Below are 115,033 nucleotides of genomic sequence, written 5' to 3' on the forward strand. Positions count from 1 at the left end.
GTCACCCTCCGGCTGCACGGCGACGCCAACGACTACGTGGGCAAGGGCCTCTCCGGCGGTCGGCTCATCGTGCGGCCGGACGCCGCCGCCCCCTTCCTCGACGGCGACGCCGCGCCGGGGCAGCGGGCCGAGGACCAGACCATCGCCGGCAACACCATCCTCTACGGGGCCACCGCGGGCGAGCTGTTCCTGCGGGGCCGGGTGGGGGAGCGGTTCGCCGTACGCAACTCGGGCGCGGTGGCCGTCGTCGAGGGCGTCGGTGACCACGGCTGCGAGTACATGACCGGCGGGACCGTGGTGGTGCTGGGCCCGACCGGCCGCAACTTCGCCGCCGGCATGTCCGGCGGCACGGCCTTCGTGCACAAGCTGGACCGCCGCCGGGTCAACACGGAGCTGGTCGACCTGGCGACGCTGTCCGAGGAGGAGCAGGCGGTGCTGCACGAGCTGGTGCAGCGGCACTTCGCCGAGACCGACTCGGCGGTCGCCGAGGGGCTGCTCAAGCGCTGGCCGGAAGCGGTGGCGGAGTTCACCGCCGTGGTGCCCCGGGACTACCGCCGGGTGCTGGAGATCATGCGGGCCGCCGAAGCCGCCGGCCGCGACGTCGACGACGCGGTGATGAGCGCGCTCTCCGCGCCCGCCGCGAAGTCCGTGCCGACCATGCCCGTCCCGCGGGTGACGGTCCAGGAGGTGGCTCGTGCCTGACCCGAACGGTTTCCTGCGCTACAACCGGCGGCTGCCCGCGCGCCGCCCGGTGCTGGTGCGGATCAGCGACTGGCGCGAGGTGTACCCGCCGGCCGGCGAGGAGCTGATCCGCGAGCAGGCGACGCGCTGCATGGACTGCGGCATCCCGTTCTGCCACGACGGCTGCCCGCTGGGCAACCGCATCCCGGACTGGAACGACCTCGTCCGCACCGGCAACTGGGACGCCGCGGTGGACTCGCTGCACGCCACCAACAACTTCCCCGAGTTCACCGGCCGGCTCTGCCCGGCGCCCTGCGAGGCGGCCTGCGTGCTCGGCATCGGCGGCGGCGAGCCGGTCACCATCAAGCAGGTCGAGGTGGAGATCGCCGACGCGGCCGTCGCGCGCGGCGGGCTGTCGCCGCGCCCGGCGTCGACGCCGACCGGCCGGTCGGTCGCCGTGGTCGGCTCGGGGCCCGCCGGTCTCGCCGCCGCGCAGCAGCTCGCGCGCGCCGGTCACGCCGTCACGGTGTACGAGCGCGACGACGCGATCGGCGGTCTCCTGCGCTACGGCATCCCCGACTTCAAGCTGGAGAAGGTCCACATCGACCGGCGTGTGGCCCAGCTCTCCGCCGAGGGCGTGCGCTTCCGCACCGGGGTGAACGTCGGCGTCGACGTCACCGCCGAGCAGTTGCGCGCCGAGCACGACGCCGTGCTGCTCGCCTGCGGCGCGCTCCAGGGCCGGGACACCCCGGAGACCCCGGGTCGCGGGCTGCGCGGCGTGCACCAGGCGATGGACCACCTCGTCGCGGCCAACCGGGTGGTCGCCGCGGCGGCGGGCGGCCGGCCCCACACGGCGGTGCTCCCCGACGGCAACCCGATCGACGCGGCCGGGAAGCACATCGTGATCATCGGTGGCGGCGACACGGCGGCGGACTGCCTGGGCGTGGCGCACCGCCAGGGCGCGGCCGGCGTACACCAGTTGGACCTCTACCCGCAGCCGCCGCAGGCCCGGGACGAGGCCCGGGACCCGTGGCCGACTTGGCCGTGGCTGCTGCGCAGCTACCCGGCGCACGAGGAGGGCGGCGAGCGGGTCTTCGCCGTCGCGGTGCAGGAGTTCGTCGACGACGGCACCGGCCAGGTGCGGGCGGTGCGGATCGCCGAGGTGACGGTGGAGAAGCGCAACGGGCGGCGCATCGTCACCCCGCTGCCCGGCTCGGAACGGGAGCTGCCGGCCGACCTGGTGCTGCTGGCGATCGGCTTCGAGGGCACCGAGGAGCAGCCGCTGCTCGACCAGCTCGGGGTCGGCCGCAACGCGCGCGGCGCGATCGACGCCCGGCCCGACTGGCAGACCGGCACCGACGGCGTCTTCGTCGCCGGCGACATGCACCGGGGCGCCTCGCTGATCGTCTGGGCGATCGCCGAGGGCCGCGCCGCTGCCGCCGCCATCCACGCCCACCTGGGTGGGACGGGCGCCCTGCCCGCCCCGGTGGACCCGGCCCGCCAACCATTGGCCGCGCGGTAACCACACCGCTCGCGACCGCTGGCGCCACGGGGTGCCCGCGCCGGTAGACCGGCCGGGCACCCCGTGCCGCTCAGCGGGTCAGGAGCCGGTGCGACTCGCGGAGCTTGGGCCAGGACTTCGGCTCGGCCGGCAGGCCGGCCTTGCGGGCCGCGCCGGCCACCTCCGGGCGACCGGGGGTGAGTAGCCAGGTGGTGAAGAAGTCGTCCAGGTCCAGGCCGGAGATCCGTTCGGCCAGGGCCTGGAACTGGGCGGTGGTGGCGTTGCCGTGCCGGTGCGCGGCCGTCCAGGCCGGCAGGAGCGCGAAGAACGCCTCGTCGCCGATGGCCAGCCGCAGTTGGTGCACCGTCATCGCGCCCCGGTCGTAGACCGCCGCGTCGAAGATCCTGCCCGGCCCGGGCGCGCCCGGCGGCACCTGCCAGAACTCGTCGTCGGCCGGGTAGCTGGCGTACGTGAAGTCGAACAGCTCCTGCGCGGTGCCCTCGCCCTGCTCCTCCGACCAGAGCCACTCCGCGTACGAGGCGAAGCCCTCGTTCAGCCAGATGTCGCTCCAGTCGGCCAGCGAGACCGAGTTGCCGAACCACTGGTGGGCGTTCTCGTGCACCACCACGTAGGTGTTGGCGCCCCGGCGCCAGAAGCCCGGCCCGTACACCGGACGGGTCTGCGTCTCCAGGGCGAAGCCGATGCCGTCGACGGGCCCGGCCACGCCGCCCTGCGCCTCGAACGGATACGGCCCGAAGAGCCCGCTGCACCACTCGACGACCTCGGCCGTGCGCTCGATGCTGGCCCGCGCGGCCGGCCCGAGCTCGCCGAGGCCGGCGCTGTACGCGTTGACCACCGGCTGCCCGTTCGGCGCCGTGTCGGTGACGATGTCGTACTGGCCGATGGCGAGGAAGGACAGGTAGGTGGCGGTCGGTGAGGTGGTCCGCCAGCTCCATCGGGTGCGGTTGCCCGCCTCGGCCAGCGGCGGGCGCGGCTGGACGCCGTTGCTGATCACCTCGACGCCGGTCGGCACCGAGACGGAGACGTCGAAGGTGGCCTTGTCCAGCGGGTGGTCGTTGCTGGGGAACCACCACCAGGCCGACTCCGGCTCGTACACCACCATCGCCCCGTCGGCGGTGCGGGTCCAGCCGGTGTAGCCGCCGACCAGCGTCTCCGACGGCACGCCCGAGTAGCGCACCACGATGGTGAGCTGCTGGCCGGCCGGGACCGCGCGGCGCGGGGTGACCGCCAGCTCGTGCACGCCCTCCCGGGCGGCCGTCGCCTGCCAGCCGTTGACCCGTACCGACTCGACGTCGAGCAGGAAGTCCAGGTTGAACCGGGACAGGTCGCGGGTGGCCCGGGCGAGGATCGTGGTGGTGCCGGTGAGCACGATCGTGAACCTGTTGGTCCCGTCGTCCGATCCGACCCATTCCATTGATTCGAATGTTTCGATAGCATTACCGCCTGGTAACAAGCACCCGTCCTGGCCACGCGCGCGGTCACCGGCCCCACCGTCCCCTGCCCCGTGGAGGTCTCGCATGCCCCACCGCCCGCTGGCCCGCGCCCTCGCCGCGCTGGTCGCCCTGTGCACCGCCGCCCTCGGCGCGGTGCTCGCCCCAGGCACCGCCCAGGCCGCCGCCGCCGTCAACTACGTGGCCCTCGGCGACTCCTACTCCTCCGGCGTCGGCGCCGGCCCGTACGACCTCTCCACCTGCCTGCGCAGCCAGAAGTCGTACGCCCCGCTGTGGGCCGCCGCCAACGCGGTCACCAGCTTCAAGTTCCCCGCCTGCGGCGGCGCCGTCACCTCCGACGTCATCAACGACCAGGTCGGCTCGCTGAGCACCAGCACCACCCTGGTCACCATCACCATCGGCGGCAACGACGCCGGCTTCGCCGACGTGATCACCAGTTGCCGCTTCGGCAGCACGTCGAGCTGCACCAACGCCGTCAACGAGTCGAAGGCGTTCGCCACCACGACGCTGCCGGGCCGGCTGGACGCCACCTACGCGGCCATCCGCAACCGGGCACCGAACGCGCGCCTGATCGTGCTCGGCTACCCCCGGCTGTTCGAGACCGGCTCCTGCGGGCTGCTGGCGATGAGCACCTACAAGCGGACCATCCTCAACGAGGCCGCCGACGTGCTCGCCACCGTCATCTCCGGCCGGGCCGCCGCGGCCGGCGCCACGTTCGCCGACACCCGCCCCTACTTCGCCGGACACGGGGTCTGCGCGGCCGACCCGTGGATCCGCGACGTCAGCGGCGTCATCGAGGCGTACCACCCCGACGCCGACGGCTACCGCCACGGCTACCTGCCGGCCCTCAACGCCGTCACCGGCTGACCGCACCGCCCGGCGGGTGACGAGCCGCCGCGCCGGGCACCGGCCCGCGTCGGCGGCCTCGATCCACCCCGCACACGCTGGCGGGCTCCCTCCCGCAGGTCTCCGACCAGGGAGGGGGCCCGTCCGCGCGCCATCGTGGAGCGTCCGCCCGCCGACGCGCCCGGCTCGCCACTGTCCGGGTGTCGCCGCTGTCCGTTAGGGTCCTTGGGGACCAGGCGGGGCGACGGCGACGGGAGCAGAAGGTGGGCAGGCTCGCGTCGGCGTACGGGCAGGCGGTCGCGGCGCACCGGGCGGCCCGGGCGCACCTCGACACCGCCCGCCGGGCGCTCGCCGGGCAGCCGCCCCAGGCCGCCCCGGCCTGCGCGTCCGAACTGGTCACCCGGCTCGCGGCGCTCGGCGGCGCGCTCGCCACCCCGACCCCCGGGGCCACCCCCGTGACCGCCGCCCCCGTGCCCGTCCGCGTCGGCGAGGCGTCCACACCGGACGGCGCCTTCCCCGTCCTCGTACCACTGGGCGGCGGCCACCACCTCGCCGTCGACGCGGACGCCCGCGACCCCCGGGTGGCCGGCCTGCTGCGGGCGCTCGTGCTGCGGCTGCTCGCGACCGCGCCGACCGGCGGCGTCCGGGTCGCCGGCATCGACACCGCCGCGCTCGGCGCGACCTTCGGGCCGCTGCGCCCGCTCATCGACGCCGGCGTGCTCGACCCGCCGGCCACCGGCGAGGCCGAGGTGGCCGCCCTGCTCGACGCCGCCGAGCGGCACGCCCGCACCGCCCGGCACGCCGACCGCCCCGACCAGGAGCTGCTGCTGGTCGTCGCGGCGTCGGCGCCGCCGCCGCGCGAGGCGGCCCGACTCGCCGCGCTCACCCACGCCGGGCCGGCCGCCGCCGTCTGCGTGCTGGTCGCCGGCCGGCCCACCGCCGCGTTGGCGGAGCCGGCACCGCAGCTCGGCGCCACCACCACGATCCGGCTGACCGAGCGGTACGCCCACGTCGGCGACCCGCCCGGGGCCCCGTTCAGCCACGACGGCACCGGCCTGGCCGCCCCCGTGCTGCTCGACGGCGACCCGCCGGCCGCGTCGGTGGCTGCCCTCGCCGCGCACCTCGGCGACGCCGCCCGACGCAGCGACGCCGTGGGCTTCGCCGAGCTGCTGCCCGAGCGACACTGGGTCGAGTCGGCGGGCAACGGGCTGCGCACCGTGGTCGGCCGCGCCGGCCGCGACCGGGTCACCGTCGCCTTCGACGACGCCACCCCGCACTGGCTCGTCGGCGGGCGCACCGGCGCCGGCAAGACCGTCTTCCTGCTCGACGTCCTCTACGGGCTGGCCGCCCGCTACTCGCCCGCCGAGCTCCAGCTCTACCTGCTCGACTTCAAGGAGGGGGTGAGCTTCACCGAGTTCGTCCCCACCGTCCGCGACCCGTCCTGGCTGCCGCACGCGCGGGCGGTCGGCATCGAGTCCGACCGGGAGTACGGCGTCGCCGTGCTGCGCGAGCTGCGCCGCGAGCTGTCCCGGCGGGCCACCACCCTCAAGCGGCACGGCGTCACGAAGCTCGCCGACCTGCCCCGCGACACCCCGGTGCCCCGCATCGTGGCGGTGATCGACGAGTTCCATGTGCTCCTCGCCGGCAACGACGCGCTGGCCCGCGAGTCGGTCGACCTGCTGGAGGAGTTGGCCCGCAAGGGCCGCTCGTACGGCGTGCACCTGGTGCTGGCAAGCCAGAGCATGACCGGCGTCGAGGCGCTCTACGGCCGGGCCGAGGCGATCTTCGGCCAGTTCGCGCTCCGGGTGGCGCTGCCCGGTGGCGGCGGGGTGCTCGACCCGCTGAACGAGGCCGCCCAGACCCTGCCGGTCGGCTCGGCCGTGCTCAACACCGCCGCCGGCGCGGTCGGCGCCGACACCGTCGTCCGCTTCCCCGACGCGCACGCCGCCGCCGGGGAGCTGGCCGGGCTGCGCCACGAGCTGTGGCAGGCCCGACCGGCGGGCGCGCGTCCCCCGTCGGTCTTCAAGGGCTACGAGGCCGCCCACGTCGAGGACGACCCGACGTTCGCCGGGCTGCGCCCGGGCGGGCGCCGCCCGCTCGCCCTGGTCGGGCGTACGGTCGACGTCGAGGGCACCTCCGCGCTGTTCATGATGGACGCGACCCCCGGCCGGCACCTGGCGGTGGTCGGCACCTCGGTCACCGGCGCGGAGGTGCTGCGCGCGGCCACCCTGAGCCTCGCCCGGCAGCACGCCCCGGGCGACGCCCGTTTCCTGCTCGCCGCGCTGGTGACCGCCGCCGAGCCCGCCGCCGACGACACCGCCGCGATCCTGACCGCCGCCGGCCACCCGGTCGACCGCCTCGACGCGACCGGGCTGCGCCGCCACCTCGGCACCCTCGCCGCCGCGCCGTCCGCTCCCGCCGAGCGGGGTGGCCTCGCGGCGGGCGGCGCCGCCCCGGCGGCCGGCCGCACCTATCTCGTCGTCTTCGGCGTCGACGCCGCCAGCGGGGTGCTCGCCGTCACCGACCCGGACACGTTCCGCTCCGGCCACGACGACCTGCGGGCCGTGCTGCGCCAGGGGCCCGGGCAGGGGACGCACCTGCTCGGCTGGTGGCGCGGGCTGCGCCGCCTCGCCGACGACCTCGGCGGCGCGCACAACCGCGACGACGTCGCCTGCCTGGTCGCGCTGAACGTGCCCGGCGCCGAGCTGGGGCTGCACCTCGGCGTGCACGACCTCGCGTACGCGCCCCGGCCCGACCGGGCGCTCCTGGTCGACCGGCACGACCAGCGCACCCGACTCATCGTGCCGTTCGCCCGCGACGGGCACGGCCCGGACGGGGAGGACTGAGGGCGTGTCCACCTTCGACGAGTACGCGGCACTGGCCCGGCAGCTCGCCGAGCAGCGGCGGGCCGGCGAGCGCGGTGCCGCCGCCGACGCCGACCGGCGCCGCAACCTGCACGCCGCTGCGGACTACCTCCAGCACCGGCTCACCGCCCAGGGGCAGCGCCTCGACCAGCTCGGCCAGGCCATCGGCATCCCGGCGTCCAGCGTGCCCACCGGCCCTGCACCCGCGCCGCCCGCCGCGTCGGTCGGCGACGGTGGTCGCGGTGGCGCCCCGTTCGCCGGCGCCGGACCGGGGGAGGGGGAGCCCGCCGGCGCAGCCGGCGCGCCGGGGCGGCCGGGTGTCGGGGCGTACTCCCAGGTCGGGGTGGGGGAGACAAGGCTGGCGCTGCCGACGGCGGTGAGCCCGGCGGCGGGCGGGGTGCCGGCCCCGCGCCCGGCGGAGGTCGACCCGACCGTCGAGCTGGAGCTGGCCCGGCGCTACGCCGACGAGTCCGACCGACACGGGCAGCAGACCGAGCTGCTCGCGCAGCGGCCGGCGCTGCTGCCGGACTGGTCGCCGGTGGCCCGGGCGGTCGCCGTCTACGCGGGCTGCGCGGCCGTGGGCGCGATCCTCATGGTGATCATGGTGCTCGCCTCCGGCGTCGGGCTGGTCGACGGCTTCACCCTCGGCGCGTGGATCTGCGCGGGGCTGCCGGCGCTCTCCTTCTTCGCGGGCTACCTGGTGCTCGGCCGCTGGGGGCGACCGGCCATGGTCGCCGGCACCCCACCCCGGTACGTGCACCTGGGCTTCCTGATCTGCTTCGCGGCCGTGCCGGTCGCCTACGTGGCGTTCCTGCTGCTGTTCCGCGTCCTGCGCTGACGCGCCACGCACTCACCGGCGTGCACGCACCGGTTCGGGCGCTGGCGTTCCTGACCGGTTGGGCGAAGCGCCACCGCTTCCCGCTGGCGTTCCGTCGGCTCCTCGCTGGTTGCCCGGTCGGCCCTGTCGAGCTGCCCCGTGCATGAGACCACCTTCCAGCCCGGACGCCCGACGAGCCCCGCAGCCACCGTCAGCACCGCCGACCACGGCAGCGGCGAGATGTGGCCGGTGGAACACCATGGTTGTCACCGTGGGCGAGAGACAACCATGGTGTTCCACCCGCGGCCCGTCAGGATCGAGTCAGCGGCGGAGGGCGCTGCCGCTCTTTCTGGTGATGGGCCAGATATCCGCGTGAGTCAGGTCAGCCGGCGTACGACTGGACGGAGGGCCGTGACCAGCAGGCTGGTGTCGGCGGTGGCGAGGTGCAGGCGGCACGCCTCGACGTTCATCTCCGAGTCCAGCTCGGACCAGTCGAGCAGGTATCCGGCTGCCGCGGCGAGTTGTCGCAGGAACGCGCGGATGGCGCGCCCGTTACCCTCGCGGAACGGGTGGCAGACGTTCAGTTCGCCGTAATAGTGGGCCAAGGCGTCGACAAACACCTCCTGACGTAGCCCGAGGAGATAGCCGTCCTCCACGAGACGGCTGAGGATCGCGCTCACCTGGTCGTCGATGAACCGCCAGTGGCAGAAGCGGGCACCCGGCTTGCTGATGTCGACAGTCCTGCTCTGGCCGGCCCACGGATATAGGTCCGCGAAGAGATGCCGGTGGAAGGTTTGCAGGTGCTGCAAGCCGTAGTTGCCCGGGATGATCAGCCGGGCTGCCTGGATCTCGCGGACCGATACCAACCGGAATTCGACCTCTCGGAGCTGGTCCGGGTCGGTGATGCCCAGCTTGTTTCGGAGACAGTCGCTGTCTGCCCAGCAGTAGGGGTCAGCGCTGCTCACTGCTGATCCGGGCGATTTCCTGGGCGATCAGATCATCGGCGCTGATGACGCCGGAGGCGACATCTCTGAGCCTGTCCTGCCAGTCCTCGTCGAACTCCGCTCCTTCGAGGGCGGCGTTGGCGGAGGCGAGGACCACGGCTGTCTCGACGCTCGCCACCTGTCGGGCGTAGTACGCCCTCATGAGGTCGACGTCGACCTGCTCGGTGGAGGGGGCGGACTCGGGCAACCCACCACGCGCGACACGCCACGGAAGCTCGTTGTGAGTCATCGTGGACAGCTCAGCGGCGGAGAATCGGCCGTACGCCTCGGACACCCAACGGACTGTGTCGACCTGGTCCGTTGCCAGGCGGGACGCGTCACCGAGTGGCCACTCAGTGACGGTGCGTTGCCCGCGATGATGGCGGTAGAGGTGCGGGACCACTGGGCCTTCACGCCATGCCTCGATCGGCTCCTGGAACAGCGGGTGGCCCGTCCGCGCCAGGTGCCATCCCTGGCAGTAGTAGACGAGCTTCTCCAACTTCATCGCCGTCATGGCCCCGAGGTCGCCCAGCACCGCCGCTGCGACGTCATGCGCCGTTGCCACCGATGGCACCCCCTCTCCAAGTTCTGCTTGAGAGCCTAACGAGTCAGGCCGACAGGGTGGGCCCGACGGTGCCGGACAGGCGATACCTGCCTGTGTGGGCACAGACCGACAGGCAGCCATATGCTGGCATGTTCCTCTGGCCTATGAGCGTGGAGAATGTGTGATCCGCGACAGGCGCGGCGGCTGGCGGGTTAGCGGGGGCGGACCGGCACCCAGTCGTGAAGCGCCTGTGCAGGTCCGCTGACTGGGCGTCGGGGTAATGCTGCGCGAACTGGTCAGCGGCGGCCTCCTCGCGCAGCGCCACGAGGTGCACCAGAAGCCCCGGCATGTCGCCCCGGTACCTCGCGAGGAGACGCAGCTTCGCCGGGGGACAGGGCCAGGCGATCCCGCAGGCCCGGCAGCGCCACGTCGGGCGGGACGGTACGTGGTCGCGGAGCGACGTGCTCACCGGCTGGTCCTCGCGTTCCGCCGGGCCGGAGCGCGGCGCGCGGCCGAGGGCGCCTGCGTGGGGCGCATCCCGTCGGGCCGCACGTACAACTCGCGGCGGTCGGTCGCCTGGCCGCGCGCGTCGAGCTGATACACCTCGACCCACGTCCAGCCGTGGTAGGTGATGAGGTCGGTCCGCTCGCGGATCACCCGTACCGTGATCGGCTTGGCGAACTGCGGCGACGCCTCGCGCGTCAGCAGGTACACGCCGGGGCTGACCCGGGTCGTCCCGTCCTCGCGGGTGCCGGCCGTCACGGCGGCGGGGCGCGTCGCCCAGCGCGACGCCGGCACGGCATTCGCGGGCCTCGGCACGGGCACGGACGCTCCTTCCGTCGGTGAGTTGGAATGGGGGTCGCTGCGGATGCTCGCCAGCAGCGACCCCCGTGACGTGCGCGCCCACAGGGTCGGGGGGACCGAATCCACCGGGCGCGCGCCGTCCTCCTTCCACCCTGGACGAACGCCCCCTAGGCTCGGAACAGTCACCGCCCGATCGCGGAACGTAGTGAGCGGTCCCGGGCTGACGGGGAACGGTGCGGAGAGTCGTGGAAGGGCGTGGAGGCCGTGGGAATCTCGCCGTCGGAGTACCTGCTTCGTGAGCTGAGGCGCCGCCGGGCGGCCGCCGGGTTGACCCAGGCGCAGCTCGGTGAGCTGGTCTTCTGCTCGGACTCCCAGGTGAGCGCGATCGAGACCGGGACGAAGCCGCCGACCCCGCCCTACCTGACCGCCGTCGACAAGGCGCTGGACACCGGCGGATACTTCGCGACGCTCTGGAACGAGCTGGTCAAGGGCGACGCCGCGCCGGTTTGGCTGCGCGAGTGGATACAGATCGAACGCGAGGCGACCGCCCTGCGCTGGTACGAGCACGCGTTCGTGCCGGGACTCCTCCAGACCGAGGCGTACGCCCGAGCGACCTTCCGGGCGGCGCGGACGCCGGTCGCCGAGTTGGACCAGCGGGTCGCCGCGCGGATGGAGCGGCAGGAGGTGCTCGCCCGCGAGCCGAGCCCCCAGCTCTTCGTGGTGCTCGACGAGATGGTGGTCCACCGGGCCTGCGGCGGCCCCGACGTGATGGCCGAGCAGCTCGAACACCTGCTGAGCTGCGCCGAACGGCCGCATATCCAGTTGCATGTCGTGCCGCTGTCCGCTGGCATCTACTCAGGGCTGGCCGGAGCGTTCATCCTGGCCGACCTGCCCGACGGCTCGCGTGCGGGCTGTGTGGACCATCAGTTGGAGGTGCAGACCACCGGGCAGCCTGACGCGATTGCTCGCGTGGGGCTGGCGTGGGACGCTGTCCGAGGCGAAGCCCTCCCGCTGAGGCAATCACTCGACGTGCTCAAGGAAGCGGCGAAGACATGGACAATCTGACCGGTGCGCGGTGGCGTAAATCGTCCCGCTCGTCGACGAACGGTGGAACCTGCGTCGAGGTGGCTGACAATCTGCCCGGCGTCGTCGGCGTACGGGATTCGAAGGACCCGGCCGGTCCCGCGCTGGTCTTCACCCCGGCCGCCTGGCGGGCCTTCGTCGCCGAAATCAGCGACCGCGCCTGACAACCCGGCTCGCCGTTGGACTGCCCACCCGGCGGGCAGCGATCAGGCGCGCTCGACGATGACGACCGGGATCTCCCGGTCGGTCTCCTGCTGGTAGCGGGCGTAGGTCGGGAAGACCTCGGTCATCGCCTGCCACAGCCGGGGCCGCTCCTCCGCGGTGGCGGTGCGCGCCGTGCCCCGGAACTTCTCGGCCCCGACCTGCACCTCCACCTGCGGGTCGGCGCACAGGTTGAGGTACCAGGCAGGGTGCCGCGCCGCCCCGCCGTTGGACGCCACCAGCAGGTAGCGGTCGCCGTCGCGGCCGTAGATGAGCGCGGTCCGCCGCAGCGTGCCGGAGCGACGCCCCCGGGTGGTGATCAGCAGGGCGTCGTAGCCGTGGTACTTCCCGCCGTCGGCGCCATCGGTCTCCACGTAGCGGCGCACGTGACTGGCCACCCACTCGACCGGGCTGTCCTCAATGGTCTCCCCCATCCGGCCAGCCTAGCGGCCTCCAGCGGTGACCGTCGGCCCGTCGGGCGACGCCGAAGCGGGGCAGGGGCACCGGTCACGAGCAGCAGCGCGAGCCCGCCGCCGGTGCCGGCGACCACGGTCAGCCCGTCCGGATGGCGTCGACGCGCAGCGTGGCGATGAGCAGCCCGGACGAGCACCAACCACCACGGCATCACCCGCAGCGGCTCCTCGCGGGCGGTGTGGGACGCACGGGTCACAGCATGCCACCGCGCCCGGCCCGACGCGGGGCACCGTCCCTCGTGGACGGCGGCCGCCTGGATTGCCGGTTTGTGCCCCCTGCGCGACAAGGGGTTACCGGGCCGTAACTTGTTATTGACGACGATGGATCACGGACATCATCATCGTCCCACGATCGATCGGACCCCCACCCGCCGTCCCCGGCCCCCCGGGTACCTCCCGCCGGAGGTGCAGCCATGCTGCTCCGAAAGATCGTCGTCACCGCCGTCGCCACCGCCGCGCTGCTCGTGCCGGCCACCGCCGCGACGGCCGCCCCCGACCGTCCCGCCGCCGCCCCGACCGCCGCCGCGACCACCACCACGGCCGCCACCGGCAATCCCGTCATCGTCGTCGGCGGCCTGATCGGCGTCTCCATCGCGTACGAGCCGATCGCCGCGCGGCTGCGCGCCGACGGTCACCGGGTCTTCGTCTACCAGCTGCCGGGTCTCGGCGTCGGCGACATCCGCGACTCCGCCCGCGCCTTCTCCGGATTCGTCGACCAGGTCCGCTCGGCCACCGGGGCGTCCCGGGTGGACGTCGTCGCCCACTCCGAGGGCGGCCTGGTCTCCCGCTGGTACGTCAAGTTCCTCGGCGGCGCGGACGCCGTCGGGCGCTACGTCAGCCTCGGCAGCCCGCAGCAGGGCACCTACGTGGCCAACATCCTGCGCGTCGTCGGGCTCGGCAGCTGCGCCGGGATCGTCGCCTGCCAGCAGATGTCCATCGGCTCGGACTTCCTCGCCGACCTCAACGCCGGCGACGACACCCCCGGTGCGCTGCGCTGGACCACCGTCCGCACCTCGCAGGACGAGCTGGTCCGCCCCGTCGACAACGCCACGCTGGCCGACGGCGCGACGAACGTGCTGATCCAGGCCGCGTGCCCGCTGCGCGCGGTCGGTCACCTCGGCCTCGTGCTGGACGGCACCGCGTACTCGATCGTGCGGCAGGCGCTGCGTGGCGAGGCGATCCGCCCCAACTGCCTCGCCCTGTAGCGGGCGGGGGCGGGCGGTCGTGCGCCGCCCGCCCCGCGCCGCGTCAGGCGGCCTTGGCGAGGGCCTCGTACTCGTCGTCGGTCAGCCGCACCTCGGCGGCGGCCACGTTCTCCTCCAGGTGCGCCACCGACGACGTGCCCGGGATCGGCAGCATCACCGGCGACCGGCGCAGCAGCCAGGCGAGGGCGAGCTGGGCGGGCGTGGCGCCGTGCCCGGTGCTGATCGCGTCCAGCGGGCCGCCCGGCCGGGCCAGGTTGCCGGTGGCGATCGGGAACCAGGGGATGAACGCGAGGTCGTTGCGCTCGCAGTGCTCCAGGACGGACTCCGCGCTGCGGTCCGCCAGGTTGTAGAGGTTCTGCACCGAGACGATCGGGGTGATGGCGCGGGCCGCCTCGATCTGCTCGACGGTCACCTCGGACAGGCCGATGTGCCGGATCTTGCCCTCCTGCTTGAGTAGCGCCAGCTCCCCGAGCTGGTCGGCGAGCGGCACCTGCGGGTCGATCCGGTGCAGCTGGTAGAGCCCGATGGCCTCCAGGCCGAGGTGCCGCAGGCTCAGCTCGCACTGCTGGCGCAGGTACTCCGGGCGCCCCACCGGACGCCAGTCGCCGGGACCGGAGCGGGTCAGACCGGCCTTGGTCGCGATGACCAGGTCGTCGGCGTACGGGTGCAGGGCCTCGCGGATCAGCAGCTCGCTGACGAAGGGGCCGTAGGAGTCGGCCGTGTCGATGAACGTCACGCCCAGCTCGTACGCCCGGCGCAGCACCCGCACGGCCTCGGCCGGGTCCTTCGGGTCGCCCCACACGCCGGGGCCGGTGAGCTGCATGGCCCCGTAGCCGAGCCGGTCGACCTGGAGGTCGCCCCCGATCCGGTACGTCCCGGAGGCCTTCGCGGGCTGCTTACCAGCGTCGTTCGCCATGCGTGGATTCCCCATCCTGTCTCTCTGCGTCTCCAGCGGCCAATCTAGCCACCACCGGTGGGGCTTTCCCGCCGATCGTCGCCCGCACCACCGCCGGGGCGGATCGAGACCGGGATCACCCGCCGTCGGGCCGTACGTGCACCGGGGCGGGCACGTGGTCGAGGTGGGTGTCCCGGAAGGGCCGGGTCAACGGGCACGGGTCGAGCCGCAGGGCTTCGAGGATGGCCCGGTGCTGGCACTCGGCGAACAGGCGGGGCTCGCCGTCGAGCGGGACCTCCCCGCGCAGCGCCGCGCCGAGGCCCACGGTGTCGACCGCGCCGACGCCCAGCGGGGCGAAGACGCTCGGGTCGTCCCCGCTCGGGCCGGGCGGCGGCGGGGCGTCGACCGGGTGGATCGTGCCGTCGAAGCCGGCGAGCACCTCGTTGTCGTCGTCCCAGTACTCCGTCACCCAGCCCCGGTCGGAGACGTAGCGGTGCGCCTCCCGGCCGCCGGCGTGCACGCTGGCCCGCATGACGCTGGAGTCGAAGACGTCGAAGGTGACGGCCGGCTCGCGCGTGAGCAGGGTGATCAGCTGCGCCAGGTCGTCGACCTCGGCGTAGCCGCCCTCCTCCTCGCGGGGGACGACCGCCCACCGGCGCTCGCCGACCTCCGTCACGTACGCCTCGGTGCCGACGTCGGTCAGCACCCTGCGGATCTCCGCCAGCCCGCCCACGGCCAGGATCGTCTGGTAACTCGTGCCCACGCCGGCAGCGTAGGGCGGGGGTGGGACAGCCTCCGGCCGTCGCGACCCGGGCGCCTCCACGGCGCCGCCGGGAAAACGGCGCGACCGGGCCGCAACCGGGCCGGGTCGCGGACGAAGTTGACCGGAGCGCCCGTGCCGGCGGCCCGCCCGTGCGACGCTGGGCCGTGCCGGCTCGGCGTCGACCGGCGGTCGCCGCGTGCGGCGTGACGCGGGAGGGAACGCCATGACGGGAGTGCCGCAGGTCGACTTCGCGCTCGACACGTACGAGTGCATCGTGCTGTATCCCGGCGCGGCCGGGCGGGCGCTGCCGGCGGAGACGGTGCAGCGGTTGCAGGCCGAGCACCTCGCGCACATGCAGGCCCTGCAACGGCGCGGGATCATCCTGGTCGCCGGCTCGGTGGACGGCCCGGCCCGCGAACCCGACCCGCCGATCGGCTTCGGCCTGGCCCGCACCGGCTCGGTGGACGACGTGCGCAGCGTGATGGAGGCCGACCCGGCCGTCCAGGCGGGGCTCTACCGGGTCGACGTGCTGACCTTCCTCTGCCCGGAGGGCTCGCTGGACTTCCCGCTGGTCAAGACGCAGAGCTGAGCCGCCCCGCCGACCAGGGCGACGACGCCCCGCGCGGAGGCGGTCGCCGTGCGGCCCGGGAACGACGCCGGCCACGTCGCAGCGGACCGGGCGGCCCCGCGCCACCCCGCCTCGGCGTCGGCCTGCGCGCCGGGCGGAGTCGGCCCGCGCGCCGTGCGGAGCGGCGGGGAGCACCCGGTTGTCCGTTCGCGCCGGGGGCGTACGATTCCGGCGCGCGGTCGCCGATGCCCGCCGCCTCAACGTTCCGGCGTGGGTTCCGCCCGCCGGCTGCGCGCGTGACGCGCGTCGTTGGACAATGTTCCGCAGTCCGCAAGGGGTCGGCCCACAGCCCGACCCGGAGGAGAGACTAGCCTGATGGGCGTGACACGCCGCGCGAAGATCGTCTGCACTCTTGGTCCTGCCACCTCGTCGCCGGAGCGCATCCGGGGCCTCGTCGAGGCCGGCATGAACGTGGCGAGACTCAATTTCAGCCACGGCAGCCACGAGGATCACGAGGCGGTGTACCGGCTGGTCCGCGAGGCCGCGGAAGCGGCCGGCCGGCCGGTGGCCGTGCTCGCCGACCTCCAGGGCCCGAAGATCCGGCTCGGCCGGTTCGCCGACGGCCCGCACGAGTGGCGCACCGGCGACTCGGTCGTCATCACCGGTGACGACGTCCTCGGCACCAAGGAGCGGGTCTCCTGCACCTACCGCAAGCTTCCGCAGGAGGTTAAGCCCGGCGACCGGCTGCTGATCGACGACGGCCGGGTCGCCGTCGAGGTCACCGACGTCACCGGCAACGACATCCGCTGCCTGGTCACCGAGGGCGGCCCGGTCTCCAACAACAAGGGCGTCTCGCTGCCGAACGTGGCGGTCAGCGTGCCGGCGATGTCCGAGAAGGACGCCGAGGACCTGCGCTTCGCCCTCGGCCTGGGCGTCGACCTGATCGCGCTCTCCTTCGTCCGCTCGGCGGACGACATCAAGCTGGTGCACGGCATCATGACCGAGGAGGGCGTGCACCGCCCCGTACTGGCCAAGGTGGAGAAGCCCGAGGCGGTCGACTGCCTGGAGCAGATCGTGCTGGCCTTCGACGGCGTCATGGTCGCCCGCGGCGACCTCGGCGTCGAGCTGCCGCTGGACCAGGTGCCGCTGGTGCAGAAGCGTGCCGTGCAGCTCTGCCGGGAGAACGCCAAGCCGGTCATCGTGGCCACCCAGATGCTCGACTCCATGATCGAGAACTCCCGGCCGACCCGCGCCGAGGCCTCCGACGTGGCCAACGCCGTGCTCGACGGCGCGGACGCGGTGATGCTCTCCGGCGAGACCAGCGTCGGCAAGTACCCGGTGCTCACCGTCAGCACCATGGCGAAGATCGTCACCACCACCGAGTCCGGCTCGATCGGCGTGCCGCGCCTGCAGCACGACCCCCGTACGCACGGTGGCGCGCTCACCGTTGCCGCCTCCTCGATCGCCCGGGCCATCGGCGCCAAGGCCCTGGTCGCCTTCTCGCAGACCGGCGACACCGTGCGGCGGCTGTCCCGGCTGCACTGCGACCTGCCGCTGCTCGCCTTCACCCCGGTGCCCGAGGTGCGCAACCAGCTCGCCCTCTCCTGGGGCGTGGAGACGTTCCTGATGCCGTTCGTCGAGCACACCGACGACATGTTCCGCCAGGTCGACCAGGCGCTGCTCGGCCTCGACCGGGCCAACCCCGGCGACTACGTGGTGATCGTCGCCGGCAGCCCGCCCGGCACCCCCGGCTCGACCAACACGCTGCGCGTACACCAGCTCGGGTCGCTGGTCGACGCGGCGTCGGCGCGGGCCTTGCAGTGAGCGACGCGGACGTCGCGGTCGGGCAGGCCGCGGTCGACCAGCTCCTGGAGGTGCTCGACCTGGAGCACACCGGCGGGATGACCTTCCGGGGGATGAGCCCCCCGGTCGGTCCCCAGCGGGTGTACGGCGGCCAGGTCGCCGGCCAGGCGCTGGTCGCCGCCGGACGCACCGTCGACCCGGCCCGCTTCGTGCACTCCCTGCACGGCTACTTCGTCCGCCCGGGCGACCCGGCCGAGCCGATCGTGTACGAGGTGGAGAACGTCCGCGACGGCCGCTCCTTCTCGGTGCGCCGCTCGGTGGCGCTCCAGCACGACAAGCCGATCTTCTTCATGTCGGCGTCGTTCCAGCGGACGGAGGAGGGCCTGGACCACCAGGCCCCCACCCCGCCCGACGTGCCGGGCCCGGACGAGGTCCCGACGATGACCGACCGGCTCGCCCGCTATCCGGAGCGGCTCGGCATCTGGTCGCAGATCCCGCGCCCGATCGACGTCCGCTACGTCGGCGAACCCGGCTGGGTACGCCCCGGCGACCGGCCCCCCGACCCCCACCAGCGGGTCTGGATGCGCATCGACGGCAGGCTGCCCGACGATCCGCTGCTGCACGCCTGCGCGCTGGCCTACGCCTCCGACCTGACGCTGCTGGACTCGGTGCTCTCGGTCCACGGCGAGGTCTGGGGCCCGGGCGGCGTCGTCGGTGCCAGCCTGGACCACGCGCTCTGGTTCCACCGGCCGTTCCGCGCCGACGACTGGTTCCTCTACGACTGTTGGAGCCCGTCGGCCTCCGGCGCCCGGGGGCTCGCCACCGGCCGCATGTTCACCACCGACGGGCGGCACATCGCCAGCGTCGTGCAGGAAGGGCTGCTGCGCCGCGTCGGCGACTGACCTCGGCGGTACATCGCCACCGGCCGATCGGCCGAGGGGTGATCGTCCGGGCGGGGCGGCCAGGCGACTAACCTTGCCGCATGCGCCTCTCCGCCCGGGTCGACTACGCCCTCCGCGCGGTCGCCGAGCTCGCCTCGGTGACCGGTGACGCCGGGCCCGGGCGAAGCCGGCCCGTGACCGCCGACCAGATCGCCCGCGCCCAGGAGATCCCGCCGAAGTTCCTGGAGAGCATCCTGCTGCAACTGCGCCGGGGCGGCATCGTGCAGGCCCAGCGCGGCCCGGAGGGCGGCTACTGGCTGGCCCGGCCGGCGGGGGAGATCTCGCTGGCCGAGGTGATCCGGGTGATCGACGGCCCGCTCGCGCACGTACGCGGGCAGCGGCCCGAGGAGCTCGGCTACCACGGGGCGGCCCGGGCCCTCCAGGAGGTGTGGATCGCCCTGCGGGCCAGCGAGCGCGAGATCCTGGAACTGGTCACCGTCGCCGACGTGGCCGGTGGCACTCTGCCGGGCCGGGTCGTCGAGCTGGCCGCCGACCCCCGCGCCTGGACCTGACCCGCCCCCGGTCCCGCAGCCCTCGTTCCCGGCTCCGACACGCGCTCGTCGCCGCCCCGCCCGGCGAGGGGGCGCATGACTTCGCTGATGCGTTCCTCCGACAGGTGCCGCCGCTGCCACGCCACCGGCTGGCGGCGGCCGGTCGGCGTCTGTCGTCTCACTGACCGGTTGAAGGCTTGACCGGGGCACGCCCCGTGCCGCATTGTCGACCAAGTCGATAGGAGATACCGAAAAGTCAGGGGGCGCTCGTGCGCAAGCTGCTGGTCCTCGCGCTGGTCGGGCTCGCCGCGCAACTCGTCGACGGCGCGCTCGGCATGGCGTACGGGCTGACCTCCTCCACGTTGCTGCTGCTCGTCGGGGTGGCGCCGGCCGCCGCGTCGGCGTCGGTGCACCTGGCCGAGATTGGCACCACGCTCGCCGCCGGGGTGGCGCACTGGCGGTTCGGCAACGTCGACTGGCGGGTGGTCGGCCGGATCGCCCTCCCCGGCGCCGTCGGCGCGTTCGCCGGGGCGACCTTCCTCAGCTCGATCTCCACCGAGTCGGCCGCCCCGTGGATGGCCGGCATCCTGTTCGCCCTCGGCGCGTACCTGCTGGTGCGCTTCTCCCGGCCGCTGCGGACCGATCGGCGCGGCGGCCGGCTGCGGGGCCGCTTCCTCGGCCCGCTCGGCCTGGTCGCCGGCTTCGTCGACGCCACCGGCGGCGGCGGATGGGGCCCGGTGGCCACGCCGGCCCTGCTGGTCAGCGGGCGGATGGAGCCGCGCAAGGTGATCGGCTCGGTGGACACGTCCGAGTTCGTGGTCGCCGGCGCCGCCAGCCTCGGCTTCCTGATCGGCCTCGGCTCCGAGGGCTTCCTGCTGCCCATGGTGGCCGCGCTGCTCGTCGGCGGCCTGATCGCCGCGCCGATCGCGGCCTGGCTGGTGCGCATCGTCCCCGCCCAACTGCTCGGCGCGGCGATCGGCGGCGTGATCGTGCTGACCAACGCCCGCACGCTGATGCGCTCGGCCGACCTCGGCGGCCCGGCCCGGCCCGCCGTCTACGTCCTGCTGGCCGTCGCCTGGGCCGCCGCCCTCGCACTGGCCGTCCGGGCGCTGCTGCGCACCCGCCGTCAGCGGGCCGTCGCCGCGGCCGCCCTCGCGGCCGGCACCCCGACCGACGCCGGATCGGCGGCGACCGACCTGCCCGCAGTCCCCGGCGCGGCCGAGCCGCTGCCGCGCTTCCCGGAACCCGCGGTCACGCCCCAGCCGGCGACCGCCGGCGCCCCCGACCGCCGCTGAACCGCCCACGGCGGAGATCTTGGTAGGAAAGTGCCCCCGGAGGGGCCGTTTCCGACCAAGATCTCCGGCGCCTGCACCGCTTGCGGCGACCGCATCGTGGACGGCGCGTCCTACGGCGGGTGGCGGCGTCCTGCCGGGCACCCGCTACTCGGCGGGACCGCCCGGTGGGTCGGGTCGTCAGCGGGGGAGGAGGGCGGTCGCGGCGTCGGCGAGGAGGGTCCACGCCTCGTCGACGTGGACCTCGGTGGTCTGCGGGGAGCCGACGGCCAGGCGCAGCGTGTAGCGGCCGTTGACCCGGGTGTGCGTCAGGTGCACCCGGCCGGTGGCGTTGACCCGGGCCAGCAGCTCCGCGTTGACCTCGTCGTCCGCCGCCAGCCGGAAGCACACCAGCGAGTACGGGTGCGCCCCCACCAGCGCGAACCGGTCGTCGGCGCGGACCCGGTCGGCGAACCGGGCGGCGAGCGCCACGCCGGAGCGGATGTGCGCGCGCAGCCCCTCGGCGCCGTACCAGCGCAGCACGAACCAGAGCTTCAACGCCCGGAACCGGCGGCCCAGCGGCACCTGCCAGTCCCGGTAGTCGATCACCGCGCCGGACTCGGTGGCGGCGTTGCGCAGGTACTCCGGCAGCACGCTCAGCGCCTCGATCAGCTCCGCCGTGTCGGCCACCCAGAACGCGTCGCAGTCGAAGCCGGTGAGCAGCCACTTGTGCGGGTCGAAGCAGTACGAGTCGGCATACTCCAGGCCGACGTGCCCGAACCGCAGCTCCGGGCAGACCGCCGCCGCCCCCGCGTACGCGGCGTCGACGTGCAGGAAGACGCCGTACTCGGCGCAGATCGCGCCGATCTCCGGCAGCGGGTCGATCGCGGTCGTGGAGGTGGTGCCGACGGTGGCCACCACGATCGCCGGGACGACGCCGGCCGCCACGTCCGCCTTGATGGCCGCGCGCAGCGCCGCCGGGGACATCGCCTGCGTCTCCGGGTCGACCTCGACCGGTCGTACTCCGTCGGCGCCCAGCCCGGCGATCCGCGCGGCCTTCTCGATGGACGAGTGGCCCTGGGTCGAGGCGTAGGCGCGGTAGCGGCGGTCGACGCCGACCTCGCGCCACCGGCCGCCGCCGGCGCGGTGCAGCGCGACCAGGGTCGCCACCAGCGTCGCCGAGGACGCCGAGTCCTGGATCACCCCGCCGCCCCCGGAGCCGGAGCGGAACCGCTTCGGCAGGTCCAGCAGGTCGGCGAGCCAGTCCAGCAGCACCGTCTCCAACTCGGTGCACGCCGGCCCGGTCGCCCAGAGCATCCCCTGCACGCCCAGCCCGGCGCTGACCAGGTCGCCCAGCACGCTGGGCCCGGAGGTGTTGGCCGGGAAGTAGCCGAAGAAGCCGGGGTGCTGCCAGTGCGTCAGACCCGGCGTGATCAGGGCGTCCAGGTCGGCCAGGACCGCCTCCACCGGCTCGCCGTGCTCCGGCGGGCCGGCCGGCAGCCGGGCGGCCACCGTCCCGGGCGGGTCCTGCGAGGTCACCGGGCGCCGCTCCAGCGTCGCCCAGTAGTCGGCGATCCAGTCCACCACGGCGTGCCCGGCGCGACGGAACTCGTCCGGGGTCATGTGCTCAGCCACGCCCTGAGTCGATCAAGAATCCGGGCCCGGGGCAAGGGAAGCGCCGGGCGTCCCGACGCGGAGGATGCCGGGGGAGGGAGGCCAGGGCGGGGGAGGAACGGATTGTCCTTAGAAAGCGCTTGCCCTAGCATCGCAGGTGCGCGGAGCCATCCCTCGACGCCGCCCCGCCCCGGGACACCCACGCCGCAGCGACGGCGCCGGGGTGCCGACACCGGAGCGGTGGCGTCGACACCGACGCCGGATTGCGGCGTCGGACCACCGCCGCCAGCGCGGCGTGTCCTCCCGCCGGCCCGGGCAGGCCGACGGCGACGGTTCCCGCGCGCCCGACCTCTCCGGAGGACACCCCATGCCCGTCACCCACCGCCGCGTCGCGCTGCTCGCCGCGGCCGCCGCGGCCGCACTCGTCGCCGGTACGCTCCCGACCCTCACCGCCGCGGCTGCCGCCGCCGGCTGCCGCGTCGAACACCGGATCACCAACCAGTGGCCCGGCGGCTTCGGCGCCGACGTCACCGTCACCAACCTGGGCGATCCGGTGAACGGCTGGACCCTCACCTGGTCGTACCCCGCCGGCCAGCGGGTCACCCAGGCGTGGAACGCCCTCGTCGACCAGTCCGGCGCCCAGGTGACCGCCCGCAACGTCGACCACAACGCGGTGATCGCCACCGGTGCCAGCACCACCTTCGGCTTCAACGGCTCGTGGGAGGGGAGCAACCCGCCACCGACCGGGTTCGCCCTCAACGGCACCGCCTGCACCGGCGCCGCGCCCACCGGTGGCCCGACCACGCCACCGCCGAGCAGTCCACCGCCCACGACCCCGCCGCCGACCAGCCCGCCGCCCACCACTCCGCCCCCGGCCGGGGCGGTGCAGATGGAGGACCTCGACCGGGGACTGGTCAGCGTCCGCTCCGGCACCGGCAACCTGGTCTCCTGGCGGCTGCTCGGCACCGAGACCGCCGGGGTGGCCTTCAACCTCTACCGCGGCGCGACCAGGGTCAACGGCAGCCCGATCACCGGAGCCACCAACTACCTCGACAGTGGCGCGGCAGCCGACGCGACCTACACCGTGCGCGCCGTGGTCGGCGGCGCCGAACAGGCCGCCTCCGCGGCCGCGCTCCAGTTCCCCGCCGGTCACCTCGACGTGCCGTTGCAGGTGCCGCCGGGCGCGAGCACGCCGAGCGGCGAAAGCTACACGTACTCGGCCAACGACGCCTCCGTCGGGGACCTCGACGGCGACGGCGACTACGAGTTCGTGGTCAAGTGGGAACCGTCCAACGCCAAGGACAACTCCCAGTCCGGCTACACCGGCAACGTGTACTTCGACGCGTACACCCTCGCCGGCACCCGGCTGTGGCGCGTCGACCTGGGCCGCAACATCCGCGCCGGGGCCCACTACACCCAGTTCCAGGTGTACGACTACGACGGCGACGGCCGCGCCGAGGTGGCCATGAAGACCGCCGACGGCACCCGCTCCGGCACCGGGCAGGTGATCGGCTCCGCCACCGCCGACCACCGCAACTCCAGCGGGTACGTCCTCGCCGGCCCCGAGTACCTGACCATGTTCGACGGCCGCACCGGCGCGGTCCTCTCCACCGTCAACTACGACCCGCCGCGGGGCACCGTCTCCTCCTGGGGCGACAACTACGGCAACCGGGTCGACCGCTTCCTCGCCGCCACCGCCTACCTCGACGGGCAGCGCCCCTCCCTGGTGATGGCCCGCGGCTACTACACCCGGGCGGTCGTGGCGGCCTGGGACTTCCGCGACGGCACCCTGCGCAAGCGGTGGACCTTCGACTCGAACGCGTCGGGCAACGGCGCCGCCTTCGGTCAGGGCAACCACAACCTCTCCGTCGCCGACGTCGACGCCGACGGGCGACAGGAGATCGTGTACGGATCGGCCACCATCGACGACGACGGCCGCCTGATTTACGCCACCGGGTTCGGCCACGGCGACGCCCTGCACGTCGGCGACCTCGTCCCCGGCCGGGCCGGCCTGGAGGTCTTCACGATCCACGAGTCCGGCAACCAGCCGGCGGCCGACCTGCACGACGCCCGCACCGGCCGGGTCGTCTGGCAGCGACCGAACAACGGGGGAGCCGAGGGCCCCGGCCGGGGCGTCGCCGCCGACATCCACGCCGGCAGCCCCGGCGCCGAGTTCTGGGGCGCCGGCACCCACATGGGCGACCTCTACAGCGCCACCGGAGCCGTCGTCGGGCGCAGGCCGTCCTCGGCGAACTTCCTCGTCTGGTGGGACGGCGACCCCGTCCGGGAACTGCTCGACGCCACCCGGATCGACAAGTACGGCACCGGCGGCGACACCCGCCTGCTGACCGCCAGCGGCGTGGCGGCGAACAACGGCACCAAGTCCAACCCGGCGCTCTCCGCCGACCTGTTCGGCGACTGGCGCGAGGAGGTCGTCTGGCGCACCAGCGACAGCCGGGCCCTGCGGATCTACAGCACGCCCACGCCCACCGGCAGCCGGATCCACACGCTCATGCACGACCCGCAGTACCGGGTCGCGGTCGCCTGGCAGAACACCGCCTACAACCAGCCCCCGCACCCGGGCTTCTTCATCGGCGACGGCATGGCCGCCCCGCCCACGCCCAACATCTACCTGCGCTGACAGTGAGGCCGGCGACGGCGCCTCGTGGCGCTCCGCCGGCCGGTCACGGGGGTGAAACAGGCACCGGGCCGCAGCCGCGGAATCCGCACAGCTCCGGCCCGGTGCCCCACACCGCGGCATCCCCGACCCGTCCCGACCGGGAATGCCGTACCACCACCGAGGACAAAACTAGGCGCGCCACGCGTCGCCCCGGTGACGCCGACGTGAAGATCGTGTTTCAGCCCTTCCGGCGCAGGCCACCGGCCACGTGCTCGGCGATCAGCTCGTAGGAGCGCACCCGGTCGGCCACGTCGTACACCAGCGTGGTCAGCATCAGCTCGTCCGCGCCGGTGCGCGCCAGCAGCTCGCCGAGCTGCCGCCGTACGGTCTCCGGGGAGCCCGTCGCCTGCCCGTCCCGGCGCTGGCGCACGAACTCGCGCTCGGCCTCCGTGTACGGGTACGCCGCCGCCTCGTCCGGCGTCGACAGGGGCTCGGGCCGCCCCGAGCGCAGCCGCAGGAACGACAGCGCCGCCGGCCCCGCCAGCCACTCCGCCCGCTCGTCGGTGTCCGCGCAGACCGCGTTGACGGCCACCATCGCGTACGGCTGCTCCAGCCACTTCGACGGCCGGAAGTGCTGCCGGTACAGCGCCAGCGCGGGCACCGTGTTCTGCGCGCTGAAGTGGTGCGCGAAGGAGAACGGCAGGCCCAGCAGCCCGGCCAGCTGGGCGCTGAACCCGCTGGAGCCGAGTAGCCAGACGGCCGGCTGCTCGCCGAGGCCGGGGGTGGCCGTGATCGGCCCCGGCCGCTCGCCGCTGAAGTAGTTCATCAGGTCCGCCAGCTCCCGGGGGAAGCCCTCCGCCGACAGTCCCTCCATCGTCCGGCGCAGCGCCAGCGCGGTCACCTGGTCGGTGCCGGGGGCGCGGCCGATGCCCAGGTCGATGCGGCCCGGGTGCAACGCCTCCAGCGTGCCGAACTGCTCGGCCACCACCAGCGGCGCGTGGTTGGGCAGCATCACCCCGCCCGAGCCCAGCCGGATCGTCGACGTGTGCGCCGCCAGGTGCGCGAGCAGCACCGCCGGCGCGGAACTCGCGATCGCCGGCATGTTGTGGTGCTCGGCCACCCAGAACCGGCGGTACCCGAGTTCCTCCGTGCGCCGGGCCAGCTCGGTGGTGTGCCGCAGCGCCGCGCCGGCGGTGGCGCCAGCCGCGACAGGGGCAAGATCGAGAACAGACAGCGGTACGTTGATCACACGCTTGGCCAACCCCGCCCACCTCGGCTTTGTTCCTCGCTGCGACCAGCCTCACGGCCCGCCGCGCCCCACGCCGGGGTCTCACCCCATGCCGCGCGCCTGCTCGAAGATCAGACTCGTCTGGGTGTGCAGCACCGCCGGGTCCACGGCCAGGTGGTCCAGCACGAAGTCCCGCAGCGCGTCCGCCGAGGCCGCCCGCACGTGCAGCACGTAGTCCTCCGCGCCCGCCACGTGGAACACCGCCACCACCCCCGGCAGCCGCACCGACCGGGCCCGGAACGCGTCCACCGCCGCCCGCTCGTGCGCGGTCAACCGGACCGACACCAGCGCCTGCAACGGCAGCCCCACGGCCGCCGGATCCACCTCCGCGTGGAACCCGCGGATCGCCCCGCGCTCGCGCAGGGCACGGGTGCGGGTCAGGCACGTCGACGGGGCCACCCCGACCCGTTCGGCGAGGGCGTTGTTCGGCAGCCGGCCGTCGGCGGCCAGCTCCGACAGGATCGCCCGGTCGGTGTCATCCAGGTCGGCGAACCGCCGCACATCATTCGTCGCAAGGGGCATGCAGGCATCATCCATCGAACCAGCCCGTGCTTCCAAGGGCAATTACCGAATCATGTTCGGAACTATTGCCGCCGGTTGGCGCTATGTTCGATCCTTCCGGCATGACGACCGTGGACACCAGAGCCGTGCACGCCGGCCGCGACGACCTCGCCGCCCTCGGCGTCCACGTGCCGCCGATCGACTTCTCCACCACCAACCCGCTGCCGTCGGTCGACGCCGGCGGCGACGCGTACGAGGCCCTCGCCACCGGAGGCACCCTCCCCGCCGGGGGCAGCGCCGTCTACCAGCGCCTGTGGAACCCCACCGTGGCCCGCTTCGAGACCGCCCTCGCCGACCTCGAGGGCACCACCGACTCCGTCGCCTTCGCCAGCGGCATGGCCGCCCTCACCGCCACCCTGCTCGCCGCCACCCGGGACGGGAAGCGGCACCTCGTCGCCGTCCGCCCCCTCTACGGCGGCACCGACCACGTGCTCGCCACCGGCCTGCTCGGCACCACCGTCACCTGGGCCCGCGCGGACGAGGTCGCCGCCGCCGTACGCCCCGACACCGCCCTGGTGATCGCCGAGACCCCGGCCAACCCCACCCTCGACCTGGTCGACATCGCCGCCCTCGCCCGCGCCGCCGGCGACGTGCCGCTGCTCGTCGACAACACCGTCGCCACCCCCGTACTCCAGCAACCCACCCGGCACGGCGCCACGCTCGTGCTGCACAGCGCCACCAAGAGCATCGGCGGGCACGGCGACGTCCTCGCCGGCGTGGTCGCCTGCGACGCCGACTGGGCCGCCCGGCTGCGCCAGGTCCGCGCGCTCACCGGCGCGATCCTGCACCCCCTCGGCGCGTACCTGCTGCACCGCGGCCTGCAGACCCTGCCGGTGCGGGTGCGCGCCCAGCAGGCCGGCGCCGAGAAGCTCGCCGCCTGGCTCGCCGCCCACCCCGCCGTCGCGCGCGTGCACCACCCGTCGCTGCACGACCCCGCCGGGCTCGTCGGACGGCAGATGAGCGGCCCCGGCAGCCTCCTCGCCTTCGAGGTACGCGGCGGCGCGCCCGCCGCGGCCGCCGTCGCGAACGCCTGCCGGCTGATCACCCACGCGGTGTCGCTGGGCGGCGTCGACACCCTCATCCAGCACCCGGCCTCGCTGACCCACCGGCCCGTCGAGGGGGAGGCCAAGCCGTGCGGGGGCCTGCTCCGCATCTCGGTGGGCCTGGAGGACGCGGAGGACCTGCGCGCCGACCTGGCCCGGGCCCTCGCCGAACTCGGCTGACCCGGGTCGACGTCGTCGGCCCTCCGCCGCCGCGAGCCGCCCCGCCGCGACGACGTGCCGCACGGGTGGCTCGCCGGCCCCTCCGCAAGCCGCGGCGCGGCGATGACGTGCCGCACGGGTGGAACGCCATGGTTGCCAAAGAGGTCGTGTGACACCCGTGAGGTTCCACTCGTGGCCCGACCGGCCGGCGCGGCGGCGCTTGTCCGGGCGGGGCACATCAGGGCGGTGGCGCGGGGCGGGGTCGGCGGCGCGGCGCGGGCGGTGATCCATGGTGGTGGCGGGTCGGGAGTCACGGGTCTGACGGGTCAGGACTTCGGGCCGACGTGGCGGTCGAGGGCGGCGACCGCCTCCCGTCGCGCCACGGAGAGGGAGTTGCGGCGGTTCATGCGCCAGGCGATGCCGAGCAGGTCCAACGCCCACTGGCAGAGGCCCATGATGTCGGCCGACTCGTTGGCGAACAGGTAGCGCGGGTAGACGTAGTTCCTGCCGCGCACCGTCACCCTGTTGCTCACCCGGCAGCCGTCGGAGTGGAACAGGCCACGCAGAAAGTCGCCGGGGTGCGCGGCGACGATCTCCCTCTGCCAGTCGGTGAGGACGATCGGCCGCTCATGCTTCTTGCCAGGCCCGTGCTGCGGGAACAGGCACGGCCAGTGCTTGCCCGTGCTCTGCACCGCCGCGCAGCCCTGCTTCTGGATCCGCTGGACCTTGTTCGCGAGCACCGCCTTCATCGCGGCATCGCAGGCATCGATCAGATCAGGCCACGCATCGGCGCAGTAGATGCGCAGGACGGGAACACGGTCGGTCGTGACCAGATGGCCGTCCCCGAGGTAGAGACCGAGCAGGTAGGAGTAGGCCGCGGGATCAGTCGGATTGCCGACCTTTGGGGAACAGCGGAAACAGCGTCCGGCGGTGCCGACCACGACCGGCTCGGGCCGATCGACGCACCAGTGCCAGACGGTGGTGTAGGGCAGGGACAGAGCGCGGGCAACCGACCGGATGTTGTTGCCCCGGGCGCGGAGGGCGCGGGCTCGGGCCCGCATGTCGGGTGGGTGCACCCGCGCATCATCGAACAGGTGTATGACAGGAGTGCCGGGAGCGGGATTCGAACCCGCAAGCCCTTTCGGGCAGAAGTGTTTGAGACTTCCGTGTATGCCGTTCCACCATCCCGGCGAGTGCGGCTTACTGTACCCGACTACGCTCGTGCGGGAGCATGGGTGGTAGCCGTGCCGGGAACGATTGTGGGAGTGGCTCGTGGCCGAGACGCAGACGGACGTCGAGCGCAGGCGCGTTCTGATCGCCGAGGACGAGGCGCTCATCCGGCTGGACCTCGCCGAGATGCTCGTCGAGGAGGGGTACGAGGTCGTCGGTGAGGCCGGTGACGGGGAGACCGCCGTCCGGCTCGCCGAGGAGCTCAAGCCGGACCTGGTCATCCTCGACATCAAGATGCCGATCATGGACGGGCTGGCCGCCGCCGAGCGGATCGCGGGCGCCCGGATCGCCCCGGTGATCATCCTGACCGCGTTCAGCCAGCGTGACCTGGTGGAGCGGGCGCGGGCGGCCGGCGCGATGGCGTACCTCGTGAAGCCCTTCCAGAAGAGCGACCTGGTGCCGGCGGTGGAGATCGCGCTGTCGCGCTACTCGGAGATCGCCGCCCTGGAGGCGGAGGTCGCGGGGCTGACCGACCGGCTGGAGATCCGCAAGACGGTCGAGCGCGCCAAGGGTGCGCTGATGACGACGTACGGGATGACCGAGCCGCAGGCGTTCAAGTGGATCCAGCGCACGGCGATGGACCACCGGATGACCATGAAGGAGGTCGCCGAGCGGATCCTCGCCGAGACCGCCGGCGGCGAGGTCGCCCAGCCCGCCTCCTGACGCGCCGCCGGGACGACGCGACACGCCGGAGAGCGCTCGGGGGACTCCTCGCGGGCCCCGTTGATCGATAACATCTGATCCATGCGGACCCGGCGGCTGGTGGCGGTGCTCGGTCTCCTCGCGGTGCTGCCGGCCGGCTGCGGCCGGGCCCCCGCGGAGCCCGTCGACGAGCCGCTGCGCCCGCGGTGGCAGCCGCTGACCCTGCCGGCGCCGCCGGGCGCCCCCGGTCGGCCGCTGCTGCGCGACGCCGTGGCCTGCGCCGGCACGTGGTACGTGGTCGGCGGGCTGGCCGACGCGGCGGGGGAGACCCGACCGGCGGCCTGGCGCAGCGCCGACGGCGTGTCGTGGGCGGCGGTGCCGGTGTCGCCGTCGAGCCACTACGGCCGCCAGCACGTGCTCTACGCGGCCGCGTGCCGCGACGGCCGGCTGGCGGCGCTCGGCGCGAAGAGCGGCGGCGCGCACGGCAACCCGCGCACGGGCACCTGGTCGCAGTCGCCGGACGGGCGGCTGCGGGAGGCGCCGGCGCCCTTCGAGCTGTACGCCGGCCCGCGCGCGGTGAGCGTGGCGCGGCTCGCGGCGGGGCCGGCCGGTTGGCTGATCGCGGGGGCGCGGGTCGACGGGGCGGCGGTCTGGGCGTCGCCGGACGGCGAGCGGTTCACGATCCGGGAGGGCGTGGCGGAGCTCGCCGGTGACGGCCGGGGCCGGACGGTCGCGTACGACGCGGTGGCCGTGCCGTCGGGTTGGTGGGTGGTGGGCGCGGTGCTGCCGCCCGGCGCGACGGCGCTGGCGCCCCTGGCCTGGAGTTCGACCGACGGTCGGGCCTGGCGGCGGGTGGCGCTGCCGGTGCCGGACGGGCGCGGCCAGGCGCAGCGGGTGGCGTCGGTCGACGGTGCGGTGGTGGTCCTCGGCCCGGTGCGCGACGGCTTCGCCGCCTGGCGGCTGACGGGCGACGAATGGCGGCGGGCCGGCGGGTTCGGCGCGGCCGGTCCGGGGGTGTCCTCGGTCGACGCCCTGGTGTCGGCTGGGCGTGAGCTGGTCGCGGTGACGGGGGACGGCGGTGGTCACGGACTGTGGCTATCCGCCGATGCGGGGGATTCGTGGCGACCGATGGCCATGCCGGCCCCGGTGCCCGACGGTGGGAACGCGGCCGTGGCGGTCGCGTCGCAGGGTGATCGACTGGTGTTGGTGTCCGACGACGGGGAGGCGTCCCGTGCCTGGTCAGTCGGGTTGCCGACCATCGATCGGTAGGGGGTGGCCGAGGTCCGACCCGTTACCGACGAAACGAAGGTGAGGGGCTTTCGCGGCCGACGGTTCTTACAGCGATCGTTTCGAATCCGCCACGCCGTGTAACGGTTCGGTCAACCCGCTCCCCTGGGGCTTTCGTCACAGCTCAAAGGTGGGATAGCGTCCGGCCCCAGACCGGCGACGACGGTCTGGTTCGTCCGCCCCCGCAAGGGCCAATCGGCAGCGGGTGGTTCGGACCATTGGATGGAGGAGGGTTCGGGCCTTGAGGCAGAAGCTCGCGCGCGTTATCGGTGGGGTCGCCATGGTGGCGCTCGTCGCCGGCGGCACGGCATGCTCCAGTAGCGACGACGCGGCGTCCGGTGGCGACGCCTGCGGCAACAAGATCGCGTTCTTCGGCGCGCTGACCGGCCCGTCGGCGGCGCTCGGCATCAACGAGAACAACGGCGTCAAGCTGGCGGTCGACAAGTACAACAAGGAGAACGCCGACTGCAAGGTCGAGCTGGTTCCCCTGGACTCGCAGGGCAGCCCGGACCAGGCCCCGGGTCTGGCCCAGAAGGCCATCGACGACACCAAGATCCTCGGCATCGTCGGCCCGGCCTACTCGGGTGAGTCGGAGGCCGCCGGTCCGCTCTTCAACGAGGCCGGTCTGGTGACCATCACCCCCTCCGCGACCCGCCCGAGCCTGGCGGACCAGGGCTGGAAGACCTTCTTCCGCGCGGTCGGCAACGACTTCAGCCAGGGCCCCGCGGCCGGCAACTACATCAAGAACGTGCTGAAGGCCGACAAGGTCTACGTCATCGACGACCAGTCCGCGTACGGCGCCGGCCTGGCCGACGAGGTCAAGAAGCTGCTCGGCCCCGCGGTCGTCGGCTCCGACAAGGTCCAGGGCGAGGGCAAGCAGGTCGAGTTCTCGGCCGTGGTCACCAAGGTCAAGGCCGCCAACGTCAAGGCGATCTTCTACGGCGGCTACTACCAGGAGGCCGGCCTGATCCGCAAGCAGCTCACCGCTGCCGGGATCACCGCCCCGATGGTCGCCGGCGACGGCGTGAACGACGCCGCGTACATCACCTCCGCGGGCGCGGCGGCGGCCGAGGGCACCATCCTCACCTGCCCGTGCCAGCCGGCCGCCGAGGCGCGCGGCACCTTCGTCCAGGAGTACAAGGCCCTCAACGGGGCCGACCCGGGCACCTACAGCGACACGGCCTACGACGCGGCGAACATCCTGCTCGCCGGCATCAAGGCGGGCAAGACCACCCGTGAGGGTCTGCTGGAGTTCGTGAAGGGCTACAGCGGCGAGGGCGTCGCGGCGAGCTACAAGTTCGTCGAGGGCGGCGAGCTCGACCCGGCGCAGGTCAAGGTCTGGGCCTTCAAGGTCGAGGGCGGCAAGGTCGTTCCGGAGCAGGAGATCCCCAAGTCCTGACGTCGGTCGCTGCTACGGCGATTGAGTGGTGATCGCGGGCGCGGCCGGGAGCTGTGCTCCCGGCCGCGCCCCACTTTTCTCTCCAGACCCTGATGGAGTGTCCCTTCATTGAACTTCGACGACCTGTTCTCCAACTTCGGGACATACACGACGACCGGCCTGACGCAGGGTGCGATCTACGCCCTGGTCGCGCTCGGCTACACGCTGGTCTACGGCGTGCTGAGACTCATCAACTTCGCCCACTCCGAGGTCTTCATCGCCGGCGCGTTCGCCGCGATCTGGACCTGGAACGGCTTCGGGCTCGACCAGAACTCGCAGGTCAGCGGCATCGGGTCGATCATGTTCTACCTGCTGGTGGCGATGATCGTCGCGGCGATCGCCTCCGCCGGCACGGCAACCGTGATCGAGCGGGTGGCGTACCGGCCGCTGCGTAAGCGCAACGCGCCGCCGCTGGCCTTCCTGATCACCGCGATCGGCGCGTCCATCGCCATCTCGGAGGCGTTCGGCATCTGGACCCGCCGCCGCCCCGAGGGCGCCCCGATCCTGGTCAGCCAGGAACCGCTGTTTCACGTCTTCGGCGTGCCGATCGACGCGGTGCAGCTGCTCACCCTCGGCGCGGCGCTGGCGATGATGGTCGCGCTGGACCTGTTCATCAACCGCAGCCGGGTCGGTCGCGGCATCCGGGCGGTCGCCCAGGACGCCAACACCGCCGCGCTGATGGGCGTGAACAAGGACCGGATCATCCTGATGGTCTTCATCGCCGGCGGCAGCATGGCCGGCGTCGCCGGTCTGCTCTACGACGTACGGATCCAGACCCTCACCTACAGCGTCGGCTTCCTGCTCGGCCTGAAGGCCTTCACCGCCGCGGTGCTCGGCGGCATCGGCAACCTGCGCGGGGCGCTGCTCGGCGGCCTCCTGCTGGGCGTGGTGGAGAACTACGCCTCCGGCCTGTTCGGCAGCGAGTGGAAGGACTTCGCCGCGTTCGCGCTGCTGGTGGTGCTGCTGATGTTCCGGCCGACCGGTCTGCTGGGTGAGTCGCTGGGGAGGGCACGGGCATGACGACCGTCTTGGAAAAGGTGCGCTCCGGCCGCGAGGCGGCCGGCGAACGGTGGCGCGGCGCGCCGCGCTGGGTGCGCTGGGCGCTGCTGGCCGCGGTGATCGTGTTCTTCTACGCGCTGCCGAACAAGGAGTTCTACCAGTACCTCGGGCCGATCCCGACCCCCGGTGCGAACTTCACCCAGGTGATGTTCACCGTCTCGATCTACGTGCTGCTGGCCGTCGGTCTGAACATCGTTGTCGGCTTCGCCGGCCTGCTCGACCTCGGCTACTTCGGCTTCTTCGCCGTCGGCGCGTACACCGTGGCGGTGCTGACCTCGCCGAGCAGCGACATCAAGACGCTGTGGCCGTGGCTGCTGGCGGTGCCGGTGGCGATCGCCCTGACGATGGTCTCCGGCGTGATGCTCGGTACGCCGACCCTGCGGCTGCGGGGCGACTACCTGGCCCTGGTGACGCTCGGCTTCGCCGAGATGATCCGGATCGGTGCGGTCAGCTCGGAGTTCCTGAAGGGCCAGCGGGGCTTCAACCAGATCCCGCACCCCCCGGGCCAGTACGCCGACGGCAAGCCGTTCTTCGGTGTGCTCGACGCCCGCCCGTACTACTGGCTGGTGCTCACGGTGATCATCCTGGTGGTGATCGGGGTGCGGAACCTGACTCACAGCCGGGTCGGGCGTGCCTGGATCTCCATCCGCGAGGACGAGGACGCCGCGCAGCTGATGGGCGTGCCCACGTTCAAGTTCAAGCTGTGGGCGTTCGCCGCGGGCGCCGCGATCGCCGGCCTGGCCGGCGCGTTGTTCGCGGGCAAGCAGAACTTCGTCAACTCGCAGAACTTCGAGCTGCTGAACTCGATCATCATCCTGGCCGCGGTCATCTTCGGCGGCTCGGGCAACATCGTCGGCGCGATCGTCGGCGGTGGCCTGGTGGCGTACATGATCGAGCGGTTCCGTGGCATCGAGCTGCTGGGCGTCGAGCTGTACGAGTACCGGTTCCTGTTCTTCGGCCTGGTGCTGGTGGTCATGATGATCTTCCGGCCGGAGGGTCTGATCCCCAACCGACGACGTGCGGCGGAGTTCAAGGATCGTCGCAAGGAGGTGACCGTCGGTGAGTGACACCGAGCAGACGCCGGCCGTTCCGGCGCAGGCCGGCGCGCCGGCCGTGGAGGCGGTGCCCACCCGGGAGCCGCTGCTGGAGGTCGACAAGGTCACGCTGCGCTTCGGCGGCGTGGTCGCCCTGAACGAGGTGGACTTCACCCTCTACAAGGGCGAGATCCTCGGTCTGATCGGCCCGAACGGCGCCGGCAAGACCACCTGCTTCAACGCCATGACCGGCATCTACCAGCCCACCGAGGGGCAGATCCGGTTCCGCGGCCAGAAGGTCAGCGGCAAGAAGCGGCACCAGATCACCAAGATGGGCATGGCGCGGACGTTCCAGAACATCCGCCTCTTCCCGGAGATGACGGCGCTGGAGAACGTCCTGGTGGGCGCCGACGCGCACAACAAGACGAGCGTCATCTCCGCGCTGTTCCGCCTGCCGCGGTACTGGAAGGAGGAGCGCGAGAGCCGGGAGAAGGCCGAGCGCCTGCTGGAGTTCGTCGGCATCCGCAGGCGGATGCACGAGTTCGCCCGCAACCTCTCCTACGGCGAGCAGCGGCGGCTGGAGATCGCCCGCGCGCTGGCCACCGACCCGGTGCTGCTCTGTCTGGACGAGCCGGCCGCCGGCTTCAACCCGGCGGAGAAGGAGGAACTGCTCCAGCTCATCCGGCAGATCCGGGACACCGGCGTGACCGTGCTGCTCATCGAGCACGACATGCGCCTGGTCATGGGGGTCACCGACCGGATCGTGGTGCTGGAGTTCGGAAAGAAGATCGCCGAGGGGCTGCCCGCCGAGGTGCGGGAGAACCCGAAGGTGATCGCGGCGTACCTGGGGGTGCCGGACGATGCTGCTTGAGATCGACGATGTGAGCCTGCTCTACGGGCGGATCCAGGCGCTGCACGGCATCAGCCTGACGGTGGACGAGGGTGAGATCGTCGCCCTGATCGGCGCCAACGGCGCCGGCAAGTCGACCACGATGCGGGCGATCTCCGGGATCCGGCCGGTCGCCAGCGGCAGCATCCGGTTCGCCGGTGAGGACATCACCAAGCTCCGGGCGGACCTGCGGGTCCGGCGGGGGCTGTGCCAGGCCCCCGAGGGCCGCGGGATCTTCCCGGGCATGACGGTGCTGGAGAACCTGGACATGGGCGCGTACACCCGGCGCGACCGCGCCGGCATCGCCCAGGACCTCGACCGGGTGCTGGGGCTCTTCCCGCGCCTGGCCGAGCGGCGCAGGCAGCACGGCGGCACCCTCTCCGGCGGCGAGCAGCAGATGCTGGCCGTCGGGCGGGCGCTGATGAGCCGGCCGAAGCTGCTGCTGCTCGACGAGCCCTCGATGGGGCTGGCACCGATGCTGATCCAGCAGATCTTCGACATCATCGTCGAGATCAACCAGCAGGGCACCACCGTCCTGCTGGTCGAGCAGAACGCCCAGCAGGCGCTGGCCCGGGCCCACCGGGCGTACGTGCTGGAGACCGGCCGGATCGTCAAGAGCGGCACCGGCGCCGAGCTGCTGCACGACCCGGCGGTCAAAGAGGCCTACCTCGGCGTGGCCTGACCGGCCGTCACCCCTCATCGCAAGGAGTACCCCATGTTCCTCATCAGTGGTGGCCGCCGGGCCGCCCTCGGCGTCACCGGCGCCGCCGTCCTCCTGCTCTCCCTCACCGCGTGCGGGGAGGAGGAGGCGACGGAGCAGCCCGGCGGCGGCCCGAGTGTGACCGCCTCCTCGGACTCCGCGTTGGCCGCCAAGGTGCCTGACGCGATCAAGTCCGACGGCAAGATTGTCGTCGGCACCGACTCGACGTACGCCCCGGCGGAGTTCCTCGACTCCGACGGCAAGACCGTTATCGGCTTCGACGTCGAATTGTTCACTGCCGTGGCAGCCAAGCTCGGCCTCAAGGCGGAGTTCGTCTCGGCGCCGTTCGGCGACATCATCAATGGCGTCAACTCAGGTAAGTACGAGGTCGGCGTCTCGTCGTTCACCATTAACGACGACCGCAAGGGCCAGGCCAACATGGTCAGCTACTTCCAGGTCGGCACCCAGTGGGTGACCAAGAAGGGCAACCCGGCCGGGGTCAGTCTGGACAACGCCTGCGGCAAGAAGATCGCGGTGCAGAAGGACACGGTCCAGGTCGAGGACATTCAGAAGCGCTCCAAGACGTGCACCGATGCCGGCAAGCCCGCGATCACCATCGACCAGTTCCCCGGCCAGGACGCGGCCACCGCCGCAGTCGTCTCCGGCAAGGACGACGCGATGCTCGCCGACTATCCGGTCGGGGTTTACGCGGTGACGCAGTCCAACGGTGCCCTGGATCTGTTGGACAAGCAGTACGAGGCAGCCCCGTACGGCTACGTCGTGGCCAAGGACCAAGCGCAGCTGGCCGAGGCCGTGCGCGACGCCACCAAGGCGCTGGTCGCCGACGGCTCGTACCAGCAGGTGCTCGACAAGTGGAAGGTGGGGGACGGGGCGATCACGGATCCCGCGATCAACCCGTGACGACATGACCACCGAGGAAGCGACAACCGCACGGGCACGGCCGGAACCGATCAAGGCCGTGCCCGTGCGGCACCCGGGACGATGGGTCGCGGTGGCGGTGCTCGCCGTGCTGACCGCGATGTTCGTCCACCTGCTGGTGACCAACGAGGCCTTCAATTGGTCCTTCATGGTCGACAAGATGTTCCGGCCGCCGATCATCGAGGGCCTGCTGCGCGGCACGGTGCTGATGACAGTCAGCGCGATGCTGATCGGCGTCACGCTCGGCGTGGTGGTCGCGGTGATGCGGCTATCCGACAATCCGGTCCTGCGCGGCGTGGCCTGGCTCTACACCTGGTTCTTCCGGGCCGTGCCCCGGCTGGTGCTGCTGGCAGTCTTCGGCAACATCGGAATCCTGTGGAGCCGGGTCGAGTTCGGCGTGCCGTTCGACACCCAACTCGGCCAGCTGTTCGGCATCGATAATTTGCAACTGCGGCTATTCGGATTCTCGTCGCGCGACATCCTCACGGGCTTCATGGCCGGCTTGCTCGGTCTGGCGCTCTCCGAGGCTGCGTACATGGCGGAAATTGTCCGGGCCGGCATCCAGTCGGTCGATCCGGGCCAGACCGAGGCGGCCCAGGCGCTCGGGCTGAGCCGCGCCCAACTGCTGCGCCGGGTGGTGTTGCCGCAGGCAATGCGGGTGATCATCCCGCCGACTGGCAACGAGACTATCGCCATGCTCAAGGACACATCGCTGCTGCTCTACGTGCCGGTGAGCGTGGAGCTGTTCTTTCAGCTCGACGCCGTCGGCAAACGGACCTTCCAGATCTTCCCGATGTACGTCGCAGCCTGCCTGTGGTACCTGTTCCTGACCAGCATCCTGCTGGTCGGCCAGTACTTCCTGGAGCGCCACTTTGGCAAGGGTTATGGGACGAACGGACGGGCCCGGATGAGGCTGCGTGGGATGACGGCCGAGGCCGGCGGCGGTACTGGAGTAGTGAAGTGACCGAGCTTATCGTGCCGGCGAAGGCCACCACGTCGGGAGCCGAGGCGGGTCTAATGGTGCGTGCTGAGCAGGTACACAAGTCGTTCGGCCCGCTGGAGGTCCTCAAGGGCATCGATCTGGAGGTCCGGGCTGGTGAGGTGTGCTGCCTGCTCGGGCCATCCGGCTCCGGCAAGTCGACGTTCCTGCGCTGCATCAACCACCTGGAGAAGATCAACGCCGGCCGGATCTGGGTGGACGGCGATCTGATCGGCTACCGGGAGCGTGGCGGGAAACTGCACGAAATGCGGGACAAGGAGGTAGCCGCGCAACGCAGGGCCATTGGCATGGTGTTCCAGCGGTTCAACCTCTTCCCGCACATGACCGTGTTGCAGAACGTCATCGAGGCGCCGCTGCTGCTGCGGCAGGCGAAGAAGGCCCAAGCCCGGGAGCGGGCCGCGCACCTGCTGGAGCGGGTGGGGCTGGGCGACAAGCTCGGGGCGTACCCTGGGCAGCTCTCCGGCGGCCAACAGCAGCGGGTGGCGATTGCCCGGGCGCTGGCGATGCAGCCGAAGTTGATGCTCTTTGACGAGCCCACCAGCGCGCTCGACCCGGAGTTGGTCGGCGAGGTGCTCGATGTGATGAAGGACCTGGCTCGCGATGGCATGACGATGATCGTGGTCACCCACGAGATCGGCTTCGCCCGCGAGGTCGGCGACTCGCTGGTCTTCATGGACGACGGAGTGGTGATTGAGTCGGGCCGTCCGCGCGAGGTGATTGCAAGCCCTCGGCACGACCGGACAAAAGCGTTCCTAGCCAAGGTGCTGTAGGTCTCAGTCTGAGTGCTCGAATTGAACAACGAGTTGATGAAGTGCATTCGCCTTTAACTGGACCCAGTCGGCGTGCGGCCCACTGAATGCGAAACGATGATTTGCGCCCAACCCCAGTCCCGCGAGGTGCTCGGAGCCGGCAATGAAGATCTTCACATGAACCCGGGGCGTTCCAACTGGTCCAGGGGCGGGCAGGTGCTCTTCCGGGCAGAGGGCACCTGCCCGCCTGGGGTCAGCAATAGCCGATGATCCAGTTGTTGTCAGCGTAGATTGATATCCATCCGGCGTAGCCATTGGCCGGGGCGGTTCGGCAGGGTAGCCATTGTCCGTGCGTTCGAATCTTCATCGTAACGGCACGGGAACATTGGTTGCGTGCGATGTATTGATAGAGGCCGTCTGAGCTTACGTCATACGAATGACGGATCCCGCAGGTGCCGGGGTCCGCTGCTGCTGGAGCCGCTCCTGCGATGGATGCGGCAATCGATGCAGCTATCGCCGCTGCGGCGAAGGATGTCTTCGGGTGTCGCAATTCTGAGTCCTTCCGGGGATTCGTCAATGAGGGGCTAGCAGTTCTCGGCCCAGAAGTAGCTAAAGTAGAGTGCATGGCTCCACCATTCGGAGCTGTTGGCCGGAATCGTCTTGCAGGTTCCCTTCGTCGTCGCTCCGGTGGTGTCGTAGCGCCAAACGATTCGGACTCGGATTGAACTCTGACACTTGTTGCGAATTTGATAAAGTGTCACTGGATTTGCGTCTGCTATTGCTCCAGACACCCAACAATGGCCTGGGTCGGCGGATGCGCTCGTAGGGGTGGCAACCAAGCTTGTAATGGCGAGGGCGGCAGCAGCCGCTGCGGCATGTGTCTTCTTCATGGAAGCCATCTTTCCTTCCGGATCATGGGGAGGCAAGCCTTGACATGTATGAATCCGGTCTGTATCTTGAGTAAGAAATTGAGCGTGGAATTATGCTATTTGCGGAATCTCTTCTTCATGAGATTGCGATAAGAGTTTCGTAGGATGAGTGGGGTGCTCCCAGGCTGCGGGTGGGCGGTGCGGGCCGGGTATGTCGGAGCGGGCGGCTAGAGTCGCTGCCGTGACAGCTACGACATCGCGACTGCTTCTCGTCGACGGACATTCCATGGCATACCGGGCGTTCTTCGCCCTGCCGGTGGAGAACTTCTCCACCACGACGGGGCAGCCGACCAACGCGGTCTACGGCTTCACGTCCATGCTGATCAACGTGCTGCGCGACGAGCAGCCGACGCACATCGTGGTCGCCTTCGACGTCTCCCGCCGCTCCTTCCGCACGGAGAAGTATGCGGAGTACAAGGCCGGCCGCAGCGAGACCCCGACCGACTTCAAGGGCCAGGTCAGCCTGGTCAAGGAGGTCCTCGCGGCGCTGCGCATCCCGGTGGTGGAGAAGGAGGGCTTCGAGGCCGACGACATCATCGCCACCCTCGCCTGCCAGGCCCGCGACCAGGGCATGTCGGTGCTGATCAGCAGCGGCGACCGGGACGCGTTCCAGCTCGTCGGCGACCAGATCACGGTGCTCTACCCGCGCAAGGGCGTCTCCGACCTGGCCCGGATGGACCCGGCGGCGATCGAGGCGAAGTACGGCGTCCCCCCGGAGCGCTACCGCGACCTGGCCGCCCTGGTGGGCGAGACCAGCGACAACCTGCCCGGCGTGCCCGGTGTCGGCCCGAAGACCGCCGCGAAGTGGATCACCACGTACGGCGGGGTCGACGGGGTCGTCGCGCGGGCCGACGAGATCAAGGGCAAGGCCGGCGACAGCCTGCGCGAGCGGCTCGCCGACGTGATCCGCAACTACGAGATCAACTGTCTCGTCTCCGACCTGAAACTGCCGCTGCGTCCCGAGGACGCGCGGTGGGAGGGGTGGGACCGCGAGGCCGTCCACCAGGTCTTCGACACCCTCGAGTTCCGCATCCTGCGCGACCGGCTCTACCAGTACCTGGAGGCGGTCGAGCCGGAGGCCGAGTCCGGGTTCGACCTGACCGGCGAGGTGCTCACCGAGCCCGGGGCGCTCGCCGGGTGGCTGGAGACGCACGCGCCGGCCGACACCCCGGTGGGCGTGGCGGCGAAGCTGGACACGGGCCCCAACCGCCGGCACACCGCCTCGGTGACCGGGCTGGCGCTGGCCACCGCCGGCGGCGCGGCGGCCTGGTGCGATCCCGCCACCCTGGAGCCGACCGACGAGGCGGCCCTGGCGGCCTGGCTGGCCGATGCCGGGCGGCCCAAGGTGTTGCACGACAGCAAGCCGGCGGTGCTGGCGTTCGCCGCGCACGGCTGGAGCCTGGAGGGCATCCTCCGCGACACCCAGATCGCCGCCTACCTGGCCCGCCCCGACCAGCGCTCCTACGACCTGACCGACCTGGCCCTGCGCTACCTGCACCGCGAGCTGCGGGTCGACGCCCCGGAGACCGGCCAGCTCACCCTGGAAGGGCTCGGCAACGACGGCGAGGCGGAGCAGAACCTGATGCTCCAGGCCCGCGCCACCCTCGACCTGGCCGACGCGATCGACGCCGAGCTCTCCCGCGACGGCGAGCAGTCGGCGCGGTTGATGGCCGGGGTGGAGCTGCCGCTGATGCGGGTGCTCGCCGGCATGGAGCGCACCGGCATCGCCGCCGACACGCACTACCTCTCCGAACTGGAGGCACACTTCGCCGCCGAGGTGAAGGCCGCCGCCCAGGGGGCGTACGAGGCGGTTGGCCGGGAGTTCAACCTCGGCTCGCCGAAGCAGCTGCAGGAGATCCTCTTCGGCGAGCTGGGCCTGCCCAAGACCAAGAAGATCAAGACCGGCTACACCACCGACGCCGACGCCCTCCAGTGGCTCCACGCGCAGAACCCGCACCCGGTGCTGGCCCACCTGCTGCGCCACCGGGACGTGGCGAAGCTCAAGACGACCGTCGACGGGCTGCTCAAGTCGGTCTCCGACGACGGCCGCATCCACACCACGTTCAACCAGACGGTGGCGGCCACGGGCCGGCTCTCCTCGACCGAGCCCAACCTGCAGAACATCCCGATCCGCACCGAGGAGGGCCGCCGGATCCGGCGCGCCTTCGTGGTGGGGGAGGGCTATGAGTGCCTGCTCACCGCCGACTACAGCCAGATCGAGATGCGGATCATGGCGCACCTGTCGTCGGACGAGGCGCTGATCGACGCGTTCAACTCCGGCGCCGACTTCCACGCCGCCACCGCCTCGTCGGTCTTCGGGGTGCCGGTCGACGAGGTCACCGCCGACCAGCGGCGCAAGATCAAGGCGATGAACTACGGCCTGGCGTACGGGCTGAGCGCGTTCGGCCTCTCCCAGCAGCTCGGGATCACCGCCGAGGAGGCGCGCGGGCTGATGGAGAACTACTTCGCCGGTTTCGGCGGGGTACGCGACTACCTCCAGGAGGTCGTCGCCCGCGCCCGCCACGACGGCTACACCTCGACCATCCTGGGCCGCCGCCGCTACCTGCCCGACCTGGTCAGCGACAACCGACAGCGCCGCGAGATGGCCGAGCGGATGGCGCTCAACGCCCCCATCCAGGGCTCGGCCGCCGACATCATCAAGGTCGCCATGCTGCACGTCGACACGGCGCTGCGCGAGGCGGGCCTGCGCTCGCGGATGCTGCTCCAGGTGCACGACGAGCTGGTCTTCGAGGTCGCCCCGGGCGAACGGGAGACCCTGGAGGCGCTGGTGCGGCGGGAAATGGGCGGGGCGCACCCGCTGTCGGTGCCACTGGAGGTCTCGGTGGGCGAGGGGCGCGACTGGAACAGCGCCGACCACTGACCGGCACCGTCCCGCCCCGCTGTCAGCAGGGCGGGACGGCCGTGCCCGCCGCGCGCAGGGCCGCCGCCAGCCGGTCGCGTACCGCCGTCTGCGCCGCGATGCGGGCGTCGAGCACCGCGAGCCGGTCCAGGGCGACCCGGACACCGGCGGGCGCGGGCGCGGCGGCGGCCACGTCCCCGTCCAGGCAGGGCAGGAACGTCCGCACGTCGTCCAGCGTCAGGCCGGCGGCCAGCAGGTGACGGATGTTGCGCACCCGGCCGACTGAGCGCTCGTCGTAGATCCGGTAGCCGTTGTGGGCCCGCCGGGAATCGAGCAGTCCGTGCCGCTCGTAGTGCCGCAGCGCGCGCGGGGTGGCGCCGGTGGCCTCCGCCAGCTCGCCGATCAGCATGGTGTACCTCCGGGCACCGTTTCTACCAGGCCGCCAGGCGGCGCCGGCGCTCCTGCCATGCCGCAAGGCGGCGCCGGCACTCCTGTCAGGCGGGCCGGCGGCGCCGTCACGCGATCACGGCGCCACCGTCCACCGGCAGCACGACGCCGGTGACGAAGCCCGCCGCCGGGTCGGCGAGGCGGAGGATCGCCCAGGCCACCTCCTCGGGGCGCCCGATGCGTCCCAGCGGCGTCCGCTCCACCTGCCACCGGCGGACGTCGGCCTGCTGCTGCGGCGTCAGCCCCTGGTGTGCGCCGATCGGGGTGTCGACGGCGCCGGGCGCGACCGCCACCACCCTGATCCCGTGCGGCGCGAGCTCCACCGCCCAGCTGCGGGTCAGCGAGTCCAGGGCGGACTTTCCCGCCGCGTACAGCGAACTGCCCGGCCAGGCGCGTGACCCGACCGACGTGGTGACGTTGACGATGACGCCCCGGCTGTCGGTCAGCGCCGGCACCGCCGCCCGGGCGAGCTGGATCGGCGCGACCAGGTTCGTCGCCAGGTGGCGCTCGACCGTGTCCGCGACGAGGGAACCGAGCGGACCGCCGCCGGCGACGCCCGCGTTGTTGACCAGGACGTCGAGGCGGCCGTGCCGCTCGGTGGCGGCGCCGACGATCAGCTCCGCGGCGCCGGGAGCGGTGACGTCGGCGACCAGCGGTTCGATGCCGGGGTGCCCGGCGGCGGTCTCCGCCAGGGGCGCGGCCCGTCGTCCCACTTCCGGTACCCGCACCGGTGACGACGACGATCCTGCGCTGCGCTCGACTCATGGTGCGGATCCTCGGACCCTGCCGCCAGTGGCAGGGTCAAGCGGGCGGGCTCAGCGCTTCAGGGGGTCGTGCCCCCAGTTCATCAGCGACCAGCGCCACTTCGTGTCGCGCACGTCGCCGGAGGGGCGCTGCGCCATGTGCCGGCGGACGTAGCCGACGACCTTGCGCATGTGCCGGTAGTCGCCCTCGGAGAGCTCGGCACGCTTGCGCCGCAGCAGGTTGATGATCTTCCGGCCGGACTCGTGCCCGACCGACTCCCCGCCGCCGGAGCGCCCACCCTTGTGCCAGCCGACCTGCTTCGACTCGTCGGTCTCCAGCCACTTCGACAGCTCGGCCGGCTTCATGTTCACCGCCTCGGTGAACTCCCGGTAGGTGTCGCGGCCCTCGTCACCCCTGCTCATGGCGCAGCACCTCCGGTCGGTGTGCGACGTCCCGCCCGGAGTCGTCGTTGCGGATCCGGTACTGCGGGTCGTCCGGGGACGCGTTGACGGCGTGCCCGCGTACGTGCGTGCGTTCGGTGATCTTCTCCTTGACCACGCCGTACGCCCGGCCGCTGTGGCTGGCCCAGGAGACGTGGTCGCCTCTGCGGAACTCGCTCTGCTCGGCCATGCCGCGCGGGTACCCGGCGACGATGCCCCGAAACGACGGCCCCGGCCGGGCACGGTCCGGTCGGGGCGCGGGGCGGTCAGCCGGTGGGCTTCTGCGCGACGAAGATGGCGGTGCCGGGGAAGAGGCGGCCGCGCAGCGGGCTCCACTGCCCCCAGATCCCCTCGTGCCCCTCGGGCCACTCCGGCTCCACGAGGTCGAGCAGGCGGAACCCGGCGCCCACGAGCTCGCGGACCCGGTCGCCGAGCGTGCGGTGCTGCTCGACGTAGGTGGCGTCGCCGGCCTCGTCCTGCTCCACGTAGGGGGAGCGGTCGAAGTACGAGTGCACGGCGGTCAGCCCGCCCTCGCCGGGATCGTCGAGGAAGATCCACCGCATCGGGTGGGTCACCGAGAACACCCACCGGCCCCCGGGGCGCAGCACCCGGAACACCTCGCGCATGACCGCCGCCGAGTCGGCCACGAACGGGACCGCGCCGAACGCCGTGCACGCCGTGTCGAACGCGGCGTCGGCGAAGGGCAGCGCCAGCGCGTCGGCCTGCACCAGCGGCACGCGTACGCCGGTGCGTCCGGCCGCCAGCGCCGCGTGCCGCAGCATGCCGGCGGACAGGTCCAGGGCGACCGGCCGGGCCCCCTGGGTGGCGAGCCACCGCGCGGCCGCGGCGGCCCCGCAGCCGAGTTCCAGCACCCGCCGTCCGCCGAGGTCGCCCAGCAGCCGTACGTCGGCCTCCCGCACGCCCTCCGGGCACCAGACGAAGTCCAGGTCACCGAGGAAGCGGCCGTGCTCGGCCTGGTAGTCGTCGGCGTCGGCGTCCCACCAGCGGCGGTTCGCCCGGCGGGCCTCGGCGTTGCCGACCCGGCGCCGGGTCACCCGGCTGTCGTCATCCACGCGCTCACGCTAGCCCCGGCGGCCCCGCGGGCCGGCCTACCCCCGCAGTGCGTGGCGCGGCGCCCGGCGCTACCGTTCACCCTGATGCTCCTGTGACGGACGCGACACCTGCGACGCCTTCCTGCCGATATCTCCGCTTTCGCAGCTGACGACGCGGCGAGAGGACGGGAGGCCTTGCACGCTGTGGTAATGCAGCGGGTAGGCTAGATGATGCGCTCGCGGATCGTGTGCCTCGGCAGGGAGCAGGTGCGCGGTCTCCGGGACCACTGGCGGAGCCACATCCATGATCTCACGCGATGATCTTTCGGTGTGCCCGGCGACGGATCCGCTGGCGCGAACAGGTCACCGCGACACACCAGCCTGCTGTGACACACCATCCGACCGGAGCAACCGCCCACATGACGAGCAGCATCGAGGCCCCCTCGAGCGCCACCCGGGTCACCCACGACGATCTCGGTTCCGAGGAGGCTTTCCTCGCCGCGATCGACGAGACCATCAAGTACTTCAACGACGGCGACATTGTCGAAGGCACCGTCGTCAAGGTCGATCGGGACGAGGTCCTGCTCGACATCGGCTACAAGACCGAGGGTGTCATCCCCTCTCGGGAGTTGTCGATCAAGCACGACGTGGACCCGGCCGAGGTCGTTTCGGTTGGTGACCACATCGAGGCCCTGGTCCTCCAGAAGGAGGACAAGGAGGGTCGTCTGATCCTCTCCAAGAAGCGGGCGCAGTACGAGCGGGCCTGGGGCACCATCGAGAAGATCAAGGACGAGGACGGGGTCGTCCGCGGCTCGGTCATCGAGGTGGTCAAGGGCGGCCTCATCCTCGACATCGGGCTGCGGGGCTTCCTGCCCGCCTCCCTGGTCGAGATGCGTCGGGTGCGCGACCTGCAGCCGTACGTCGGGCGCGAGCTCGAAGCCAAGATCATCGAGCTGGACAAGAACCGCAACAACGTGGTCCTGTCCCGCCGGGCCTGGCTGGAGCAGACGCAGTCCGAGGTGCGCACCGAGTTCCTCAACAAGCTGCAGAAGGGCCAGGTCCGCAAGGGCGTCGTGTCCTCGATCGTCAACTTCGGCGCGTTCGTCGACCTGGGCGGCGTGGACGGCCTCGTGCACGTCTCCGAGCTGTCCTGGAAGCACATCGACCACCCGTCCGAGGTCGTCGAGGTGGGCCAGGAGGTCGAGGTCGAGGTCCTGGACGTCGACCTGGACCGTGAGCGGGTCTCGCTGTCGCTGAAGGCGACGCAGGAGGACCCGTGGCGTCAGTTCGCCCGCACCCACGCGATCCAGCAGATCGTGCCGGGTAAGGTCACCAAGCTGGTGCCGTTCGGCGCCTTCGTCCGGGTGGACGACGGCATCGAGGGCCTGGTCCACATCTCCGAGCTGGCCGAGCGCCACGTGGAGATCCCGGAGCAGGTCGTCCAGGTCGGCTCCGAGGTCATGGTCAAGGTCATCGACATCGACCTGGAGCGCCGCCGGATCTCGCTGTCGCTCAAGCAGGCCAACGAGGGCTTCGTCGAGGGCGAGGAGCACTTCGACCCGACCCTCTACGGCATGGCCGCGACCTACGACGCCGAGGGCAACTACATCTACCCGGAGGGCTTCGACCCGGAGACGGGCGAGTGGCTCGAGGGGTACGACAAGCAGCGCGAGACCTGGGAGAACCAGTACGCCGAGGCGCGTCAGCGCTGGGAGGCCCACACCAAGCAGGTGCAGACCTCCCGGGCCGCCGACGCCGAGGCCGCTGCCAACCCGGCTCCGGCCGTCACCGGTGGTGGCACCACCACCTCGACCAGCGCGGCCCCGAGCCGCCAGGCTGAGGAGCCGGCCGGCACCCTGGCCACCGACGAGGCGCTCGCCGCTCTGCGGGAGAAGCTCGCCGGCGGCAAGTGACCCGCTGAACGACGACGGGCCCCGTCCCCGCGATCGCGAGATCGCCGGGGGCGGGGCTCCCGTCTTTCCGCGCCGGCCCCGCCACCACCGGTGTCGTCGTCTCGCCTACGCACCCGACGCGGCGGCGACCGGCTGCCTCAGGATGGTGCGTTGCCTCTCGGGTGCGACCCTGCGGAAGTCGCTGAGGTAGATCTCGTGGTGTCTGCCCACCATCCGCAGCCCGTTGCCGGGAACGAACTCACCGTGCAGTCGCGCCAGCACCTCGGCCTCGTCGTCGAAGGAACCGACGTGCAGCGTCTGCACGCACCGCCCCTCGGACAGCGTCCCCAGGCGGATGTCGTCGAGACGCGCCGGGCGGTTCCCGGCCCCGGCCTGTCCCACGGCGGCGGTGAACATGTCCGGGTCGATCCAGTCCGGCACCATGATCATGAGAGTCCAGTCCCACCGTGCCTTGTCGCGTCGCGCGGTGAAGGAGTCCATGTCCTCGGCCCACCACAGGCCCTCCAGGGGCGGGACGACGTAGTCCCGGCCGAGGTCCCGCCTGCTGGCGAACTTGAGCTTGTAGGCCACCGGGTAGAGGGCCTCGATGGCGCCGGTGAACGCCGGTGAGGCGTTCGGGTCGCCGTGGCCGTCGACCATGAGGTACCGCGTGGCGGGCACGTCCAGGATCCGGAACCGGCCGCGCCTGGCCTGATAGGCGTCGAGGGTCTTCTTGAAGTCGGTCTTGTCAGTCATCAGGCACCTGGGCCCGGGTGGCGAGCCACTGCCTTTCTGCCTCCAGGAGGCTCAGTGAGTACGAGAAGACCTCCCGCGCCGGATGCGGGAGGGGGGCCTGCGCCTGCTGCGCCATCCGGACCGACTCGATGCGGGCCTCGACCCGCGCCAGCCGGGTGCGCAGCGCCTGCGCGTACTGCCGGTCGGAGAGCAGGGGCAGGTTGGCGATGCCGACGAGAAGCGGGTGCCGGACCGGCTGCGGTTCCTCGATGAGGGCCAGCGCGGTGCGCGCCGCGGCCTCCCGGCCCTCGGCGGTGGCGTGGAACACGCGGCGGGACTTCGGGGCGGCGGGAGCCTCGGGAACGTGGACCAGGCCACGCTTCTCCAGCTTGGCGAGCAGGTAGTAGATCGAGGAGAACCCGATGTCGGACCACTGCCGGATGCCGCGTCGCGCGATCACCTGCTCCAGGTCGTAGCCGTGCCGGGGTCGTTCGATGATCAGGCCCAGCATGGTCAGCTCGGCGGTGGTCAGCTCCACGGCCCTATCCTAGTACTGGAATACGGCCGTGGAACGTCCCGCAGGGAACGCGGTCCGGGGGTGCCCCCGGTGCCGGCGGCGCGGCGGTGATCCGGTTGACTGGTGCCGTGCTGAAGGTGGGACTGACCGGGGGAATCGGGTCCGGCAAGAGCGCCGTGGCGAGGCGACTGGCCGAGTGCGGCGCCGTGGTGATCGACTCCGACCGGATCGCCCGGGAGGTGGTCGCGCCGGGCACGGAAGGGCTGGCCGAGATCGTCGCGGCCTTCTCCGAGCGGGTCCTCGACGCCGACGGTGCCCTCGACCGGGCGGCGCTGGGCGCGCTGGTGTTCGCCGACGAGACGGCGCGCCGTCGGCTGGAGGCGATCACCCATCCCCGCGTACGGGCCCGCTCCGCCGAGCTGGCCGCCGCGGCGGCACCCGACGCGATCGTGGTCAACGACGTGCCGCTGCTGGTGGAGGTGGGGCTCGCGCCCACGTACCACCTGGTGGTCGTGGTGCAGACGGAGGTGGCCACCCGGTTGGCGCGGCTGGCCCGCGACCGGGGGATGGACCGGGCGGAGGCCGAGCGGCGGATCGCCGCGCAGGCCGACGACGCCCGACGCCGGGCCGCGGCGGACGTGCTGCTGACCAACGACGGCAGCCTCGACGACCTGCACGCGGCCGTCGACGCGCTGTGGCGCGAGCGGCTGCGGCCCTACGAGGCGAACCTGCGCGAGCGGCGGCCGGCCCGGTCGGACCGGGCCGCCCTGGCGGAGGCCGACCCGACCTGGCCGCAGCAGTACGCGCGGCTGGCCGCCCGGATCCGGCACGCGGTCGCCCCCGCGGACCTGCGCGTCGACCACATCGGCTCGACCGCGGTCCCGGGGCTCGCCGCCAAGGACGTGATCGACATCCAGCTCACCGTCCCGACCCTCGCCGACGCGGACGGGCCGCTGGCCGAACGGCTCGTGGCGGCCGGCTTCCCGCGCCTGCCCGGCGAGTGGTGGGACAACCCCCGCCCGCCCGGCAGCGGCCGCTGGGAGAAGCGGCTGCACGGCAGCGCCGACCCGGGCCGCCCCGTGCATTTGCACGTCCGCCCGGTCGACTCACCCGGCTGGCGCTACGCGCTGCTGATGCGCGACCACCTGCGTGCCGACCCGGACCAGCGGGCGGCCTACCTGGTGCTGAAGCGGGAACTGGCGGCCTCCGCCCCGGACAGCGCCACCTGGACCACCGCGAAGGACCCGTGGTTCGACGAGGAGCACCTGCGCGCCGAGCAGTGGGCGGCGCAGACCGGCTGGCGTCCCTGACCGGTCAGCGCCCCCCGGCCGGGGGGCGGGGCGGCGCGACGAGCCGGGGCACCGTGCTGGGTGTCAGGTCGAGCTGGGCCCAGGCGCCGGTGCGGGTGCGCAGCTCCAGGCGGCGCAGCGCGCCGGACCGGTCGATCCAGTAGCGCAGCAGCCCCCGGGACGTGCGCAGCTCGACCACGTCGACGCTCTTGCCGGCGAGGGTGTCGCCACGCACCCGCAGGGCGGCGTCCCGCCCGCCGGACGATCCGGCGGCCCGCAGCGCCGCGTCGAGCAGCAGGCCCAGGTCGCCCGCGCGCCGTGGGTCGGCGCGCCAGCCCCGGGCGGGCGGCGGCAGCGGCGGACGGCCGGGCGACTCGACGGTGCCCGGGACCGCCGCGGCCGGCACCTCCGCCCGGCGCACGCCGGCGCCGTCGACGCGCAGCAGCGTCCGGCGCTCCGGCACGCCGAGGTCGGCGACGGCGACGTACGCGGCCCGCCCGCTCCAGCTCACCCAGCCGGATCCGCGCAGGTTCGTGGCGGCGGCGACGGGCGCGGTCAGGGTCACGGCGGCGCCGCCGCGGGCGCGCAGCCGGGCGGGCAACCGGTCCAGCCGGCTCCGCTCGGTGCTGGTCAGGGCGCGGGGCTGCCCGGGGCGACCGCCGAGGGCGTCGACCGGGCGCAGCGTGGGCCGGTCGGTCCGGTTCAGTTGCACGGTCACCGGTCCGACGCCGGCCAGCCCGGTCTCCAGCCGGTGCAGCCGCGCGTCGTGGTCGAGCCAGTAGCGGGGGAGCCCGCCCGGCGCGGGGGTCGCGGCGTCGGGACCGGGCGGCGGTGCCTGGAGGATGTCGACGGGCGCCGCCCCGACCGTGGCGCCACCGACCCGGCGCGCGGCGTCGGTCGGCGGCTCCGGGCGGTCCGAGGCGAGGCGGAAGAGCAGGTCGAGCACGGCGGCCAGCCCCTGCCCGGCGGGCGGGTCGTGCAGGCGCCAGCGGTCCGTCGGCGGCACCAGCGGGGGCGGCGCGGGGGTCGGTACCGCCGCCGGGTCGGGGCGCAGCAGGACCACCGTCGGGGTGGCCTGGAGCAGCCCGCGCTCGGCGCCCGCGCCGGGCCCGCCGACGTCGAGGTAGACCAGCGACCGGGACCAGTCGACCCAGCCGACCAGTTCGGTACGCGCCGCGCCGGTGCCCGCCGTCACGCGTACCCCGGCCCGCAGGTCCCGGTAGTTGGTGACCCGCATCGCGGCCAGTCGCTCGCGCTCGTCGCCCGTCAGCGCCCTCGGCTGCTCCGGCCGCTCGGGCGCCCAGCTCGCCAGCCCGACGACCAGCGCGGCGGCCGAGAGCAGGGCCACGGCCGCGAGCACCAGCAGGACGGTGCGCCGACGGCCGCCCACCACCCGCGGGATGCCCCCGGTGTGCGCGTCGTCGTGCGCCGGGGGGCCCTGCGGGGGGTGCGGCGGGCCGGAACGGGCGGCGGAGGTCTCCACGGGAGGTTGAACGGGATTCACCCCCGTGGGGTGACGAGCAGGGGCGCTCGCGGCGGCCGGTCAGCGCCTCACGCGCGACCACGTCGGGTGCGCACGCCGGGAGTGCCGGGTGCTGCGACCCCTGTGCCGGGGGCGGGCCGGCCGTGACGGCCTGGCCACCTGCCCGGTCGGCCGCCGCGAGCGGCCTACACGGAGAGCGTAGTCCGGTGAGATGCGCCACACAATGCGAATATCGAAGCCGATCACGGACCGGGCGTAGTCGCGACGCGGTGTCGGACCCCCGGCGTACCGTTGGGGTCATGGCGCTCGACATTCCCCGGCTCGACGGCCGTTTCCAGGTCATCAGCGAGTTCCAGCCGGCCGGCGACCAGCCGGCGGCGATCGACGAGCTGGAGCGTCGGGTCCGGCGCGGCGACCGCAACACCGTGCTGCTCGGTGCGACCGGCACCGGCAAGAGCGCCACCACCGCGTGGCTGATCGAGCGGGTGCAACGGCCGACGCTGGTGCTGGCGCCCAACAAGACGCTCTGCGCGCAGCTGGCCAAGGAGTTCAGCGAGCTGCTGCCGCACAACGCGGTCGAATACTTCGTCTCCTACTACGACTACTACCAGCCCGAGGCCTACATCCCGCAGACCGACACCTACATCGAGAAGGACTCCTCGATCAACGAGGAGGTCGAGCGGCTGCGGCACTCGGCGACCATGTCGCTGCTCACCCGCCGCGACGTGATCGTGGTGGCCACCGTCTCGGCGATCTACGGCCTGGGCACCCCGGAGGAATACCTCGACCGCGCGGTGCGGGTTGCGGTCGGGCAGGAGCTGGACCGTGACCAGCTGCTGCGCCGGCTGGTCGACATCCAGTACTCGCGCAACGACATGGCCTTCAACCGGGGCACCTTCCGGGTCCGCGGCGACACGCTGGAGATCATCCCGGCCTACGAGGAGCTGGCCGTCCGGATCGAGCTCTTCGGCGACGAGGTGGAGAAGCTCTACTACCTCAACCCCCTCACCGGCGACGTGGTCAAGGAGGTCGACGGGCTGGTCATCTTCCCGGCCACCCACTACGCGGCCGGGCCGGAGCGGATGGAGCGGGCGATCCGCGACATCGAGGCCGAGCTGGCCGAGCGGCTGGCCGAGCTGGAGCGGCAGGGCAAGCTGCTGGAGGCGCAGCGGCTGCGGATGCGCACCACCTACGACATCGAGATGATGCGCCAGGTCGGGTTCTGCTCCGGCATCGAGAACTACTCGATGCACATGGACGGCCGGCTGCCGGGCAGTCCGCCGCACTGCCTGCTCGACTACTTCCCCGACGACTTCCTCACGGTCGTCGACGAGTCGCACGTGACCATCCCGCAGATCGGCGGGATGTACGAGGGCGACGCGTCCCGCAAGCGGATGCTGATCGACCACGGCTTCCGGCTGCCCAGCGCCGCCGACAACCGGCCGCTGCGCTTCGACGAGTTCCTGGAGCGGGTGGGCCAGATGGTCTTCCTCTCCGCGACGCCCGGCCCGTGGGAGCTGGAGCAGGCCCAGGGCGAGTTCGTCGAGCAGGTGATCCGGCCCACCGGTCTGATCGACCCGGAGGTCGTCGTCAAGCCCACCAAGGGTCAGATCGACGACCTCATGCACGAGATCAAGCTGCGTACCGAGCGCGACGAGCGGGTGCTGGTCACCACGCTGACCAAGAAGATGGCCGAGGACCTGTCGGACTACCTCCTGGAGAACGGCATCCGGGTGCGCTACCTGCACTCCGAGGTCGACACGCTGCGCCGCGTGGAGCTGCTGCGGGAGCTGCGCAAGGGCGACTACGACGTGCTGGTCGGCATCAACCTGCTCCGGGAGGGTCTCGACCTGCCGGAGGTGTCGCTGGTCGCCATCCTCGACGCCGACAAGGAGGGCTTCCTGCGCAGCGGCCGGTCGTTGATCCAGACCATCGGCCGGGCGGCGCGGAACGTCTCCGGTCAGGTGCACATGTACGCCGACAAGATCACTCCGTCGATGGCCGAGGCGATCGGGGAGACCAACCGGCGGCGGGACAAGCAGATCGCGCACAACGAGGCGCACGGCATCAGTCCCGAGCCGCTGCGCAAGAAGATCCACGACATCCTCGACGACATCTACCGCGAGGCGGAGGACACCGAGAACAGCCGCGTCGGCGGGGCCGTACGGCAGCTCTCCCGGGGCAAGGCGCCGGTCAAGGAGACCCGCAGCCGCAGCCGGACCGGCGGCGCCGGGCCCGCGCGGGAGGGGATGGCCCGGGCCGAGCTGGCCCAGCTCATCCAGGAGCTCAACGACCAGATGCTGGCCGCGGCCCGGGAGCTCCAGTTCGAGCTGGCGGCCCGGATCCGCGACGAGGTGGCCGACCTCAAGAAGGAGCTGCGGGGCATGGACGCGGCCGGCGTGAAGTGAGCGGCCCGGTCCCGCGCCCACCTGGGCGGCGGTGGCTGGCCGCTCCGGGCGGCGACCGGGCGACTGATTGCAGTACGCGAGCAACCTATTGCGCTCAGTGATCGTCCTGCGTACTCTCCCTCGATGGGGAGGCTGGGGATGCCGTTGCCAACGAGTCCGGTCATTCGTCGCGCCCGGCTGGGCGCCGAGCTGCGTCAGCTGCGACGACGGGAGGCGCTGACCCTGGAGCAGGTCTGTGACCGGCTGGGTTGGGCCTCCACCTCGAAGCTGTCCCGCATCGAGCTGGGCCAGAGCCGGCCGGACCTGGCCGACGTGCTCGACCTGCTCGACGTCTACGAGGTGCCGCCGCCGCAGCGCGACGCGCTCATCGTCATCGCCCGCGACGCCGCCACCAGCCGGGGCTGGTGGAAGGCGCTGGGAGAGATGGGCGAGCGGCAGCGCACCTACGCCGAGTTGGAGGCCGGGGCGGCGAGCATCGTGGACTGGCAGCCCGCCGTCGTGCCGGGGCTGCTCCAGACCCCGGCGTACGCCCGGCTGCGGATCGCCGCCGGCCGGCTGCTCGACCCGGCCCTCGACGTGGAGGCCGACGTGCGCGCCCGGGGGCTGCGGCACGAGGTGTTGCGGCGGACGGACCCGCCCCGTTACACGGCGCTGCTCGCCGAGGCGGTCTGCGAGGCCGGCGACACCCCGCCGCAGGTGTGGCGGGAGCAGTTGCGTCACCTGGTCGAGCTGGCGGCCCTGCCGCACGTGACGATCCGGCTGCTGCCCCGGGGCGTCGCGGCGCGGGGCGGGGCGCAGCCGCTCACGCCGTACTCCTGCTACTCGTTCCCCGACCCGGCCGACCCGCGCACGGTGATGCTGGAGGCGCTCACCACCGACGTGCGGCTGGTGACGCTCGCTGACGTCGACCGCTACGAGCAGCTCACCGGCTGGCTGCTGGACGCGGCCCTCGGCCCGGAGGAGACGGTCGCGGCGCTGAGCCGGCTCGCCGCCGACTGAGCCCGGCTCACAGGTGGCGGCGGAACCCGCCCTCCGAGTCGATCACCTGGCCGGTGATCCAGTCGGCGTCGGACGAGCAGAGGAACCGCACCAGCCGGGCGGCGTCCTGCGGCGTGCCCCAGCGTCCGCTCGGAAAGAGCTTCGCGACCTCGGCGTACGCCTCTGGCGAGGCGTATCCGGTGTCCGTCGGGCCCGGGTGGACGCAGTTGACGGTGATGCCCCGCGGCATCAGCAGCGGGGAGAGCTGGAAGGTCGCGTTCTCCACCGCCGCCTTGCTGACCGCGTAGGCGAGGGTCTGCGGCATCGGGCCGAGGCGCTGGCCGGTGGAGAAGAGCACCAGCCGGCCACCCGATCCGGCGGTGAACGCCTCGGCGAACGCTTCGGCGAGCAGCAGCGTGGCCCGCACGTTGACCAGCAGGTGCCGGTCGATCTCGGCCGGATCCAGCGTGCCGAACGGCGTGTCGGTGCAGTAGGCGTGCACGGCGACCACCGCGTCGAGCCGGCCGTGCCGGCGTAGCGCCTCGGCGACCAGGCCGGCGGGCGCGGCCGGGTCGAGCAGGTCGGCTCGGACGTGTCCGGCGTCGCCCAGCTCGCCCAGCAGGGCCGGCACGCCCTCGGGATCGCCACCGTAGGGCTGGGCGTCGTCGAACTCCGGCAGGCCGGTGAGCAGCAGCCGCCAGCCGTCCGCGGCGAGTGTGCGGGCGACTGCCGCGCCGATGCCGATCCGACGACTCACGCCCGTCACGAGGGCCACCCGCTGCGTCATGGTGGCCAGTCAACCGGCGTCGGCGACCGGGGGCCAGCGGATATTTCCGCGCGGCAACCGGGCCCGGCGCCCCCGAGCCCGTCGGGACCGGCGGCCGTCGCGTGCACGGCGCACCCTAGGGCAGGGGTACGACAGCTCAGGCCGGCACGTCCACGAAGTGCTCGACCAGCGGCGGGTTGGCGAAGTGCGGGCCGATCAGCGCCCGCCACTGCGCGAAGCGCTCGGTGGCGCGGAAGTTGTCGGTGTGCGCCTCGACCGAGTCCCACTCGACCAGCAGCACGAACCGGCTCGGGGACTCGACGCCCCGGGTCATCCGCACGGAGCGGCAGCCGGGCGTGCCGGCGAGCACCGGATGCCCCTTGGCGTACGCGGCGGCGAACTCGTCCTCGTGTCCCGGCAGTACGTCGATGAGCGCGACCTCAAGCACCATGCCCGGAAGCCTTTCACGCCGCCGTGCGGGCCGGACGCCGCGGGGGCCTGTTCCCGCAGGCCGGGCGGATCTAGGGTGGGCGCGCGGAAAAGGGGGAGGCGAATGATCGACTGGCTGACCGGCACGGCGTTCACCGTGGCGGGCACCGGCACCACCTGGGCGGAGCTGCTGGGCTTCGCCACCGGGGTGCTCAACGTCTGGCTGGTGGCCCGGCAGCGGATCGCCAACTGGCCGGTCGGCATCGCCAACGTGCTGCTGCTGATGCTGCTGTTCTGGACGGCCGGCCTCTACGCCGACGCCGGCCTCCAGATCGTCTACGTCGGCCTGGGCCTGTACGGCTGGTGGGCGTGGCTGTGCGGCGGCGAGCGGCGCACCCGGCTCACGGTCGGCCGGACGGGTCGCCGGGAGTGGTGGGCGCTGGCGGCGACGGGCGTGGTGCTGACCGGTGGGCTCTGGGCGCTGCTGGACCGGGCCACCGACTCCACCGTGCCGCTGCCGGACGCGCTGACCACCGCGCTGTCGCTGCTGGCGACGTACGGGCAGACCCGCAAGCGGGTGGAGAGCTGGTGGCTGTGGATCGCCGCCGACCTGGTCTACATCCCGCTGTACGCCTACAAGGGCCTGTACCTCACCGCGGCCCTCTACGTGATCTTCCTCGGGCTCTGCGTGCTCGGGCTGCGCGAGTGGCGGGCGGACCTGCGGCGCGGCGCCGCCCCGACCCCGGTGCCCCCGGGCCCGGCGCCGGCGGCGGCGTGACCGGGGCGGCGGGCCTCGGCGGCGGGCCGGCCGCGCCGGAGTTCCGGCACGCGATGGTGGTGGGCAAGTTCTATCCGCCGCACGCGGGCCACCACGCGCTGATCGAGGCCGCCGCCGCCCGCTGCGCGGCCGTCACCGTGGTGGTGGCACCGTCCCGCCGGGAGTCGATACCGCTCGCGCTGCGGCTCGACTGGCTGCGCGAGGTGCACGCGGCCACCCCGTGGGTCCGCTTCGTCGGCCGCTACGACGACCACCCGGTGGACTACGCCGACCCGGCGGTCTGGGACCTGCACTGCGCGGTCTTCCGGGAGGCGCTGGGCGGGGCGCCGGTGGACGCCGTCTTCTCCTCCGAGACGTACGGCGAGGAACTGGCCCGGCGGTTCGACGCGGTGTCGGTCTGCGTGGACCCGGGGCGGCGCGGCGTGCCCGTGTCGGGGACGGCGGTGCGCGCGGACCCGGCGGGCCACTGGGACCGGCTCAGCGCGCCGGTGCGGGCGTGGTTCGTCCGGCGGGTGGTGGTCCTCGGCGCGGAGTCGACCGGCACCACCACGATGGCCGCCGCCCTCGCCGCGCACTACGGCACCCGCTGGGCCCCGGAGTACGGCCGGGAGCTGACCGCGCGGAAGCTGGCCCGGTTGCGCGGGCGGGACCCGGCGGCCACGGTCTTCGACGTGGCCTGGGACCGCGACGACTTCGCCGAGGTGGTCCGGGAGCAGCAGGCGGCGGAGGACGCCGCGGCGAGGTCGTGCGGCCCGCTGCTGTTCTGCGACACGGACGCGCGGGCCACCGCCGTCTGGGAGGGGCGGTACCTGGGGTCGACGTCGGCGCGGGTGCGCGCGGCGGCCCGGCGTCCCGCGCTGTACCTGCTGACCGACCACGTCGGGGTGCCCTTCGACGACGACGGGCTGCGCGACGGCGAGCACCTGCGGGCGTGGATGACGGGGCGGTTCCGGGCGGAACTGGCCGGCTGCGGGGTGCCGGTGGTCGAGCTGACCGGCCCGCACCGGCGGCGACTGGCTCTCGCGGTGGCCGCCTGCGACGCTCTGCTCGCGGCCGGCTGGCCGCTGGCCGACCCGCTGGTCGCCGCCGACCAGGAGCACCTAGCCTCCTAGGATGCCGTACGGGCGGTGTGGCCTGTCTCGATGTGACCCGCCGGCCGGCATCGATGCGTCGGGGTGTGAAAGGACACTCACGACCCGGGATGCGGCCACTGGCGGCGGTGGGCAAGAATGACGGGCGAGGAGGGGAGTATTCCCCCGCGACGGAGTCGTCAGCACGGTCGAGCGCCGATCCTGGATGCGCGACCCGGCCCGTCGGTCGCCGCCCCCTCGGGGACGGTGCCGGAAGAGACCTCCGACAGTCACCAGAGTCAGCGCCGCCGGCACACCGCGTCCACCGAGGGCGTACGGTGTGCCCGTCGTTGCGTGTCTGCCGGAGGAATGAACCTTGGACGTGTCCGGACTGGTCTGGGCGGGGACGCTCGTCGCCCTGACCGGGATCCTGCTCGTGGATCTGCTGATCGTCGGTCGGCGACCGCACGAGCCCAGCGTGCGTGAGTCGAGCCTCTGGGTCGGCTTCTACGTCGCCCTGGCCCTGATCTTCGGCGCCGGCCTCTGGTTGACCTCCGGGGCCAGCGCGGCCGGGCAGTTCTACACCGGCTGGCTGACGGAATACAGCCTCTCGGTCGACAACCTGTTCGTCTTCGTGATCATCATGGCCCGCTTCGGCGTGCCCCGGCAGTACCAGCAGAAGGTGCTGCTCATCGGCATCGTGCTGGCGCTGGTCATGCGGGGCGGTTTCATCGCGGCCGGCGCGGCGCTGATCTCCCAGTTCTCCTTCGTGTTCTACATCTTCGGCGCGTTCCTGATCTACACGGCGATCAACCTCGCCCGGCAGGGCGAGCCCGACGAGGACGAGTTCTCCGAGAACCTGCTGATCCGGTGGAGCCGCAAGGCGCTGCCGATCTCCCGGGACTACGACGGCGCCAAGCTGACCACCCACACGATGAAGGGCAAGCGGATCTTCACCCCGATGCTGATCGTCATGATCGCCATCGGCACCACCGACCTGATCTTCGCGCTCGACTCGATTCCGGCGATCTTCGGCATCACCCAGGAGCCGTACCTGGTCTTCACCGCCAACGTCTTCGCGCTGATGGGCCTGCGGCAGCTCTACTTCCTGCTCGGTGGCCTGCTCAACCGCCTGATCTACCTCAGCTACGGCCTGGCCGTGGTGCTCGGCTTCATCGGCGTCAAGCTGGTGCTGGAGGCCCTCGCGGACAACAAGCTGCCGTTCATCAACGGCGGCGAGCACGTCTCCTGGGCCCCGCACATCCCGATCTGGCTCTCACTGACGATCATCCTCGGCACCCTCGCGGTGGCCACCGTGGCCAGCCTGGTCAAGTCCTCCCGCGACCGGCGGCGGGTGCTGATCGACGCCCGCCACTGAGGCGTACGCGACGCGACGAGAGGGGCGCCCCCGACCGGGGGCGCCCCTCTCGTGCCATACGCGGGTCAGACGCGGTGCGCGCCGACCAGGGTGGCGGTGCGCTCGTCGGGCAGCCGCTCCTCCAGCACCCGGCGCCGCAGGTAGCAGGCGTGCAGCATCCGCCGGTCGTCGCCGGGGCGCGGGTCGGCGGTGACGATCCCGATGTGGTGGATCCGGCGTCCGGGCCGGGCGAAGAAGTAGAGGTCGCCGGGGCGTTCCGCGCCCAGCGGCACCGGCGTGGTCACCGTCGCCTGGTCGCTGGCGTCGCGCGGCAGCAGCACGCCGAGCCGCCGCCAGGCCAGGTGGACCAGGCCGGAGCAGTCGATGCCGTGCGCCGACACCCCGCCCCAGATGTAGACGACGTCGACCAGGCGCTGCGCGACGGCCAGCACCTCGTCGGCCGACGGGGGAGTCGTGGGCATCGGCACCGCGTCGGCGCCGGGCAGCCAGAGCGGCGCGGAGTGGCCCGGCGCGTGCACCGGCTGCCAGCCGTCGACCGCCGGCCCGGCCGGGATCAGCCGGGTGCCCAGGATCACCCCGGGAAGCACCTCGGCGCCGTCCGGCGCGTCGCGCAGCGCGGTGACGGTGGCGTCGACCACGAGCGGGTCGGCGTCGGCGGTGCCGGCGACCGGGGCGAGCTGCTCGGTGGGCAGCCAGCCGGGGTAGCCGCGCGGGTGCAGCCGGGGAGCCGGCTGCTCGACCGCCACCACGTGGGCCCAGCCGTCCGGGCGCAGCTCGGTGACCAGCACCCGCTCGCCGAGCAGCAGCTGGCTCAGCACACAGTCGCCGACCTGCTGGTCGGTGTCCATGCCGGAGATCCAGGCGGCGATGTCGGTACGCGCGGCCAGGGCGGGGCCGTCGACGGGGCGTACCGCCTCGGGGCAGCTCCAGAGGGTCGCGACCGCGACCCGGACCACGGCCTCCCGGCCCGGTTGCAGCTCCACGTCCACCCCCAGCTCGCGCCGATCGTTCCCGCGACCATATGAAAGTTTTCGACAAGCATCAACCAGTAGTCTGCATCTTTGCTTCAGTCACGGAGCTGATGCCGAGCCCCGGCGCGTCCGGCAGCACGACGGTCGCGCCGTCGTACCGCAGGCCGCCGCGCACCGGCGACCAGGCCAGCCACCAGGCGGCGTCCAGGTCGGCCACGGCGGTGGTGCCGTAGGCGCCGACCAGGCTCGCGGCGGCGCCGATGCCCACCTGGCTCTCCATCATCGAGCCGACGACGGTGCCGAGGCCGTGCGCGGCGGCGAGGTCGAGCAGCGTCCGGGCCGGATGCAGGCCGCCGCACTTGGCGAGCTTGACGTTGACCATGTCGGCGGCCCGGCGGCGGATCACCTCGACCAGGTCGCGGACGCCGAAGACCGACTCGTCGGCGAGGATCGGCACGTCCACCCGGTCGCTGACCCAGGCCAGCCCGTCCAGGTCCCAGCGGGCGACCGGCTGCTCGACCAGTTCCACGTCGAGCCCGGCGTCCTCGACGCCACGGATCACCCGGACCGCCTCGCGCGGGGTCCAGCCCTGGTTGGCATCCAGCCGGATGCGGACCCCGTCGCCGACGGCGGACCGCACCGCGCGGACCCGCTCCAGGTCGCCGGCGGCGTCGGTGCCCACCTTCAGCTTGAGCACGCCGAAGCCCTCCGCCCGCCGCTGCCGGGCCGCCGCCGCCAGGTCCACCGCGTCGCCCGCGGCGAGCGTGACGTCCGTGGGCACCCGCAGGGCGGTGCCCCCGAGCAGGCGCACCAGCGGTACGCCGAGCCGCCGCGCGGCCAGGTCGTGCAGCGCGACGTCGACGGCCGCCTTGGCCGCCTCGTTGCCGACGACCGCCCGTTGCACCTCGGTGCAGCGGGCCACCAGGTCGTCGGCGTCGCGGCCGGTGAGCGCCGGGCCGAGCAGCTCGCGGACGCACGCCTCGGAACCGGCGACCGACGCCCCGGTCACCTGCCACACCTGCGGTGCCTCGCCGAAGCCGGACCGGCCGTCGGCATCGACCACCTCCACCACCAGGGTCTCCACGGTGGTGGTGCGGCGCAGCGCGGTGACGAACGGCGTGTGCAAGGGGGCGGAGAGCCGGTGGGTGCGTACCGCGGCGATCGTCATGTGCGGCACCCTATACGGGCACGGGCAGGCGAAGGGGAGGCCGGCATGAGCGGACGAAGCGAGCGGATCACCGGGTGCGGGGCGGTGCTGCCGCAGGGCGGCACGGAGCGCAGCGGAGCGCCGGCATGAGCGGGCGAAGCGAGCAGGGCTGGGAACTGGTGGGCGCGCCGAACGCGCGGGACCTCGGCGGCCTCGTCGGCGCCGACGGCCGGAGGGTGCGTCCCGGGGTGCTGATCCGCACCCCGGCGCTGGGGCGGCTGACCGACGAGGACCTGCCGGTGCTGGCCAAGCTGGGCCCGGCCTGCGTGGTCGACCTGCGGGACCACTCGGAGACGGCGGTCGCCCCGCCGGACCGGCTCACCGGGGAGCCGCGGGTGGTGCACCTGCCGGTGCACGACGCGGAGCACCCCGTCTTCACGTACGTCTCGGCGGTGCTGCTCGGGCACGACCTGGGTGCGTACGAGGCCCTGGCGGAGCAGGGCACTCCGGCGGCGATGGCGGCGATCTACCGCTGGTTCGTCAGCGGCGAGTCGGCGCGGGCGAACTTCGGCGCGGCGGTGCGGCTGGCGGCCCGGGCGGAGAACCTGCCGCTGGTCTACCACTGCTCGGCGGGGAAGGACCGCACGGGCTGGTTGACGGTGTTGCTGCTCAGCGCGCTCGGCGTGGACGAGGCGGCGATCCGGGCGGACTACCTGGCGAACAACCGGCTGTCCGAGAGCCTGCGGGAGGTCCTGCTGGAGGCGATGCGCCGGCGGATGCCAGGGCTGGACGTCGAGGCGGTGCGCCCGGTGCTGGAGGTGCGCGAGGAGTACCTGGACGCCGCGTACGCGGAGGTGCGTCGGGTGCACGGGTCGTTCGGGGCGTACCTGCGCGACGGGCTCGGGGTGACCGACGACGTGCTGGCGGCGCTGCGGGGGCAGCTGCTGGAGTGAGGCGTCAGGGGCGCAGGTCGCGGCGGGCGTCCCAGGCGGCGGCGGACACCCGCGCGATCAGCCGGCAGGCGTCGTCCTCCTCGCCGCCGGGGCCGCCGTCGGCGAGGTCGGTGGTGGTGCAGACGACGACGGCGTACGGCGGCGCGTCGTCGGGGAAGACCACCCCGGCGCCGTGCCGCACGCCGCGCACCCAGCCGTTCTTGTGCGCGATGCGGGTGCCCTCGGGCAGTCCGGCGGCCAGGTCCTCGCGGTGTTCCTGGGCGAACAGCACGTCGAGCATGGCGGCGCAGCCGGCCGGCGAGGCCAGCGGGCCCGGGGTGCCCGCGCCGGCGGCCAGCGCGCCGAGCAACGCGGCCAGGTCGGCGGCGGTGACGAGGTTGGTGACGCCCGCCTCGCGGGCCGCGAAGTCCTCGATGCCCCGGCCGGTGACGCTGTGCCGGGCCCCGGCGAGGTCCCACACCCGTGCCACCGCCGGCAGTCCGACGTGGCCGATGACCAGGTTGGTGGCGAGGTTGCTGGAGCGGACGATCATCCGGTGGGCGAGCCAGCGCAGCGGCGCGCCGCCGCCGAGCCGCTCCCAGACGGCCTCGTCGTTGTCGTAGTGCCGCGCGCAGGAGAACCGGGGCGCGCCGGGCAGCGCGGAGTCGAACTCGTTGCGCACCGGAACCGGCGCGTCCAGGTCGAGGGTGCCGGCCTCGGCGGCGCGGTGCAGCGCGACGAGCACCGCCGCCTTCATGGTGCTGGCCGCGTAGTGGGTCGCGTCGGCGTGCCGGGTCCAGGTGGGGGAGGCGCCGACCCGCCCCACGTACGCCGACACGGTGCCGGGCACCCCGTCCAGATGGGCGTCGAGCTCGTCCCAGGTCATGCGGCTGACCGTAACGGATCGCCGACGGGGCGGCGGGCCGGGGCGATCGGTCGTACGGTGCGGGGATGACGGTTGCCGCCTACGACGCGCACGCCGACTGGTACGAGGCGTTCGCCACCGACACGTCCAGCGACTACATGACCCGGGTCCGCGCCCGGCTTGGCGACCTGCTCGGCCGCGGCCCCGGCCGCTGCCTCGACCTGTGCTGCGGCACCGGGCTCCAGGCGGCGGAGCTGCGCCGGCTGGGCTGGGACCCGGTGGGGGTCGACCTGTCCGCCGGGCAGTTGCGGCACGCCCGGCCGCGCCTGCCGGTGGCCCGCGCCGACGCGGCGGCGCTGCCGGTGGCCGACGCCTCGGTGCCCGCGGTGGCGTGCGTGCTGGCCCACACCGACGTGCCCGACTACGCGGCGGTGATCGCCGAGGCCGCGCGGGTGCTCGCGCCGGGCGGGCGGTTCGTCCACGTGGGAGTGCACCCGTGCTTCATCGGGGCGTTCGCCGACCGCTCCGACCCGCGGCGGATCGTGATCGACGGGGGCTACGCCGAGCGGGAGCGCAGCTTCCGGGCGTGGGCGCCGCACGGGGTTCGGGTGCGCGTCGGCGCGTGGCACGTGCCGCTGGCCGATCTGCTCAACGCGGTCACCGATGCCGGCCTGACCCTGGTCCGCACGGCCGAGGCCGGGTCCGGTCCGGTGCCCGACCTGTTCGCCCTCCTCGCCACCCGCCCCGCCTGACCGCTGTCGCGGGGCCGGAAACGGGCGGAGCCCGGACCGCGCGGGGCGGTCCGGGCTCCGGGGCGGCTGCGGTCGTACGTCAGCCGGCGTGCTTGCGACGGGCGGCGGCCCGCCCGCGGAGCTGCTGGTCGAGCACCACCTTGCGGATCCGGATGGCGGCCGGGGTCACCTCGACACACTCGTCCTCGCGGCAGAACTCGAGGGCCTGCTCCAGCGACAGCTTGCGCGGCGGGATCAGCTTCTCGGTCTCGTCGGAGGTCGACGCGCGCATGTTGGTGAGCTTCTTCTCCTTGGTGATGTTGACGTCCATGTCGTCGGAGCGCGAGTTCTCGCCGACGATCATGCCCTCGTACACCTCGGTGGTCGGCTCGACGAAGAGCTGGCCGCGCTCCTGAAGGTTGATCATCGCGAACGACGTCACGGCGCCGGCCCGGTCGGCGACCAGGGAGCCGTTGTTGCGGGTGCGCAGCTCGCCGAACCACGGCTCGTACGACTCGAAGACGTGGTGCAGGATGCCGGTGCCCCGGGTGTCGGTGAGGAACTCGGTGCGGAAGCCGATCAGGCCCCGGGCCGGGACCAGCCACTCCATCCGGATCCAGCCGGTGCCGTGGTTGACCAGCTGCTCCATCCGGCCCTTGCGGGTCGCCAGCAGCTGGGTGATCGCGCCCAGGTACTCCTCGGGGGCGTCGATGGTGAGCCGCTCGACCGGCTCGCAGGTCTTGCCGTCGATCTCCTTGGTGACGACCTGCGGCTTGCCGACGGTCAGCTCGAAGGACTCACGGCGCATCTGCTCGACCAGGATGGCCAGCGCCAGCTCGCCGCGGCCCTGCACCTCCCACGCGTCGGGGCGCTCGGTGGGCAGCACCCGCAGCGACACGTTGCCGACCAGCTCCTTGTCGAGCCGGTCCTTGACCATCCGGGCGGTGACCTTGGCGCCCTTGACCCGGCCGACCAGCGGCGAGGTGTTGGTGCCGATGGTCATCGAGATGGCCGGCTCGTCGACGGTGATCAGCGGCAGCGGGCGCGGGTCCTCCGCGTCGGCGAGGGTCTCACCGATCATGATCTCGGGGATGCCGGCGACGGCGATGATGTCGCCCGGGCCGGCCGAGTCGGCCGGCTTGCGCTCCAGGCCCTCGGTCATCAGCAGCTCGGAGATGCGGACCCGCTGGGTGCTGCCGTCGGTGCGGCACCAGGCCACCGTCTGGCCCTTGCTGATGGTGCCCTGCCGCACCCGGCACAGCGCCAGCCGGCCGAGGAACGGGGAGGCGTCGAGGTTGGTGACGTGCGCCTGCAGTGGCGCCTCCGGGTCGTACGCGGGCGGCGGGATGGTGTCCAGCAGGGTGCGGAACAACGGCTCCAGGCTGGTGCTGTCGTCGGGAACCGCGCCGTCGGCGGGCTGGGTCAGCGAGGCGATGCCGTCGCGGGCGCAGGCGTAGACGATCGGGAAGTCGATCTGCTCCTCGTCGGCGTCCAGGTCGAGGAAGAGCTCGTAGGTGTCGTCCACGACCTCCTTGATCCGGGCGTCGGGGCGGTCGACCTTGTTGATCACCAGGATGATCGGCATGCGCGCCTTGAGCGCCTTGCGGAGCACGAACCGGGTCTGCGGCAGGGGGCCCTCGCTGGCGTCCACCAGCAGTACCACCCCGTCGACCATGGTCAGGCCGCGCTCGACCTCACCGCCGAAGTCGGCGTGGCCGGGGGTGTCGATGATGTTGATGGTCACCGGGTCGGAGCCGTCGGCCGGCAGGTACCGCACGCCGGTGTTCTTGGCCAGGATGGTGATGCCCTTTTCCCGTTCGAGGTCCATCGAGTCCATGACCCGTTCGGTTACCTCGCCGCGGGCGCCGTAGGCGCCGGCCTGCCGCAACATGGCGTCGACCAGGGTCGTCTTGCCGTGGTCGACGTGGGCGATGATGGCGACGTTGCGGAGGTCGGTGCGAAGCTGCATACCCTCCATACTCCTGTCTGCGGTTGCCGGGGCACGCGTCGGGGTCTACCCGCGAATGACCCGGATCTCTGCCGAAACTGATGTTCCGACCGTTTCAGCGCCTGGCATGCTGACCCCCGTGGGAATGGGGGCCCGATGCACGACCTGCTGACCTCGCTGCAGGGCCTGCCGCCCCTGCTGATCTATGTGATCGCCGCGATTGTCGTCGCGGGGGAGACCGCCGTGATCTTCGGTCTGCTGGTGCCGGGCGAGGCGACCCTGTTGCTGGTCGGCTTCCTAGCGTACGCGGGGACGCTGCGGCTCGTACCGGCGCTGCTGGTGATGATCCTTGCAGCAGTGATCGGCGACACACTGGCGTACCGGGCGGGCCGGCGGCACGGGCCCCGGCTGCGCGCCGGCCGGCTGGGCGCGCGGGTGGGTCACGAGCGGTGGAGCCGGGCGGACGCGATGCTCGGCCGGCTGGGCGGGCGCGGGGTGCTCACCGCCCGCTGGGTGGCCTTCGCCCGCACCCTGGTGCCCCGGCTGGCCGGGGCGGCCGGGATGCCGTACCGGCGGTTCGCGCCGTGGAACCTGGCCGGGGTGGTGACCTGGGTGGGCGGCTCGGTGCTCGTGGGCAACCTGGCCGGCGAGTCGTACGAGACGGTCTCCCGGCTGCTCGGGCGCGCCACCGGCGCGGTGCTGGTGCTGGTGGCCGCGCTGGTGGCGGTGGTGCTGGCGGGGCGGTGGCTGGGCCGCAACCCGGATCCGGCGCGGGCGCTGGCGTCGCGGGCGGCGGGGCTGCGGCCGGTGCGTTGGCTCAGCGGCCGGTACGGGGTGCTGTTCTTCCTGCTCGCCATGCACGTCGGGCCGGCCTGGACGCTGCTGATCAACCTGGTCGCGGGCCTGCTGCTGCTCTTCCTGGCCGGGCTCGCCATCGCCTGGGTGCTCGGGGCGGTGGTCCGGCACAGTGGCCTGGCGGTGCTCGACGGCGCGATCGCCGACTGGTTCGCCGACCGGCGTACGCCCGGGGCGGTCGACGTCACGCTCGCGGTGGTCTCGGTGCTGCGCGGCTCGACCCTGATCGTGCTGGTGGCCGTCGTCGCGGCGGTGCTGGCCTGGCGGCACCGGCCCTGGCGGGCGGACCTGCTCAGCGTGGTCGGCACGGTCGGGGCGTTCGTGCCGCTGGTGGTGCTGGCCGTGGTGGTCGACCTGGCCGGGCCGACGGCGGGCGGGCCGGACGGCCGGGACGCCGCCCTGTTCCCGACGCAGAACGCCGTGGTGGCGGCCAGCCTCTGCACCCTGGCCTGGCTGCTGTCCCGGCGGGCGCGCTGGCCGGTGGCGGTGGCCGCCTGGACGGCCGCGGCGGCCGGGGTGGTCGGCATCGTCGGCGCCCGCCTCTACCTGGGGCTGAGCACCGCCAGCGGCAGCGCCACGGCGGTGCTGCTCGGGGTGGCCTGGACGGCGTTGTTCGTGGTCGCCTGGGCCACCCGCGACAGGGCGGTGGGCGACGACCCGGCGGAACCGGCGCCGGTGGCGCTGCGCGCGGACGCCTGAGGCAGGACAGCACGGTGTTCGATGTGAAGCTCGTCGATCCGGAGAACGTGGCCGGTGTCGGCCCGGATGCCCAGCAGCGAAACGTCCCGAACGGGCTCTGGTGCAGGATGCGTGACTGATCAGCGCTGGCTGGCGTTCGTCCCCCGGCTGTCGGGGGCGTCGGTGGTGTCAGGCGGCGTAGTGTTCGGCCAGGCCGGCCAGGATGGTGCGGGTCCGGTGCAGAGAGTTGATCTGGTCCTCGACCCGGCTGAGCTCAGAGCGCAACCGTTCGGCCAGCCAGGGCGTGCGGATCGCCTCCTCGGTGATGCACGGCAACACGTCGCGGATGGTGCTGCTGGACAGGCCGGCGGCGAGCAGGGACTGGATGAGCGTGACGCGCTCGACCGCCGACTCGGGATAGTGCCGTTGCCCGCCGGCGCTGCGCTCGCTGGCGAGTAGCCCCTGTTCCTCGTAGTAGCGAAGCGATCGGGCGCTCGCGCCGGTCGCCGTGGCCAGGTCGCCGATGCGCATCGGTGTCTCCCTCGTCACAGGACTTGCCCTTGACGTCAATGTCAGGTTTTAGCGTACCGGCATGACCACGACGACGACCCCACTGGGTTCCCTGCTCGAACCGACAACGCTTGCCGGCCTGCCGCTGAACAGCCGCTTCGTAATGGCGCCGATGACCCGGTTCCGATCGCCCGGCGGTGTGCCGACACCCGAGGTCGCTGCCTACTATCGGCGCCGGGCCGACAACGGCATCGGTCTGGTCATCAGCGAGGGGGTGCTCGTCGGGCATCCCAGCGCCGGGCACGAGACGAGCGTGCCGCGGATGACCGCCGGAGCGGCGGAGGAAGGCTGGCGGCGGGTGACCGACGAGGTGCACGCCGTCGGCGGCCGGATCGCCGCGCAACTGTGGCATCTCGGCAGCGCACGCGAACCGGTGGACGGGATCGCGGCGTGGACCCCGTCGGGCGTGCCCGGCGACAGCCACGCTATGACCCTCGCCGACGTCGACGTGCTTCTCGCCGCGTACGCCGACGCCGCCGGTGTGGCGGTACGGGCCGGTTTCGACGCCGTGGAGATTCACGCCGCGCACGGCTACCTGCTCGACGAGTTCCTCTGGCCGTACACCAATCGCCGCGCCGACCGTTTCGGCGGGTCACCCGCCGGGCGTTCCGCGTTCCCGGCGGAGGTGATCCGGGCGGTCCGCACGGCGGTCCCCGCCGAGATGCCGGTCATCGTGCGGTTCTCCCAGTTCAAGGAGCGGGACTACGCCGCCCGGATCGCAGAGTCACCCGCCGAGCTGGCGGTGATCCTCAACGCCTTCGCCGCGGCCGGCGCCGACGTGCTGCACGCTTCCCAGCGCAACTTCGCCGACCCGGCGTTCCCCGGCTCGCCGCGCAATCTGGCCGGCTGGGCCAAGCACCTCACCGGCCTGCCCTCCATCACCGTCGGCTCGATCGGCCTGACCCGTGACTTCCTCGGCTCCCGCGCTCTACGCGACCTGCTCCACCGGCTCGACGCCGGCGAATTCGACCTCGTCGCTCTCGGACGCATCCTGCTCGGCAACCCGGCGTGGGTGACCCTCGCCGCAGCCGGCCGACTCGACGAGATCCACAACTACCGCAAGGCCGACGAGGACACCTACTTCTAGTACTCCAGCCGGAACCTGCCTGACCTGGAGTTTCGGCAGCTCATGGGCGCGATGGAGACCCCCGCCGACAACATGCTGGAGCCACGAACAGATCGTGGACGAGCCGTTACGGGCCGTCCAGGTGCTCCCGCTCAGTACGGCCTCGGCGTGGACCGTCCCGCTGCCACAACCGGGCGGCGTGGTCGGAGTGCCTCCACTGCCGACCTGAATCATCTGCCACTGCTGGTTCGCACCGTCGAGATCGGCGTACTGACTGTGCGGGCTCCGTCGGCGGTGTTCCACTCCCAGAGGTCGACGACCTCGCCGCTGTGACGAGCCCTGGAGCCGACCCGGGACGCCGGCGTGCCGGTACGACGGCAGACGAGGGCCGTGGCGTCGCCGCCACGGCCCCCGTCGCCTCCGAGGGGCCGATCAGTCCCGGGAGGTGACCGATTCGCGTCCGGCTTCGTCCTCGTCCCCGGCGGGCTCGCGCGTGACCCGTCCCGGCCACCAAAAGCGGTCGCCGAGCGTGAACGCCAGCGCCGGCACCAGGACCGTGCGCACGAGCAGGGTGTCCAGCAGGACGCCGATGCAGACGATGATCCCGATCTGGGTCAGCAGGATCAGCGGCAGGACGCCGAGGACCGCGAAGACCGCGGCGAGCAGGATGCCGGCGCTGGTGATGACGCCGCCGGTGACCCGCAGTGCCGAGAGCATGCCGGCGCGGGTGCCGCTGCGCCGGGCGTCCTCGCGGGCCCGGGTGACGAGGAAGATGTTGTAGTCCACGCCGAGCGCCACCAGGAACACGAAGGCCAACAGCAGGACGCCGCTGTCGAGCGCCGGCATGTCCAGCACGTGGTCGAAGAGCAGCCACGACGCGCCGATGCTGGCGAAGAACGACGCGATCACGGTGAGCACCAGCAGCAGCGGGGCGACCAAGCCGCGCAGGAGCAGCACCAGCACCGCGCCGACGAGCAGCAGGATGATCGGCAGGATCAGCCGCAGGTCCCTGCCGTTGGCCTCGTTCTCGTCGTAGGTGGCGGCCACGGCGCCGCCGACCACCGCGCCGTCGAACGCGGGTGCGCCCTCGACGGCGGGCGGGGCGGAGCCGGGGACCGCCGCGACCGCGTCGCGCAGCGCCTCGACGGCCCGGTTCGCGGCCTCGGTGCCGGGCTCGGCCTCCAGTACGACGTCGACCTGGGCGACCTGGGCGCCCGCCTCGCCGGGACGCGCGGAGGCGACGCCGGGGATCCCGGCGGCGGTGTCCGTGACGGCCCGCACCGCCGAGGGGGTGGTGAGCACGGCGACCGGCTGGGTCGTGCCGGCGGGGAAGGACCGCGCGAGGGTCTCCGCGCCGGCGACCGCCTCCGGCTTGACCCGGAACTGCTCGGTCTCCGACAGGCCGGTGCGGATGCCGAGCCCGCCGAGGGCGAGCCCGGCCAGCAGCAGCGTCGCGAGCAGCGCGACCGGCGCGGGACGGCGCTCGACGGCGGCGCCGAGCCGGCCCCACAGCCGGCCCTCGCGGATCTCTCCGCCGACCCGGGGCACGAACGGCCAGAACAGGCCGCGCCCGAAGATCACCAGGACCGCCGGGAGGACGAACAGCGCCGAGAGCATGGCGAGGACGACGCCCGTGGCGCAGGCCACGGCGAGGGCGCGGTTGAGCTCCTGCTCCGACAGCAGCAGGGTGAGCACGCCGAGGACGACGGTGGAGCCGCTGGCGAGGATGGGCTCGGCGACCCGCCGCTGCGCGGCGCGCATCGCCACGAAGCGGTCCTCCTCGCGGCGCAGTTCCTCGCGGTAGCGGGCGATGAGCAGCAGCGCGTAGTTGGTGGCGGCGCCGAAGACGAGGACGCTGGCGATGCCGGTGACGGCGCCGCCGGGCAGGTTGATGCCGAAGGCCGGGACGACCGTGTCGAGGGCGCGCAGCGTGAGCTGTTCCGTCGCCGCGACGACGACGAGCGGCACGATCCACAGGAACGGGCTGCGGTAGGTGACGAGCAGCAGCAGCGCCACGACGCCGGCGGTGACGGCGAGCAGCGTGGTGTCGGCGCCGTCGAAGACCTTCGTCAGGTCGGTGGCGAACGCGGGCCCGCCGGTGACCTCCACGTTAAGGCCGGCCGGCACGTCGTCCAAGGATTCGCGCAGCTCGTCGATCCGGCCCGCGGTCTCCTCCTGCCCGCCGGCGGTGGACAGCGGCACGGCGACGAGCGCGACGGTGCCGTCGGGGGAGACCTGCGGCGGGCTGACGCGACCGCCGACGGCGAACCGGCCGAGGTCATTGGACTGGCCGGTGAGGGCCGCGCGGTCGGCCTCGGTCAGGGCCGCGCGGTCGGCGCGGCTGACGACGACGATCGCCGGCTGGACGTCGCGGGAGGGCAGCTGGTCCTGGAGGCGCTCCACCTGGGTCGACTGCCACTCCACGGACAGGCCGGTGGAGGAGACGGGCGCGGGGTTGTCGGGCTTGGGCAGCGCGAAGACGGCCGCCCCGAAGACGATCGCGGCGACCACGGTGAGCCACGCGGCGAGCCGTCCGCGCGCCACGCGGGTGAACACTGACATCGGATGCCCTCACGGTCTCTCGGCGGATTTGCTTCGACGGTCGAGACCTCGCGAACGACGCAAAGGACCGACGATCGAGTATCTTGATAAACGAGATTATCGACTGCTGAGTTATGCTGCAACCGGAACGCGAGAGCAGGAGGCGGCGACCGACGTGGCAGGTCACGGCATGTACCGGCGGCGCGACACGCGCCGCGAGCGGCTGGTCGCCGAGATCGGGACCGAGCTGCGGCGCTACTCGGTCGACGCGCAACACATCGGGCACGCCTTCGCCGGCCTGCACGGGCTCAACGCCACCGACCTGCAGGCGCTGATCGCGGTGATGGACGCCGAGCTGGTCGGCCGGCCGATCACCCCCGGCCGCCTCGGCGAGCAGCTCAATCTGTCGTCCGGCTCGGTCACCGCCCTGATCGACCGGCTCGAACGCGCCGGGCACATCCGCCGCGACCGCGACACCGCCGACCGGCGCAAGGTCTTCCTGCACTACGCCGAGCGGGGCGCCGCGCTGGCCATGGAGTTCTTCCGGCCCCTGGGCCGGCGCACCGACGACGTGATGGCCGGCTTCAGCGACGACGAGCTGGAGGTGGTGCACCGGTTCATGACCGCGATGACCGCCTCGATGGGGGAACACCGCGACGCGGTGCGCGCCGCCCGCGACGAGCCGGCCCGACGCGCGAACGGCTGACGTCGTGCTCGACCGGCTGGCAGCCCGCCTCGCCACCGCCGCGCTGCGGTTGCCGCCCGCGCGTACCCGCCGGGTCACCCTCACCCGGGGCATCGAGGTGCGAACCCGCGACGGCGTGCCGCTGCGCACCGACCACTACGCCCCGGCCCTGCCCGGCGCGCCGACGGTGCTGATCCGCACCCCGTACGGGCGGGGCGGACCCGTGCGGCTGCTCGGTCGGCTCGTCGCCGAACGCGGCTTCCACGTGGTGATCCAGTCCTGCCGCGGCACGTTCGGCTCCGGTGGCACCTTCGCCCCGCTGGTGCACGAGCGCGAGGACGGCCTCGACACCCTCGACTGGCTGCGCCGCCAGCCCTGGTGGTCCGGCGCGTTCGGCATGTTCGGCGCCAGCTACCAGGGCTTCGTGCAGTGGGCCCTGGCCGCCGACGCGGGGGAGGAGTTGCGGGCGATGGTCGCGGTGGTGACCGCCTCGGGCACCCGCGACTCGACGTACGCCGGGGAGTCCTTTGCTCTGGACACCGTGCTCACCTGGGCCGAACTGCTCCAGGCGCAGACCGTGCCGTGGCTGGCCCGGCAGTGGGAACTCAAGCGCGGCCAGCCCCGGCTGGTCGCGGCGCTGGCCCACCTGCCGCTGGCCGAGGCGGACCGGGTGGCCACCGGCGTGACCGTGCCGTTCTTCCAGGAGTGGCTGCGCCACCACACTCCGGACGCCGACTACTGGCGTACGCGCGTCTTCGGCGACCGGATCGCCGAGGTCCACGCGCCGGTGGTGATGGTGAGCGGCTGGCACGACATCTTCCTGCCGGCCCAACTGCGCGACTTCGCGGCGCTGCGCGCGGCCGGCGCCCGTCCCCGGCTGACCGTCGGACCGTGGACCCACGGCAGCCCCGGGCTCCTCCTCGCCGCGCTGCGCGACGGGCTGGACCACCTCGACGCCCACCTCGCCGGGCGGCGCCCGCAGGCGTCGTCGGTCGGTGCCGGTGCGGCGGCCCCCGTGCGGGTGCACGTCGGCGGTGCCGGTGGCGGCTGGCGGGACCTGCCCGACTGGCCGCCCCCGGCGGTGCCGACCCCGTGGCACCTGCACCCGGCGGGCGGGCTGAGCACCGCCGCGCCGGTCCCGTCGGCGCCGGACGGCTTCCACTACGACCCGGCCGACCCGACGCCCTCGCTCGGCGGGCCGCTGCTGGTCGCCCAGCGGGCCGGGCCGGTGGACAATCGCCCGGTCGAGGCCCGGCCCGACGTGCTCACCTTCACCAGCGCCCCGCTCGACGCGCCCGTGGAGGTGATCGGTCCGGTACGCGCCGAGATCCACCTGCGCAGCGAGCTGTCCCACCTGGACGTCTTCGTGCGGCTGTGCGACGTGGACCGGCGCGGCCGGTCCTGGAACGTCTGCGACGGCCTGGTCCGGGTCACGCCAGACCGGTTCCCCGCCGACGCGGCCGGCGTGGTACGCGTGCCGGTGGAGCTCTGGCCCGCGGCGCACCGGTTCGCGCCGGGGCACCGGCTGCGGGTACAGGTCTCCGGCGGCGCCCATCCCCGCTACGCGCGCAACCCCGGCACCGGCGAGCCCCTCGGCACGGCAGTGACCCTACGTGCCGGATGGCGGGAGATCCTGCACGATCCACAGTGTCCGTCCGCTGTGGTCCTACCGATCATGCCGCCGGTGTCACAGGTTTCTCCCAGCTGAAAAAACCTGCTCTGAGCTGGGCATTCATCAATCGATGGGGCTATGGTTGGGCCACTGCCCGACGCTGTGCACCACTCGGTCGGGCCTGCCTGTGGGGCTCTCACGCCGCCTACGCGGTGTCACTGTCGTGCCCGGCCCCGACCATCCGCAAGGGGGAACCCCATGACGCGGGCACCGCAAAACCTGTTGGCCGTCCGCCGCCTGCTGCTGGAGCATCTCAACCGCGATCCCGACAGATCCCGTGACCAGGACCTCGAACCCGCCGAGGTCGGCATCGTCGGCGACCCCGCCCACCGGGGCGGCTACCACTGCGGCTCCGACCGGGTCGTGACGCGGGACTACTCCGTCGTCGAGTCCTCCCGGGACTCGTCCGGCCTCACTCTCGACGCGTCCGCGCTCGACGTCGGCTCCTTCCGGGTCAGCGTCGGCGGGCGGACCCACGATCTGCGGAGCTTCTCGACCTGGTGCGTCGAGCAGTGCGCCGCGGACAGCGCGGACAGCCGCGACATCCGGGAGATCATCTACTCCCCGGACGGCAAGGTCGTCCGACGGTGGGACCGCCTGCGCAAACGAACGAGCGGTGACAACTCCCACCTGTGGCACACCCACTTCAGTTTCTTTCGCGACTCGACCAAGGCCAACCGTGACCAGACCCCGCTGTTCCGCCGCTACCTGACCGCCATCGGGCTTATCGCCCCACCCGAAGAGGAGCCCACCATGGAGCAGACCGACCAACTCGCGTACAAAACCGACGTCTCCACCCGTACCGTCGGTCAGGTCCTCGCCGACCTGTCGAACCTGCGCAACTGGCTGATCTCGCCCGTCGGAACGACGGGCCTGGTGAGCCCGCCGATGGAACAGTCGCCGCTGATGCTCATGCTGGCGATGGCGCGCGGCTACCCGGCGCTGGTCGCCCAGGTCAAGGCCCTCTCCGAGGGTGACTTCAGCGACGAGCAGGCGATCATCAGCGGTGTGCTCGCCGGTCTCTCGCCGGAACAGATCGCGGAGGCGATCCCGCCCACCATCGCCCAGCAGGTCACCGACGAACTGGCCCGCCGCCTGGCGGCCTGACCCCGCCGCGTCCGCCGCGCCGGCCCGCGCCCACGCCCGGCGGACCGACGCCGGCACCGCCCGGCCCACCACCGCGAGTTCGTCGAGGTCCACCCCGGCGAACGCGCCCAAGCCGGACGGCCGGCCGCGACCGGGATTCGGCAACGGCAGTTGCGAAACAGCTGTTGCGCAACTGCCGTTGCCGATGTCAGGCTGGCGGCATGACGAAACCCGACGTACGCCACGTGACCGACTCGCGGGTGCTCGCCGCGCTGTCTCACCCGCTGCGCCGCCGGCTGATGGACGTGCTCAAGGTGCACGGTCCGTCCACCGTCGGCCTGCTCGCCGAGCGGACCGGTCAGGCGCCGGCGAACGTCAGCCACCACCTCAAGGTGCTGGCCGGCGCCGAGCTGGTCGAGGAGGCGCCCGAGCTGGCCCGCGACCGGCGGGAACGCTGGTGGCGCCTGGTCACCCGGGGTGTCCGCTGGTCCCAGTCGGACTTCGACGCCGATCCCGCCGCCCGGGCCGTCGCCGACGCCGCCACCTCGCTCAACCTGGACCGGCACGTCGCCCTCGCCCGCGCGTGGCACGCCACCGACGAGGCCAGCCAGGCCGCCTGGCCGGAGGGGCCGTTCTCCACGGACCGCTGGCTGCACCTGACCGACGCCGAACTCGCCCGACTGGCCGGCGAGCTGAACGAGGTGCTCACCCGGTGGGGCGAGCGGGACGTGCCCGACGACGGGCAGAAACGCGAGCCGGTCTTCCTCTTCGCCTACGGGATCCCGGCCACGCCGTGACGCCGCCCGCCGACGCCACCCCGCCGACCCGTACCGCCGACGCCACGGCCGCCCCGACGGCGGGCGCCCGCCGTCCGGGCGCCGACCCGGCGGTACGGCCCGCCGACCGGCCGGCGGCAGCGGCGCCCCGGGGCGGGCTGCTGCGGCACCGGGACTTCCGGCTGCTCTGGGCCGGGCAGACCGCCAGCGCCGTCGGCAGCAACGTCACCGCCGTGGCGCTGCCCCTGGTCGCGGTGACCGTGCTCGACGCCAGCACCTTCGGCGTCGCGGTGCTCACCGCCGCCGCCTGGCTGCCGTGGCTGCTCGTCGGCCTGCCGGCCGGCGCCTGGGTGGACCGGTTGCCGCGCCGGCCGGTGATGATCGCCTGTGACCTGGTCTCGGCGCTGCTGTTCCTCAGCGTCCCCGCCGCCGCCGTGCTCGGCGTGCTGACCCTGACGCAGCTGCTGGTGGTGGCGTTGGGCGCCGGCCTGGCCCGGGTCTTCTTCGAGACGGCCGACCAGGTCTATCTGCCCGTGCTGCTGCGCCCCGGGCAGGTGCCGGAGGGCAACGCCAAGCTCCAGGCCACCCAGACCGCGAGCTACGTGCTCGGCCCCGGTCTCGCCGGCGTGGTCGCACAGGCCGCCGGCGCCGTCACCGCGCTGGTGCTCGACGCGCTGAGCTTCCTGTTCTCCGCCGCCTGCCTGCTGCGCATCCGCACCGTCGAACGGCGTCCCGAGCGCGTCGGGCCCTCGCGGTCGCTGCGCCGGGAGATCGGCGAGGGGATCCGGTTCGTCGCCCGGGACCCGTATCTGCGGGTGCTCACCGCCTTCGGGGCGGCCAGCAACGTCGGCCTGGTCGGCTACCAGGCGGTCCTGGTGGTCTTCCTGGTCCGGGAGGCGCGACTCGCACCGGCCCCGGTGGGCCTGCTGGTCGCGGCGATGAGTCTCGGCGGCATCGTCGGCGCGCTGTCGGCGACCCTGCTCGGCCGTCGGCTCGGCACCGCCCGGGCCATGCTCCTGGCGGCGGCGTTCACCGGGCCACCGGCGTTGCTGATCCCGCTCGCCGGACCCGGCGGCCGACTCGCCCTGCCGGCGATCGGCGGAATGCTGGTCAGCCTCGGGGTGGCGGTGGGCAACGTGCTCAAGGGCAGCTTCCGGCAGACCTACACGCCGCACCACCTGCTGGGCCGCGTCACGGTGAGCATGCAGATGCTCAACTACGGCACGATCCCGCTGGCCGCGGTGCTGGCCGGGGCGGTCGGCGCGGCCCACGGGGCCGGCACCGCGATCGCGGTGATGACGGGCTGGCTCGCGCTCACCCCGGCGATTCTGCTGATCGGGCCGCTACGGCGGCGACGGGACCTGCCCGCCGCGCCGAAGCGGCCCTGAAAACGCGCTGCGGCGGCGGCCGTCAGTTGGCCGCCGCCACCGGCACGGGATCTACAGCGGACGGACGTTGTCCGCCTGCGGACCCTTCTGACCCTGGGTCACCTCGAACTCGACCTTCTGGCCCTCGTTCAGCTCCCGGTAACCGCTCGACGCGATGGCCGAGTAGTGGACGAACACGTCCGGCCCTCCGCCATCCTGCTCGATGAAGCCGAAGCCCTTTTCCGAGTTGAACCACTTAACCGTGCCGGTTGCCATGCATCTCTCCCTGTTCCAAAGCGGGTGAACCTCGGTCGTCGACCGAATGATCGCCCGGTGCCACCCCGAGAGTAACCGGCCGAACCCCGATCCGCTGGCCGAACTCTCGGCGCGGCGACGCGAAAGCCGGGCGGTGCGAGGTCGGCTGGGGCATGCTTGCCCCGATGAGAGGTGCCACAGCCGACGCGCTGACCGAGATCGAGCGGGAGATCGACGCTCCCGGCGGCGGGCTGGACCGGCTCCGGCTGGTGCGGATCCCGTTCGTCCCCGAGGTCCGGCTTTACCTGGCCGAGGACGCCATCGTGTGGTGGGCCCGGATGGAGGCGCAGGCCGGGCACGCCCTGCCCGCGCCGTACTGGGCCTCGGTCTGGGCCGGTGGACAGGCCCTCGCGCGCCACCTGCTCGACCACCCCGACCTCGCGGCCGGCCGCCGGGTGCTCGACCTCGCCGCCGGGTCCGGCCTGGTGGCGATCGCCGCCGCGCTCGCCGGCGCCGAGCGCGTGGTCGCCAACGACATCGACCCGTACGCGGTCGCGGCGGTCACCGTCAACGCCCGGGCCAACGATGTGACGGTCGCAACCACCGGCGGCGATCTGCTCGACTCCGACCTCGACGGGGTGGACCTGCTGGTGGCCGGGGACGTGCTCTACGACGCGACGATGGCGGCGCGGGTGCTGCCCTTCCTGCGACGGGCCGCCGCCGCGGGCGCCGACGTGCTGGTGGGCGATCCCGGGCGGGGCCACCTGCCGCCGGGCGTGCTGGCGACGGTGGCCAGCTACCCCGTGCCGACCACCGAGCCCGCCGTCGACTCGACCGTGCGCCGGGTGCAGGTGCTGCGCCCCCGGTGACCCACGGGCTCTCAGGGTCGACCCCGAGCCCGATACCAGGGGGCGGTGGGGGATCGGACCCGATGTCCCGGGTGGCCGGGCGGCCATAGCGTACGGGCATGGCGGATTGGCTGACCCAGCTCGGAGAGCTCCCCACCACCCTGCTCATGGGGGTGCTCGGGGTGGTGATGCTCTTCGACGCCGTACCGCTGCTCGGGGTGCTGGTCCCCGGCGACGTGGCGATCCTGGCCGCGATGGGGGTCGGCGGCCCGACCACCGGGGCCGCCACCTTCGCCGTCGTGGTGGCCGGCTGCCTCGCCGGCTGGTCGCTGAGCTTCCTCGCCGGCCGCCGGTACGGCGAACGCCTGCGGCGCAGCCGCCTCGGCGACTGGATCGGCGAGGCGCGCTGGGCGGCGGCGGAGGGGATCCTCCAGCGCGGCGGCGGCCGGATGGTGCTGGTCGCGCCCTTCCTGCCGGTGTTCAACGCGCTGCTGCCGCTGGCGGCGGGCGGGCTGCGGATGTCGTACCCGCGCTTCCTCGGCTGCGCGACGCTCGGCGCGGCGGCCTGGGCCGGTCTCTACCTGGCGCTGGGCACCGCGTCGCGGTCGCTCGCCGGGCTGCTGCCGGGGGAGTCCAGTCCGATGCTGGTCACCATGGCGGTCGGCCTGCTGCTGGCGGGCGCGGTGGCGATGGGCACGCGGCGCCGGCTGCGCGCGGTCACCGGGGCCTGACCCCGCGCCGGACGGGGGAGCGGGGGACCGACGGGGGGAGCGGGGCCGGGCGCGGATCGCGCCCGGCCCCGCTGAGGTTCACCAGCCGCGGGCGCGCCACTGGGGCAGCGCGGGACGTTCCGCGCCGAGCGTGCTGTCCTTGCCGTGACCCGGGTAGAACCAGGTCTCGTCGGGCAGCCGGTCGAAGAGCTTGTGCTCGACGTCGTCGATGAGCGCGGAGAACCGCTCCGGATCCTTGTCGGTGTTGCCGACCCCGCCCGGGAAGAGGCTGTCGCCGGTGAACAGGTGCGGCGACCCCGCCGGGTCACGGTAGAGCAGCGCGATCGAGCCGGGGGTGTGGCCCTTGACGTGGATCACCTCCAGCGCGCACTCGCCCACCGGCACGCTGTCGCCGTCGGCGAGCGTCTCGGCCTCGATCGGCAGCCCGGCCGCGTCGTCGGCGTGCACCAGCGGGCGGGCGCCGGTCTTGGCGACCACCTCCTCCAGCGCCACCCAGTGGTCCATGTGCTGGTGGGTGGTGACCACCGTGGCCAGCCCCGCGTCGCCCACCAGCTCGAGCAGCCGCGGCGCCTCGTTGGCGGCGTCGATCAGCACCTGCTCGCCGGTGGCCCGGCAGCGCAGCAGGTAGGCGTTGTTGTCCATCGGGCCCACCGACACCTTCGTGATGGTGAGCCCGTCGAGCTCGCGTACGGCCGGCGCGCCGCCGGGCGTGACGTCTCCGCTGTAGGTCATGAGGTCGTCTATATCCATTCCGGTGGTTGCGGCAGGGGGCCGTCGGGGGTGACGGTCAGCACGGTGCCCGGGCTGCGGCCGATCAGCCAGGCGGCGAGTTCGGGGGCGGCGCCGGTGACCGTGGGCGCGGCGCTCCGGTCGCCGACAACCAGCTCGTGCCGGCTGCCGTCGAAGCGCAGCACCATCGGCGGCACGTCGGCGCGGTCGGCGAGGTCGCCGACCACCTCGTGCAGCAGCCGGTGGCCGAACGCCTCGGGCCAGTCGGCCGGCCGGTAGTCGGCGTCGAGGTCCACGTGGTGCACCTCGATCTCGCGCAGCCGGCCCCAGACCAGCATGGCCGCCGGCCAGGGCCCGCGCCGCGTCTGGACGGTGGCCGCCCACGCCTCGACCGGCATCGCGGCGACCGCCTCGGCGAACCGGTCGGCCGAGCGGCGCAGGTCGTCCAGGTGGGTGGCGGGCGGGCGGGCGGCGCCCGCGTCGATGTCGGCGTCCCGGGCCGCCGCGGAGGCGTACATCGGGATCGGCTCGCCGGTGCGGGCCGCGGTGAGCAGGTTGACGAAGCCGTCGGCGTTGCGGGCCAGATGAGCCAGGACGTGCCCCCGGCTCCAGGCGGGCAGCAGCGAGGCGGCGGCGAGGCCCGTGTCGTCGAGGGTGGCCGCGGTCCGCAGCAGACGGTCCGTGGCCGCGTCCACCTCGCCCGTCAGCAGAAGCGGATCCATGGTCACCCACCGACCCTATCCGCCGGGGGACCCCGCGTCGCCGGGGAAATCGCTTTCGGCGCGTCGCGGCGCGTCCTACCGTCGGCGGGGAACGCGGCACCGGACGGCGGGGGAGGTGGTGACCATGCCGGTAGCAGCACGCGTGCGTCAACCACTGCGACACCGATGAGGATGCCATGACCATCGATCTGACCGCCCTCGGCTGGGATGCCGAGCGGGCGGCACACGTACCGCGACGCGGCGGGCACCGACCGGGCCGGGTGGCCCGGGTGGACCGCGGCGTCTGCACCGTGCTCTGCGCGGACGGCCCGGTCCGCGCCACCCTGGGCGGGGCGGTCCTGGCCGCCGCCGCCCGCGACCTGACCCGCCTGCCCTGCGCGGGCGACTGGGTGCTGCTGGGCACCTGGCCCGACCGCAACGTCACCGTGGAGGCGGTGCTGCCGAGGCGCACCGCCCTCGTCCGGCGGACCGCCGGCAAGGACGCCAGCGGCCAGGTGCTGGCCGCCAACCTCGACGCCGCCGCCGTGGTGGAGCCGGTGCACCCCGAACCGGACGTCGGCCGGATCGAACGGCTGCTCTCCCTGGCGCACGAGTCCGGCGCCCGGCCGTTGGTCGTGCTCACCAAGGCCGACCTGGCGGCCGACCCGCAGGCCGTCGCGCGCCAGCTCGCCGGGATCGCCCCGGGGGTGCCGGTGCTGGCCGTCAGCGCCGAGCACGGCAACGGGCTCGACCCGCTGCGCGCCGAGGTGGCGCCCGGCCGCACGCTCGGCCTGCTCGGCCCGTCCGGCGCGGGCAAGTCGAGCCTGGTCAACGCGCTGGCCGGGGCGGCGCTGATGCCGACGCAGGCGATCCGGCGCGTCGACGGCAAGGGCCGGCACACCACCACCTGGCGGGCACTGCTCCCGGTGCCCGGCGGCGGCGCCGTGCTGGACACCCCGGGGGTACGGGCGGTCGGCCTGCTCGACGGCTCGGCGGGGCTGGACCGGGCGTTCGCGGACATCGCCGAGCTGGCCACCGGCTGCCGGTACGCCGACTGCGGGCACGACGGGGAGCCGGCCTGCGCGGTGCGCGAGGCGCTGGAGACCGGCGAGCTGCCGGCGCGGCGCTGGGAGAGCTGGCGGCGGTTGCAGCGGGAGGTGGCGTACGAGAGCCGGCGGCGGGAGACGCGGCTGGCCGCGGAGCGGCGCGGCGGCTGGCGCTCCGGGCGGCGGCGGGCCGCCCGCCCCTGACGGGCGTACGCGCGGGCGGGGGCCGGTCGACGACCGGCCCCCGCCCGTCTCTTCGGGGACGGCGGAGCGCTTCCTCGGTCACGGCGGACCGTTCCCTCGGGGCGCGGCGGGCCGGTTCCTCGTCACGGCGGACCGGGCTGAGCTGGGGGAATGTGCCGGCGAGGGAAGTTGTCGTACCTCGGGGCTAGAGTTGCCGAGGCGCCTTTCTGCGCGCCCACAACCACTCAGACAACCGCTCAAACCAGCCTTGGAGCGGACAATTCCTCCTCATCTTCTTCACCCGGGAGTACACGGACAGTGGCCGACCGACTGATCATCCGTGGCGCGCGCGAGCACAACCTGCGTGACGTCAGTCTCGACCTGCCCCGGGACGCCCTAATCGTGTTCACGGGGCTCTCCGGGTCGGGCAAGTCGAGCCTGGCCTTCGACACGATCTTCGCCGAGGGGCAGCGTCGCTACGTGGAGTCGCTGTCGTCGTACGCACGGCAGTTCCTCGGCCAGATGGACAAGCCGGACGTCGACTTCATCGAGGGCCTGAGCCCGGCGGTCTCCATCGACCAGAAGTCCACCTCGCGCAACCCGCGCTCGACGGTGGGCACCATCACCGAGGTCTACGACTACCTCCGGCTGCTCTTCGCCCGCATCGGCGAGCCACACTGCCCGGTCTGCGGCGAGCGGATCTCCCGGCAGACCCCTCAGCAGATCGTCGACCGGGTCCTCGCGATGGCCGAGGGCACCAAGTTCATGGTGCTCTCGCCCGTGGTGCGCGGCCGCAAGGGCGAGTACGTGGACCTCTTCGCCGAACTCCAGGCCAAGGGCTACGCCCGGGCCCGGGTCGACGGCGTGGTGCACCCGCTGACCGAGCCGCCGAAGCTGAAGAAGCAGGAGAAGCACACCATCGAGGTGGTGATCGACCGCCTCACGGTCAAGCCGAGCGCCAAGCAGCGGCTGACCGACTCGGTCGAGGCCGCCCTGGGCCTGTCCAACGGCCTGGTCCTGCTCGACTTCGTCGACCTGCCCGAGGACGATCCGGAACGCGAGCGGCGCTACTCCGAGCACCTGGCCTGCCCCAACGACCACCCGCTGGCGATCGAGGACCTGGAGCCCCGGGTCTTCTCCTTCAACGCGCCCTACGGCGCCTGCCCCGAGTGCACCGGCCTCGGCACCAAGAAGGAGGTCGACCCGGAGCTGGTCGTCCCCGACCCGGAGCGCACCCTGCGCGAGGGCGCGGTCCAGCCCTGGTCGACCGGGCACAACCTGGAATACTTCCTGCGCCTGCTGGAGGCCCTCGGCGCGGCCGAGCACTTCGACGTCGACACGCCGTGGCGGGCCCTGCCGTCGCGGGCGCAGAAGACGATCCTGCACGGCTCCGACGACCAGGTGCACGTGCGCTACCGCAACAAGTTCGGCCGCGAGCGCTCCTACTACACCGGCTTCGAGGGCGTGGTGCAGTGGATCGAGCGCCGGCACACCGACACCGAGTCGGAGTGGTCGCGGGAGAAGTACGAGGGCTACATGCGCGACGTGCCCTGCGCGGCCTGCGGGGGCGCCCGGCTCAAGCCCGAGGTGCTCGCGGTCACCCTGGCCGGCAAGAGCATCGCCGAGGTCTGCAACCTCTCCGTCGGCGAGGCCGCCGACCTGCTCGCCGGCATCGAGCTGACCGACCGGCAGAAGATGATCGCCGAGCGGGTGCTCAAGGAGATCAACGCCCGGCTGAAGTTCCTGCTCGACGTCGGTCTCGACTACCTGTCCCTGGACCGCCCGGCCGGCACCCTCTCCGGCGGCGAGGCGCAGCGCATCCGGCTGGCCACCCAGATCGGCTCCGGCCTGGTCGGGGTGCTCTACGTCCTCGACGAGCCGTCGATCGGGCTGCACCAGCGCGACAACCACCGGCTGATCGAGACCCTGGTCCGGCTGCGTGGCCTGGGCAACACGCTGATCGTCGTCGAGCACGACGAGGACACGATCCGCACCGCCGACTGGATCGTCGACATCGGCCCGGGCGCGGGCGAGCACGGCGGCAAGATCGTGCACAGCGGCTCCGTGCCGGCGCTGCTGGAGAACCCGGAGTCGGTGACCGGGGCCTACCTGTCGGGCCGCCGGTCGATCCCGACGCCGCAGGGGCGCCGTCCGCAGACCCCGGAGCGGGAGCTGGTGGTGCACGGCGCGCGCGAGCACAACCTGCGCAACCTGACCGTCTCGTTCCCGCTCGGCCAGCTCATCGCCGTCACCGGGGTCAGCGGCTCCGGCAAGTCGACGCTGGTCAACGACATCCTCTACGCGGTGCTGGCCAACCAGATCAACGGGGCCCGGCTGGTCCCCGGCCGGCACACCCGGGTCTCCGGGCTGGAGCACGTCGACAAGGTGGTCGGCGTCGACCAGTCGCCGATCGGCCGCACGCCGCGGTCCAACCCGGCCACCTACACCGGGGTCTGGGACCACGTCCGCAAGCTCTTCGCCGAGACCACCGAGGCCAAGGTCCGGGGGTACGGCCCCGGCCGGTTCTCGTTCAACGTCAAGGGTGGCCGCTGCGAGGCGTGCTCCGGCGACGGCACCATCAAGATCGAGATGAACTTCCTGCCCGACGTGTACGTCCCGTGCGAGGTCTGCAAGGGCGCCCGCTACAACCGGGAGACCCTGGAAGTGCACTACAAGGGCAAGACCGTCTCCGACGTGCTGGAGATGCCGATCGAGGAGGCGGCCGAGTTCTTCTCCGCCATCCCGGCCATCCACCGGCACCTCAAGACGCTGGTCGACGTCGGCCTCGGCTACGTCCGGCTCGGCCAGCCCGCGCCCACGCTCTCCGGCGGCGAGGCCCAGCGGGTCAAGCTCGCCTCCGAGTTGCAGAAGCGCTCGACCGGGCGGACGGTCTACGTCCTCGACGAGCCGACCACCGGCCTGCACTTCGAGGACATCCGCAAGCTGCTGATGGTGCTCGAAGGGCTGGTCGACAAGGGCAACACGGTGATCACCATCGAGCACAACCTCGACGTGATCAAGACAGCCGACTGGCTGATCGACATGGGCCCCGAGGGCGGCCACCGGGGCGGCACGGTGCTCGCCACCGGCACCCCCGAGGAGGTCGCCGAGGTGCCCGGCAGCCACACCGGCCACTTCCTGCGGCAGGCGCTCAGGCTCGACGGCGAGGCGAAGGGCGCGGCGGCGGCCACCTCCCGGGCGGCCAAGGCCAACGGCACCAAGCCCCGCGCCCGCAAGGTGCCGGCCGGGGCGCGCTGACGGCGCGCCTCCCGACCGCCGGTACGGACCGTTGGGGCCGTTCGGGCGGGCCCCACGCCCGCCGGGACGGCCCCACGGTCGCCGATCAGGTGAACCGTCGGGCAGAGTGATCCGTGTACCCGAGTGTGGCCGCGGATCATGACCAGGCGGCGGCAGCCGAGAGAAGGGCGAGGCATGAGTGACGATCAGGGGCTGACCGGGCCGGCGACGCGGACGCGACGCGCCCTCCTCACGGGCGCGGGCGCGGTCGGCGCGGCGGTGGTCCTGGCCGCCTGCGGCAGCGACGACTCCGGCGACGGGGCGGCCCCGACCAGCGGCGGCCCGCCGGTGCCCAGCACCGGTGACGCCGGCGGCGGCGACCGCGAGGGCGCGCAGTCGCTGGCCCGTACGGCCGACATCCCGGTCGGCGGCGGCACCGTCTATCCCGCCCAGGGCGTGGTGATCACCCAGCCGCGCGAGGGCGAGTTCAAGGGGTTCGACTCGATCTGCACCCACCAGGGCTGCCCGGTGACGAACGTCGACGGCGGCACCATCAACTGCACCTGCCACTTCAGCAAGTTCTCGATCGAGGACGGCTCGGTAAAGGGCGGCCCGGCCACCAAGCCGCTCCCGCCGAAGAACGTCAAGGTCACCGGCGATCAGATCTCGCTGGCCTGACCGGCCCGGCGGGGCCGGCGGCCCGGCGGGGCCGGCGGCCCGACCCGGGCCGCCGGCCCCGCTCAGTCCGCGACGGCGCCCACGTCGACCGCCGGCCGCTCGCCCGTCGGCGGCGGCTCCCGCAGCGCGGCCGACGGCAGGCTCCGCTCCAACAGCAGGATGCCGGCGACGCCGACGGCGTTGAGCAGCGCCAGCGCCAGCCAGGGCGCGGCGGTGTCGACCTCGTACAGGGTGCCGAAGAAGGCCGGCGCGACCATCGAGGCGATGGCGAAGGAGTACTGGAAGGCCGCGAGGTAGCGGCCCCGGGCGGCGACCGGGGCGGCGGCCGCGGCCAGCGCGGCGGAGGCCGGCGCGTGCACCAGTTCCGCGACGGTGAACAGCAGCGTCGCCGCGACCAGCAGCGCGGCCACCACGTTGAGGTGCCCCGGGCCGAGGGTCGCCATGGCGAGGCCCCAGACCGTCCACAGGGCGGCGGCCAGCGCGACCGCACGGGTGCGGCGGTGGTGCGGCAGGCGGGCGCCGACGGGCGCGGACAGCAGTGCGACGAGGAACGCGTTGCCGGCCAGGACGGCGGAGGTCAGCCACGCCGGGCCCCGCAAATCCGTGAGCATCATCGTGGGCAGGGCCAGGCCGAGCATCATGCTGCTCAGCGCGAAGACCGTGTTCAGGCCGATGAGGGCGAGGAACGGGCGGTCCCGGACCAGCGCGGCGTACCCGCCCCGCCCGGATCCCGCCGGGCGGTCGGTGGCCGGCGGGATCCGCACGCAGACGGCGATGAGCACCGCGGCGAGGGCGAAGCAGGCCGCCGCCGCGTAGGCCACCGCGCGGTAGGTGGCGGCCCGCCCGTCGGCCACCACCACGCCCGTGGTCAGGCCCCCCACCGCCAGCCCGGCGGTACGGGCGCCGTTGCTGACCGCGTACCAGGTGTCCCGGGCCCAGCCGCCCGGGCTGCCGTCGGCGTAGTCGGCGACCGCCGTGAAGACGGCGGACCAGAAGAACCGCACGCCGACGGCGACCAGCGCCGCCGCCACGAAGACGCCGACCGGCCCTCCCACCCATGCGTACGCCAGATAGCCGGCGGCCTGGAGCAGTTGGGAGGCGACGACCACCGGCAGCGCCCCGAACCGGTCCGCCAGCGATCCCGCCCACAGCGGCACCGGCAGGGTGAGCACGGTCGCCGCGCTGAGCAGCACCCCGAGCAGCGCCAGGGGCACGTCGGTGAGCCGCAGGAAGTACACCAGCGACAGGGGCAGGAACAGCCCGTTGCCGACCGAGTCGACGGTGAGCGCCGCCACGAGGACGGCACCCCCTCGGCTGCGTCCCGCGGGGTTCGCGCCCATGTCCCCGTGCTCCCCTCGCGTCGCCTCCGCCAGGGGGCGGATGTTAGCTGGGAGCGTTTCCGGCGGCACCGCAATTTCGGGCCGCCGGGGGGTTCGCCCCCGGCCTGGGGCGGCCGGCATGACCGGGGCGTGGCACGGCCGGCGGCGGGCAGCCGGGGACGCGCCGTCGCGGGAGCTGTCGGGGGCGCGGACTACGCTTGCTGCCGTGGCTGACCCCTCGACCTACCGTCCCGCGCCCGGCACCATCCCGGAGTCACCGGGGGTCTACCGGTTCCGCGACGGCACCGGCCGGGTGATCTACGTCGGCAAGGCGAAGAACCTGCGCAGCCGGCTCAACTCCTACTTCGCCGACCTGTGGGGCCTGCACCAACGCACCCAGCAGATGGTCACCACCGCCGAGTCGGTGGACTGGGTCACCGTCGGCACCGAGGTCGAGGCGCTCCAGCTCGAATACACCTGGATCAAGCAGTACGACCCGCGTTTCAACGTCCGCTACCGCGACGACAAGTCCTACCCCTACCTCGCGGTCACCCTGGACGAGGAGTTCCCCCGGTTGCAGGTGATGCGGGGTGCCAAGCGCAAGGGGGTGCGCTACTTCGGGCCCTACTCGCACGCCTGGGCGATCCGCGAGACGCTCGACCTGCTGCTGCGGGTCTTCCCGGCGCGCACCTGCTCGGCCGGGGTGTTCAAGCGCGCCGGCCAGGTGGGCCGCCCCTGCCTGCTGGGTTACATCGGCAAGTGCTCGGCCCCCTGCGTCGGCAGCGTCACCCCCGAGCGGCATCGGGAGATCGTCGACGGTTTCTGCGACTTCATGGGCGGCCGCACCGACACGATGGTGCGCCGGCTCGAACGGGAGATGACCGATGCCAGCGAGCAGTTGGAGTTCGAGCGGGCCGCCCGGTTGCGTGACGACGTGGCCGCGCTGCGCCGGGCGATGGAGAAGCAGACCGTCGTGCTCGGCGACGGCACCGACGCCGACGTGGTCGCGTTCGCCGACGACCCCCTCGAAGCGGCCGTCCAGGTCTTCCACGTGCGCGACGGCCGGGTCCGTGGTCAGCGCGGCTGGGTGGTGGAGAAGACCGAGGAGCTGAGCACGGGCGACCTGGTGCACCACTTCTGCACCCAGGTCTACGGCGGCGAGCAGGGCGAGGCCGACGTGCCCCGCGAGCTGCTCGTGCCGGCGCTGCCCGCCGACGCCGACGCGCTGGCCGACTGGCTCTCCGGTCACCGGGGCAGCCGGGTGAGCCTGCGGGTGCCGCAGCGCGGCGACAAGCGGTCCCTGCTGGAGACCGTCGAGCGCAACGCCAAGGACGCCCTCGCCCGGCACAAGCTGCGCCGGGCCGGCGACCTGACCACCCGCAGCAAGGCGCTCGACGAGATCACCGAGGCGCTCGACATGCGCACCTCGCCGTTGCGCATCGAGTGTTTCGACATTTCCCAGATGCAGGGCACCGACGTGGTGGCGAGCATGGTCGTCTTCGAGGACGGGCTGCCCCGCAAGAGTGAATACCGGCGCTTCATCATCCGGGGCGCCACCGACGACCTCTCCGCCATGTCCGAGGTGCTGCGTCGCCGCTTCGCCCGCTACCTCGACGCCCGCGCCGAGACCGGCGAGGCGGGCGTCGAGCCGGCCGACGACCCCGTCGCTCCGGCCGGGCAGCCCGCGCCGAGCGAGCCCCACCAGCCCGGCGGGTCCGACGAGCGCACCGTCGGCACCCTGATCGACCCGACCACCGGGCGCCCGCGCAGGTTCGCGTACCCGCCGCAGCTGGTGGTGGTCGACGGCGGTGCGCCGCAGGTCGCGGCGGCGGCCCAGGCCCTGGCGGAGCTGGGCGTCGACGACGTGGCGCTGTGTGGCCTGGCCAAGCGGCTGGAGGAGGTCTGGCTGCCCGACGACGAGTTCCCGGTCATCCTGCCGCGCACCTCCGAGGGGCTCTACCTGCTGCAACGGGTGCGCGACGAGGCGCACCGCTTCGCCATCACCTTCCACCGGCAGCGGCGCTCCAAGCGGATGACCGAGTCGGCGCTGGACAGGGTGCCCGGCCTGGGGGAGGTGCGGCGCAAGGCGCTGCTGCGGCACTTCGGCTCGCTCAAGCGGCTTTCCGCGGCCACCGTGGAGGAGATCACCGAGGTGCCCGGCGTGGGCCGGCGCACCGCCGAGGCGATCCTCGCCGCGCTGGGCGGCGAGGCGAAGGCCCCGGCGACGGACTGACCGCGTGGCCGTCGGCGGCGCGTCGGCCCGCGCGCCGACGCCTGGCCAGGTGGCGTGGCCGGCCGGCCGTCACTCGGCCAGGACGGCCAGGATCTGCTCGCCGTACTTCGCGAGCTTGTTCTCGCCGACGCCGCTGACCGCGGACAGCTCGGCAAGCGACGTGGGCGCGTCGGTGGCGATCTGCCGCAGCGTGGCGTCGTGGAAGATCACGTACGCCGGGACGCCCTGCTCCTTGGCGGTGGCCCCCCGCCAGGCGCGCAGCCGCTCGAAGACCCCGGCGGCGGTCGGGGACAACTCGGCGACGACGGTGGCCGCCCCGCGTGGCTTGGCCGACCGCGAGGAGGCGACCTTCTCCGGCTCGCGGCGCATCATCACCGTGCGGCGGCGGCCCAGCACCTCCGCGCTGGCCTCGGTGAGGGCCAGCGTGCCGTAGTCGCCCTCGACGGCCAGCAGCCCCTCGGCCAGCAGTTGCCGCACCACGCCGCGCCACTCGGCCTCGCGCAGCTCGCCGCCGATGCCGAAGACGGTCAGCGAGTCGTGGCCGTACTGGGCGACCTTGTCGGTCGTGCGGCCGAGCAGGATGTCGACGCAGTGCCCCGCGCCGAAGCGCTGGTTGCGTTCCCGGTCGAGGCGGAAGACCGTGGAGAGCAGCTTCTGCGCCGCGACGGTGCCGTCCCAGGACTCCGGCGGGCTGAGGCAGGTGTCGCAGTTGCCGCAGGCGGCGGCCGCCTTCTCACCGAAGTAGTCGAGCAACTGGCCGCGCCGGCAGCGGACCGTCTCGCAGAGGGCGAGCATCGCGTCGAGGTGGGCGGCGAGGTTGCGCCGGTGGGCGAGGTCCCCGTCGGAGGTCTCGATCATCTTGCGCTGCTGCACCACGTCCTGGAGCCCGTACGCCAGCCAGGCGGTCGACGGCAGCCCGTCGCGCCCGGCGCGACCGGTCTCCTGGTAGTAGCCCTCGACCGACTTGGGCAGGTCGAGGTGGGCGACGAAGCGGACGTCGGGCTTGTCGATGCCCATGCCGAACGCGATGGTCGCCACCATCACCAGGCCGTCCTCGCGCAGGAAGCGCTGCTGGTTGCGCGCGCGGGTCGCCGCGTCCAGGCCGGCGTGGTAGGGCAGCGCGGCGACGCCGTTGGTGGTGAGAAACTCCGCCGTCTTGTCCACCGAGGCGCGCGACAGGCAGTAGACGATGCCCGCGTCGCCGGGGTGCTCGTCGCGCAGCAGGCTCAGCAGCTGCTTGCGCGGCTCGCGCTTGGGCACGATCCGGTACTGGATGTTGGGCCGGTCGAAGCTGGCCACGAAGTGCCGGGCGTCGGTGAGCTTGAGCCGGGTCGCGATCTCGTCGCGGGTCGCGCTGGTCGCGGTGGCGGTGAGCGCGATGCGGGGCACGTCGGGCCAGCGCTCGTGCAGCATCGACAGGGCGAGGTAGTCGGGGCGGAAGTCGTGCCCCCACTGCGACACGCAGTGCGCCTCGTCGATGGCGAACAGGGCGATCCTGCCCCGGTCGAGCAGTTGCTGCACCCCTCGGGTGCCCAACGCCTCCGGGGCGAGGTAGAGCAGGTCCAGCTCGCCGCCGACGAAGGCCCGTTCCACCACCCGGCGGGCGTCGAGATCCTGGGTCGAGTTGAGGAAGCCGGCCCGGACGCCGACCGCCGTCAGCGCGTCGACCTGGTCCTGCATGAGCGCGATCAGCGGGGAGACCACCACCGCCACGCCGTCGCGGACCAGCGCGGGGATCTGGTAGCACAGCGACTTGCCACCGCCGGTGGGCATCAGCACCAGCGCGTCGCCGCCGGCCACCACGTGGTCGATCACCTCCTGTTGGAAGCCGCGGAAGGCGTCGTAGCCGAAGACCCGGCGCAGCACCTCCAGGGCGTCGGCGGAGCGCAGGTCGGTGGGGGAAGCCATCCGGGGATTCTACGAACCTCCCCCGACAGCCGGCGGACCCGAGCGGGCGGTTCGCGCCGGGGACTATCCGGCGGTACGGCGACCGGGGCGTGGACGGGACGCCCGCCGGTGCCGCCGGCGGCGAGGATCACCCGGTCGCCGACCGGGCGGCCGTCAACCAGCCGTGGGCCGCCGGACCGGGGCGTCGCGGTCCGGCGGCTCCGGGTCGCTCAGCCGGGCGTGCGGAACTCCTGGCCAGCCCGCGCGGCGGGGCCTTCCTGGATGTTCACTGATCGTGACCAAGGCGTCCGCCTGCCGGGAGCACGACCCTCGCGCCCGGGTCCGGCCGTCCGCCGGGGCGGGCGCCGCCACGGCGGCGGCCCGGGACGTGCCGGCAACGTGCGGGGGGTGCGGGATAGAGTCGCTGATTGACCACGCGCGGCCGGGGGTGCCGGCCGCGGCGCCACGGCTTGGGGGTAGTGGGTGAGCGAGGCGCGTACGGCCGAGGAACGGGGCACGACGGTGACCGGGCAGCAGACACCGGCGGAGTCGGACACCACTCTGGTGGTGGTCACCGGGCTCTCCGGCGGCGGCCGCAGCACGGTGGCGAGGGCGCTGGAGAACGTCGGGTTCTACGTGGTGGACAACCTGCCGCAGGCGCTCATGCTCGACATGGCCGAGCTGGCGTTCAAGGCGGGCGGGGCGGCCCGGCGTACGGCGATGGTGCTGGACGTGCGCTCGCGCGCCTTCTCCACCGACCTGGCGGGGGCGATCCGGGAGCTGAAGGAGCGCGGCTTCTCGCCCCGGGTGGTCTTCGTCGACGCCGACGACGAGGTGCTGATCCGGCGGTTCGAGAGCGTCCGGCGCTCGCACCCGTTGCAGGGCGACGGGCGGCTCGCCGACGGCATCGCGGTCGAGCGCGGCCTGCTGGAGGAGGCCCGCGACCAGGCCGACGTGATCATCGACACCAGCCATCTGAACGTCAACCAGCTGCGCCGCCGCGTCGAGGAGCTCTTCGGCGGCGAGGACGCCCGCCGGCTGCGGGTCACCGTGCTCTCCTTCGGCTTCAAGTACGGCCTGCCGCCGGACGCCGACTTCGTGCTCGACGCCCGGTTCCTGCCCAACCCGTACTGGGTGCCGGAGCTGCGGGAGCACACCGGCCGGGACGAGGCGGTCAGCTCGTACGTGCTGGGGCAGGAGGGCGCGGACGCCTTCGTCGGGTCGTACGCCGACCTGGTCAACGCCACCACCGTCGGCTTCGAGCGGGAGGGCAAGCGCTACCTGACCGTGGCGGTCGGCTGCACCGGCGGCAAGCACCGCAGCGTGGCCATCGCCGAGGAGCTGGCCGCCCGGCTGCGCCACTCCGGTCTGGCCGCCAACGCCCAGCACCGCGACCTGGGGCGCGAGTGACGGCGACGCGCGTGGTCGCCTTCGGCGGCGGGCACGGCCTGTCCGCCTCGCTGCGTGCCCTGCGCCGCTGCGCCCCCGAGCTGGACCTCGACATCACGGCGGTGGTCACCGTCGGTGACGACGGCGGCTCCAGCGGCCGGCTGCGGGCCGAGCGGGGCGGCCTGCCCCCGGGCGACCTGCGGCAGGCGCTGGTCGCGCTGGCGGGGGACCACCCGGCGACCCGGCGCAGTGCCAAGCTCTTCCAGCACCGCTTCGCCGAGGTGCCGCCGCCCGCCGACGGCCCGGCTCCCGCCGGGGACCTGTCGGCGGGGCGCCTTCCGGTCTCCGGTACCGGACGGGCCCCTTCCAACCCGCAGCCGGCCGGGCTCGCCGGAGGGGCGGCGGGCGGGCGGGCGGGTGCCGGTGCGGCCGGGCGGGCCGGCGACGGCGCCGGCGGGCTGGCCGGGCACGCGGTGGGCAACCTGGTGCTCTGCGGGCTGATGGAGCTGCTCGGCGACCCGGTGGCCGCCCTGGAGCACGCCGGCGCGATGCTCGGCGCGGTCGGCCGGGTGCTGCCGATGTCGTGCGAGCCGGTGGGGATCGAGGCCCGGGTCCGCGGCGCCGACCCGCGCCGGCCGGACGAGGTGCGCACGATCACGGGCCAGCACCAGGTCGCGGTGACCACCGGCCGGGTGGAGTCGTTGCGGCTCACCCCGGTCGCGCCGGAGGCCTGCCCGCAGGCGGTCGCCGCGATCGGCGCGGCCGACTGGTTGATCTTCGGGCCGGGCAGCTGGTACACGAGCGTGCTGCCGCACCTGCTGGTGCCGCAGCTCGCCGCCGCGATCGTCGCCAGCCCGGCGCGGCGGCTCGTCACGCTGAACCTCGCCGCCGAGAAGGAGACCTCCGGGCTCTCCCAGGCCGGCCACCTGGCCGCGCTGCGCGCGTACCTGCCGGAGCTGAGGGTCGACCGTGTGGTCGCCGATTCCAAGGCGGCGGGTGACCCCGAACCGGTCGAACGTGCGGCAGAATCGCTGGGTGCCCGCCTGGTCCTCGCTCCCGTCGCGGTCACCGACGGCACTCCCCGTCATGATCCGGCCGCCCTGGGCGCCGCACTGGTGCCTGTCCTGGGCGCCGATCGTTAGACACGTACGTAATCTCCGGCGACACGCCGGAACAGGTCCGTGAGGGGACGCACAATGGCGATGACGGCTGCGGTCAAGGACGAGCTGAGTCGGGTCGACGTGCCCAAGCCCTGCTGCCGGCGGGCGGAGATGGCGGCGCTGCTGCGCTTCGCCGGCGGGCTGCACATCGTCTCCGGTCGGGTCGTGGTGGAGGCCGAGCTCGACACGGGGGCGGTGGCCCGACGGCTGCGACGGGAGATCGCGGAGGTCTACGGCTATCCGAGTGAGATCCACGTGCTCGCGTCCGGTGGCCTGCGCAAGGGCAGCCACTTCATCGTGCGGGTGGTCAAGGACGGTGAGGCCCTCGCGCGGCAGACCGGCCTGCTCGACGTGCGGGGGCGCCCGGTGCGGGGGCTGCCGCCGCACGTCGTCGCGGCGAACGTCTGCTGCGCGGTGTCGGCCTGGCGCGGCGCGTTCATGGCGCACGGCTCGCTGACCGAGCCGGGCCGCTCCAGCGCGTTGGAGATCACCTGCCCCGGTCCGGAGTCCGCGCTGGCCCTGGTGGGCGCGGCCCGCCGGATCGGCATCACCGCCAAGAACCGCGAGGTGCGCGGCGTGGACCGGGTGGTGGTCAAGGACGGCGACGCGATCGCCGCGCTGCTCACCCGGATCGGCGCCCACTCCAGCGTGCTGGCCTGGGAGGAGCGGCGGGTGCGCCGCGAGGTGCGGGCCACGGCGAACCGGCTGGCCAACTTCGACGACGCCAACCTGCGCCGCTCGGCGCGGGCCGCGGTCGCCGCCGCCGCCCGGGTGACCCGGGCGCTGGAGATCCTCGCCGAGGACGCGCCCAACCACCTCACCTCCGCCGGCCGGCTGCGCCTGGAGCACCGGCAGGCCTCGCTGGAGGAGCTGGGCGCGCTGGCCGACCCGCCGTTGACCAAGGACGCCATCGCCGGCCGGATCCGGCGGCTGCTGGCGCTGGCCGACAAGCGGGCCCGGGACCTGGGCATCCCGGATACGGAAGCAGCCGTCACGCCCGACATGCTCGTGGTCTGATAGGACGGTGCGGGTCGGCGGTGCCGGTGGGATCACCACCCGGCGCTGCACTGCGTCGCACGCTCGGATAAGGTCGCTGCGTACGGCAAGGGGGCCGGCACAGGCACTCCTCGCCGTGCACACCGCCTCGGGCGGTCAGGTCCTTCGAGACCGCGGCGGGGTGGCCGAGATGAACCGTCAACGGCCGGCTCCAACGGTCGGCGCACACACCTCCGCCGGCCCGGGTCTTACGCCGGCGGACCAGAACGCAAGGAGATGGGACCTGTGACCATCCGGGTTGGCATCAACGGCTTCGGCCGGATCGGCCGCAACTTCTTCCGGGCAGTGCTGGCGTCCGGCGCTGACGTCGAGGTCGTGGCGGTCAACGACCTGACCGACAACGCGACGCTCGCCCACCTGCTCAAGTACGACAGCATCCTGGGCCGCCTGCCGCACGAGGTGAAGGCCACCGCCGACGAGATCACCGTGGGCGGCAAGACCATCAAGGCGTTCGCCGAGAAGGACCCGGCGAAGCTGCCGTGGGGCGAGGTCGGCGCGGACGTGGTCATCGAGTCCACCGGCTTCTTCACCGACGCCACCAAGGCGAAGGCGCACGTCGACGGCGGGGCCAAGAAGGTCATCATCTCCGCCCCGGCGAAGAACGAGGACGTCACGGTCGTCATGGGCGTCAACCACGACCAGTACGACCCGGCCAAGCACACCATCATCTCGAACGCCTCCTGCACCACCAACTGCCTCGCGCCCATGGCGAAGGTCCTGCACGACACGTTCGGCATCCAGCACGGCCTGATGACGACGATCCACGCGTACACCCAGGACCAGAACCTCCAGGACGCGCCGCACTCCGACCTGCGTCGGGCCCGCGCCGCCGCGCTGAACATCGTGCCGACCTCGACCGGCGCGGCGAAGGCGATCGGCCTGGTGCTGCCGGAGCTGAAGGGCAAGCTGGACGGCTACGCGCTGCGGGTGCCGATCCCGACCGGCTCGGCCACCGACCTCACGGTCGACGTCAACCGTGAGACCACGGTGGACGAGGTCAACGCCGCGCTGAAGGCCGCCGCCGACGGCCCGCTCAAGGGCATCCTGGTCTACAACGAGGACCCGATCGTCTCCTCGGACATCGTCACCGACCCGGCGTCGTGCATCTTCGACGCGCCGCTGACCAAGGTCGTCGGCAACCAGGTCAAGGTCGTCGGCTGGTACGACAACGAGTGGGGCTACTCGAACCGCCTGGTCGACCTGGTCAAGCTCGTCGGCAAGTCCCTGTGAGGCAGCCGACGGTCACGAACGGAGGGCTGGCGTAAGTGAGCATCCGTACCCTCGACGACCTGCTCGCCGAGGGGGTGTCGGGTCGGCGCGTGCTGGTGCGCGCCGACCTGAACGTCCCGCTCGACAAGCAGTCCGGTGACATCACTGACGACGGCCGCATCCGGGCCGTGCTGCCCACCCTGAGCGCGCTCACCGGAGCCGGCGCCAAGGTGGTCGTCTGCTCGCACCTGGGTCGCCCGAAGGGCGCCCCGGACCCGCAGTTCAGCCTGCGCCCGGTCGCCGGGCGCCTCGGTGAGCTGCTCGGCGCGCCGGTGCACTTCGCCACCGACACCGTGGGCGAGTCGGCCCGCTCCACCGTGGACGCGCTCGCCGACGGCGAGGTCGCGCTGCTGGAGAACCTTCGCTTCAACCCCGGTGAGACCAGCAAGGACGACACCGAGCGGGGCGCCTTCGCCGACCAGCTCGCCGCGTTCGGCGACGCGTACGTCGACGACGCGTTCGGCGCGGTGCACCGCAAGCACGCCAGCGTCCACGACGTGCCGGCCCGGCTGCCGCACGTCGCGGGCCGGCTGGTGCTGCGCGAGGTGGAGGTCCTGTCCCGGCTGACCGGTGAGCCGGAGCGCCCGTACGTGGTGGTGCTCGGCGGCTCGAAGGTCTCCGACAAGCTGGCGGTGATCGAGGCGTTGCTGCCGTCGGTCGACCGGCTGCTCATCGGCGGCGGGATGTGCTTCACCTTCCTCAAGGCGCAGGGCCACGAGGTGGGCTCCTCGCTGCTGGAGGAGGAGATGGTCGAGACCTGCCGCAACCTGCTGGAACGCTCCGAGGGCAAGATCATGCTCCCGGTCGACGTGGTGGCCGCGGACGCGTTCGCCCCGGACGCCGCGCACGACACCGTGCCGGCCGACGGCATCCCCGGCAAGCGGGTCGGGCTCGACATCGGGCCCGAGACGGTCGCCGGGTTCGCCGCCGCCCTCAAGGGCGCGCGGACGATCTTCTGGAACGGCCCGATGGGCGTGTTCGAGATGCCGGCGTTCGCCCACGGCACCCGCGGGATCGCCGAGACGATCGCGAAGACCGACGCGTTCACCGTCGTCGGTGGCGGTGACTCCGCCGCCGCGGTACGGGCGCTCGGGCTGGACGAGTCGTCCTTCGGGCACATCTCCACCGGCGGTGGCGCCTCCCTGGAATACCTGGAGGGCAAGACCCTCCCCGGCATCGCGGCCCTGGAGAACTGATGGCGAGCGTCACCCGCCGGCCCCTGATGGCCGGCAACTGGAAGATGAACTGCAACCACCTCGAGGCCAACCTGCTGGTGCAGAAGCTGGCGGCCAGCCTCAATGAGAAGCAGCTCACCGACGTCGAGACGGTGGTCCTGCCGCCGTTCACCGACCTGCGTACGGTGCAGACCGCCGTCGACGGCGACAAGCTGCTCATCGGCTACGGCGCGCAGGACCTCTCGCCGCACGCGTCGGGGGCCTACACCGGGGACATCTCCGGCCCGATGCTGGCGAAGCTGGGCTGCACCTACGTGGTGATCGGGCACTCGGAGCGACGTGCCTACCACCACGAGGACGACGCGATCGTCAACGCCAAGGTGCAGGCGGCGTTGGCCCACGGGCTCACCCCGATCCTCTGCGTGGGGGAGGGGCTGGACGTCCGGGACAAGGGCACCCACGTGGCGCACTGCAGCGACCAGCTCGACGGCGCCCTGAAGGGGCTCACCGCCGAGCAGGTGCAGAAGGTCGTGGTGGCGTACGAGCCGGTCTGGGCGATCGGCACGGGCAAGACGGCCACCCCGGAGGACGCCCAGGAGGTGTGCGGCGCGGTCCGTCAGCGCCTGGCCGAGTCCTTCGGTCAGGACACCGCCGACAAGGTCCGGGTTCTCTACGGCGGGTCGGTCAAGTCCTCGAACGTGGCGGCGATCATGGCCCAGCCGGACGTCGACGGGGCGCTCGTGGGCGGCGCGAGCCTGGACGCCGAGGAGTTCGCGAAGATCTGCCGGTTCCCGGAGCACATCTCCCGCTGATCGCTCGCTATCCTTGACTCCGCCCGTCCGTCGGTCGGTGCCACCGTGCCCGATCTGCCCGGGCGAGGATCGTAACGAGAGGACTGACCCCAGCCATGCCGATCTGGTTCGCATACACGTTGATCGTGTTGCTGGTCATCACGAGCATCCTGCTGACGATGCTGATCCTGCTGCACCGCGGTAAGGGCGGCGGTTTGTCGAGCATGTTCGGCGGTGGCGTCAGCTCCAGCCTCGCCGGTTCCTCGGTGGCGGAGAAGAACCTCGACCGCTACACCGTCCTGGTGGGCATCGTCTGGTTCGCCTGCATCGTCGGGCTGGGGCTCTGGCTCCGCCTCCAGATGGCCAGCGGCACGGTCTGAGCCCGCCAAGTCGTACAATTTGCGCGCGGCCCGTCGACGACGGGCCGCGCGCAGTTCGTTCCACCGCTGCACCGCGTCGCCCGCCGCCCTCTCCGCGGCGGTTCCCCTTCGACGACAGGAGCGAGCAGCCGTGCCCATCGGCAACGTCATCCCGGGCACCCGGGTCGGATTCGCGCCCGAACGCCACCAGCCGGCCCCGTGCCGGACGGTCACCTACTGGTGCCGCAACGACCACCGCAACGAGATCCGGCTCGCCGCCGAGGTCGAGGTGCCGGAGGTGTGGGACTGCCCGCGTTGCGGCCTGCCCGCCGGCCAGGACGCGCAGAACCCGCCGGGCCGCGCCCGGCCCGAGCCCTACAAGACCCACCTGGCGTACGTGAAGGAGCGGCGCACCGCGGCGGAGGGAGAGGCCATCCTGGCCGAGGCCCTCGCTGACCTGCGCCGCCGGCGTGGCCGTCCCGCCGGTTAGGCGGCGTTCCCGCCCACGGCGGACAGCAAGGGGCCCCTCGTCGACGGCCGCGTCGACGAGGGGCCCCTTTCCCGTCAGCGCAGGCTGCGCAGGCGGGCCGGGACGTCGGCCGCCGCCGCCCGGTCGAGCAGCCAGAGGGTCCGGCCCGTGCCCTGCACGCCGGCCGCCGGCAGTTGCACCGGCCCCGCCCCGGCCAGCGCCATGCCGACCGCCCGTGCCTTGTCGGCCCCGCTGGCCACCAGCCAGACCTCCTCGGCCGTGTTGATCGTCGGAAGGGTCAGCGTGGTCCGCACCGGCGGGGGCTTCGGGCTGCCCCGCACCGCGCTGACCGGCCGGCTGTCGTGGTGCACCGGATGCTCGGGGAAGACCGAGGCGACGTGCCCGTCCTCGCCGACGCCCAGCATCAGCACGTCGAAGTGGGGGAGCGCGGCGTGCCCCGGACGCGCCGACCGGGCCAGCTCCTCGGCGTAGCGGGCCGCCGCCTCCTCCGGGTCGGGCCCGGCCGGACCGTCGGAGGCCGGCATCGGGTGGACCCGGGCGGGGTCGAGCGGCACCGCGTCCAGCAGCGTGGCGCGGGCCTGGGTCTCGTTGCGCTCGGGGTCGCCGGCGGGCAGGAACCGCTCGTCGCCCCACCAGACGTCGACCCGGGACCAGTCCACGGCGTCCCGGGCCGGCAGCGCCGCCACCGCCCGGTGCACCGCCGCGGCTATCCGCCCGCCGGTCAGCACCACCGACGCCTGGCCCCGCTCGGCCTGCGCGTCGAGCAGCTTGACCACCAACCGGGCGGCCACCGCCTGGGCCAGCAGGTCGGCGTCGGCGTGGACGGCGACACTCGCCTCACTCATCTGTGTGCCTTCGTTTCTCCGGCCGCCGCGCGGCCGGTCCTCCGTGGTGCCCCGGGCAGCCGGGCGCTCAGTGCTCGGCGCTCGTTCCCACGTGCGCGGTGACCCCCGCCTCGGCCCGCTGGGCCGTGGCCGGGTCCTTCCAGACGTGCACCCGCTGCGGCGGGCGCTGGTCGAGGTCGGCCAGCCCGGCCGCCGTGCCCAGCGCCTCCGCGTACACCTGGTCGGCGTCGAGCCGGCGCAGCTCCTCGGCCAGTTCGTCGCCCAGCGGCCGGCGGACGAGCGGCAGCTGCCGGTCCTCCTGGCCGGTACGCCGGAACGTCGCCACGCTGTCGTCCCGGGTCAGCGTCAGCGTGTCGCCGTTGGCGCAGCGCAGCTGCACCTCCCGCATCCGGGGCGACGCGTCGGTGTGCTCCCACACCGGCTCGATGCCCAGCCGCGCGGCCAGCCAGCCCTGCATCAGCGCGGCGGTCGGGTCGGTCGGCGGGGCCACCACGGTCGCCTCGGTCACCCTGGCCTGGGTGGTGTCGAACGCCCCCGCCACGAGCGTGCGCCACGGGGTGATCCGGGTCCACGCCAGGTCGGTGTCGCCGGGGGCGTAGTCCCGGGCCCGCTGGCGCAGCGCCTCGATCGGGTCGGCGGCCTGCGCGCAGTCGGTGATCCGGCGGTCGGCCACCACGCCGAGGAAGTCCGTGGCGATCTCGGCCGGCGGCTCGCCGTGCCACCACGTCACCACCGGCACGTCCGGCACCAGCAGCGGCATCACCACCGATTCGGCGTGCAGGGCCAGCCGCCCGTACATCCGGGTGACCACCGCCTCGCACGGGCCGAGCCGGCCGCCGACGACGATCTCCGCGTCCAGCCGGTTGCGTTCGCGCTCCACGTCGGTGCGGACCACCACCAGCAGCCGGCAGGGGTGGGCGGCGGCGGCTATGGTCGCCGCCGCCTCCGCCTCGCGGACCCGCTTCTCGTCCACCACCACGATCAGGGTGAGCGCCATGCCGCTGGCCACCCCGCCGGCGCTGCGCCGCTCGGCGGCCAGCGCCTTGACCACCTCGTTGCCGGTGGTGTCCCACAGGCCGATCAATGGAGCCTCCTGGTTTGCTCGGTGCGGCTGCTCACGGCACCTGCCTTCGTTCGCGACCGCGAGGCTCGCAGAACCGGCTCACTCCTCGCGCTCACGCTCGCCGCCATGCCCGGCCCTCGCGGGCCAGCATCTCGTCGGCGGCCCGGGGGCCCCACTCGCCGGCCCGGTACGGTTCCGGCTTCGTGCCCGCCCACGCGTGCTCCAGCGGGTCCACCACCTGCCAGCTCTGCTCGACCTCGGCGGCGTCCGGGAAGAGGGTGCGGTCGCCGATCAGCACGTCCAGCACGAGCCGCTCGTACGCCTCGGGGCTGGCCTCGGTGAACGCCTCGCCGTACTGGAAGTCCATCGCGATGTCGCGGACCTCCATCGTGGTGCCGGGCACCTTGGAGCCGAACTTGAGCACGACGCCCTCGTCCGGCTGCACCCGGATCACGAGCTGGTTGTTGCCCAGCGACTCCATGTCGGCTTCGTTGAACGGCAGGTGCGGCGCCCGCTTGAACATGATGGCGACCTCGGTGACCCGCCGCGGCAGCCGCTTGCCGGCCCGGATGTAGAACGGCACCTCCGCCCAGCGGCGGTTCTGGATGCCGAGCCGGACGGCCACGTAGGTCTCCGTGGTCGAGTCCTCCGGGACGCCCTTCTCCTCCAGATACCCGACGGCACGCTCGCCGCCCACCCAGCCGGGCAGGTACTGCCCGCGTACGGTGCCCTCGGCCACGTCCTTCGGCAGGGTGATCGCACGGAGCACCTTGAGCTTCTCCGTGCGGATCTCGTCGGCGTCGAAGCTCGTCGGCTCCTCCATCGCCACCAACGCCAACAGCTGGAGCAGGTGGTTCTGGAACACGTCACGGGCCGCGCCGGCCGAGTCGTAGAAGCCGGCGCGGGTGCCGATGCCGACGTCCTCGGCCATGGTGATCTGCACCGAGTCGACGTACTTGGAGTTCCACAGCGGCTCGAACAGGTTGTTGGCGAACCGCAGGGCGAGGATGTTCTGGACGGTCTCCTTGCCCAGGTAGTGGTCGATGCGGAAGACGTCCTTGCGGGTGAAGACGTCGTCGACCAGGTCGTTGAGCGCCTTCGCCGAGGGCAGGTCGTGCCCGAAGGGCTTCTCCACCACCACCCGGCGCCAGCCGCCGGACTTGGCGTTGTCGGCCATCCCGGTGCGGGCCAGCTGCTTGAGGACCACGGGGAACGCCGCCGGGGGGATGGAGAAGTAGAAGGCGGCGTTGCCCGGGATCCCGTGCGTCTGGCGCAGCTCGTCCAGCATCTCGGAGAGGTGGTCGAACGCGGCGTCGTCGTCGAACGAGCCGCCGACGAACTTGATGTTGCCCACCAGCCGCGCCCACACCTCCTCCCGCCAGGGGGTGCGGGCGTGCTTCTTGGCGGCCTCGTGGGCGAGCGACTCGAAGTCCCCGTCGCCCCAGTCCCGGCGGGCGAAGCCGAGCACGGCGAAGCCCGGGGGCAGCAGCCCCCGGTTCGCCAGGTCGTACACGGCCGGCAGGAGCTTCTTGCGGGCCAGGTCACCGGTGACGCCGAAGATCACCAGAGCGCACGGCTCCGGGATCCTCGGCAGCCGGCGGTCCTGCGGGTCGCGCAGCGGGTTCACGCCGCCTCCTCGCTCCGCGTCATCCATGGTCCCCATCGTCACGCCCGCAACGCCCCGGCCGCATCGAGCAGCTGGGCCACGCCCGCCGACCGGTCGGTCAGGTGCAGCCGGACCAGCGGGCGCTTCCGCTCGGCCAGGGCCTGCCGGTCGCCGGCGGCCTGCGCCGCCTGCAACTCCCCGAAGGTGTACGGCCGGCCCGGCACCGGCAGGTCGTCGGCGACCGCGCCGGTGAGCTGGAGGTAGCTGCCGACCTGCGGGCCGCCCTTGTGGTACTGGCCGGTGGAGTGCAGGAACCGCGGCCCCCAACCGAAGGTGACCGGCCGTCCGGCGGCACCGGCCAGCAGCGGCCGCAGCCGGGCCGCGTCGGCGTCGGCGAACCGGTCGAGGTACGCCATCACCGCGAGGTAGCCGTCGTCGCCCGCCGCGTCGACCAGCTGGCGGAGCACGCCGGCCAGGTCGCCCGGGGCGCCCTGCGGCGCGTACACCTCGATCGCGCCCTCGGTGAACGACGGCGTCTCCGCCGGCGGACCGGAGGCGAGGATCCGGTTCGTGTTCTCCTTGGACTCGGTGACGTTGGGCTGGTTGAACGGGTCGATGCCGAGCACCACGCCGGCGATCGCGGTGGCGTACTCCCAGGCGAGGAACTGCGCGCCGAGCGGGCCGTTGACGGCCACGTCGGCGTCGGCGCCGCCGCCGGGGACGGCGCCGGCGGGCAGCGCGCCGCCGTAGGTCACGGTGAGCACGTCGTCGCCGGTGGCGCCGGGGCTCTGCGGCGACTCCACGACGACCGGCAGGATGCCGACCCCGGCCTTGCCGGTGGACTCGGCGATCAGCTGCTCGGCCCAGTCGCCGAGGCCCTCGATGCCGGTGCCGTCGGAGATCAGGGCGACCTTGTCCCGGCCCATGGTGGCCGCCGCGCCGAGCGCCGCGCCGAGCGCCAGGCCCGGGTTGTCGCGGTCCCCGCCCAGCGACCGCGCCAGCGCGTCGGCCTCGTCGAGCAGCTCGGCCACCTCGACGCCGGCCAGCGCCGACGGGACCAGCCCGAACGCGGTCAGCGCCGAGTAGCGGCCGCCCACGTTCGGGTCGGCGAGCACGGTGAAGGCGCCCATCTCGGCGGCGGTGGCCTCCAGCGGCGAGCCGGGGTCGGTGACGACGACGAAGTGCCGGCCGGCCTCCGCCTCGGTCATCCCCGCGTCGAGGAACGCCTGCCAGTACGCCCGGCGGTGGCTGTCGGTCTCGACGGTCGAACCGGACTTGCTGGCCACCACGACCACGGTGCGCTCCAGCCGGTCGGCCAGCGCCGCCCGGACCTGCCCCGGGTCGGTGGTGTCGAGCACCGTCAGCTGCTTGCCGAGGGTACGGGCGATGACCTCGGGGGCCAGCGACGAGCCGCCCATCCCGGCGAGCACCACGTGGTCCAGGTCGGCCAGCTCCGCCTTCAGCTCGGCGAGCTGGGGCAGCAGCTCCCGGCTGCGCAGGTGGGTGTCCACCCAGCCGAGGCGGATCTTCGCCTCGGCCTCGGCGTCCGGACCCCACAGGGTCGGGTCTTTCGCGGCCAGCTTGCCCGGCGTGCCGGCGCTCACCAGCGCGTCCCGGGTGGAGGCGGGGGCCGACCTGTCGACCGTGTCGGCCCCGTGCACGGAGAGCCCGGCGGCGGCCTCGACCGCCCGGGCGAGCAGATCACTCACGCGTTGCCCCCTGCCTGCTGCGCGGCCTGCGCGTTGTCCTTGGCGGCGTCACCCGGGCGGCCGGCGCCCCGGCCCGCGGCCGACAGCGACTTGCGGACGCCGTCGAGCAGTTCCTGCCAGCTCGTCTCGAACTTCTCCACGCCCTCGCGCTCCAGGGTCTCGATGACGTCGGCCATGTCGATCCCGACCGACTCCAGGTCCGCGAAGACCTTGCGGGCCTCGTCGTACGAACCGGTGATGGTGTCGCCGCGGGTCTCGCCGTGGTCGGCGTACGCGTGCACGACCGGCTCCGGCATGGTGTTGACCGTGCCGGGGGCGATCAGCTCCTCGACGTAGATGACGTCCCGGTAGTCCGGGTTCTTGGTCGAGGTGGAGGCCCACAGCGGCCGCTGCGGGTGGGCGCCGGCGTCGGCGAGGGCCTGCCAGCGGTCCGAGGAGAACACCTCGCCGTAGCGCTCGTACGCCAGCTTGGCGTTGGCGACGGCGGCCTTGCCGCGCAGCGCCTTGGCCTCGTCGGAGCCGAGCTTCTCCAGCCGCTTGTCGACCTCGCTGTCGACGCGGGAGACGAAGAACGACGCGACCGACCCGATCTTCGACAGGTCGTGCCCGTTCGCCTTCGCCTGCTCCAGGCCGGCCAGGAACGCCTCCATCACCTGCGAGTAGCGGTCCAGCCCGAAGATCAGCGTGACGTTGACGCTGATCCCCTCCGCCAGGGTGGCGGTGATCGCCGGCAGGCCGGCCTCGGTGGCCGGGATCTTGATGAAGAGGTTCGGCCGGTCGACGAGCCACCACAGCGCCTTGGCCTCGGCGACGGTCTTGTCGGTCTCGTGGGCCAGCCGGGGGTCCACCTCGATGGAGACCCGGCCGTCGACCCCGGCGCTGCCCTCGTACGACGGGCGCATCACGTCGCACGCCCACCGCACGTCGTAGGTGGTGAGCATGCGCACGGCCTCCTCGACCTCCACCCCACGGGCGGCGAGGTCGCGCAGCTGCCAGTCGTACTCGTCGGCGTCGCTCAGCGCCTTGGCGAAGATCGTCGGGTTGGTGGTCACCCCGGCCACGTGCTTCTCCCGGCGGAGCTGGTCCAGCCCGCCGGAGGACAGCCGTACCCGGGAAAGGTCGTCGAGCCAGACCGCCACGCCTGCGGCGGTGAGTTCACTCAGCCTGTCCGTCATACCGTCCACGCTCCCCTCAGTTGCCGGTCGTGAAACCGGTGATGTCGCCCATCCGGGTCAGCGCCGCGTGCGCGGCAGCCACGATCCGGTCGGGCGTGAAGCCGAACTGCTCGAAGAGCACGGAGTGCGGGGCGCTCGCGCCGTAGTGCTCCAGGCTGACGCTCTCGCCGCAGTCGCCGACGATGCCGTGCCAGGACATGCTGATGCCCGCCTCCACGCTCACCCGTGCCTTTACCCCGCGCGGCAGCACCGACTCCCGGTACGCCTCGTCCTGCTCGAAGAACCACTCCTGGCACGGCATCGAGACGACCCGGGTCGGGGTGCCGTCGGCCTCCAGCCGGTCGCGGGCGGTCAGGCAGAGCTGCACCTCGGAGCCGGTGCCGATGAGGATCACCTGCGGTTTGCCGTTGGATGCCTCGGCGAGCACGTAGCCGCCCTTCGCCACGCCCTCGGCGCCGGCCAGGGTCGACCGGTCCAGCGTCGGCAGCGCCTGCCGGCTCAGCGCCAGCGCGGTCGGCCGGTCGGTGTGCTCCAGCGCCTGCCGCCAGGCCCAGGCCGTCTCGTTGGCGTCGGCCGGCCGGACCACGTCCAGGCCGGGGATGGCGCGCAGCGCGCTCAGGTGCTCCACCGGCTGGTGCGTGGGGCCGTCCTCGCCGAGGCCGATCGAGTCGTGCGTCCAGACGTAGACCACCGGCAGCTTCATCAGCGCGGCGAGCCGCACCGACGGGCGCATGTAGTCGCTGAAGACGAGGAAGGTGCCGCCGTACGGGCGGGTGCCGCCGTGCAGCGCGATGCCGTTGAGGATGGCGCCCATGGCGTGCTCGCGGATGCCGAAGTGCAGCGTGCGGCCGTACTCGTGGCCGGGGAAGTCCTTGGTGGCGTGGACGGCGGGGACGAAGGACGGCTCGCCCTTCATGGTGGTGTTGTTGCTCTCCGCCAGGTCGGCCGAGCCGCCCCACAGCTCCGGCAGCACTCCGGCGAGCGCCTCCAGGACCTTGCCGGAGGCCGCCCGGGTGGCGATGCCCTTGGCGTCGGCCGGGAACTCCGGCAGCGCCTCGGTCCAGCCGCTCGGCAGGATCCGCCCGGCCATCCGGTCGTAGAGTGCGCGGCGCTCCGGGTTGGCCTTCGCCCAGGCGTCGAACGCCGTGGTCCACTCCTGCTGGGCCCGGGCGCCGCGCTCCATCACCGTGCGGGCGTGGCCGAGCATCTCCTCGTCGACCTCGAAGGTCCGCGCCGGGTCGAAGCCGAGGAGCTGCTTGGTGGCGGCCACCTCGTCGGCGCCCAGCGCCGAACCGTGGATCTTGCCGGTGTTCTTCTTGTTGGGCGCGGGCCAGCCGATGATGGTGCGCAGCGCGATGAACGAGGGGCGGCCGGTCTCGGCCTTCGCCGCCAGCAGCGCCCGGTGCAGGGCCTCGACGTCCTCGTGGTAGTCGCCCTGGTCGGCGTCGCCGGCGCGCCAGTCGACGGTCTGCACGTGCCAGCCGTACGCCTCGTAGCGGGCGGCGACGTCCTCGCTCTTGGCGATCCGGGTGTCGTCCTCGATCGAGATCTCGTTGTCGTCGTAGATCACCGTGAGGTTGCCGAGCTGCTGGTGCCCGGCGAGCGCGCTGGCCTCGTGGCTGATGCCCTCCTCGATGTCGCCGTCGGAGACGATGCACCAGATGTCGTGGTCGAAGACCGACCGGCCGGGCTCGGCCTCCGGGTCGAACAGGCCGCGCTCGCGGCGGGCGGCCATCGCCATGCCGACCGCGTTGCCGAGGCCCTGCCCGAGCGGACCGGTGGTGGTCTCCACGCCGGGGGTGTGCCCGTGCTCGGGGTGGCCCGGGGTCAGCGAGCCCCACTGCCGCAGCGACTCCAGGTCCTGCAGGGCCAGCGGGTAGCCGGAGAGGAAGAGCTGGATGTAGAGGGTGAGGCTGGAGTGGCCCGCGGAGAGCACGAAGCGGTCCCGGCCGGGCCAGTTCGGGTCGGCCGGGTTGTGCCGCATGACCCGGTTGAAGAGCAGGTAGGCCGCGGGCGCGAGGCTCATCGCGGTGCCCGGGTGGCCGTTGCCGGATTTCTCCACGGCATCCATGGCCAGCACGCGGACGGTGTCGACGGCCCGGCGGTCGAGGTCGGACCAGTTGAGTGCGGGGTGCTCGGGTCGGTTGGCAGCCACGATGGTTGTGCTCCTCGGCAGATGGGCGGAACCCTCAGTGATGACCCTATCGAGCGGTCCTAAACGTCCGCCCAGGGATCTCTGCATGCCGGTCTGTACTGGTCGGCGCCGGTCCGTGGCCCTGCCTCCACGGTGTGACGGCCCGCACCGTTGTCGGGTCGCCCGGGCAGCCAAAACGACGACGCGTAGTCTGTGGTGCGGCGTGTGGCCCCAGTCGGGTCCGGCCGATCCGACCTCCCCTGCCGACGCCGGAAGGTGGCAATCCGTGAGCATGATCACCGAGCGCCCCGTCAGCAACTCTGCCGGGCAGCCGGTGCGGACTGCGGCGGAGGAGTCGGCGGTGGCCCGCCGGGACGTCCGCGCGGTGGTCGCGGCCTACGTGACGCTGACCAAGCCGCGGATCGTGGAGCTGCTCCTCGTCACCACGGTGCCGGCGATGATGCTCGCGGACGGCGGCCTGCCGTCGCTCTGGCTGGTGGCGGTGGTGCTGGTCGGCGGATCGCTCGCCGCGGGCGCGGCCAGCGTCATCAACTGCTACATCGACCGGGACATCGACCAGCTGATGCGGCGCACCAAGCGTCGCCCGCTGCCGGCGCACACCGTGACACCGCGTAACGCGTTGATCTTCGGGCTGGTGCTGGCGGCGGTGTCGGTCGCGATGATGGCGGCGTTCACCAACCTGCTGGCCGCCGGGCTCACGCTGGCCGCGATCGTCTACTACGACGTCGTCTACACCCTCTGGCTGAAGCGGACCACGACGGCCAACACGTTCTGGGGCGGGGCCTGCGGGGCGGCGCCGGTGCTGATCGGCTGGGCGGCGGTGACCGGGACGCTCGCCCCGGCCGCGTGGGCGCTGTTCGCGGTGGTCTTCTTCTGGCAGATGCCGCACTTCTACCCACTGGCGATGAAGTACAAGGACGACTACGCCCGGGCCGGCATCCCGATGCTGCCGGTGGTGGCCTCCACGCGGCGGGTCAACGCCGAGATCATCGGCTTCGCCTGGCTGACCGTGGCGTCCTCGCTGGCCGTGTGGCCGCTGGGGATGAGCCTCATCTACGGCGTGCCCGCCGTGGTGGTCGGTGCCATCTTCGTGGTGGAGGCGCACAAGCTCGCCCGGCGGGTGGCGCGGGGGCAGGCCGTCAAGCCGATGCGGCTGTTCCACTGGTCGACGACCTACCTGACCATCCTCTTCGCCGCCGTCGCGCTCGACGCGCTGATCTGACCGGGCGGCGCCCGCCGATCCGAACGGGCCGCCGCGCCGAGCCGGGTCCCGGCCTGACGCCTTCTCCCGGTCCGCGCGGCCGGAGGCCGTACCGGAAAATCATCATGGTGTATAGCTTGTCCGGGTTTCTTGTCACATCGGTGACGCCGTCGGTATGGGTCCGGAACCGCTGGGATGCCCCGGGCCGGCCCGGTTCGGGGCGGAGTTTTGGAGGGATAAGTCCGGACAAGACCGGGCATATCGCCTGTGCTTCTCCTTAAACCTGCGGGTAATTGGCATCACAAAAGGTTCATGGTTCTCGCCCGCCCGGGTGGAAGTCTGCTTACGCTTCCCGTCATGGCAGAAGGTTCCGATACGACGCTGACGGCCGAGCAGACCCCCGGGCAGGCCCCGCCGCAGGGCCTGGTCGCGGGCATCAAGTCGTTCGCCGCCGGTCACGGCGGGGCGAAGGCGGTCATCGAGTACGTCGGCAAGCGTGGCGCGCGCATCGTCCTCGTGGGCGAGGACGGGGTGTGGGGCGACCAGTTCGCCGACGACACCGTCGTGGCGCGGGAGGCCTGCGCGAAGGCGGGAGTCACCGTCGAGAACGCCTGGGAGCGTGAACTGATGGACCAGATGCGTCCGAGCAACGACCTGTGGCGGTCGATGGCCCGGCGCACGATGGCCCGTTGACATAACTTGACCGATCACCACCAGCCGACCCGGGGGGAACCCCGGGTCGCTCTCGTTACCTGTGCCGAACTGCCCGACCTCGACCCCGACGATCGGCTGCTGCTCGAACCGCTGGCGCGCCGCGGCGTGACCGTCGAGGTGCTGGACTGGGCCGATCCGTCCGCCGACTGGCCGGCGTACGACCTGGCGGTGCTCCGCTCGCCGTGGGACTACGTGCTGCGCCGCGACGAGTTCCTCGCCTGGGCGTCGCGGGTGCCCGCCCTGGCCAACCCGGCCGACGTGGTGCGCTGGAACACCGACAAGCGGTACCTGGCCGAGCTGTCCGCGGCCGGGGTGCGTACCGTGCCGACGTCCTGGGTCGCGCCGGGGGAGGGTTGGCGACCGCCCGCCGCCCGCGGCGAGTACGTCGTCAAGCCGGCCGTCGGCCTCGGCAGCCGGGACACCGGCCGCTACGACCTGGCCGATCCGCAGCACCGGGAACTGGCCGTGGCGCACGTGCGGCGGCTGTCGGACGCGGGCCGGCTGGCCATGGTGCAGCCGTACCTCGACGCGGTCGACACGGCCGGCGAGACGGCGCTGCTCTTCCTGGCCGGGCCGGGCGGCCCGGCGTTCAGCCACGCCGTGCGCAAGGGCCCGATGCTGACCGGCCCGGACCTCGGCGTCGACGGGCTGTACCGGCCCGAGGAGATCACCGTCAGCACCGCCACCCCGGAGCAACTGGCGGTGGCGGACAGGGCCCTCGCGGCGGTGCCCGGCGGGCCGGGACGGTTGCTCTACGCCCGGGTGGACCTGATCCCGGGCCCGGACGACGCGCCGGTCCTGGTGGAGCTGGAGCTCACCGAGCCGTCGCTGTTCCTCGGCCACGCCGACGGCGCCGCCGACCGCTTGGCCGACGCGATCCTGACCCTGCTGGGCCGCGCCGCCGGCTGACCTGCTTCCGGCAGCCGACGTCAGGGACGGTTGGGCCGCGCCAGCGGGCCTGCGGAACGACGGCGGCTGCGGCTCCCGGGGTTTCCGTGTGGTGCGGGGGCCGGGTTCCCGTGGTGTGGCGGGGAGGGGCGCGGTCAGGCGGCGACGGGGACGGCCCGGTCGGCGGCGTCCGGGGCCGGCGACGGCGCGACCGGGCGGCGCTCGCGGGTGGACCACTGCACCGAGAGGGTGGCCAACAGCACCAGGCAGGAACCCAGCATGTGCGCGCCCACCAGCAGCGCCGGCAGGTTGGTGAAGTACTGCACGAACCCGATGAGGCCCTGGCCCAGCTCGACGGCGACGAGCACCAGCGCGGCCCGCGCGGCCCGCTGCGCGCCGACCGCGCGGAAGGCGAAGACCAGCGCCACGGACAGGCCGATCAGCAGGAAGACGCTGTCGGCGTGCACCTGGGAGATCGTCTCCGGGTCGAGCCCGTTGCGGGCGGCGCCGTGGTCGCCCGCGTGCGGGCCGCTGCCGGTCACCCAGGTGCCGATCACCAGCACCGCCGCGCTGACCACGGTGGTGATCGCCGTGAGGGTCCGCAGCGGGGCGGGCACGACGGCCTCCGCCGGGCCCGCCGGGTCCTTGATCCGCCGCCACAGCGCGTACGCGGCCGCGATCACCAGCATCGAGGCGAGGAAGTGCAGGCCGACCACCCACGGGTTGAGGTCGGTGAGCACGGTGATCCCGCCGATGACCGCCTGCGCGGGGATGCCGAGGAGCACGGCGACCGCGAGCGGGACCAGGTCCCGGCGCCGGGGGAGGTGCAGCAGCACGGCCAGCAGCACCGCCAGCGCGATGACGCCGACGGCGAAGGTGAGCAGGCGGTTGCCGAACTCGATCACCCCGTAGATGCCCATCTCCGGTGTCGTCACGTACGACTCCTCGGTGCACCGGGGCCAGGTGGGGCAGCCGAGGCCGGACCCGGTGAGCCGGACGGCCCCGCCGGTGACGACGATGCCCACGTTCGCGATGATCGAGGCGAGCGCGAGACGGCGCAGCAGGGCGGTGGAGACCGGGAACCGGACGGATCGCTTCACGGCGCAAATCCTACGCACCGTAGTGGAGCGCGATCGGGTGACTCCGTCCGTGCGGTGGTTCGGATCACCGGGGCCCGGGTTTGCGGGCTCCGGACGAATTACGTAACGTTGGCGTTGTGAAAAACGCGGCGGCGCTCTCCGGGCACCAGCCGGCGGTCGCTCCGGCCGCCGGTCAGTCCGCGTCCGTCGCGGACCTCTCCACCCGTGACCGGGTCACCCAGCTGCTGCTGGAGCGGGGCGCGACCACCGCGGCGCAGCTCGGCTCGGCACTCGGGCTCAGCCCGGCCGCCATCCGCCGGCACCTCGACGCGATGCTCGCCGACGGCGACGTCGTCGCCCGCGAGCAGACCGTCCGGGGCCACCGCGGCCGGGGCCGGCCGGCGAAGGTGTTCGTGCTGACCGACGCGGCCCGGGTGCGTTGTGGCACCCACCACTACGACAACATGGCCACCGCCGCGCTGCGCTGGATCGCCCGCAACGGCGGCGCCGCGGCGGTCGAGGCGTTCGCCACCGACCAGGTCGCCGCGCTGGAGACCCGCTGCCGGGCCGCCATGGAGGACGCCGGCGACGACCCGCTCGCGCGGGCCGAGGCACTCGCCGGAGCGCTGACCGCCGAGGGTTACGCTGCGAACGCGTCCACGATCGCCACCGGCGGCCAGCTCTGTCAGCACCACTGCCCGGTGGCGCACGTGGCCGCCGAGTTCCCCCAGCTGTGCGAGGCCGAGACCGCGGTGATCTCCCGCCTGGTCGGCACCCACGTGCAGCGCCTGGCCACCATCGCGCACGGCGACGGAGTGTGCACCACGCACATTCCCACCCAGCCGGGGCGTGCCCGTTCCGGTAAGACCGTCACCACTGTGAGGACAGATAGATGACCGAGCAGATCGTCCAGCCCCTGACGCAGGAAGAGCAGCTCGCCGCCCTGGGTCGCTACGAGTACGGCTGGGCCGACCCGGACGTCGCCGGGGCGGTCGCCCAGCGCGGCCTCAGCGAGGCGGTGGTGCGGGACATCTCGGCCAAGAAGAACGAGCCGGCCTGGATGCTCGACCTGCGGCTGAAGGGCCTGCGGCTGTTCGGCCGCAAGCCGATGCCGGCCTGGGGCGCCGACCTCACCGGGATCGACTTCGACAACATCAAGTACTTCGTGCGGTCCACGGAGAAGCAGGCCACCAGCTGGGAGGACCTGCCCGAGGACATCAAGAACACCTACGACCGGCTGGGCATCCCCGAGGCGGAGAAGCAGCGGCTGGTCGCCGGCGTCGCGGCGCAGTACGAGTCCGAGGTCGTCTACCACAAGATCCGCGAGGACCTCGAGGAGCAGGGCGTCGTCTTCCTCGACACCGACACCGCGCTGCGCGAGCACGAGGACGTCTTCAAGGAGTACTTCGGCACGGTGATCCCGGTCGGCGACAACAAGTTCGCCGCGCTGAACACCTCCGTGTGGTCCGGCGGCTCGTTCATCTACGTGCCGAAGGGCGTGCACGTGGAGATCCCGTTGCAGGCCTACTTCCGGATCAACACGGAGAACATGGGCCAGTTCGAGCGGACGCTGATCATCGTCGACGAGGGCGCGTACGTGCACTACGTCGAGGGCTGCACCGCGCCGCTGTACTCCTCCGACTCGCTGCACAGCGCGGTCGTGGAGATCATCGTGAAGAAGAACGCCCGGTGCCGCTACACGACCATCCAGAACTGGTCGAACAACGTCTACAACCTGGTCACCAAGCGTGCCGTCTGCCATGAGGGCGCGACCATGGAGTGGGTCGACGGCAACATCGGCTCCAAGGTCACCATGAAGTACCCGGCGGTCTACATGACCGGCGAGCACGCCAAGGGCGAGGTGCTCTCGGTGGCCATGGCCGGCGAGGGGCAGCACCAGGACGCGGGCGCCAAGATGGTGCACGCCGCGCCGCACACCTCCTCGACCATCATCTCCAAGTCGATCGCCCGGGGCGGCGGCCGCACGTCGTACCGCGGCCTGGTCCAGGTGCTGGAGGGCTCGCACAGCAGCCGCAGCACGGTCAAGTGCGACGCGCTGCTGGTCGACACCATCTCCCGCTCGGACACCTACCCGTACGTCGACATCCGCGAGGACGACGTGTCGATGGGGCACGAGGCGACCGTCTCCAAGATCAGCGACGACCAGCTCTTCTACCTGATGAGCCGGGGCCTGAGCGAGGACGAGGCGATGGCGATGATCGTTCGCGGCTTCATCGAGCCGATCGCCAAGGAACTCCCGATGGAGTACGCCCTGGAACTCAACCGCCTGATCGAGCTCCAGATGGAGGGCGCGGTCGGCTGACGCCGCCGCGGGCGGGCCGGCTGCGCCGGCCCGCCGCCCAGTTCACGAACCGTCGTCGTAGAACAGACCAAGGAAGAGATGACTACCCAGGCTTCCGCGCCGCCCAGCACCAAGTCGCAGGCGCTCCGCTCGTACGACGTCGCCGACTTCCCGGCCCTCACCGGCCTGGAGGAAGAGTGGCGCTTCACCCCGCTCAAGCGGCTGCGCGGGCTGGTCGGGGGCGACGGCTCCAGGTCGCAGCGCGGCGCCAGACGCGCCGAGCTGGAGTCGTCGGAGGCGCAGGCCGCCACCGGCACGGTCCGCCACGAGCACGGCGACCTGCCCGAGGGCGTCACCGTCGGGCGGATCGGCTCCGACGACCCGCGGGTGGGCAGCGTGCTCACCCCGGTCGACCGGGTCAGCGCGCTGGCCTACGGCGAGGCCGGTCAGGCCCTGCTGGTCCAGGTCGCCCGCGACGCGGTGGTGGCCGAGCCGGTGAGCCTGCGGGTGGTCGGCGAGAGCGCCGAGGGCCTGGCCTTCGGGCACACCTTCGTCGAGGTGGGCCGGTTCGCCGAGGTGACCCTGGTGGTGGAGCACGTCGGTTCGGCCACGCTGGCCGACAACGTCGAGGTGGCCGTGGCCGACGGGGCGAAGCTGACCCTGGTCACCGTCGCCGACTGGGCCGATGACGCCGTCCAGGCCCAGCACCTGCGGGTCCGGCTGGGCCGCGACGCCAAGGTGGTGCACGTCCAGGTCTCCCTCGGCGGCGACCTGGTGCGGCAGTACACCTCGGTGGAATACACCGACCGGGGCGGCGAGGCCGAGCTGTACGGCCTCTACTTCGCCGACTCGGGGCAGCACCTGGAGCACCGCCAGCTGGTCGACCACACCGTGCCGGACTGCCGCAGTTACGTCGGCTACCGGGGCGCCCTGCAGGGCGAGAGCGCGCGCACCGTCTGGGTGGGCGACGTGCTGATCCGCGCCGAGGCGACCGGCACCGACACGTACGAGATCAACCGGAACCTGCTGCTGACCGACGGCGCGCGGGCGGACTCCGTACCCAATCTGGAGATCGAGACCGGCGAGATCGCCGGCGCCGGGCACGCGAGCGCGACCGGCCGTTTCGACGACGAGCAGCTGTTCTACCTGATGGCCCGGGGCATCCCGGAGTCCGAGGCGCGGCGCCTGGTGGTCCGCGGCTTCTTCGCCGAGCTGATCAACAAGATCCCGGTCGAGTCGCTGCGTGAGCGCCTGGGGGACGCCATCGAGGCCCGGCTCACCAAGGCCGGCGCCTGATGATCCGTCTCTGCTCCACCGAGGACGTGCCGAAGGGCACGGTGGTCAGCGCGGACGTCGACGGCACCCCGATCGCGCTGGTGCACGGCGAGGACGGCGCCTTCTACGCCGCCTACGACGAGTGCTCGCACGCCGCGGTCGCCCTCTCCGAGGGGGAGGTCTCCGGCTGCACGCTGGAATGCTGGCTGCACGGATCCCGTTTCGACCTGAGGACCGGCGAGCCGACCGGGCTGCCCGCCACCGAACCCGTTCCCGTCTATCCCGTCGAAGTCCGAGACGGCGACATCTACGTCAGTCTCACGCCGAGCAATGGAGTGACCCGATAATGAGCACCCTGGAGATCCGCGACCTGAAGGTGTCGGTCAAGCTGCCCGAGGGTGAGCTCAAGCCGATCCTGGCCGGTGTCGACCTGACCGTCCGCTCGGGCGAGACCCACGCGATCATGGGCCCGAACGGCTCCGGCAAGTCCACCCTGGCCTACTCGATCGCCGGCCACCCCAAGTACGAGATCACCGGCGGCTCGGTGACCCTCGACGGCGAGGACGTGCTGGCCCTGTCCGTGGACGAGCGGGCCCGCGCCGGCCTCTTCCTGGCCATGCAGTACCCGGTCGAGGTCCCCGGCGTCTCGGTGGCGAACTTCCTGCGTACCGCCAAGACCGCCATCGACGGCCAGGCGCCCAAGCTGCGCACCTGGGGCGGCGAGCTGCGCGGGGCCATGGAGCGCCTCCAGATGGACCCGGCGTTCGCCCAGCGCAACGTCAACGAGGGCTTCTCCGGCGGTGAGAAGAAGCGGCACGAGATCGTGCAGCTGGAGCTGCTCAAGCCGAAGATCGCCATCCTCGACGAGACCGACTCCGGCCTCGACGTGGACGCGCTGCGCGTGGTCAGCGAGGGCGTGAACCGCGTCCGCGACACCGGCGA

The 115,033-nt window shown here is 73.0% G+C and carries 103 protein-coding genes and 1 tRNA gene (2 of these 104 cut by a window edge); 64 read left to right on the plus strand and 40 right to left on the minus strand.

The genetic code is table 11. The features are described 5' to 3' along the window. On the plus strand, positions 1–702 hold the end of the coding sequence (gene gltB, locus DER29_RS27815; RefSeq protein WP_121400601.1) for a glutamate synthase large subunit. It extends 3,993 nt beyond the left edge of the window; the window shows 702 of its 4,695 coding nt (coding positions 3,994–4,695); its start codon lies off the left edge, out of view; the stop codon is at positions 700–702. Beyond that, on the plus strand, positions 695–2,203 hold the full coding sequence (locus tag DER29_RS27820) for a glutamate synthase subunit beta (RefSeq protein WP_121400602.1): 1,509 nt from the start codon (positions 695–697) through the stop codon (positions 2,201–2,203). Before gltB ends, DER29_RS27820 begins: the two co-directional genes overlap by 8 nt. Positions 2,204–2,273: 70 nt before the next feature. On the opposite strand, the gene DER29_RS27825 is transcribed toward DER29_RS27820, so the two are convergent. Further along, entirely contained in the window at positions 2,274–3,617 is a 1,344-nt protein-coding gene (locus DER29_RS27825) for a M1 family metallopeptidase (protein WP_121400603.1), read from the minus strand. Positions 3,618–3,720: 103 nt separating this feature from the next. Between DER29_RS27825 and DER29_RS27830 the strand changes: the two genes are divergently transcribed. From DER29_RS27830 to DER29_RS27840, 3 genes are all read left to right on the plus strand, one after another. Next, positions 3,721–4,521 carry an SGNH/GDSL hydrolase family protein gene (locus DER29_RS27830; protein WP_121400604.1) on the plus strand — a complete coding sequence of 267 codons (801 nt, stop codon included), beginning with the start codon at positions 3,721–3,723 and terminating at the stop codon, positions 4,519–4,521. 242 nt (positions 4,522–4,763) lie between these two features. Beyond that, complete coding sequence (locus tag DER29_RS27835) at positions 4,764–7,346, plus strand: FtsK/SpoIIIE domain-containing protein (RefSeq protein ID WP_121400605.1); 2,583 nt, start codon at positions 4,764–4,766, stop codon at positions 7,344–7,346. Between the two features lie 4 nt (positions 7,347–7,350). Further along, complete coding sequence (locus DER29_RS27840; RefSeq protein WP_121400606.1) at positions 7,351–8,202, plus strand: hypothetical protein; 852 nt, start codon at positions 7,351–7,353, stop codon at positions 8,200–8,202. Positions 8,203–8,558: 356 nt separating this feature from the next. On the opposite strand, the gene DER29_RS27845 is transcribed toward DER29_RS27840, so the two are convergent. The 3 genes from DER29_RS27845 to DER29_RS27860 form a co-directional block, all read right to left on the minus strand. Beyond that, positions 8,559–9,146, minus strand: coding sequence for a Fic family protein (locus tag DER29_RS27845; RefSeq protein ID WP_121400607.1), 588 nt, complete (start codon positions 9,144–9,146; stop codon positions 8,559–8,561). Beyond that, positions 9,133–9,729: a Panacea domain-containing protein gene (locus tag DER29_RS27850; protein WP_158619088.1), complete on the minus strand. Its 597-nt coding sequence runs from the start codon at positions 9,727–9,729 to the stop codon at positions 9,133–9,135. Before DER29_RS27850 ends, DER29_RS27845 begins: the two co-directional genes overlap by 14 nt. A gap of 444 nt (positions 9,730–10,173) precedes the next feature. Then, positions 10,174–10,533 carry a hypothetical protein gene (locus DER29_RS27860; RefSeq protein WP_233600182.1) on the minus strand — a complete coding sequence of 120 codons (360 nt, stop codon included), beginning with the start codon at positions 10,531–10,533 and terminating at the stop codon, positions 10,174–10,176. A 234-nt stretch (positions 10,534–10,767) separates the two neighbouring features. Between DER29_RS27860 and DER29_RS27865 the strand changes: the two genes are divergently transcribed. Continuing rightward, positions 10,768–11,577: a helix-turn-helix transcriptional regulator gene (locus DER29_RS27865; RefSeq protein ID WP_121400609.1), complete on the plus strand. Its 810-nt coding sequence runs from the start codon at positions 10,768–10,770 to the stop codon at positions 11,575–11,577. Continuing rightward, entirely contained in the window at positions 11,565–11,759 is a 195-nt protein-coding gene (locus DER29_RS27870) for a DUF397 domain-containing protein (protein ID WP_121400610.1), read from the plus strand. Before DER29_RS27865 ends, DER29_RS27870 begins: the two co-directional genes overlap by 13 nt. 42 nt (positions 11,760–11,801) lie before the next feature. On the opposite strand, the gene DER29_RS27875 is transcribed toward DER29_RS27870, so the two are convergent. Beyond that, positions 11,802–12,230, minus strand: a complete 429-nt coding sequence (locus DER29_RS27875; RefSeq protein WP_121400611.1) for a nitroreductase family deazaflavin-dependent oxidoreductase — start codon at positions 12,228–12,230, stop codon at positions 11,802–11,804. A 452-nt stretch (positions 12,231–12,682) separates the two neighbouring features. Between DER29_RS27875 and DER29_RS27880 the strand changes: the two genes are divergently transcribed. Then, positions 12,683–13,474 (plus strand): alpha/beta fold hydrolase, encoded by a 792-nt coding sequence (locus DER29_RS27880; RefSeq protein WP_121400612.1) that lies wholly within the window; start codon positions 12,683–12,685, stop codon positions 13,472–13,474. Between the two features lie 43 nt (positions 13,475–13,517). On the opposite strand, the gene DER29_RS27885 is transcribed toward DER29_RS27880, so the two are convergent. Together DER29_RS27885 and DER29_RS27890 are read right to left on the minus strand one after the other, a co-directional pair. Then, on the minus strand, positions 13,518–14,390 hold the full coding sequence (locus DER29_RS27885; protein ID WP_121400613.1) for an aldo/keto reductase: 873 nt from the start codon (positions 14,388–14,390) through the stop codon (positions 13,518–13,520). Between the two features lie 115 nt (positions 14,391–14,505). Continuing rightward, entirely contained in the window at positions 14,506–15,132 is a 627-nt protein-coding gene (locus DER29_RS27890) for a hypothetical protein (protein ID WP_121400614.1), read from the minus strand. A 223-nt stretch (positions 15,133–15,355) separates the two neighbouring features. Here DER29_RS27890 and DER29_RS27895 point away from each other — a divergent pair, with 223 nt between their 5' ends. The 5 genes from DER29_RS27895 to DER29_RS27915 all read left to right on the plus strand — a co-directional run bounded on the left by DER29_RS27895 (position 15,356) and on the right by DER29_RS27915 (position 20,230). Then, positions 15,356–15,721, plus strand: coding sequence for a YciI family protein (locus tag DER29_RS27895; RefSeq protein WP_121400615.1), 366 nt, complete (start codon positions 15,356–15,358; stop codon positions 15,719–15,721). Between the two features lie 354 nt (positions 15,722–16,075). After that, the gene (gene pyk / locus DER29_RS27900) at positions 16,076–17,524 is read left to right on the plus strand and encodes a pyruvate kinase (protein WP_121400616.1); all 1,449 of its coding nucleotides are present in this window, start codon (positions 16,076–16,078) and stop codon (positions 17,522–17,524) included. Then, positions 17,521–18,405 carry an acyl-CoA thioesterase II gene (locus DER29_RS27905; RefSeq protein ID WP_121400617.1) on the plus strand — a complete coding sequence of 295 codons (885 nt, stop codon included), beginning with the start codon at positions 17,521–17,523 and terminating at the stop codon, positions 18,403–18,405. The genes pyk and DER29_RS27905 overlap by 4 nt, the downstream gene beginning before the upstream one ends. Before the next feature lie 80 nt (positions 18,406–18,485). Continuing rightward, complete coding sequence (locus DER29_RS27910; protein WP_121400618.1) at positions 18,486–18,956, plus strand: Rrf2 family transcriptional regulator; 471 nt, start codon at positions 18,486–18,488, stop codon at positions 18,954–18,956. 248 nt (positions 18,957–19,204) lie between these two features. Continuing rightward, positions 19,205–20,230 carry a sulfite exporter TauE/SafE family protein gene (locus DER29_RS27915; RefSeq protein ID WP_121400619.1) on the plus strand — a complete coding sequence of 342 codons (1,026 nt, stop codon included), beginning with the start codon at positions 19,205–19,207 and terminating at the stop codon, positions 20,228–20,230. A 177-nt stretch (positions 20,231–20,407) separates the two neighbouring features. On the opposite strand, the gene DER29_RS27920 is transcribed toward DER29_RS27915, so the two are convergent. Further along, entirely contained in the window at positions 20,408–21,841 is a 1,434-nt protein-coding gene (locus DER29_RS27920) for a pyridoxal-dependent decarboxylase (RefSeq protein ID WP_233600183.1), read from the minus strand. Between the two features lie 346 nt (positions 21,842–22,187). On the opposite strand from DER29_RS27920, the gene DER29_RS27925 reads away from it, so the two are divergent. Further along, on the plus strand, positions 22,188–24,461 hold the full coding sequence (locus tag DER29_RS27925) for a cellulose binding domain-containing protein (RefSeq protein ID WP_121400621.1): 2,274 nt from the start codon (positions 22,188–22,190) through the stop codon (positions 24,459–24,461). Positions 24,462–24,678: 217 nt separating this feature from the next. Here DER29_RS27925 and DER29_RS27930 read toward each other — a convergent pair whose 3' ends face one another. Beyond that, positions 24,679–25,689: an LLM class flavin-dependent oxidoreductase gene (locus DER29_RS27930; protein WP_370040778.1), complete on the minus strand. Its 1,011-nt coding sequence runs from the start codon at positions 25,687–25,689 to the stop codon at positions 24,679–24,681. An 81-nt stretch (positions 25,690–25,770) separates the two neighbouring features. Then, on the minus strand, positions 25,771–26,250 hold the full coding sequence (locus tag DER29_RS27935; RefSeq protein ID WP_088999305.1) for an Lrp/AsnC family transcriptional regulator: 480 nt from the start codon (positions 26,248–26,250) through the stop codon (positions 25,771–25,773). An 83-nt stretch (positions 26,251–26,333) separates the two neighbouring features. Here DER29_RS27935 and DER29_RS27940 point away from each other — a divergent pair, with 83 nt between their 5' ends. Further along, positions 26,334–27,512, plus strand: coding sequence for a PLP-dependent aspartate aminotransferase family protein (locus DER29_RS27940; RefSeq protein ID WP_121400623.1), 1,179 nt, complete (start codon positions 26,334–26,336; stop codon positions 27,510–27,512). Between the two features lie 305 nt (positions 27,513–27,817). Here DER29_RS27940 and DER29_RS27945 read toward each other — a convergent pair whose 3' ends face one another. Both DER29_RS27945 and DER29_RS27950 read right to left on the minus strand, forming a co-directional pair. Then, positions 27,818–28,432, minus strand: a complete 615-nt coding sequence (locus DER29_RS27945) for a transcriptional regulator (RefSeq protein WP_233600184.1) — start codon at positions 28,430–28,432, stop codon at positions 27,818–27,820. Between the two features lie 167 nt (positions 28,433–28,599). Then, a tRNA-Leu gene (locus tag DER29_RS27950) sits at positions 28,600–28,682 on the minus strand. An 81-nt stretch (positions 28,683–28,763) separates the two neighbouring features. Between DER29_RS27950 and DER29_RS27955 the strand changes: the two genes are divergently transcribed. The 11 genes from DER29_RS27955 (at position 28,764) to polA (ending at position 42,268) form a co-directional block, all read left to right on the plus strand. Continuing rightward, entirely contained in the window at positions 28,764–29,384 is a 621-nt protein-coding gene (locus DER29_RS27955; protein WP_089003337.1) for an ANTAR domain-containing response regulator, read from the plus strand. Positions 29,385–29,465: 81 nt separating this feature from the next. Further along, positions 29,466–30,632 (plus strand): hypothetical protein, encoded by a 1,167-nt coding sequence (locus DER29_RS27960; RefSeq protein WP_121400625.1) that lies wholly within the window; start codon positions 29,466–29,468, stop codon positions 30,630–30,632. 259 nt (positions 30,633–30,891) lie between these two features. Continuing rightward, positions 30,892–32,049 carry a branched-chain amino acid ABC transporter substrate-binding protein gene (locus DER29_RS27965; protein WP_121400626.1) on the plus strand — a complete coding sequence of 386 codons (1,158 nt, stop codon included), beginning with the start codon at positions 30,892–30,894 and terminating at the stop codon, positions 32,047–32,049. A 108-nt stretch (positions 32,050–32,157) separates the two neighbouring features. Further along, the gene (locus DER29_RS27970) at positions 32,158–33,108 is read left to right on the plus strand and encodes a branched-chain amino acid ABC transporter permease (RefSeq protein WP_121400627.1); all 951 of its coding nucleotides are present in this window, start codon (positions 32,158–32,160) and stop codon (positions 33,106–33,108) included. Then, positions 33,105–34,214, plus strand: a complete 1,110-nt coding sequence (locus tag DER29_RS27975) for a branched-chain amino acid ABC transporter permease (protein ID WP_121400628.1) — start codon at positions 33,105–33,107, stop codon at positions 34,212–34,214. The genes DER29_RS27970 and DER29_RS27975 overlap by 4 nt, the downstream gene beginning before the upstream one ends. Continuing rightward, positions 34,207–35,052 carry an ABC transporter ATP-binding protein gene (locus DER29_RS27980; protein WP_121400629.1) on the plus strand — a complete coding sequence of 282 codons (846 nt, stop codon included), beginning with the start codon at positions 34,207–34,209 and terminating at the stop codon, positions 35,050–35,052. Before DER29_RS27975 ends, DER29_RS27980 begins: the two co-directional genes overlap by 8 nt. Next, positions 35,042–35,752 carry an ABC transporter ATP-binding protein gene (locus DER29_RS27985; RefSeq protein WP_121400630.1) on the plus strand — a complete coding sequence of 237 codons (711 nt, stop codon included), beginning with the start codon at positions 35,042–35,044 and terminating at the stop codon, positions 35,750–35,752. The genes DER29_RS27980 and DER29_RS27985 overlap by 11 nt, the downstream gene beginning before the upstream one ends. A gap of 33 nt (positions 35,753–35,785) precedes the next feature. Continuing rightward, positions 35,786–36,691, plus strand: coding sequence for an ABC transporter substrate-binding protein (locus DER29_RS27990; protein WP_121400631.1), 906 nt, complete (start codon positions 35,786–35,788; stop codon positions 36,689–36,691). 4 nt (positions 36,692–36,695) lie between these two features. Continuing rightward, positions 36,696–37,673 (plus strand): amino acid ABC transporter permease, encoded by a 978-nt coding sequence (locus DER29_RS27995; RefSeq protein ID WP_121400632.1) that lies wholly within the window; start codon positions 36,696–36,698, stop codon positions 37,671–37,673. A gap of 53 nt (positions 37,674–37,726) precedes the next feature. Then, a complete protein-coding gene (locus DER29_RS28000) occupies positions 37,727–38,479 on the plus strand; it encodes an amino acid ABC transporter ATP-binding protein (protein ID WP_199729592.1) in 753 nt (250 codons plus the stop codon). A gap of 1,089 nt (positions 38,480–39,568) precedes the next feature. Further along, complete coding sequence (gene polA / locus DER29_RS28005) at positions 39,569–42,268, plus strand: DNA polymerase I (RefSeq protein ID WP_121400634.1); 2,700 nt, start codon at positions 39,569–39,571, stop codon at positions 42,266–42,268. Between the two features lie 22 nt (positions 42,269–42,290). Here polA and DER29_RS28010 read toward each other — a convergent pair whose 3' ends face one another. From DER29_RS28010 to DER29_RS28030, 5 genes are all read right to left on the minus strand, one after another. Continuing rightward, complete coding sequence (locus DER29_RS28010; protein WP_121400635.1) at positions 42,291–42,656, minus strand: MerR family transcriptional regulator; 366 nt, start codon at positions 42,654–42,656, stop codon at positions 42,291–42,293. Between the two features lie 106 nt (positions 42,657–42,762). Beyond that, entirely contained in the window at positions 42,763–43,422 is a 660-nt protein-coding gene (locus DER29_RS28015) for an SDR family NAD(P)-dependent oxidoreductase (protein WP_121400636.1), read from the minus strand. An 87-nt stretch (positions 43,423–43,509) separates the two neighbouring features. Beyond that, on the minus strand, positions 43,510–43,860 hold the full coding sequence (locus tag DER29_RS28020; RefSeq protein ID WP_101411732.1) for a DUF3140 domain-containing protein: 351 nt from the start codon (positions 43,858–43,860) through the stop codon (positions 43,510–43,512). Further along, entirely contained in the window at positions 43,847–44,068 is a 222-nt protein-coding gene (locus DER29_RS28025; RefSeq protein ID WP_121400637.1) for a DUF2945 domain-containing protein, read from the minus strand. Before DER29_RS28025 ends, DER29_RS28020 begins: the two co-directional genes overlap by 14 nt. Before the next feature lie 76 nt (positions 44,069–44,144). Next, a complete protein-coding gene (locus DER29_RS28030; protein ID WP_121400638.1) occupies positions 44,145–44,951 on the minus strand; it encodes a class I SAM-dependent methyltransferase in 807 nt (268 codons plus the stop codon). A gap of 296 nt (positions 44,952–45,247) precedes the next feature. On the opposite strand from DER29_RS28030, the gene rpsA reads away from it, so the two are divergent. After that, positions 45,248–46,843, plus strand: coding sequence for a 30S ribosomal protein S1 (gene rpsA / locus DER29_RS28035; RefSeq protein WP_088999324.1), 1,596 nt, complete (start codon positions 45,248–45,250; stop codon positions 46,841–46,843). Positions 46,844–46,948: 105 nt separating this feature from the next. Here the strand turns inward: rpsA and DER29_RS28040 are convergent, their stop codons facing one another. Together DER29_RS28040 and DER29_RS28045 are read right to left on the minus strand one after the other, a co-directional pair. Further along, positions 46,949–47,578 carry a GyrI-like domain-containing protein gene (locus DER29_RS28040; RefSeq protein ID WP_121400639.1) on the minus strand — a complete coding sequence of 210 codons (630 nt, stop codon included), beginning with the start codon at positions 47,576–47,578 and terminating at the stop codon, positions 46,949–46,951. Further along, positions 47,571–48,095, minus strand: a complete 525-nt coding sequence (locus DER29_RS28045; protein ID WP_121400640.1) for a PadR family transcriptional regulator — start codon at positions 48,093–48,095, stop codon at positions 47,571–47,573. The genes DER29_RS28040 and DER29_RS28045 overlap by 8 nt, the downstream gene beginning before the upstream one ends. Before the next feature lie 107 nt (positions 48,096–48,202). Between DER29_RS28045 and coaE the strand changes: the two genes are divergently transcribed. Further along, positions 48,203–49,384, plus strand: a complete 1,182-nt coding sequence (gene coaE, locus DER29_RS28050; protein WP_121400641.1) for a dephospho-CoA kinase — start codon at positions 48,203–48,205, stop codon at positions 49,382–49,384. A gap of 4 nt (positions 49,385–49,388) precedes the next feature. On the opposite strand, the gene DER29_RS28055 is transcribed toward coaE, so the two are convergent. Further along, on the minus strand, positions 49,389–50,846 hold the full coding sequence (locus tag DER29_RS28055; RefSeq protein ID WP_233600185.1) for a hypothetical protein: 1,458 nt from the start codon (positions 50,844–50,846) through the stop codon (positions 49,389–49,391). A gap of 299 nt (positions 50,847–51,145) precedes the next feature. Between DER29_RS28055 and uvrB the strand changes: the two genes are divergently transcribed. Both uvrB and DER29_RS28065 read left to right on the plus strand, forming a co-directional pair. After that, entirely contained in the window at positions 51,146–53,254 is a 2,109-nt protein-coding gene (gene uvrB, locus DER29_RS28060) for an excinuclease ABC subunit UvrB (protein WP_121400642.1), read from the plus strand. A 138-nt stretch (positions 53,255–53,392) separates the two neighbouring features. After that, entirely contained in the window at positions 53,393–54,253 is an 861-nt protein-coding gene (locus DER29_RS28065) for a helix-turn-helix transcriptional regulator (RefSeq protein WP_121400643.1), read from the plus strand. A gap of 7 nt (positions 54,254–54,260) precedes the next feature. Here the strand turns inward: DER29_RS28065 and DER29_RS28070 are convergent, their stop codons facing one another. Together DER29_RS28070 and DER29_RS28075 are read right to left on the minus strand one after the other, a co-directional pair. Further along, entirely contained in the window at positions 54,261–55,019 is a 759-nt protein-coding gene (locus DER29_RS28070; RefSeq protein WP_121400644.1) for an SDR family oxidoreductase, read from the minus strand. Between the two features lie 136 nt (positions 55,020–55,155). Beyond that, complete coding sequence (locus DER29_RS28075; protein ID WP_121400645.1) at positions 55,156–55,449, minus strand: antibiotic biosynthesis monooxygenase; 294 nt, start codon at positions 55,447–55,449, stop codon at positions 55,156–55,158. Between the two features lie 102 nt (positions 55,450–55,551). On the opposite strand from DER29_RS28075, the gene pnuC reads away from it, so the two are divergent. The 3 genes from pnuC to DER29_RS28090 all read left to right on the plus strand — a co-directional run bounded on the left by pnuC (position 55,552) and on the right by DER29_RS28090 (position 58,653). Further along, positions 55,552–56,205, plus strand: coding sequence for a nicotinamide riboside transporter PnuC (pnuC, locus tag DER29_RS28080; protein ID WP_121400646.1), 654 nt, complete (start codon positions 55,552–55,554; stop codon positions 56,203–56,205). After that, on the plus strand, positions 56,202–57,317 hold the full coding sequence (locus DER29_RS28085; RefSeq protein WP_233600186.1) for an AAA family ATPase: 1,116 nt from the start codon (positions 56,202–56,204) through the stop codon (positions 57,315–57,317). The genes pnuC and DER29_RS28085 overlap by 4 nt, the downstream gene beginning before the upstream one ends. Before the next feature lie 334 nt (positions 57,318–57,651). Continuing rightward, complete coding sequence (locus DER29_RS28090; protein WP_121400647.1) at positions 57,652–58,653, plus strand: TerC family protein; 1,002 nt, start codon at positions 57,652–57,654, stop codon at positions 58,651–58,653. Between the two features lie 65 nt (positions 58,654–58,718). Here DER29_RS28090 and DER29_RS28095 read toward each other — a convergent pair whose 3' ends face one another. Continuing rightward, positions 58,719–59,636, minus strand: coding sequence for an NlpC/P60 family protein (locus tag DER29_RS28095; protein WP_121400928.1), 918 nt, complete (start codon positions 59,634–59,636; stop codon positions 58,719–58,721). A 58-nt stretch (positions 59,637–59,694) separates the two neighbouring features. Then, on the minus strand, positions 59,695–60,792 hold the full coding sequence (locus DER29_RS28100) for a mandelate racemase/muconate lactonizing enzyme family protein (protein ID WP_121400648.1): 1,098 nt from the start codon (positions 60,790–60,792) through the stop codon (positions 59,695–59,697). Positions 60,793–60,917: 125 nt separating this feature from the next. Between DER29_RS28100 and DER29_RS28105 the strand changes: the two genes are divergently transcribed. Further along, positions 60,918–61,724, plus strand: coding sequence for a tyrosine-protein phosphatase (locus DER29_RS28105; RefSeq protein ID WP_121400649.1), 807 nt, complete (start codon positions 60,918–60,920; stop codon positions 61,722–61,724). A gap of 4 nt (positions 61,725–61,728) precedes the next feature. On the opposite strand, the gene DER29_RS28110 is transcribed toward DER29_RS28105, so the two are convergent. Continuing rightward, on the minus strand, positions 61,729–62,589 hold the full coding sequence (locus DER29_RS28110) for a serine hydrolase (protein ID WP_121400650.1): 861 nt from the start codon (positions 62,587–62,589) through the stop codon (positions 61,729–61,731). A gap of 65 nt (positions 62,590–62,654) precedes the next feature. On the opposite strand from DER29_RS28110, the gene DER29_RS28115 reads away from it, so the two are divergent. Further along, a complete protein-coding gene (locus DER29_RS28115) occupies positions 62,655–63,320 on the plus strand; it encodes a class I SAM-dependent methyltransferase (protein ID WP_121400651.1) in 666 nt (221 codons plus the stop codon). A 79-nt stretch (positions 63,321–63,399) separates the two neighbouring features. Here DER29_RS28115 and typA read toward each other — a convergent pair whose 3' ends face one another. After that, on the minus strand, positions 63,400–65,268 hold the full coding sequence (gene typA, locus DER29_RS28120) for a translational GTPase TypA (RefSeq protein ID WP_121400652.1): 1,869 nt from the start codon (positions 65,266–65,268) through the stop codon (positions 63,400–63,402). 135 nt (positions 65,269–65,403) lie between these two features. Between typA and DER29_RS28125 the strand changes: the two genes are divergently transcribed. Further along, positions 65,404–66,801 carry a DedA family protein gene (locus DER29_RS28125; protein ID WP_121400653.1) on the plus strand — a complete coding sequence of 466 codons (1,398 nt, stop codon included), beginning with the start codon at positions 65,404–65,406 and terminating at the stop codon, positions 66,799–66,801. A 168-nt stretch (positions 66,802–66,969) separates the two neighbouring features. Here the strand turns inward: DER29_RS28125 and DER29_RS28130 are convergent, their stop codons facing one another. Further along, a complete protein-coding gene (locus DER29_RS28130) occupies positions 66,970–67,311 on the minus strand; it encodes a MerR family transcriptional regulator (protein WP_121400654.1) in 342 nt (113 codons plus the stop codon). 61 nt (positions 67,312–67,372) lie between these two features. On the opposite strand from DER29_RS28130, the gene DER29_RS28135 reads away from it, so the two are divergent. After that, positions 67,373–68,437, plus strand: coding sequence for a 12-oxophytodienoate reductase (locus tag DER29_RS28135; protein WP_121400655.1), 1,065 nt, complete (start codon positions 67,373–67,375; stop codon positions 68,435–68,437). Between the two features lie 411 nt (positions 68,438–68,848). Here DER29_RS28135 and DER29_RS28145 read toward each other — a convergent pair whose 3' ends face one another. Beyond that, positions 68,849–70,978, minus strand: coding sequence for an efflux RND transporter permease subunit (locus tag DER29_RS28145; RefSeq protein ID WP_121400656.1), 2,130 nt, complete (start codon positions 70,976–70,978; stop codon positions 68,849–68,851). A gap of 169 nt (positions 70,979–71,147) precedes the next feature. On the opposite strand from DER29_RS28145, the gene DER29_RS28150 reads away from it, so the two are divergent. The 5 genes from DER29_RS28150 to DER29_RS28175 all read left to right on the plus strand — a co-directional run bounded on the left by DER29_RS28150 (position 71,148) and on the right by DER29_RS28175 (position 76,564). Next, positions 71,148–71,663, plus strand: coding sequence for a MarR family winged helix-turn-helix transcriptional regulator (locus DER29_RS28150; protein WP_121400657.1), 516 nt, complete (start codon positions 71,148–71,150; stop codon positions 71,661–71,663). A 4-nt stretch (positions 71,664–71,667) separates the two neighbouring features. Beyond that, entirely contained in the window at positions 71,668–73,350 is a 1,683-nt protein-coding gene (locus DER29_RS28155) for a CocE/NonD family hydrolase (protein ID WP_121400658.1), read from the plus strand. A 162-nt stretch (positions 73,351–73,512) separates the two neighbouring features. Beyond that, positions 73,513–74,421, plus strand: a complete 909-nt coding sequence (locus tag DER29_RS28160; RefSeq protein ID WP_121400659.1) for a hypothetical protein — start codon at positions 73,513–73,515, stop codon at positions 74,419–74,421. Positions 74,422–74,621: 200 nt separating this feature from the next. Next, positions 74,622–75,197, plus strand: a complete 576-nt coding sequence (locus DER29_RS28170) for a helix-turn-helix transcriptional regulator (protein ID WP_121400661.1) — start codon at positions 74,622–74,624, stop codon at positions 75,195–75,197. Further along, positions 75,194–76,564, plus strand: coding sequence for an MFS transporter (locus DER29_RS28175; protein ID WP_233600187.1), 1,371 nt, complete (start codon positions 75,194–75,196; stop codon positions 76,562–76,564). Before DER29_RS28170 ends, DER29_RS28175 begins: the two co-directional genes overlap by 4 nt. A gap of 51 nt (positions 76,565–76,615) precedes the next feature. Here the strand turns inward: DER29_RS28175 and DER29_RS28180 are convergent, their stop codons facing one another. Then, entirely contained in the window at positions 76,616–76,819 is a 204-nt protein-coding gene (locus DER29_RS28180) for a cold-shock protein (protein WP_088961229.1), read from the minus strand. A gap of 164 nt (positions 76,820–76,983) precedes the next feature. Here DER29_RS28180 and DER29_RS28185 point away from each other — a divergent pair, with 164 nt between their 5' ends. After that, entirely contained in the window at positions 76,984–77,667 is a 684-nt protein-coding gene (locus DER29_RS28185) for a methyltransferase (RefSeq protein WP_370040711.1), read from the plus strand. Between the two features lie 98 nt (positions 77,668–77,765). Beyond that, positions 77,766–78,377 (plus strand): DedA family protein, encoded by a 612-nt coding sequence (locus DER29_RS28190; RefSeq protein WP_121400663.1) that lies wholly within the window; start codon positions 77,766–77,768, stop codon positions 78,375–78,377. A gap of 78 nt (positions 78,378–78,455) precedes the next feature. On the opposite strand, the gene DER29_RS28195 is transcribed toward DER29_RS28190, so the two are convergent. Together DER29_RS28195 and DER29_RS28200 are read right to left on the minus strand one after the other, a co-directional pair. Beyond that, a complete protein-coding gene (locus DER29_RS28195; protein ID WP_121400664.1) occupies positions 78,456–79,109 on the minus strand; it encodes an MBL fold metallo-hydrolase in 654 nt (217 codons plus the stop codon). A gap of 8 nt (positions 79,110–79,117) precedes the next feature. Further along, positions 79,118–79,834, minus strand: coding sequence for a maleylpyruvate isomerase family mycothiol-dependent enzyme (locus tag DER29_RS28200; protein WP_121400665.1), 717 nt, complete (start codon positions 79,832–79,834; stop codon positions 79,118–79,120). Positions 79,835–80,004: 170 nt separating this feature from the next. Here DER29_RS28200 and rsgA point away from each other — a divergent pair, with 170 nt between their 5' ends. From rsgA to DER29_RS28215, 3 genes are all read left to right on the plus strand, one after another. Continuing rightward, a complete protein-coding gene (gene rsgA / locus DER29_RS28205) occupies positions 80,005–81,057 on the plus strand; it encodes a ribosome small subunit-dependent GTPase A (RefSeq protein ID WP_121400666.1) in 1,053 nt (350 codons plus the stop codon). Positions 81,058–81,354: 297 nt separating this feature from the next. Then, positions 81,355–84,294, plus strand: coding sequence for an excinuclease ABC subunit UvrA (gene uvrA, locus DER29_RS28210; RefSeq protein ID WP_121400667.1), 2,940 nt, complete (start codon positions 81,355–81,357; stop codon positions 84,292–84,294). Between the two features lie 174 nt (positions 84,295–84,468). Then, positions 84,469–84,951, plus strand: a complete 483-nt coding sequence (locus DER29_RS28215; protein ID WP_121400668.1) for a Rieske (2Fe-2S) protein — start codon at positions 84,469–84,471, stop codon at positions 84,949–84,951. Positions 84,952–85,013: 62 nt separating this feature from the next. Here DER29_RS28215 and DER29_RS28220 read toward each other — a convergent pair whose 3' ends face one another. Further along, positions 85,014–86,291 carry an MFS transporter gene (locus DER29_RS28220; protein ID WP_121400669.1) on the minus strand — a complete coding sequence of 426 codons (1,278 nt, stop codon included), beginning with the start codon at positions 86,289–86,291 and terminating at the stop codon, positions 85,014–85,016. Between the two features lie 205 nt (positions 86,292–86,496). Between DER29_RS28220 and uvrC the strand changes: the two genes are divergently transcribed. Beyond that, complete coding sequence (gene uvrC / locus DER29_RS28225) at positions 86,497–88,503, plus strand: excinuclease ABC subunit UvrC (protein WP_121400670.1); 2,007 nt, start codon at positions 86,497–86,499, stop codon at positions 88,501–88,503. 69 nt (positions 88,504–88,572) lie between these two features. Here the strand turns inward: uvrC and recQ are convergent, their stop codons facing one another. Further along, the gene (recQ, locus tag DER29_RS28230; RefSeq protein WP_121400671.1) at positions 88,573–90,411 is read right to left on the minus strand and encodes a DNA helicase RecQ; all 1,839 of its coding nucleotides are present in this window, start codon (positions 90,409–90,411) and stop codon (positions 88,573–88,575) included. 501 nt (positions 90,412–90,912) lie between these two features. On the opposite strand from recQ, the gene rapZ reads away from it, so the two are divergent. From rapZ to DER29_RS28270, 8 genes are all read left to right on the plus strand, one after another. Next, positions 90,913–91,800, plus strand: coding sequence for an RNase adapter RapZ (rapZ, locus tag DER29_RS28235; RefSeq protein ID WP_121400930.1), 888 nt, complete (start codon positions 90,913–90,915; stop codon positions 91,798–91,800). Continuing rightward, a complete protein-coding gene (locus DER29_RS28240) occupies positions 91,797–92,921 on the plus strand; it encodes a 2-phospho-L-lactate transferase CofD family protein (protein ID WP_121400672.1) in 1,125 nt (374 codons plus the stop codon). Before rapZ ends, DER29_RS28240 begins: the two co-directional genes overlap by 4 nt. 54 nt (positions 92,922–92,975) lie before the next feature. After that, positions 92,976–93,956, plus strand: a complete 981-nt coding sequence (gene whiA, locus DER29_RS28245) for a DNA-binding protein WhiA (RefSeq protein WP_088999356.1) — start codon at positions 92,976–92,978, stop codon at positions 93,954–93,956. A gap of 264 nt (positions 93,957–94,220) precedes the next feature. Then, positions 94,221–95,225 carry a type I glyceraldehyde-3-phosphate dehydrogenase gene (gap, locus tag DER29_RS28250; protein WP_121400673.1) on the plus strand — a complete coding sequence of 335 codons (1,005 nt, stop codon included), beginning with the start codon at positions 94,221–94,223 and terminating at the stop codon, positions 95,223–95,225. A gap of 35 nt (positions 95,226–95,260) precedes the next feature. Next, complete coding sequence (pgk, locus tag DER29_RS28255) at positions 95,261–96,460, plus strand: phosphoglycerate kinase (protein WP_121400674.1); 1,200 nt, start codon at positions 95,261–95,263, stop codon at positions 96,458–96,460. Beyond that, a complete protein-coding gene (gene tpiA / locus DER29_RS28260; protein WP_121400675.1) occupies positions 96,460–97,251 on the plus strand; it encodes a triose-phosphate isomerase in 792 nt (263 codons plus the stop codon). The genes pgk and tpiA overlap by 1 nt, the downstream gene beginning before the upstream one ends. A 95-nt stretch (positions 97,252–97,346) precedes the next feature. Beyond that, positions 97,347–97,610, plus strand: a complete 264-nt coding sequence (gene secG / locus DER29_RS28265) for a preprotein translocase subunit SecG (protein ID WP_121400676.1) — start codon at positions 97,347–97,349, stop codon at positions 97,608–97,610. A gap of 130 nt (positions 97,611–97,740) precedes the next feature. Next, complete coding sequence (locus DER29_RS28270) at positions 97,741–98,079, plus strand: RNA polymerase-binding protein RbpA (RefSeq protein WP_121400677.1); 339 nt, start codon at positions 97,741–97,743, stop codon at positions 98,077–98,079. A 74-nt stretch (positions 98,080–98,153) separates the two neighbouring features. On the opposite strand, the gene pgl is transcribed toward DER29_RS28270, so the two are convergent. From pgl to tkt, 6 genes are all read right to left on the minus strand, one after another. Continuing rightward, a complete protein-coding gene (gene pgl / locus DER29_RS28275) occupies positions 98,154–98,924 on the minus strand; it encodes a 6-phosphogluconolactonase (protein WP_121400678.1) in 771 nt (256 codons plus the stop codon). A gap of 67 nt (positions 98,925–98,991) precedes the next feature. After that, positions 98,992–100,008: a glucose-6-phosphate dehydrogenase assembly protein OpcA gene (locus DER29_RS28280; RefSeq protein ID WP_121400679.1), complete on the minus strand. Its 1,017-nt coding sequence runs from the start codon at positions 100,006–100,008 to the stop codon at positions 98,992–98,994. 91 nt (positions 100,009–100,099) lie between these two features. Further along, a complete protein-coding gene (zwf, locus tag DER29_RS28285; RefSeq protein WP_370040717.1) occupies positions 100,100–101,641 on the minus strand; it encodes a glucose-6-phosphate dehydrogenase in 1,542 nt (513 codons plus the stop codon). Between the two features lie 11 nt (positions 101,642–101,652). Further along, positions 101,653–103,302 (minus strand): glucose-6-phosphate isomerase, encoded by a 1,650-nt coding sequence (locus DER29_RS28290; protein WP_121400681.1) that lies wholly within the window; start codon positions 103,300–103,302, stop codon positions 101,653–101,655. After that, complete coding sequence (tal, locus tag DER29_RS28295; protein ID WP_121400682.1) at positions 103,299–104,477, minus strand: transaldolase; 1,179 nt, start codon at positions 104,475–104,477, stop codon at positions 103,299–103,301. The genes DER29_RS28290 and tal overlap by 4 nt, the downstream gene beginning before the upstream one ends. A 16-nt stretch (positions 104,478–104,493) precedes the next feature. Continuing rightward, positions 104,494–106,632, minus strand: a complete 2,139-nt coding sequence (gene tkt / locus DER29_RS28300) for a transketolase (RefSeq protein ID WP_121400683.1) — start codon at positions 106,630–106,632, stop codon at positions 104,494–104,496. A gap of 265 nt (positions 106,633–106,897) precedes the next feature. Between tkt and DER29_RS28305 the strand changes: the two genes are divergently transcribed. The 3 genes from DER29_RS28305 to DER29_RS28315 all read left to right on the plus strand — a co-directional run bounded on the left by DER29_RS28305 (position 106,898) and on the right by DER29_RS28315 (position 109,456). Beyond that, the gene (locus DER29_RS28305; protein ID WP_121400684.1) at positions 106,898–107,854 is read left to right on the plus strand and encodes a heme o synthase; all 957 of its coding nucleotides are present in this window, start codon (positions 106,898–106,900) and stop codon (positions 107,852–107,854) included. 336 nt (positions 107,855–108,190) lie between these two features. Further along, positions 108,191–108,526, plus strand: coding sequence for a hypothetical protein (locus tag DER29_RS28310; protein WP_121400685.1), 336 nt, complete (start codon positions 108,191–108,193; stop codon positions 108,524–108,526). Between the two features lie 6 nt (positions 108,527–108,532). Continuing rightward, the gene (locus DER29_RS28315; protein WP_121400686.1) at positions 108,533–109,456 is read left to right on the plus strand and encodes a RimK family alpha-L-glutamate ligase; all 924 of its coding nucleotides are present in this window, start codon (positions 108,533–108,535) and stop codon (positions 109,454–109,456) included. A 134-nt stretch (positions 109,457–109,590) separates the two neighbouring features. On the opposite strand, the gene DER29_RS28320 is transcribed toward DER29_RS28315, so the two are convergent. Then, positions 109,591–110,553 (minus strand): heme A synthase, encoded by a 963-nt coding sequence (locus DER29_RS28320; protein WP_199729574.1) that lies wholly within the window; start codon positions 110,551–110,553, stop codon positions 109,591–109,593. Between the two features lie 98 nt (positions 110,554–110,651). Here DER29_RS28320 and DER29_RS28325 point away from each other — a divergent pair, with 98 nt between their 5' ends. From DER29_RS28325 to sufC, 5 genes are all read left to right on the plus strand, one after another. After that, positions 110,652–111,410 (plus strand): metalloregulator ArsR/SmtB family transcription factor, encoded by a 759-nt coding sequence (locus tag DER29_RS28325; RefSeq protein ID WP_121400688.1) that lies wholly within the window; start codon positions 110,652–110,654, stop codon positions 111,408–111,410. Next, positions 111,407–112,837 (plus strand): Fe-S cluster assembly protein SufB, encoded by a 1,431-nt coding sequence (gene sufB, locus DER29_RS28330; protein WP_121400689.1) that lies wholly within the window; start codon positions 111,407–111,409, stop codon positions 112,835–112,837. The genes DER29_RS28325 and sufB overlap by 4 nt, the downstream gene beginning before the upstream one ends. A 78-nt stretch (positions 112,838–112,915) precedes the next feature. Beyond that, positions 112,916–114,112, plus strand: coding sequence for a Fe-S cluster assembly protein SufD (sufD, locus tag DER29_RS28335; RefSeq protein WP_121400690.1), 1,197 nt, complete (start codon positions 112,916–112,918; stop codon positions 114,110–114,112). Beyond that, entirely contained in the window at positions 114,112–114,438 is a 327-nt protein-coding gene (locus DER29_RS28340; RefSeq protein WP_121400691.1) for a non-heme iron oxygenase ferredoxin subunit, read from the plus strand. Before sufD ends, DER29_RS28340 begins: the two co-directional genes overlap by 1 nt. Further along, positions 114,438–115,033, plus strand: the 5' portion of a protein-coding gene (sufC, locus tag DER29_RS28345; RefSeq protein WP_121400692.1) for a Fe-S cluster assembly ATPase SufC. 178 nt of this gene lie beyond the right edge of the window; the window shows 596 of its 774 coding nt (coding positions 1–596); the start codon lies at positions 114,438–114,440; its stop codon lies beyond the right edge, outside the window. The genes DER29_RS28340 and sufC overlap by 1 nt, the downstream gene beginning before the upstream one ends.

The organism is Micromonospora sp. M71_S20 (assembly GCF_003664255.1).
Taxonomy (GTDB): Bacteria; Actinomycetota; Actinomycetes; order Mycobacteriales; family Micromonosporaceae; genus Micromonospora.

Bases quoted from the DNA above. Each gene is read 5' to 3' on its own strand.
- DER29_RS27880 (WP_121400612.1), top strand. From the start codon at position 12,683: ATGCTGCTCCGAAAGATCGTCGTCACCGCCGTCGCCACCGCCGCGCTG.
- DER29_RS28040 (WP_121400639.1), bottom strand. From the start codon at position 47,578: ATGACTGACAAGACCGACTTCAAGAAGACCCTCGACGCCTATCAGGCC.
- whiA (WP_088999356.1), top strand. From the start codon at position 92,976: ATGGCGATGACGGCTGCGGTCAAGGACGAGCTGAGTCGGGTCGACGTG.
- DER29_RS28025 (WP_121400637.1), bottom strand. From the start codon at position 44,068: ATGGCCGAGCAGAGCGAGTTCCGCAGAGGCGACCACGTCTCCTGGGCC.
- DER29_RS28340 (WP_121400691.1), top strand. From the start codon at position 114,112: ATGATCCGTCTCTGCTCCACCGAGGACGTGCCGAAGGGCACGGTGGTC.
- DER29_RS28070 (WP_121400644.1), bottom strand. From the start codon at position 55,019: ATGACGCAGCGGGTGGCCCTCGTGACGGGCGTGAGTCGTCGGATCGGC.
- secG (WP_121400676.1), top strand. From the start codon at position 97,347: ATGCCGATCTGGTTCGCATACACGTTGATCGTGTTGCTGGTCATCACG.
- DER29_RS27985 (WP_121400630.1), top strand. From the start codon at position 35,042: ATGCTGCTTGAGATCGACGATGTGAGCCTGCTCTACGGGCGGATCCAG.
- DER29_RS27960 (WP_121400625.1), top strand. From the start codon at position 29,466: ATGCGGACCCGGCGGCTGGTGGCGGTGCTCGGTCTCCTCGCGGTGCTG.
- DER29_RS27830 (WP_121400604.1), top strand. From the start codon at position 3,721: ATGCCCCACCGCCCGCTGGCCCGCGCCCTCGCCGCGCTGGTCGCCCTG.
- DER29_RS28135 (WP_121400655.1), top strand. From the start codon at position 67,373: ATGACCACGACGACGACCCCACTGGGTTCCCTGCTCGAACCGACAACG.
- DER29_RS28310 (WP_121400685.1), top strand. From the start codon at position 108,191: ATGGCAGAAGGTTCCGATACGACGCTGACGGCCGAGCAGACCCCCGGG.
- DER29_RS28105 (WP_121400649.1), top strand. From the start codon at position 60,918: ATGAGCGGGCGAAGCGAGCAGGGCTGGGAACTGGTGGGCGCGCCGAAC.
- DER29_RS28075 (WP_121400645.1), bottom strand. From the start codon at position 55,449: ATGGTGCTTGAGGTCGCGCTCATCGACGTACTGCCGGGACACGAGGAC.
- DER29_RS28215 (WP_121400668.1), top strand. From the start codon at position 84,469: ATGAGTGACGATCAGGGGCTGACCGGGCCGGCGACGCGGACGCGACGC.
- DER29_RS28020 (WP_101411732.1), bottom strand. From the start codon at position 43,860: ATGAGCAGGGGTGACGAGGGCCGCGACACCTACCGGGAGTTCACCGAG.
- DER29_RS28065 (WP_121400643.1), top strand. From the start codon at position 53,393: ATGCCGTTGCCAACGAGTCCGGTCATTCGTCGCGCCCGGCTGGGCGCC.
- DER29_RS27895 (WP_121400615.1), top strand. From the start codon at position 15,356: ATGACGGGAGTGCCGCAGGTCGACTTCGCGCTCGACACGTACGAGTGC.
- zwf (WP_370040717.1), bottom strand. From the start codon at position 101,641: ATGGATGACGCGGAGCGAGGAGGCGGCGTGAACCCGCTGCGCGACCCG.
- rpsA (WP_088999324.1), top strand. From the start codon at position 45,248: ATGATCTTTCGGTGTGCCCGGCGACGGATCCGCTGGCGCGAACAGGTC.
- rsgA (WP_121400666.1), top strand. From the start codon at position 80,005: ATGACCATCGATCTGACCGCCCTCGGCTGGGATGCCGAGCGGGCGGCA.
- DER29_RS28220 (WP_121400669.1), bottom strand. From the start codon at position 86,291: ATGGGCGCGAACCCCGCGGGACGCAGCCGAGGGGGTGCCGTCCTCGTG.
- DER29_RS28100 (WP_121400648.1), bottom strand. From the start codon at position 60,792: ATGACGATCGCCGCGGTACGCACCCACCGGCTCTCCGCCCCCTTGCAC.
- DER29_RS27925 (WP_121400621.1), top strand. From the start codon at position 22,188: ATGCCCGTCACCCACCGCCGCGTCGCGCTGCTCGCCGCGGCCGCCGCG.
- DER29_RS28125 (WP_121400653.1), top strand. From the start codon at position 65,404: ATGCACGACCTGCTGACCTCGCTGCAGGGCCTGCCGCCCCTGCTGATC.
- DER29_RS27975 (WP_121400628.1), top strand. From the start codon at position 33,105: ATGACGACCGTCTTGGAAAAGGTGCGCTCCGGCCGCGAGGCGGCCGGC.
- DER29_RS27885 (WP_121400613.1), bottom strand. From the start codon at position 14,390: ATGGCGAACGACGCTGGTAAGCAGCCCGCGAAGGCCTCCGGGACGTAC.
- DER29_RS28190 (WP_121400663.1), top strand. From the start codon at position 77,766: ATGGCGGATTGGCTGACCCAGCTCGGAGAGCTCCCCACCACCCTGCTC.
- DER29_RS28130 (WP_121400654.1), bottom strand. From the start codon at position 67,311: ATGCGCATCGGCGACCTGGCCACGGCGACCGGCGCGAGCGCCCGATCG.
- uvrB (WP_121400642.1), top strand. From the start codon at position 51,146: ATGGCGCTCGACATTCCCCGGCTCGACGGCCGTTTCCAGGTCATCAGC.
- DER29_RS27935 (WP_088999305.1), bottom strand. From the start codon at position 26,250: ATGCCCCTTGCGACGAATGATGTGCGGCGGTTCGCCGACCTGGATGAC.
- DER29_RS28115 (WP_121400651.1), top strand. From the start codon at position 62,655: ATGACGGTTGCCGCCTACGACGCGCACGCCGACTGGTACGAGGCGTTC.
- pgl (WP_121400678.1), bottom strand. From the start codon at position 98,924: ATGAGTGAGGCGAGTGTCGCCGTCCACGCCGACGCCGACCTGCTGGCC.
- DER29_RS28150 (WP_121400657.1), top strand. From the start codon at position 71,148: ATGTACCGGCGGCGCGACACGCGCCGCGAGCGGCTGGTCGCCGAGATC.
- DER29_RS28145 (WP_121400656.1), bottom strand. From the start codon at position 70,978: ATGTCAGTGTTCACCCGCGTGGCGCGCGGACGGCTCGCCGCGTGGCTC.
- tal (WP_121400682.1), bottom strand. From the start codon at position 104,477: ATGACGGACAGGCTGAGTGAACTCACCGCCGCAGGCGTGGCGGTCTGG.
- DER29_RS28110 (WP_121400650.1), bottom strand. From the start codon at position 62,589: ATGACCTGGGACGAGCTCGACGCCCATCTGGACGGGGTGCCCGGCACC.
- DER29_RS28010 (WP_121400635.1), bottom strand. From the start codon at position 42,656: ATGCTGATCGGCGAGCTGGCGGAGGCCACCGGCGCCACCCCGCGCGCG.
- pnuC (WP_121400646.1), top strand. From the start codon at position 55,552: ATGATCGACTGGCTGACCGGCACGGCGTTCACCGTGGCGGGCACCGGC.
- DER29_RS28000 (WP_199729592.1), top strand. From the start codon at position 37,727: ATGGTGCGTGCTGAGCAGGTACACAAGTCGTTCGGCCCGCTGGAGGTC.
- DER29_RS28170 (WP_121400661.1), top strand. From the start codon at position 74,622: ATGACGAAACCCGACGTACGCCACGTGACCGACTCGCGGGTGCTCGCC.
- DER29_RS27875 (WP_121400611.1), bottom strand. From the start codon at position 12,230: ATGGGGGAGACCATTGAGGACAGCCCGGTCGAGTGGGTGGCCAGTCAC.
- tpiA (WP_121400675.1), top strand. From the start codon at position 96,460: ATGGCGAGCGTCACCCGCCGGCCCCTGATGGCCGGCAACTGGAAGATG.
- DER29_RS27990 (WP_121400631.1), top strand. From the start codon at position 35,786: ATGTTCCTCATCAGTGGTGGCCGCCGGGCCGCCCTCGGCGTCACCGGC.
- DER29_RS27870 (WP_121400610.1), top strand. From the start codon at position 11,565: ATGGACAATCTGACCGGTGCGCGGTGGCGTAAATCGTCCCGCTCGTCG.
- DER29_RS28160 (WP_121400659.1), top strand. From the start codon at position 73,513: ATGACGCGGGCACCGCAAAACCTGTTGGCCGTCCGCCGCCTGCTGCTG.
- typA (WP_121400652.1), bottom strand. From the start codon at position 65,268: ATGCAGCTTCGCACCGACCTCCGCAACGTCGCCATCATCGCCCACGTC.
- pyk (WP_121400616.1), top strand. From the start codon at position 16,076: ATGGGCGTGACACGCCGCGCGAAGATCGTCTGCACTCTTGGTCCTGCC.
- DER29_RS28185 (WP_370040711.1), top strand. From the start codon at position 76,984: ATGAGAGGTGCCACAGCCGACGCGCTGACCGAGATCGAGCGGGAGATC.
- recQ (WP_121400671.1), bottom strand. From the start codon at position 90,411: ATGGCTTCCCCCACCGACCTGCGCTCCGCCGACGCCCTGGAGGTGCTG.
- sufD (WP_121400690.1), top strand. From the start codon at position 112,916: ATGACTACCCAGGCTTCCGCGCCGCCCAGCACCAAGTCGCAGGCGCTC.
- DER29_RS27940 (WP_121400623.1), top strand. From the start codon at position 26,334: ATGTTCGATCCTTCCGGCATGACGACCGTGGACACCAGAGCCGTGCAC.
- DER29_RS27995 (WP_121400632.1), top strand. From the start codon at position 36,696: ATGACCACCGAGGAAGCGACAACCGCACGGGCACGGCCGGAACCGATC.
- DER29_RS28195 (WP_121400664.1), bottom strand. From the start codon at position 79,109: ATGACCTACAGCGGAGACGTCACGCCCGGCGGCGCGCCGGCCGTACGC.
- DER29_RS27825 (WP_121400603.1), bottom strand. From the start codon at position 3,617: ATGGAATGGGTCGGATCGGACGACGGGACCAACAGGTTCACGATCGTG.
- DER29_RS28180 (WP_088961229.1), bottom strand. From the start codon at position 76,819: ATGGCAACCGGCACGGTTAAGTGGTTCAACTCGGAAAAGGGCTTCGGC.
- DER29_RS27910 (WP_121400618.1), top strand. From the start codon at position 18,486: ATGCGCCTCTCCGCCCGGGTCGACTACGCCCTCCGCGCGGTCGCCGAG.
- sufB (WP_121400689.1), top strand. From the start codon at position 111,407: ATGACCGAGCAGATCGTCCAGCCCCTGACGCAGGAAGAGCAGCTCGCC.